The sequence below is a fragment of the Mammaliicoccus lentus genome (assembly GCF_947036595.1).
Lineage (GTDB): Bacteria > Bacillota > Bacilli > Staphylococcales > Staphylococcaceae > Mammaliicoccus > Mammaliicoccus lentus.
The window spans coordinates 461,372-576,714 of sequence record NZ_OX344834.1 but is presented as its reverse complement, the minus strand read 5'-3'; the positions used below and the strand labels follow the sequence as shown (position 1 = coordinate 576,714).

General features: G+C 32.9%; 109 protein-coding genes, 6 tRNA genes, 3 rRNA genes and 1 pseudogene (2 of these 119 running past the window's edge). 33 read left to right on the top strand and 86 right to left on the bottom strand.

The window, feature by feature from the left end; genetic code table 11:
• The 20 genes from rocF to ACNMOQ_RS02555 form a co-directional block, all read right to left on the bottom strand.
• Positions 1–360, bottom strand: partial view of an arginase gene (rocF, locus tag ACNMOQ_RS02650; protein ID WP_218688296.1) — the beginning only. Its footprint begins 546 nt before the window's first position; only the first 360 of its 906 coding nucleotides appear in the window; its start codon is at positions 358–360; its stop codon lies beyond the left edge, outside the window.
• 223 nt (positions 361–583) lie between these two features.
• Positions 584–656 (bottom strand) — tRNA-Lys (locus ACNMOQ_RS02645).
• Positions 657–659: 3 nt separating this feature from the next.
• A tRNA-Gln gene (locus ACNMOQ_RS02640) sits at positions 660–734 on the bottom strand.
• 4 nt (positions 735–738) lie between these two features.
• Positions 739–822 (bottom strand) — tRNA-Tyr (locus tag ACNMOQ_RS02635).
• Between the two features lie 21 nt (positions 823–843).
• A tRNA-Val gene (locus ACNMOQ_RS02630) sits at positions 844–919 on the bottom strand.
• 9 nt (positions 920–928) lie between these two features.
• Positions 929–1,000 (bottom strand) — tRNA-Glu (locus tag ACNMOQ_RS02625).
• 1 nt (position 1,001) lies between these two features.
• A tRNA-Asn gene (locus tag ACNMOQ_RS02620) sits at positions 1,002–1,076 on the bottom strand.
• A gap of 16 nt (positions 1,077–1,092) precedes the next feature.
• Positions 1,093–1,207: ribosomal RNA gene (rrf, locus tag ACNMOQ_RS02615) — 5S ribosomal RNA — on the bottom strand.
• Positions 1,208–1,326: 119 nt separating this feature from the next.
• Positions 1,327–4,253 (bottom strand): 23S ribosomal RNA (locus ACNMOQ_RS02610).
• A gap of 279 nt (positions 4,254–4,532) precedes the next feature.
• Positions 4,533–6,088: ribosomal RNA gene (locus ACNMOQ_RS02605) — 16S ribosomal RNA — on the bottom strand.
• The 16S, 23S and 5S rRNA genes sit together here with 6 tRNA genes alongside, the layout of an rRNA operon.
• Positions 6,089–6,509: 421 nt before the next feature.
• Positions 6,510–7,157 carry a KinB-signaling pathway activation protein gene (locus tag ACNMOQ_RS02600; RefSeq protein ID WP_135022045.1) on the bottom strand — a complete coding sequence of 216 codons (648 nt, stop codon included), beginning with the start codon at positions 7,155–7,157 and terminating at the stop codon, positions 6,510–6,512.
• A 15-nt stretch (positions 7,158–7,172) separates the two neighbouring features.
• Positions 7,173–8,234: an Mrp/NBP35 family ATP-binding protein gene (locus ACNMOQ_RS02595; RefSeq protein ID WP_016998985.1), complete on the bottom strand. Its 1,062-nt coding sequence runs from the start codon at positions 8,232–8,234 to the stop codon at positions 7,173–7,175.
• Between the two features lie 138 nt (positions 8,235–8,372).
• Positions 8,373–9,842 (bottom strand): MDR family MFS transporter, encoded by a 1,470-nt coding sequence (locus ACNMOQ_RS02590; RefSeq protein ID WP_416350224.1) that lies wholly within the window; start codon positions 9,840–9,842, stop codon positions 8,373–8,375.
• A 70-nt stretch (positions 9,843–9,912) separates the two neighbouring features.
• Positions 9,913–10,380 carry a SepA family multidrug efflux transporter gene (locus ACNMOQ_RS02585; RefSeq protein WP_016998983.1) on the bottom strand — a complete coding sequence of 156 codons (468 nt, stop codon included), beginning with the start codon at positions 10,378–10,380 and terminating at the stop codon, positions 9,913–9,915.
• A 42-nt stretch (positions 10,381–10,422) separates the two neighbouring features.
• Entirely contained in the window at positions 10,423–11,754 is a 1,332-nt protein-coding gene (sdrM, locus tag ACNMOQ_RS02580; protein WP_103269456.1) for a multidrug efflux MFS transporter SdrM, read from the bottom strand.
• A gap of 3 nt (positions 11,755–11,757) precedes the next feature.
• A complete protein-coding gene (locus tag ACNMOQ_RS02575) occupies positions 11,758–13,347 on the bottom strand; it encodes an amidohydrolase (RefSeq protein ID WP_064211666.1) in 1,590 nt (529 codons plus the stop codon).
• A gap of 181 nt (positions 13,348–13,528) precedes the next feature.
• Positions 13,529–13,936: a TipAS antibiotic-recognition domain-containing protein gene (locus tag ACNMOQ_RS02570; protein ID WP_016998980.1), complete on the bottom strand. Its 408-nt coding sequence runs from the start codon at positions 13,934–13,936 to the stop codon at positions 13,529–13,531.
• Positions 13,937–14,192: 256 nt separating this feature from the next.
• The gene (locus tag ACNMOQ_RS02565; RefSeq protein WP_103269459.1) at positions 14,193–14,435 is read right to left on the bottom strand and encodes a hypothetical protein; all 243 of its coding nucleotides are present in this window, start codon (positions 14,433–14,435) and stop codon (positions 14,193–14,195) included.
• A gap of 10 nt (positions 14,436–14,445) precedes the next feature.
• Positions 14,446–15,144 carry a PAQR family membrane homeostasis protein TrhA gene (gene trhA, locus ACNMOQ_RS02560; protein ID WP_016998978.1) on the bottom strand — a complete coding sequence of 233 codons (699 nt, stop codon included), beginning with the start codon at positions 15,142–15,144 and terminating at the stop codon, positions 14,446–14,448.
• Positions 15,145–15,157: 13 nt separating this feature from the next.
• On the bottom strand, positions 15,158–16,345 hold the full coding sequence (locus tag ACNMOQ_RS02555; protein ID WP_103269460.1) for a UTP--glucose-1-phosphate uridylyltransferase: 1,188 nt from the start codon (positions 16,343–16,345) through the stop codon (positions 15,158–15,160).
• Positions 16,346–16,526: 181 nt separating this feature from the next.
• Between ACNMOQ_RS02555 and ACNMOQ_RS02550 the strand changes: the two genes are divergently transcribed.
• Positions 16,527–16,679 carry a hypothetical protein gene (locus tag ACNMOQ_RS02550; protein WP_016998976.1) on the top strand — a complete coding sequence of 51 codons (153 nt, stop codon included), beginning with the start codon at positions 16,527–16,529 and terminating at the stop codon, positions 16,677–16,679.
• A gap of 136 nt (positions 16,680–16,815) precedes the next feature.
• Here the strand turns inward: ACNMOQ_RS02550 and ACNMOQ_RS02545 are convergent, their stop codons facing one another.
• Both ACNMOQ_RS02545 and ACNMOQ_RS02540 read right to left on the bottom strand, forming a co-directional pair.
• Positions 16,816–17,307 carry a metal-dependent hydrolase gene (locus tag ACNMOQ_RS02545; protein ID WP_016998975.1) on the bottom strand — a complete coding sequence of 164 codons (492 nt, stop codon included), beginning with the start codon at positions 17,305–17,307 and terminating at the stop codon, positions 16,816–16,818.
• Between the two features lie 282 nt (positions 17,308–17,589).
• On the bottom strand, positions 17,590–18,288 hold the full coding sequence (locus ACNMOQ_RS02540) for a hypothetical protein (RefSeq protein WP_218708775.1): 699 nt from the start codon (positions 18,286–18,288) through the stop codon (positions 17,590–17,592).
• A 159-nt stretch (positions 18,289–18,447) separates the two neighbouring features.
• Here ACNMOQ_RS02540 and hutG point away from each other — a divergent pair, with 159 nt between their 5' ends.
• Together hutG and rarD are read left to right on the top strand one after the other, a co-directional pair.
• On the top strand, positions 18,448–19,437 hold the full coding sequence (gene hutG / locus ACNMOQ_RS02535; protein ID WP_016998973.1) for a formimidoylglutamase: 990 nt from the start codon (positions 18,448–18,450) through the stop codon (positions 19,435–19,437).
• A 3-nt stretch (positions 19,438–19,440) separates the two neighbouring features.
• Positions 19,441–20,349: an EamA family transporter RarD gene (gene rarD, locus ACNMOQ_RS02530; protein WP_016998972.1), complete on the top strand. Its 909-nt coding sequence runs from the start codon at positions 19,441–19,443 to the stop codon at positions 20,347–20,349.
• A 72-nt stretch (positions 20,350–20,421) separates the two neighbouring features.
• Here the strand turns inward: rarD and argF are convergent, their stop codons facing one another.
• Positions 20,422–21,441 carry an ornithine carbamoyltransferase gene (gene argF, locus ACNMOQ_RS02525; protein ID WP_182094109.1) on the bottom strand — a complete coding sequence of 340 codons (1,020 nt, stop codon included), beginning with the start codon at positions 21,439–21,441 and terminating at the stop codon, positions 20,422–20,424.
• A gap of 205 nt (positions 21,442–21,646) precedes the next feature.
• On the opposite strand from argF, the gene ACNMOQ_RS02520 reads away from it, so the two are divergent.
• The 3 genes from ACNMOQ_RS02520 (at position 21,647) to ACNMOQ_RS02510 (ending at position 23,176) form a co-directional block, all read left to right on the top strand.
• On the top strand, positions 21,647–21,907 hold the full coding sequence (locus tag ACNMOQ_RS02520) for a SunI/YnzG family protein (RefSeq protein WP_064211662.1): 261 nt from the start codon (positions 21,647–21,649) through the stop codon (positions 21,905–21,907).
• 193 nt (positions 21,908–22,100) lie between these two features.
• Positions 22,101–22,823 (top strand): SDR family NAD(P)-dependent oxidoreductase, encoded by a 723-nt coding sequence (locus ACNMOQ_RS02515; RefSeq protein WP_064211661.1) that lies wholly within the window; start codon positions 22,101–22,103, stop codon positions 22,821–22,823.
• An 11-nt stretch (positions 22,824–22,834) separates the two neighbouring features.
• Complete coding sequence (locus tag ACNMOQ_RS02510; protein WP_064205193.1) at positions 22,835–23,176, top strand: heme oxygenase; 342 nt, start codon at positions 22,835–22,837, stop codon at positions 23,174–23,176.
• Between the two features lie 161 nt (positions 23,177–23,337).
• Here the strand turns inward: ACNMOQ_RS02510 and ACNMOQ_RS02505 are convergent, their stop codons facing one another.
• Positions 23,338–24,696 carry a YjiH family protein gene (locus tag ACNMOQ_RS02505; RefSeq protein WP_017001189.1) on the bottom strand — a complete coding sequence of 453 codons (1,359 nt, stop codon included), beginning with the start codon at positions 24,694–24,696 and terminating at the stop codon, positions 23,338–23,340.
• A gap of 359 nt (positions 24,697–25,055) precedes the next feature.
• Here ACNMOQ_RS02505 and ACNMOQ_RS02500 point away from each other — a divergent pair, with 359 nt between their 5' ends.
• Positions 25,056–26,210, top strand: a complete 1,155-nt coding sequence (locus tag ACNMOQ_RS02500) for an MFS transporter (RefSeq protein ID WP_064205191.1) — start codon at positions 25,056–25,058, stop codon at positions 26,208–26,210.
• A 110-nt stretch (positions 26,211–26,320) separates the two neighbouring features.
• Here the strand turns inward: ACNMOQ_RS02500 and ACNMOQ_RS02495 are convergent, their stop codons facing one another.
• From ACNMOQ_RS02495 to ACNMOQ_RS02445, 11 genes are all read right to left on the bottom strand, one after another.
• Entirely contained in the window at positions 26,321–26,836 is a 516-nt protein-coding gene (locus tag ACNMOQ_RS02495) for an Asp23/Gls24 family envelope stress response protein (protein WP_017001188.1), read from the bottom strand.
• Positions 26,837–26,903: 67 nt separating this feature from the next.
• On the bottom strand, positions 26,904–27,128 hold the full coding sequence (locus ACNMOQ_RS02490) for a DUF2273 domain-containing protein (RefSeq protein WP_017001187.1): 225 nt from the start codon (positions 27,126–27,128) through the stop codon (positions 26,904–26,906).
• Positions 27,129–27,151: 23 nt separating this feature from the next.
• A complete protein-coding gene (gene amaP / locus ACNMOQ_RS02485; RefSeq protein WP_064211668.1) occupies positions 27,152–27,691 on the bottom strand; it encodes an alkaline shock response membrane anchor protein AmaP in 540 nt (179 codons plus the stop codon).
• Positions 27,692–27,765: 74 nt separating this feature from the next.
• Positions 27,766–28,617, bottom strand: a complete 852-nt coding sequence (locus tag ACNMOQ_RS02480; protein ID WP_416350223.1) for a GNAT family N-acetyltransferase — start codon at positions 28,615–28,617, stop codon at positions 27,766–27,768.
• A 165-nt stretch (positions 28,618–28,782) separates the two neighbouring features.
• Positions 28,783–29,799 (bottom strand): FecCD family ABC transporter permease, encoded by a 1,017-nt coding sequence (locus ACNMOQ_RS02475; protein ID WP_017001185.1) that lies wholly within the window; start codon positions 29,797–29,799, stop codon positions 28,783–28,785.
• Positions 29,796–30,800, bottom strand: a complete 1,005-nt coding sequence (locus ACNMOQ_RS02470) for a FecCD family ABC transporter permease (RefSeq protein ID WP_017001184.1) — start codon at positions 30,798–30,800, stop codon at positions 29,796–29,798. Before ACNMOQ_RS02470 ends, ACNMOQ_RS02475 begins: the two co-directional genes overlap by 4 nt.
• Positions 30,801–30,814: 14 nt before the next feature.
• Positions 30,815–31,618 (bottom strand): ABC transporter ATP-binding protein, encoded by an 804-nt coding sequence (locus tag ACNMOQ_RS02465; protein ID WP_017001183.1) that lies wholly within the window; start codon positions 31,616–31,618, stop codon positions 30,815–30,817.
• A 220-nt stretch (positions 31,619–31,838) separates the two neighbouring features.
• Complete coding sequence (locus ACNMOQ_RS02460) at positions 31,839–32,675, bottom strand: YitT family protein (RefSeq protein WP_017001182.1); 837 nt, start codon at positions 32,673–32,675, stop codon at positions 31,839–31,841.
• Between the two features lie 252 nt (positions 32,676–32,927).
• Positions 32,928–33,884 (bottom strand): L-lactate dehydrogenase, encoded by a 957-nt coding sequence (locus ACNMOQ_RS02455; protein ID WP_017001181.1) that lies wholly within the window; start codon positions 33,882–33,884, stop codon positions 32,928–32,930.
• A 27-nt stretch (positions 33,885–33,911) separates the two neighbouring features.
• Positions 33,912–35,408, bottom strand: a complete 1,497-nt coding sequence (locus ACNMOQ_RS02450) for an L-lactate permease (RefSeq protein ID WP_416350395.1) — start codon at positions 35,406–35,408, stop codon at positions 33,912–33,914.
• A gap of 255 nt (positions 35,409–35,663) precedes the next feature.
• Positions 35,664–37,388: an ABC transporter ATP-binding protein gene (locus tag ACNMOQ_RS02445; RefSeq protein ID WP_135032576.1), complete on the bottom strand. Its 1,725-nt coding sequence runs from the start codon at positions 37,386–37,388 to the stop codon at positions 35,664–35,666.
• A 188-nt stretch (positions 37,389–37,576) separates the two neighbouring features.
• On the opposite strand from ACNMOQ_RS02445, the gene pbp4 reads away from it, so the two are divergent.
• Positions 37,577–38,950, top strand: coding sequence for a penicillin-binding protein PBP4 (gene pbp4, locus ACNMOQ_RS02440; protein ID WP_135032574.1), 1,374 nt, complete (start codon positions 37,577–37,579; stop codon positions 38,948–38,950).
• An 81-nt stretch (positions 38,951–39,031) separates the two neighbouring features.
• A complete protein-coding gene (locus tag ACNMOQ_RS02435; protein WP_064211655.1) occupies positions 39,032–39,781 on the top strand; it encodes a M50 family metallopeptidase in 750 nt (249 codons plus the stop codon).
• A gap of 185 nt (positions 39,782–39,966) precedes the next feature.
• Here the strand turns inward: ACNMOQ_RS02435 and ACNMOQ_RS02430 are convergent, their stop codons facing one another.
• Positions 39,967–40,617, bottom strand: coding sequence for a metal-dependent transcriptional regulator (locus ACNMOQ_RS02430; RefSeq protein WP_064211718.1), 651 nt, complete (start codon positions 40,615–40,617; stop codon positions 39,967–39,969).
• 146 nt (positions 40,618–40,763) lie between these two features.
• On the opposite strand from ACNMOQ_RS02430, the gene ACNMOQ_RS02425 reads away from it, so the two are divergent.
• The 3 genes from ACNMOQ_RS02425 to mntC are packed head-to-tail and all read left to right on the top strand — an operon-like array spanning position 40,764 to position 43,231.
• The gene (locus ACNMOQ_RS02425; RefSeq protein ID WP_017001212.1) at positions 40,764–41,477 is read left to right on the top strand and encodes a metal ABC transporter ATP-binding protein; all 714 of its coding nucleotides are present in this window, start codon (positions 40,764–40,766) and stop codon (positions 41,475–41,477) included.
• The gene (locus ACNMOQ_RS02420) at positions 41,477–42,304 is read left to right on the top strand and encodes a metal ABC transporter permease (protein ID WP_026023754.1); all 828 of its coding nucleotides are present in this window, start codon (positions 41,477–41,479) and stop codon (positions 42,302–42,304) included. Before ACNMOQ_RS02425 ends, ACNMOQ_RS02420 begins: the two co-directional genes overlap by 1 nt.
• A 9-nt stretch (positions 42,305–42,313) precedes the next feature.
• On the top strand, positions 42,314–43,231 hold the full coding sequence (gene mntC, locus ACNMOQ_RS02415) for a manganese ABC transporter substrate-binding lipoprotein MntC (RefSeq protein WP_416350222.1): 918 nt from the start codon (positions 42,314–42,316) through the stop codon (positions 43,229–43,231).
• 1,083 nt (positions 43,232–44,314) lie between these two features.
• Here the strand turns inward: mntC and ACNMOQ_RS02410 are convergent.
• The 8 genes from ACNMOQ_RS02410 to ACNMOQ_RS02375 are packed head-to-tail and all read right to left on the bottom strand — an operon-like array spanning position 44,315 to position 50,776.
• Positions 44,315–44,806 (bottom strand): Na+/H+ antiporter subunit G, encoded by a 492-nt coding sequence (locus ACNMOQ_RS02410; protein ID WP_064211717.1) that lies wholly within the window; start codon positions 44,804–44,806, stop codon positions 44,315–44,317.
• Entirely contained in the window at positions 44,784–45,077 is a 294-nt protein-coding gene (locus ACNMOQ_RS02405) for a Na(+)/H(+) antiporter subunit F1 (RefSeq protein ID WP_017000804.1), read from the bottom strand. Before ACNMOQ_RS02405 ends, ACNMOQ_RS02410 begins: the two co-directional genes overlap by 23 nt.
• Positions 45,077–45,559: a Na+/H+ antiporter subunit E gene (locus tag ACNMOQ_RS02400; RefSeq protein ID WP_017000805.1), complete on the bottom strand. Its 483-nt coding sequence runs from the start codon at positions 45,557–45,559 to the stop codon at positions 45,077–45,079. The genes ACNMOQ_RS02405 and ACNMOQ_RS02400 overlap by 1 nt, the downstream gene beginning before the upstream one ends.
• A 2-nt stretch (positions 45,560–45,561) precedes the next feature.
• Complete coding sequence (locus ACNMOQ_RS02395; RefSeq protein WP_064205227.1) at positions 45,562–47,058, bottom strand: Na+/H+ antiporter subunit D; 1,497 nt, start codon at positions 47,056–47,058, stop codon at positions 45,562–45,564.
• A complete protein-coding gene (locus ACNMOQ_RS02390) occupies positions 47,051–47,398 on the bottom strand; it encodes a Na(+)/H(+) antiporter subunit C (protein WP_017000807.1) in 348 nt (115 codons plus the stop codon). Before ACNMOQ_RS02390 ends, ACNMOQ_RS02395 begins: the two co-directional genes overlap by 8 nt.
• Positions 47,395–47,820, bottom strand: a complete 426-nt coding sequence (locus ACNMOQ_RS02385) for a monovalent cation/H+ antiporter subunit B (RefSeq protein ID WP_017000808.1) — start codon at positions 47,818–47,820, stop codon at positions 47,395–47,397. Before ACNMOQ_RS02385 ends, ACNMOQ_RS02390 begins: the two co-directional genes overlap by 4 nt.
• A complete protein-coding gene (locus tag ACNMOQ_RS02380) occupies positions 47,807–50,206 on the bottom strand; it encodes a DUF4040 family protein (RefSeq protein WP_416350221.1) in 2,400 nt (799 codons plus the stop codon). Before ACNMOQ_RS02380 ends, ACNMOQ_RS02385 begins: the two co-directional genes overlap by 14 nt.
• Positions 50,207–50,224: 18 nt before the next feature.
• On the bottom strand, positions 50,225–50,776 hold the full coding sequence (locus tag ACNMOQ_RS02375; RefSeq protein WP_017000810.1) for a tyrosine-type recombinase/integrase: 552 nt from the start codon (positions 50,774–50,776) through the stop codon (positions 50,225–50,227).
• 137 nt (positions 50,777–50,913) lie between these two features.
• On the opposite strand from ACNMOQ_RS02375, the gene ACNMOQ_RS02370 reads away from it, so the two are divergent.
• Together ACNMOQ_RS02370 and ACNMOQ_RS02365 are read left to right on the top strand one after the other, a co-directional pair.
• The gene (locus ACNMOQ_RS02370) at positions 50,914–51,123 is read left to right on the top strand and encodes a DUF1659 domain-containing protein (RefSeq protein WP_017000811.1); all 210 of its coding nucleotides are present in this window, start codon (positions 50,914–50,916) and stop codon (positions 51,121–51,123) included.
• 35 nt (positions 51,124–51,158) lie between these two features.
• Positions 51,159–51,374: a DUF2922 domain-containing protein gene (locus ACNMOQ_RS02365; RefSeq protein ID WP_017000812.1), complete on the top strand. Its 216-nt coding sequence runs from the start codon at positions 51,159–51,161 to the stop codon at positions 51,372–51,374.
• A 116-nt stretch (positions 51,375–51,490) separates the two neighbouring features.
• Here the strand turns inward: ACNMOQ_RS02365 and ACNMOQ_RS02360 are convergent, their stop codons facing one another.
• Positions 51,491–51,820, bottom strand: a complete 330-nt coding sequence (locus ACNMOQ_RS02360; protein WP_017000813.1) for a transcriptional regulator, SarA/Rot family — start codon at positions 51,818–51,820, stop codon at positions 51,491–51,493.
• 262 nt (positions 51,821–52,082) lie between these two features.
• On the opposite strand from ACNMOQ_RS02360, the gene ACNMOQ_RS02355 reads away from it, so the two are divergent.
• Positions 52,083–54,263 carry an AraC family transcriptional regulator gene (locus tag ACNMOQ_RS02355; RefSeq protein ID WP_416350220.1) on the top strand — a complete coding sequence of 727 codons (2,181 nt, stop codon included), beginning with the start codon at positions 52,083–52,085 and terminating at the stop codon, positions 54,261–54,263.
• Between the two features lie 71 nt (positions 54,264–54,334).
• Here ACNMOQ_RS02355 and ACNMOQ_RS02350 read toward each other — a convergent pair whose 3' ends face one another.
• The 13 genes from ACNMOQ_RS02350 to ACNMOQ_RS02290 all read right to left on the bottom strand — a co-directional run bounded on the left by ACNMOQ_RS02350 (position 54,335) and on the right by ACNMOQ_RS02290 (position 66,251).
• The gene (locus ACNMOQ_RS02350; RefSeq protein WP_416350219.1) at positions 54,335–55,297 is read right to left on the bottom strand and encodes an LCP family protein; all 963 of its coding nucleotides are present in this window, start codon (positions 55,295–55,297) and stop codon (positions 54,335–54,337) included.
• A gap of 252 nt (positions 55,298–55,549) precedes the next feature.
• Positions 55,550–55,852: a hypothetical protein gene (locus ACNMOQ_RS02345; RefSeq protein WP_017000816.1), complete on the bottom strand. Its 303-nt coding sequence runs from the start codon at positions 55,850–55,852 to the stop codon at positions 55,550–55,552.
• Between the two features lie 53 nt (positions 55,853–55,905).
• A complete protein-coding gene (locus tag ACNMOQ_RS02340) occupies positions 55,906–56,325 on the bottom strand; it encodes an HTH domain-containing protein (RefSeq protein WP_100216304.1) in 420 nt (139 codons plus the stop codon).
• Positions 56,326–56,487: 162 nt separating this feature from the next.
• On the bottom strand, positions 56,488–57,342 hold the full coding sequence (locus ACNMOQ_RS02335) for a MurR/RpiR family transcriptional regulator (RefSeq protein ID WP_194200553.1): 855 nt from the start codon (positions 57,340–57,342) through the stop codon (positions 56,488–56,490).
• Position 57,343: 1 nt separating this feature from the next.
• A complete protein-coding gene (locus ACNMOQ_RS02330) occupies positions 57,344–58,780 on the bottom strand; it encodes a PTS transporter subunit EIIC (protein WP_218688771.1) in 1,437 nt (478 codons plus the stop codon).
• A 17-nt stretch (positions 58,781–58,797) separates the two neighbouring features.
• Positions 58,798–59,682: an N-acetylmuramic acid 6-phosphate etherase gene (murQ, locus tag ACNMOQ_RS02325; RefSeq protein ID WP_070045080.1), complete on the bottom strand. Its 885-nt coding sequence runs from the start codon at positions 59,680–59,682 to the stop codon at positions 58,798–58,800.
• Between the two features lie 4 nt (positions 59,683–59,686).
• Positions 59,687–60,733, bottom strand: a complete 1,047-nt coding sequence (locus tag ACNMOQ_RS02320; protein WP_257504720.1) for a MupG family TIM beta-alpha barrel fold protein — start codon at positions 60,731–60,733, stop codon at positions 59,687–59,689.
• A gap of 192 nt (positions 60,734–60,925) precedes the next feature.
• Complete coding sequence (panD, locus tag ACNMOQ_RS02315; protein WP_282861947.1) at positions 60,926–61,309, bottom strand: aspartate 1-decarboxylase; 384 nt, start codon at positions 61,307–61,309, stop codon at positions 60,926–60,928.
• Between the two features lie 201 nt (positions 61,310–61,510).
• On the bottom strand, positions 61,511–63,133 hold the full coding sequence (locus tag ACNMOQ_RS02310) for a BCCT family transporter (protein WP_135022022.1): 1,623 nt from the start codon (positions 63,131–63,133) through the stop codon (positions 61,511–61,513).
• An 80-nt stretch (positions 63,134–63,213) separates the two neighbouring features.
• Positions 63,214–63,684: a thioesterase family protein gene (locus ACNMOQ_RS02305; protein ID WP_416350218.1), complete on the bottom strand. Its 471-nt coding sequence runs from the start codon at positions 63,682–63,684 to the stop codon at positions 63,214–63,216.
• 4 nt (positions 63,685–63,688) lie between these two features.
• Entirely contained in the window at positions 63,689–64,657 is a 969-nt protein-coding gene (locus ACNMOQ_RS02300) for a 3-hydroxyacyl-CoA dehydrogenase NAD-binding domain-containing protein (protein WP_416350217.1), read from the bottom strand.
• Complete coding sequence (locus tag ACNMOQ_RS02295) at positions 64,654–65,544, bottom strand: beta-keto acid cleavage family enzyme (protein WP_017000826.1); 891 nt, start codon at positions 65,542–65,544, stop codon at positions 64,654–64,656. The genes ACNMOQ_RS02300 and ACNMOQ_RS02295 overlap by 4 nt, the downstream gene beginning before the upstream one ends.
• 170 nt (positions 65,545–65,714) lie before the next feature.
• On the bottom strand, positions 65,715–66,251 hold the full coding sequence (locus tag ACNMOQ_RS02290) for a TetR/AcrR family transcriptional regulator (RefSeq protein ID WP_017000827.1): 537 nt from the start codon (positions 66,249–66,251) through the stop codon (positions 65,715–65,717).
• Between the two features lie 516 nt (positions 66,252–66,767).
• Between ACNMOQ_RS02290 and ACNMOQ_RS02285 the strand changes: the two genes are divergently transcribed.
• Both ACNMOQ_RS02285 and ACNMOQ_RS02280 read left to right on the top strand, forming a co-directional pair.
• Positions 66,768–67,223, top strand: coding sequence for a MarR family winged helix-turn-helix transcriptional regulator (locus tag ACNMOQ_RS02285; protein ID WP_017000828.1), 456 nt, complete (start codon positions 66,768–66,770; stop codon positions 67,221–67,223).
• Between the two features lie 11 nt (positions 67,224–67,234).
• Positions 67,235–67,603, top strand: coding sequence for a transcriptional regulator, SarA/Rot family (locus ACNMOQ_RS02280; RefSeq protein WP_017000829.1), 369 nt, complete (start codon positions 67,235–67,237; stop codon positions 67,601–67,603).
• Between the two features lie 60 nt (positions 67,604–67,663).
• Here ACNMOQ_RS02280 and ACNMOQ_RS02275 read toward each other — a convergent pair whose 3' ends face one another.
• Together ACNMOQ_RS02275 and ACNMOQ_RS02270 are read right to left on the bottom strand one after the other, a co-directional pair.
• Positions 67,664–69,295: a poly(glycerol-phosphate) alpha-glucosyltransferase gene (locus tag ACNMOQ_RS02275; protein WP_416350216.1), complete on the bottom strand. Its 1,632-nt coding sequence runs from the start codon at positions 69,293–69,295 to the stop codon at positions 67,664–67,666.
• 98 nt (positions 69,296–69,393) lie between these two features.
• Positions 69,394–72,177, bottom strand: coding sequence for a fibronectin-binding protein FnbA (locus ACNMOQ_RS02270; RefSeq protein WP_416350215.1), 2,784 nt, complete (start codon positions 72,175–72,177; stop codon positions 69,394–69,396).
• A gap of 365 nt (positions 72,178–72,542) precedes the next feature.
• Here ACNMOQ_RS02270 and ACNMOQ_RS02265 point away from each other — a divergent pair, with 365 nt between their 5' ends.
• From ACNMOQ_RS02265 to ACNMOQ_RS02235, 7 genes are all read left to right on the top strand, one after another.
• Positions 72,543–74,060: an AbgT family transporter gene (locus tag ACNMOQ_RS02265; protein ID WP_235855328.1), complete on the top strand. Its 1,518-nt coding sequence runs from the start codon at positions 72,543–72,545 to the stop codon at positions 74,058–74,060.
• 206 nt (positions 74,061–74,266) lie between these two features.
• Positions 74,267–74,770 (top strand): GNAT family N-acetyltransferase, encoded by a 504-nt coding sequence (locus ACNMOQ_RS02260; protein WP_135032202.1) that lies wholly within the window; start codon positions 74,267–74,269, stop codon positions 74,768–74,770.
• 31 nt (positions 74,771–74,801) lie between these two features.
• Positions 74,802–75,797, top strand: a complete 996-nt coding sequence (locus ACNMOQ_RS02255) for an LLM class flavin-dependent oxidoreductase (RefSeq protein ID WP_416350214.1) — start codon at positions 74,802–74,804, stop codon at positions 75,795–75,797.
• Positions 75,798–75,915: 118 nt separating this feature from the next.
• Complete coding sequence (locus ACNMOQ_RS02250; RefSeq protein WP_416350213.1) at positions 75,916–77,130, top strand: pyridoxal-phosphate-dependent aminotransferase family protein; 1,215 nt, start codon at positions 75,916–75,918, stop codon at positions 77,128–77,130.
• A 317-nt stretch (positions 77,131–77,447) separates the two neighbouring features.
• Positions 77,448–78,614, top strand: a complete 1,167-nt coding sequence (locus tag ACNMOQ_RS02245; protein ID WP_064205432.1) for an IS256 family transposase — start codon at positions 77,448–77,450, stop codon at positions 78,612–78,614.
• Between the two features lie 736 nt (positions 78,615–79,350).
• Entirely contained in the window at positions 79,351–79,866 is a 516-nt protein-coding gene (locus tag ACNMOQ_RS02240) for a transposase (RefSeq protein WP_282861942.1), read from the top strand.
• Positions 79,863–80,741 carry an IS3 family transposase gene (locus ACNMOQ_RS02235; RefSeq protein ID WP_082892532.1) on the top strand — a complete coding sequence of 293 codons (879 nt, stop codon included), beginning with the start codon at positions 79,863–79,865 and terminating at the stop codon, positions 80,739–80,741. Before ACNMOQ_RS02240 ends, ACNMOQ_RS02235 begins: the two co-directional genes overlap by 4 nt.
• A 143-nt stretch (positions 80,742–80,884) precedes the next feature.
• On the opposite strand, the gene ACNMOQ_RS02230 is transcribed toward ACNMOQ_RS02235, so the two are convergent.
• From ACNMOQ_RS02230 to allC, 9 genes are all read right to left on the bottom strand, one after another.
• On the bottom strand, positions 80,885–82,099 hold the full coding sequence (locus ACNMOQ_RS02230) for a CynX/NimT family MFS transporter (RefSeq protein ID WP_416350212.1): 1,215 nt from the start codon (positions 82,097–82,099) through the stop codon (positions 80,885–80,887).
• A gap of 82 nt (positions 82,100–82,181) precedes the next feature.
• Entirely contained in the window at positions 82,182–83,117 is a 936-nt protein-coding gene (gene arcC, locus ACNMOQ_RS02225; protein ID WP_016999009.1) for a carbamate kinase, read from the bottom strand.
• Positions 83,117–83,893, bottom strand: coding sequence for an oxamate carbamoyltransferase subunit AllH family protein (locus tag ACNMOQ_RS02220; protein ID WP_135022228.1), 777 nt, complete (start codon positions 83,891–83,893; stop codon positions 83,117–83,119). Before ACNMOQ_RS02220 ends, arcC begins: the two co-directional genes overlap by 1 nt.
• 1 nt (position 83,894) lies before the next feature.
• Positions 83,895–85,154, bottom strand: a complete 1,260-nt coding sequence (locus ACNMOQ_RS02215) for a YlbE family protein (RefSeq protein WP_016999007.1) — start codon at positions 85,152–85,154, stop codon at positions 83,895–83,897.
• Complete coding sequence (locus ACNMOQ_RS02210; protein WP_416350211.1) at positions 85,154–86,905, bottom strand: acyl-CoA synthetase FdrA; 1,752 nt, start codon at positions 86,903–86,905, stop codon at positions 85,154–85,156. Before ACNMOQ_RS02210 ends, ACNMOQ_RS02215 begins: the two co-directional genes overlap by 1 nt.
• Positions 86,906–86,921: 16 nt before the next feature.
• Positions 86,922–87,971, bottom strand: a complete 1,050-nt coding sequence (gene allD, locus ACNMOQ_RS02205) for an ureidoglycolate dehydrogenase (RefSeq protein WP_016999005.1) — start codon at positions 87,969–87,971, stop codon at positions 86,922–86,924.
• 23 nt (positions 87,972–87,994) lie between these two features.
• On the bottom strand, positions 87,995–89,026 hold the full coding sequence (gene allD, locus ACNMOQ_RS02200; protein ID WP_016999004.1) for an ureidoglycolate dehydrogenase: 1,032 nt from the start codon (positions 89,024–89,026) through the stop codon (positions 87,995–87,997).
• 15 nt (positions 89,027–89,041) lie between these two features.
• Positions 89,042–89,830: a (S)-ureidoglycine aminohydrolase gene (gene allE, locus ACNMOQ_RS02195; RefSeq protein ID WP_016999003.1), complete on the bottom strand. Its 789-nt coding sequence runs from the start codon at positions 89,828–89,830 to the stop codon at positions 89,042–89,044.
• A gap of 28 nt (positions 89,831–89,858) precedes the next feature.
• Entirely contained in the window at positions 89,859–91,088 is a 1,230-nt protein-coding gene (gene allC, locus ACNMOQ_RS02190) for an allantoate deiminase (protein WP_016999002.1), read from the bottom strand.
• A 174-nt stretch (positions 91,089–91,262) separates the two neighbouring features.
• Here allC and ACNMOQ_RS02185 point away from each other — a divergent pair, with 174 nt between their 5' ends.
• Positions 91,263–92,084: an alpha/beta hydrolase gene (locus ACNMOQ_RS02185; RefSeq protein WP_416350210.1), complete on the top strand. Its 822-nt coding sequence runs from the start codon at positions 91,263–91,265 to the stop codon at positions 92,082–92,084.
• Positions 92,085–92,092: 8 nt separating this feature from the next.
• A complete protein-coding gene (locus ACNMOQ_RS02180) occupies positions 92,093–93,325 on the top strand; it encodes a M20 family metallo-hydrolase (RefSeq protein WP_016999000.1) in 1,233 nt (410 codons plus the stop codon).
• Between the two features lie 568 nt (positions 93,326–93,893).
• Here ACNMOQ_RS02180 and allB read toward each other — a convergent pair.
• Both allB and allW read right to left on the bottom strand, forming a co-directional pair.
• Complete coding sequence (gene allB, locus ACNMOQ_RS02175) at positions 93,894–95,255, bottom strand: allantoinase AllB (RefSeq protein ID WP_135022221.1); 1,362 nt, start codon at positions 95,253–95,255, stop codon at positions 93,894–93,896.
• Positions 95,256–95,257: 2 nt separating this feature from the next.
• The gene (allW, locus tag ACNMOQ_RS02170; protein WP_135022220.1) at positions 95,258–96,718 is read right to left on the bottom strand and encodes an allantoin permease; all 1,461 of its coding nucleotides are present in this window, start codon (positions 96,716–96,718) and stop codon (positions 95,258–95,260) included.
• A 147-nt stretch (positions 96,719–96,865) separates the two neighbouring features.
• Between allW and ACNMOQ_RS02165 the strand changes: the two genes are divergently transcribed.
• Complete coding sequence (locus tag ACNMOQ_RS02165) at positions 96,866–98,473, top strand: PucR family transcriptional regulator (RefSeq protein WP_070045061.1); 1,608 nt, start codon at positions 96,866–96,868, stop codon at positions 98,471–98,473.
• 86 nt (positions 98,474–98,559) lie between these two features.
• Here the strand turns inward: ACNMOQ_RS02165 and pruA are convergent, their stop codons facing one another.
• The 4 genes from pruA to ACNMOQ_RS02145 all read right to left on the bottom strand — a co-directional run bounded on the left by pruA (position 98,560) and on the right by ACNMOQ_RS02145 (position 102,117).
• On the bottom strand, positions 98,560–100,110 hold the full coding sequence (gene pruA / locus ACNMOQ_RS02160; RefSeq protein ID WP_016998996.1) for an L-glutamate gamma-semialdehyde dehydrogenase: 1,551 nt from the start codon (positions 100,108–100,110) through the stop codon (positions 98,560–98,562).
• Positions 100,111–100,351: 241 nt separating this feature from the next.
• A complete protein-coding gene (locus ACNMOQ_RS02155; RefSeq protein ID WP_070045059.1) occupies positions 100,352–100,861 on the bottom strand; it encodes a thioredoxin domain-containing protein in 510 nt (169 codons plus the stop codon).
• Between the two features lie 175 nt (positions 100,862–101,036).
• Positions 101,037–101,237: a cold-shock protein gene (locus tag ACNMOQ_RS02150; protein WP_016998994.1), complete on the bottom strand. Its 201-nt coding sequence runs from the start codon at positions 101,235–101,237 to the stop codon at positions 101,037–101,039.
• 193 nt (positions 101,238–101,430) lie between these two features.
• Positions 101,431–102,117 (bottom strand): 2,3-diphosphoglycerate-dependent phosphoglycerate mutase, encoded by a 687-nt coding sequence (locus tag ACNMOQ_RS02145; protein ID WP_016998993.1) that lies wholly within the window; start codon positions 102,115–102,117, stop codon positions 101,431–101,433.
• A 189-nt stretch (positions 102,118–102,306) separates the two neighbouring features.
• Between ACNMOQ_RS02145 and ACNMOQ_RS02140 the strand changes: the two genes are divergently transcribed.
• Both ACNMOQ_RS02140 and ACNMOQ_RS02135 read left to right on the top strand, forming a co-directional pair.
• Complete coding sequence (locus ACNMOQ_RS02140; RefSeq protein WP_416350209.1) at positions 102,307–102,693, top strand: CidA/LrgA family protein; 387 nt, start codon at positions 102,307–102,309, stop codon at positions 102,691–102,693.
• Positions 102,690–103,373, top strand: coding sequence for an LrgB family protein (locus ACNMOQ_RS02135; RefSeq protein WP_064205325.1), 684 nt, complete (start codon positions 102,690–102,692; stop codon positions 103,371–103,373). Before ACNMOQ_RS02140 ends, ACNMOQ_RS02135 begins: the two co-directional genes overlap by 4 nt.
• A gap of 228 nt (positions 103,374–103,601) precedes the next feature.
• Here the strand turns inward: ACNMOQ_RS02135 and hxlB are convergent, their stop codons facing one another.
• Positions 103,602–104,153, bottom strand: a complete 552-nt coding sequence (gene hxlB, locus ACNMOQ_RS02130) for a 6-phospho-3-hexuloisomerase (RefSeq protein WP_218688757.1) — start codon at positions 104,151–104,153, stop codon at positions 103,602–103,604.
• On the bottom strand, positions 104,128–104,775 hold the full coding sequence (hxlA, locus tag ACNMOQ_RS02125) for a 3-hexulose-6-phosphate synthase (protein ID WP_016998989.1): 648 nt from the start codon (positions 104,773–104,775) through the stop codon (positions 104,128–104,130). The genes hxlB and hxlA overlap by 26 nt, the downstream gene beginning before the upstream one ends.
• A 112-nt stretch (positions 104,776–104,887) precedes the next feature.
• Here hxlA and ACNMOQ_RS02120 point away from each other — a divergent pair, with 112 nt between their 5' ends.
• The 3 genes and pseudogenes from ACNMOQ_RS02120 to ACNMOQ_RS02110 all read left to right on the top strand — a co-directional run bounded on the left by ACNMOQ_RS02120 (position 104,888) and on the right by ACNMOQ_RS02110 (position 107,314).
• A complete protein-coding gene (locus tag ACNMOQ_RS02120; RefSeq protein WP_064211761.1) occupies positions 104,888–105,244 on the top strand; it encodes a winged helix-turn-helix transcriptional regulator in 357 nt (118 codons plus the stop codon).
• 58 nt (positions 105,245–105,302) lie between these two features.
• Entirely contained in the window at positions 105,303–105,857 is a 555-nt protein-coding gene (locus ACNMOQ_RS02115) for a DUF4256 domain-containing protein (protein ID WP_416350208.1), read from the top strand.
• A 255-nt stretch (positions 105,858–106,112) separates the two neighbouring features.
• Positions 106,113–107,314, top strand: a pseudogene (locus tag ACNMOQ_RS02110) (IS110 family RNA-guided transposase).
• A 167-nt stretch (positions 107,315–107,481) separates the two neighbouring features.
• Here ACNMOQ_RS02110 and ACNMOQ_RS02105 read toward each other — a convergent pair.
• The 4 genes from ACNMOQ_RS02105 to ACNMOQ_RS02090 form a co-directional block, all read right to left on the bottom strand.
• Complete coding sequence (locus tag ACNMOQ_RS02105) at positions 107,482–108,300, bottom strand: alpha/beta hydrolase (RefSeq protein WP_416350207.1); 819 nt, start codon at positions 108,298–108,300, stop codon at positions 107,482–107,484.
• A 98-nt stretch (positions 108,301–108,398) separates the two neighbouring features.
• A complete protein-coding gene (locus tag ACNMOQ_RS02100) occupies positions 108,399–108,713 on the bottom strand; it encodes a hypothetical protein (protein WP_064211764.1) in 315 nt (104 codons plus the stop codon).
• Between the two features lie 1,279 nt (positions 108,714–109,992).
• Positions 109,993–110,373 carry a (deoxy)nucleoside triphosphate pyrophosphohydrolase gene (locus tag ACNMOQ_RS02095; RefSeq protein ID WP_103269026.1) on the bottom strand — a complete coding sequence of 127 codons (381 nt, stop codon included), beginning with the start codon at positions 110,371–110,373 and terminating at the stop codon, positions 109,993–109,995.
• A 60-nt stretch (positions 110,374–110,433) separates the two neighbouring features.
• On the bottom strand, positions 110,434–111,468 hold the full coding sequence (locus ACNMOQ_RS02090; protein ID WP_237687911.1) for an HNH endonuclease: 1,035 nt from the start codon (positions 111,466–111,468) through the stop codon (positions 110,434–110,436).
• 178 nt (positions 111,469–111,646) lie between these two features.
• Between ACNMOQ_RS02090 and ACNMOQ_RS02085 the strand changes: the two genes are divergently transcribed.
• Positions 111,647–112,174, top strand: a complete 528-nt coding sequence (locus tag ACNMOQ_RS02085) for an HdeD family acid-resistance protein (RefSeq protein ID WP_064211766.1) — start codon at positions 111,647–111,649, stop codon at positions 112,172–112,174.
• Positions 112,175–112,226: 52 nt separating this feature from the next.
• Here ACNMOQ_RS02085 and ACNMOQ_RS02080 read toward each other — a convergent pair whose 3' ends face one another.
• The 5 genes from ACNMOQ_RS02080 to ACNMOQ_RS02060 form a co-directional block, all read right to left on the bottom strand.
• A complete protein-coding gene (locus ACNMOQ_RS02080) occupies positions 112,227–112,577 on the bottom strand; it encodes a hypothetical protein (RefSeq protein ID WP_070045053.1) in 351 nt (116 codons plus the stop codon).
• Positions 112,578–112,687: 110 nt separating this feature from the next.
• Positions 112,688–113,023: an antibiotic biosynthesis monooxygenase gene (locus ACNMOQ_RS02075; RefSeq protein WP_135021682.1), complete on the bottom strand. Its 336-nt coding sequence runs from the start codon at positions 113,021–113,023 to the stop codon at positions 112,688–112,690.
• Positions 113,024–113,050: 27 nt separating this feature from the next.
• Entirely contained in the window at positions 113,051–113,770 is a 720-nt protein-coding gene (gene srtB, locus ACNMOQ_RS02070) for a class B sortase (protein WP_064211624.1), read from the bottom strand.
• Complete coding sequence (locus tag ACNMOQ_RS02065) at positions 113,754–114,542, bottom strand: ABC transporter ATP-binding protein (RefSeq protein WP_016999522.1); 789 nt, start codon at positions 114,540–114,542, stop codon at positions 113,754–113,756. Before ACNMOQ_RS02065 ends, srtB begins: the two co-directional genes overlap by 17 nt.
• Positions 114,523–115,343, bottom strand: the 3' portion of a protein-coding gene (locus ACNMOQ_RS02060) for a FecCD family ABC transporter permease (protein ID WP_416350206.1). 154 nt of this gene lie beyond the right edge of the window; only the last 821 of its 975 coding nucleotides appear in the window; its start codon lies beyond the right edge, outside the window; it ends in the stop codon at positions 114,523–114,525. Before ACNMOQ_RS02060 ends, ACNMOQ_RS02065 begins: the two co-directional genes overlap by 20 nt.

Below are 115,343 nucleotides of genomic sequence, written 5' to 3'. Positions count from 1 at the left end.
CACGCCTAAATTTTCATAGTGTTTACTAATACCAGCTATAGAGCCTATTGATAAAGAATGATCTCCACCTAGTATGAGTGGAAAGTGACCTTTTTCAACGGTTTCATTCACAGATTCGTATAAATTATTTGAAAAAGCAATTACTTCCTCTAAATTACGAAGACCTTTTTGTTCACTTTTATATTTCTTCATGTCTAGAACTGGTGATTGAACATTACCTTTATCAATTACTTCATGTCCAATATCTTCTATTCTCTCTATTAAACCAGCATATCTTAATGCATCCGGTCCAAAGTTAACACCTAATTTACGTTGACCAAAGGCAGTGGGTGCACCAATAATTTCAATACGTTTACTCATATTTTAAATCCCCCTTAATTGTCATTACTATTATATTCTAGTATATGTAAGCACTTACATCAAGGTATATAAGGGTTTATGGATATTATTAATATATTACAAATATTTATTCATATATGTATATAGAAACGCCTTTGCAACAATATCCTAATACATATACATGTATATGCAAAAACGCTTAAAAACAAAAAAGACATTAGTGAAATCACTAATGTCTTCAATATGAGCCATAGAGGATTCGAACCTCTGACCCTCTGATTAAAAGTCAGATGCTCTACCAACTGAGCTAATGGCTCTAATGGCTGGGCTAGCTGGATTCGAACCAGCGGGTGACGGAGTCAAAGTCCGTTGCCTTACCGCTTGGCTATAGCCCAACAATGGTGGAGGGGGGCAGATTCGAACTGCCGAACCCTAAGGAGCGGATTTACAGTCCGCCGCGTTTAGCCACTTCGCTACCCCTCCAGCTTATTTAGTTATTAGAAATGGTGGAGAATGACGGGTTCGAACCGCCGACCCTCTGCTTGTAAGGCAGATGCTCTCCCAGCTGAGCTAATTCTCCATATAAAAATGACCCCTACGGGACTCGAACCCGTGTTACCGCCGTGAAAGGGCGGTGTCTTAACCGCTTGACCAAGGGGCCATGGCTCCACAGGTAGGATTCGAACCTACGACCGATCGGTTAACAGCCGATAGCTCTACCACTGAGCTACTGTGGAATAATACTAATAATTTGCCCGGCAACGTCCTACTCTCGCGGAACGTAAGCCCAACTACCATCGGCGCTAAAGAGCTTAACTTCTGTGTTCGGCATGGGAACAGGTGTGACCTCTTTGCTATCGTCACCAGACAAAGTACTTGCTTGAGACAATTGATAAACAATTGCTCTTCGCATTGTTATGAGAATGTATTGCACATTCAAAACTAGATAGTAAGCAGATTTTACGGCGCAAAACCGATTTTAAAAATTTGATTAAGTCTTCGATCGATTAGTATTCGTCAGCTACACACATTACTGCGCTTACACCCCGAACCTATTAACCTCATCATCTTTGAGGGATCTTATAACCGAAGTTGGGAAATCTCATCTTGAGGGGGGCTTCATGCTTAGATGCTTTCAGCACTTATCCCGTCCATACATAGCTACCCAGCTATGCCGTTGGCACGACAACTGGTACACCAGAGGTATGTCCATCCCGGTCCTCTCGTACTAAGGACAGCTCCTCTCAAATTTCCTACGCCCACGACGGATAGGGACCGAACTGTCTCACGACGTTCTGAACCCAGCTCGCGTACCGCTTTAATGGGCGAACAGCCCAACCCTTGGGACCGACTACAGCCCCAGGATGCGATGAGCCGACATCGAGGTGCCAAACCTCCCCGTCGATGTGAACTCTTGGGGGAGATAAGCCTGTTATCCCCGGGGTAGCTTTTATCCGTTGAGCGATGGCCCTTCCATGCGGAACCACCGGATCACTAAGTCCGTCTTTCGACCCTGCTCGACTTGTAAGTCTCGCAGTCAAGCTCCCTTGTGCCTTTACACTCTGCGAATGATTTCCAACCATTCTGAGGGAACCTTTGAGCGCCTCCGTTACTCTTTAGGAGGCGACCGCCCCAGTCAAACTGCCCGCCTGACACTGTCTCCCACCATGATCAAATGGTGCGGGTTAGAAAGTCAACACAGCCAGGGTAGTATCCCACCAGCGCCTCCACGTAAGCTAGCGCTCACGCTTCTAAGGCTCCTACCTATCCTGTACAAGCTGTGCCGAATTTCAATATCAGGCTACAGTAAAGCTCCACGGGGTCTTTCCGTCCTGTCGCGGGTAACCTGCATCTTCACAGGTACTATGATTTCACCGAGTCTCTCGTTGAGACAGTGCCCAAATCGTTACGCCTTTCGTGCGGGTCGGAACTTACCCGACAAGGAATTTCGCTACCTTAGGACCGTTATAGTTACGGCCGCCGTTTACTGGGGCTTCGATTCGTAGCTTCGCAGAAGCTAACCACTCCTCTTAACCTTCCAGCACCGGGCAGGCGTCAGTCCCTATACATCACCTTACGGTTTAGCAGAGACCTGTGTTTTTGATAAACAGTCGCTTGGGCCTATTCACTGCGGCTCTTCAAGGCTTGCACCTTAAAAAGCACCCCTTCTCCCGAAGTTACGGGGTCATTTTGCCGAGTTCCTTAACGAGAGTTCGCTCGCTCACCTTAGAATTCTCATCTTGACTACCTGTGTCGGTTTGCGGTACGGGCACCTATTTTCTAACTAGAGGCTTTTCTTGGCAGTGTGAAATCAACGACTCGTCGGATTCATGATCCAACTCCCCATCACAACTCAACCTTACGAGTGCCGGATTTGCCTAACACTCAGTCTTGTTGCTTGGACGTGCACTCCAACAGCACGCTTCGCCTATCCTACTGCGTCCCCCCATCGTTCAAACAATCATAGGTGGTACAGGAATATCTACCTGTTATCCATCGCCTACGCCTATCGGCCTCGGCTTAGGTCCCGACTAACCCAGAGCGGACGAGCCTTCCTCTGGAAACCTTAGTCAATCGGTGGATGGGATTCTCACCCATCTTTCGCTACTCACACCGGCATTCTCACTTCTAAACATTCCACATGTCCTTGCGATCATGCTTCAACACGTTTAGAACGCTCTCCTACCATTATCCTTACGGATAATCCACAGCTTCGGTAATATGTTTAGCCCCGGTACATTTTCGGCGCAGTGTCACTCGACTAGTGAGCTATTACGCACTCTTTAAATGATGGCTGCTTCTAAGCCAACATCCTAGTTGTCTGGGCAACGCCACATCCTTTTCCACTTAACATATATTTTGGGACCTTAGCTGGTGGTCTGGGCTGTTTCCCTTTCGACTATGGACCTTATCACCCATAGTCTGACTCCCAAGTTAAATTATTTGGCATTCGGAGTTTGTCTGAATTCGGTAACCCTAGAGGGGCCCCTCGTCCAAACAGTGCTCTACCTCCAATAATCATCACTTGAGGCTAGCCCTAAAGCTATTTCGGAGAGAACCAGCTATCTCCAAGTTCGATTGGAATTTCTCCGCTACCCACACCTCATCCGCTCACTTTTCAACGTAAGTCGGTTCGGTCCTCCATTCAGTGTTACCTGAACTTCAACCTGGACATGGGTAGATCACTTGGTTTCGGGTCTACGACCAGATACTCATTCGCCCTATTCAGACTCGCTTTCGCTACGGCTCCACATTTACTGCTTAACCTTGCATCAAATCGTAACTCGCCGGTTCATTCTACAAAAGGCACGCCATCACCCATTAACGGGCTCTGACTATTTGTAAGCACACGGTTTCAGGTTCTATTTCACTCCCCTTCCGGGGTGCTTTTCACCTTTCCCTCACGGTACTGGTTCACTATCGGTCACTAGAGAGTATTTAGCCTTGGGAGATGGTCCTCCCAGATTCCGACGGAATTACACGTGTTCCGCCGTACTCAGGATCCACTCAGGAGAGAAATAACTTTCGACTACAGGACCTTTACCTTCTATGGTTGGCTTTTCCAAAACCATTCGTCTAATTATTTCCTTTGTAACTCCGTATTGAGTGTCCTACAACCCCAATAGGCAAGCCTATTGGTTTGGGCTATTCCCGTTTCGCTCGCCGCTACTCAGGGAATCGAGTTTTCTTTCTCTTCCTCCGGGTACTAAGATGTTTCAGTTCTCCGGGTGTGCCTTCTCACATACTATGTATTCATATGTGGATAACATGACATAACTCATGCTGGGTTTCCCCATTCGGAAATCTCTGGATCAAAGCGTACTTACAGCTCCCCAAAGCATATCGTCGTTAGTAACGTCCTTCTTCGGCTTCTAGTGCCAAGGCATCCACCGTGCGCCCTTAATAACTTAATCATGTAAATCCTTAGTTAAGCACTGTGTATCGAAGATACAACCATGTTTAACTAACCTTTACCAGTTATTAATCTGTGATGTCGTCTAAAAAGACGACGCGCGATTATTAAGCTTGTTGAATTTCGTTAAAAATTCACTCGGTTTTTTGCTTGGTAAAATCTATTTGCTTACTTATCTAGTTTTCAATGTGCAATGTTGAATGTCAAATAAACATTCAAAACTGAATACAATATGTCTCCGTTATTCCATGACCTCATGGTCATTCCGTAATATCCTTAGAAAGGAGGTGATCCAGCCGCACCTTCCGATACGGCTACCTTGTTACGACTTCACCCCAATCATCTGTCCCACCTTCGACGGCTAGCTCCTAATAAAAGGTTACTCCACCGGCTTCGGGTGTTACAAACTCTCGTGGTGTGACGGGCGGTGTGTACAAGACCCGGGAACGTATTCACCGTAGCATGCTGATCTACGATTACTAGCGATTCCAGCTTCATGTAGTCGAGTTGCAGACTACAATCCGAACTGAGAATAATTTTATGGGATTTGCTTGACCTCGCGGGTTCGCTGCCCTTTGTATTATCCATTGTAGCACGTGTGTAGCCCAAATCATAAGGGGCATGATGATTTGACGTCATCCCCACCTTCCTCCGGTTTGTCACCGGCAGTCAACCTAGAGTGCCCAACTTAATGATGGCAACTAAGCTTAAGGGTTGCGCTCGTTGCGGGACTTAACCCAACATCTCACGACACGAGCTGACGACAACCATGCACCACCTGTCACTTTGTCCCCCGAAGGGGAAAACTCTATCTCTAGAGCGATCAAAGGATGTCAAGATTTGGTAAGGTTCTTCGCGTTGCTTCGAATTAAACCACATGCTCCACCGCTTGTGCGGGTCCCCGTCAATTCCTTTGAGTTTCAACCTTGCGGTCGTACTCCCCAGGCGGAGTGCTTAATGCGTTAGCTGCAGCACTAAGGGGCGGAAACCCCCTAACACTTAGCACTCATCGTTTACGGCGTGGACTACCAGGGTATCTAATCCTGTTTGATCCCCACGCTTTCGCACATCAGCGTCAGTTACAGACCAGAGAGCCGCCTTCGCCACTGGTGTTCCTCCATATCTCTGCGCATTTCACCGCTACACATGGAATTCCACTCTCCTCTTCTGCACTCAAGTTCCCCAGTTTCCAATGACCCTCCACGGTTGAGCCGTGGGCTTTCACATCAGACTTAAGAAACCGCCTACGCGCGCTTTACGCCCAATAATTCCGGATAACGCTTGCCACCTACGTATTACCGCGGCTGCTGGCACGTAGTTAGCCGTGGCTTTCTGGTTAGGTACCGTCAAGACTTGTTCAGTTACTAACAAATTTGTTCTTCCCTAACAACAGAGTTTTACGATCCTAAGACCTTCATCACTCACGCGGCGTTGCTCCGTCAGGCTTTCGCCCATTGCGGAAGATTCCCTACTGCTGCCTCCCGTAGGAGTCTGGACCGTGTCTCAGTTCCAGTGTGGCCGATCACCCTCTCAGGTCGGCTACGTATCGTTGCCTTGGTAAGCCGTTACCTTACCAACTAGCTAATACGGCGCGGGTCCATCTATAAGTGACAGCCGAAACCGTCTTTCAACATTGAACCATGCGGTTCAATATATTATCCGGTATTAGCCCCGGTTTCCCGGAGTTATCCCAGTCTTATAGGTAGGTTACCCACGTGTTACTCACCCGTCCGCCGCTAACATCAGAGAAGCAAGCTTCTCATCTGTTCGCTCGACTTGCATGTATTAGGCACGCCGCCAGCGTTCATCCTGAGCCAGGATCAAACTCTCCATAAAAGAAGTAAGCTTGATTAGCTCTTGTTGATTGGTTAAGCCAATCACTCTTTGAAGTACTTTCAGTACTCAAATTATTGGAATTAACGTTGACATATTGTCATTCAGTTTTCAATGTTCATTTAAATAAATGTTCAAACAATATTGTACTAAAAACAAAGATTGTTTTCAACTTATTTTTCTTAACTATTTTTTAACACGTTTATAAATATATCGCATTTACAACGTCTTAACAAGAGTCAATTTTACACTTTCAATAAAAACTTTATTTATTGTTTTGTGTGTTTCGCCTGTCGTTTTCGGCGACTTTTATATAATATCAAGTGGCCAATAAAAAGTCAACGATATTCCTTAAAATTTTTACAAAAAATTAAAAAACACAAATTCGGATTGTAAATCATCCATAAATTTGTGTTTTTCTTCTCTATTTCGTCTTTTTGGTACTTGTACCTTTAATTTTTTCTTTCTTTTTTCTTTCTTCCAAAGATAGTTCATTATATTTGGGTAACATTATTAATTGATATGAATTACATAATAAAAGTCCAAATATCGTTAAATAAATCCAACTAGTATCCTCAACTCTTAAAAATGGGATTAATTCTACAGTTGTCATAACTATCATAAAGAACATAGAAGGAATCCATAAGTTCTTTTTAGATTGTTTATTTTTGATATTACTTGTAATAATTGCAAAAATAATTACAACAATAGGTAACCATATGAATGAAATAATTTGATCCGTGCCACCAAATCTTAAAAATCTAAAATAAACGAGGTCAAAAATCGCAAATACAGTTACAACGATTTGTACATGTGGCCATATCTTACCAAATATACCTATACCTAACTGATTGATAAACAAATAAATAAAATATGCTAGCTGACTTATTGTTGCAACCAGTAAGCCTACAACAACAAACCATATCGATGCTGCTACAAATTCGCCAACTTCTCCAGCGACTAAATATTTAGTTACTTTATCATATCCAAATATCAATGAAGATATATATGTAACAATTACACCGATTAACAGAGTATTCCTATAAAATTGTATTAAATATTTAAGAGTCACTAACTTACCTCCGTATTATGATTCCGTTGTAATATCAATAACATTTTCAGCTATTTGATCATAAATTTTGCCTAGTGGTTCATGAGAACCATAAATAGAAGGAGAGAAATTCTCTTCATTCCATTCTGGTTGACTCAACGGTAATTCTCCTAATAATGGCGTTTGTAACTCTTGTGCTAATTTAGCACCGCCACCTTTACCAAACACATATTCCTTATTTCCAGTTTCTTTACTTTGGAAATATGACATATTTTCTATGACACCTAGTATTGTATGTTCAGTATGTTTAGCCATAGCTCCAGCTCTTGCTGCAACAAATGCTGCGGTTGGATGAGGTGTTGTCACTATTATTTCCTTACTAGAAGGTAACATCGTATGCACGTCGAGTGCCACATCGCCCGTGCCTGGAGGTAAATCTAAGATTAAATAATCTAATTCTCCCCATTTAACTTCTGTGAAGAAACTAGTAATCATTTTACCTAGCATTGGACCTCTCCAAATTACAGGTGCGTTTTCTTCAACAAAGAAAGCCATAGAAATAACTTTAACACCTTCTCTTTCTACAGGTATGATATGCTCCCCTTCTACTTCAGGTTTTTCCTGAATACCCATCATATCAGGTACACTAAAACCATAAATGTCTGCGTCTACAAGACCAACTTTTTTTCCTTGTCTTGCTAATGATACTGCTAAGTTTACGGCAATAGTTGATTTACCAACTCCACCTTTACCAGAAGCTACTGCTATAAATTCAACTGGATTATCTTTAGATAATAATCCTTCTATTGTTTGTTCTTCCATTATTCCTTTGAATTTTTCTAATGTTTCTTCAGATAATTCATCGAAACGTATTCCAACAGTTTTAGCACCGTTGTCTTTTAATAGGTCTACAATTTCCATTTGTAAATCAAGTTGCGGTTGTCCACCCATCTTGGCAATCGCTATTTTAACACTAATGTGTTCTTTTTCTTCTTTAACGCTAACTTCTACAATTCCACCAGTTTCTTTAATTGGTACATCTACTATCGGGTCGTGTAACTCCCCTACTAATTCTTTAACCTGTTCTACAGATAACAATGCTACTACTTCCCTTCTTCTTGTTAATCTATTCGTATCATATTCAGTGTAACAAAAAATATAGATTAATTGTTAGTTTATTGTTCAAAAAAAGCAGGCGAGACATTAATTAAATGTCTTAGCCTGCTTCTTTTAAATTTAATTTGAATGATTTGGAATTCTTGTATTTTGGTGTTTGTTCTCTGTTTTTATAAACATAGAAAGAACTATACCAAAAAATACAATTACAGTTAATACTAGGAATGCAGTATTAATACCGTGTATCATTGCTTGAGATTGCAATATCTCAGCTTTATTTCCAGCGCTTGCCGCTTCAAATTGTTCTTTTGATGGGTTAAAGTTTTTAGCACCAATTGACATGATTGTTACTAATATACCTGTACCGATCGAACCAGAAATTGTACGTAATGTATTCATCATAGCAGTACCATGTGATAATAAGTCGTTTGGTATTGCATTTAAACCAGCTGTATTTACAGGCATCATTATCATCGATACGCCGAACATTCTAATAGTATATACTACAATTAAATATACTAATGAAGTGTCTGTACTCATAAATGCCAGCATAAACGTTGTAATCGTTATAATTGTAAAACCTGTTATCGCTAACCATTTAGCACCATATTTATCGAATAATCTACCTGTTACAAGTGACATTACACCAGTAATAATTGCCCCAGGTAATAATAATAAACCGGAAATGAGCGCTGAATATCCTCTAGCATCTTGCATATACATTGGCATTAATAAAGATGGTCCTATTAAAGATATCATAGTAAATACACTCATAACTGTAGTTAAAGCGAATGTTTTATATTTAAACACTCTGATATTTAATAATGGATTTGTTAATTTTAATTGTCTTGTTAGGAATATTACGATTGTCACTATACCTATTATTAATGAAACAATAACAGTTAGTGATGAAAAGCCCATCGATCCTGCACTACTAAATCCATATAAGAGGGCACCAAACCCTACTGTTGATAATATAATTGATGGTACATCTAAATGAACATCTTTTGGTTTAGAAATATTAGTTAAATATTTCGCTCCAAAACTCAATGCTACTACTGCAAATGGAATGATTGAATAAAACGGACTTCTCCAACTAAAATTATCAACTAAGTAACCTGATAAAGTTGGTCCTATTGCAGGTGCGAATGAAATAACAAGACCTGCCATACCCATTGCAAAACCACGTTTTTCTTTAGGGAATAAATTAAATAGTACGAATTGCATAAGTGGCATCATAACGCCTGCGCCCATCGCTTGAAGTACTCTTGCTAACATTAAAACACTAAAAGTAGGTGCTAAAGCAGCAACTACCGTACCTATCGTAAACGATAGCATCGCCATTAAATAAAGTGGTCTCGTATTAAATTTGTCCATTAAAAATGCAGTGGCAGGTATCATAACACCATTGACTAGCATGAATCCTGTCATTAACCATTGCCCTTGGTTAGCATCAATATTTAAATGCACCATGATTTCAGGTATCGCTGTGTTTAATAAAGTTTGGTTTAAAATAGCCACGAAAGCACTGACTAACATGACAGCGACAACTAAATTTCTTTTACCTTTTGAAATATCCTGAACGTCCATGGTTTCATCTCCTTCTAAATATACCTTAGCTATTATGCACTAATTTATTTCGGAAATCAAAATAAACGTTCTATTTATTTAAATTTTTACTTTCTGGATAGAATATTTCAGTACAGATGTACAGAATCGTGATTATGATCAAAATCACCCAAAAATCAATTTTAATTTGAGAATAGTAAATATGAACGCAAAAATAAAACATAACGGTGCTCACCGATATCGTTAATAAGTGAAATGTCATACCTTTAAAATAAGGGTTATCATTTAATTTGGTTTTAAACCTATCTAGCAACAATTCAATGGCTACTAAAGTGAAATATCCGAATAGTATATAACTGCCGTAATAAATTAAATTGTCAATCATGCTTTTATTATAGTTAAACTCTGCTAAACCATAATATATAAGTATTCTGCTTAATCCAAACATACCAAAGGAAAGTAGCACGATAAATATAGCACCAGATATAGTAAATATACCTACGATAGCTAGTATCGCTAGCAAATGAAAAATATCAAAGCGTTTGTTTTTTCTTCTCATAAAGCGCTACTCCTTTTAAATATGTTTACATACAAATTAAATCTAACTTTTAACTTCTTTAAAAATAATCGCCCATACAAATGTTAATATCACTACAATTAACATGATGTATAACATAATATTTTGAATACCATATACTAAAAATGGGACGTTTAATGCAAATATAGATGCAACAATTAATGATCCTGTTGTACTTCCGATTGTTTTGAACAATGTATAAATAGACATCATTGAACCTAAATGTTGAGGTGGTGACTCTTCTTGAACAATTACGACATCTTTTGTATATACCGTTCCAAATGAAGTTCCCATTACAAATACAGCAAAAGGTATAATCGCAATCATTTCAACACCTGTTAAGATGGCAAACGCCCCTACAAACATTGCTAAGAATGCTAACATATAAATAAATTTCAAAGCCAACTTATCTAATTTACCTAAAACAAAAGTAATAATTAGCCAACCTACAGACATAGGGAAAATGAGTAGTCCACTTTGCAATGGCGTAAAGTCTTGTTCATTTTGTAGGTATATAGGCATAAATATAGTGTATCCCATCAGCATTGTTGAATAAATCAAATCTGTAAATAATACGAGTATTATTTTCTTATTAATAGATGCTATCGGAACAAATGGATTTTTAACTTTCTTTTCAACTTTAAATAGTAAAAATATAAAAACAATTAAAGTAACAATACTTAGTATTCTTACTATGGAAGGAACTTGTTCAGAAACAATACACAAGAAACTAGCAACAGCTCCATAGAATACAATTAGGCCTTTATAATCCAATCTCGTTTTTTCAATTGTATCTTGTTCAAAATTAAAATACTTAATAACAAGCCACATTGAAATAAGAGCGATTGGAATATTGATATAGAATAAGAAACTCCAGTTTAAGGATTCTAATATTGCGCCACCAAGTAATGGTCCTACAATACTAGAAATACCCCAAACACTTCCTACTATTCCCATCACTTTATATCTTCTAGGTATAGGGAAAGCAAGTTTAGGAACGACTTGGCCAAGTGTCATCATCACACCTGCTCCCATACCTTGAATAATTCTAGAAAAAACTAAAAGTGTAAAACTTTGCGTTATTTCTGTAAGTCCACAAAGTATACTACCTATAATAAAGGTGGAGATACCTAGTAAAACAACATACTTAATATTTATTCTCTTTACTAACTCACCAACTATTGGTGTCATGAATACAACTGCCATTAAATAAACAGTAAATATCAATGCTACTTCTGTACCAATACCAAAATCTTTTTGCATCGTTGGTGTAGCCAAAGAAACAATAGATGTTTCAATAGCGCTCATAAACATGATTAATACAAGCGCTAATACAATGCCTTTATTTTTAGTCATAATTTACTCTCTTTCATATACAATTTCCCCATTTACAACTGTTTTTGTTGCCTGAATTGTAGCTAATTCTTTTTTATCAATTTCAAATGGATTTTTATTTAATACTGTGAAGTCCGCTTCATAACCTGCTTTAATCAACCCAGTTTTCTCAGTAGTTTGAGCTATCTTACTCGCCTGAGTTGTATAAAGACCAATTGCATCAAAAACAGGTAAAGCCTCCTCAATAAAATATGCACCATCTTGTCCATATGATTGTCTATTAACAGCAGCATGAATCCCTAAAATTGGATTAGGTATTTCTATCGGAGCATCTGAACCTCCACCTATTATAATATTACGTTCCAACATTGATTTAAATGGATATAAATACCTCGCTCTTTCTGAACCTACTTTGTCTTCAACCCATGGAAAATCGCTTGTTATAAATTGTGGTTGAACGTCACATATAACAGGTAATTTTGAAACACGTTCTAATAATTCTTCATTTAACGTACTAATATGGATTAAACGGTCTCTTAAGCCGTTTGGAACTGGATTGTTTTCTATCGCATCCAATACCATTTCGCAAGCCCTATCTCCTATCATGTGAACAGCTATAGCACCATTATGCTTTCTTGCAAGTTTTACTTTCTCATCTAGAGCTTCCGGTGTATAAATAGCTAGACCATAATTTTCCCCGCTCGGATCATTCGAGTAAGGTTCTTTCATTAATGCTGTACTCCCACCGAATGCCCCATCAGCGTAAAACTTCATCGCGTCTGGCTCTAGCCAATTTTCTACAAATGTAGCACCGTCTTGTATCATTTGTTCATACACACTAAAATGTCTTAACAGTCTAACTTTAAATGGTTTTTGATGTTGTTTATCTCCTATAACTGTTTTATATGCGTTTAATACATCTTTATAATCATTATAATAACCTAAATCTTCAGTATGTGCGCCAGTCACGCCAAATTGATATAAATAATCAACAGCATTTGTTAAATGTCTAGTTAAAGATTTTTCATCTTCAGTCATGGAAAGTTCTTCAAAAGGTTCCATTGCAGTATCGTATATCCACCCTGTTAACTCGCCGTTTACTTTTTCATATGATCCACCTTCAGGATTTTGAATATGATGATCAATATTTAATAATTCTAAAGCTTTAGAATTAACAAAAGCAGCATGTCTACATACACGTTTTACGATAACAGGATTGTCTTTACATAGTTCATCTAAATCATGTTTATTCAAACGTATACCATCAAGTAAATTTTCATCATAGCCTTCAGCAACAAGCCATTCACCTTCAGATAATTTTTCAGCTTTTAATTTGATTTTATTTTTAATTTCTTCAATATTCGTTTCTCCATTTAAAATTACGGAAGACAACCATACACCAGTTCCCATCACATGGATATGCGTTTCCACAAACCCTGGAAACATTGTTTCGCCTTTTAAATCAATAACTTCGTATTCTTTTTCATTTATTCGATTTAAATCATCTTGGTCCAAAACTTTTTCAACCTTGTTCTGATTAACAATTACGCCTTTATATGTATCATCAGGATTTATCATTGTATAGATTGTGCCATTTTTGAAAAGCTTTTTCATCATATCCATCTCCTTGTAAAATTGCTCTTACGCTAATTCTACATATTAAACCAAAAAAAATACAACGATAAAAATAATAAAACCAATTAAAATAACAATCATTCTTGGCGTTCAGCATAGTTAAAAGCTTTTTAAAAGCTGAACACCAAGTAATCAAGTTTATTAATTGGTTTAAATTTGTTTAATTTTCTAGTACATGCCTAACAGCTGTGATAAGCACTCTTGATCTTTCTTCCCCGAAATACTCTCTAAATCTTGCATCTTCATCATACATCTCCACCATTTCAAGATGTCTTTCTTCTGTATAAGTCGGCCAGCTATATGTTAACCATTCTTTGTGTAATTCTGTTGCTTTTTGCTGTCTTTCTAAAGTAGCTCCATTATCAACAATTTCATCCAGTTGTTTAAACAAGTCATTTTCTATCTCATTTTTGCTTTGAATTTCATCTTGAGACATATCTACATATTTATCATCCGCCTGATCGATATTCTCGTGACCAAATCTTTCTTCTACTTGCTCGCCTTGTTTTTCTTCATTTTCATTAAGTACCTCTCGATGGAACGCTTCATATTTTCTTTCTTTTGTCATCTTTAAAGCCCCCTTCTATTTCAAAAATAGCTTATATATATGTTTTACCCATTTTTTAAAAAGTTAATGAAAAATAAGAAAGGAGAGCAGGACAGAATCCTTATTTTTTAAAAAGATTCCGTAGTCCCGCTCCGGCAAGGATGACTAGGTTTGAAAAGTTTAATATAAGCGCATTTTCCAGTCAGCTACTGCCAATATAACAAAAGAGTCTGAGACAATTTTTATGTCTCAGACCTTTTCATTAATATTTTATATTTTATTTTAATCGTCTATCTTCATCGGTTTTTATATGTTCATTAAATTTTTGTTGGTTATTTCTTTTTTGATGTTTGATCAATAAAATCATGACATAAAGTAAACAAAGACCAAATATAAGGGAAATGACACCCATGAATTGTAAACCGCTTGCTCTACCATCACTAAATACAAAGTAATAAAAGAAATAGCATTGAATCATTATAATAATTGTCAAAACAATATAATACAAACGGTAATTCATGACTTACCTCCTACATAAAGTACATTATTGCAATGAAATGAAATATGGATGCAATCAATATAAAGAAATGCCAAATCATATGGAAATACTTTTTATCTTTTTGTGCATAGAACCATGCACCAATTGTGTAACTAATACCACCGAAAAGTATAAATAACATAAATAGAAGAGATGTTTTATTAATAATAGACGGTAGCATAAGAACACCCATCCATCCCATTATTAAATACATTGATAAACTCAATTTATGATTAACATTTTTAGCAGTAGATTTATAAACTATGCCCCATATTGTTATGCCCCATTGGACACCCATTATGACCCAACCTAACCATCCGCCTACTAGAGACAATGCGATAGGTGTATATGTTCCACATATTGCAATGTAAATCATACTATGATCTATAATTCGCATAATATATTTCTGCGGAGACGAAGTAGACATAGAATGATAAACTGCTGATGATAAGAACATAAGCATGATACTAATAATATAAATAGACACACTTGTTGATTTTAGTGCACCATCTTGTATATAACTTGCAACTGCTGCATATGGTAAAAAGAATAACAGTATAAAAGCTGGTACTCCATGTGATACTGCATTTCCCACTTCTTCTCCAAAGGAAAGAGGCATAATATCTTTAAAGGCCTCTTTCACTTTTCCTTCTTTTTTGTGATGAGATTTTGCATTACTAGACTGTTCCATTCACTTACCTCTTTTACAATAATTGATTTGCTTCTAGATCTTGTTGTGCTGTTTCTATACTATCTTTTCCTTCTTTATTTTTTAATGGACTAAATTCTTCTTTTCTATCTACTTGTAGTGTAGCAAATGAATTTGCATATTGGAAAATATCAAAATAAAATAATTCGAATTTTAAAGTTTCTTTTTCTATTACACTAAAATCTTCATCTATTTGCTTAAGGTTTTTAATCGCTAAGTGATAAGGAAGTGGTTTAGAAGCCGCTTCAATTAAGAAATCTAATTTAAAGGCATGAATTCCAATATTAGCGTTTTCTAATTTATTAACCTCACCTTCAGGTAATTCTGAATACTCAAGGACTTGTTTTTTATCATCAATAGATACTATACGACCTACTTTTTCGTCTGGATATGCTTGTACTGATTTAGTTGTAATGTCACAATCCTTTTCTTTTATAAAACCGGCAAATTCTGGATCTAATACTTTAACTAGCACATTATCAATATTATTTAAGAATAAGTATTCTACACCATTGTCTTTCATTTCATTTAATAAATTAGCTTTTTCTAATGATTTAAAAACGCCACCGTTTCCATTCGGGGTACGCATAATATGTTTATCTTTATCTAATACAAGTTCCCCCTCTGTTGATAGGGCTACAACATGGTCTTGTTTGAAAAAGTGGATATAAGATTCATCATAACCAAAATAATTATTTTCTAAAAAGAAAGATAGTGTATCTTTATGATTAATATCACTCGTCATGATGTACCAATGAATAGGTGTTCCAGTTTCTTCGAATAATTTATTTAACTGTTCTGCTTGTCTTTCAAATAAACTTTTATCATTAAATGAGAAAGTGCCCTTAGGTGCTTTATGACCTAAACGCGTGCCTTGGCCACCAGCCATAAGTAAAACTGCAAATTTACCTTCTTTAATTGCACTTAAACCTAATGAGCGGTACTCTGCTAATTTCTCTTCAGGTAAGTTTTCTTTAATGTCATAATTAATTTGTTCTACATCATCTGCTATTTCAATCATTTTTCTATTTACATAAACATCTTCATATAATTTATCTACTTCATCTAGATCTATTCTGTCCATATCTATGTGTAGCTGTTCTTTTTCGCTTTGGCTCATCATTTTACAATATTCTAAAATGTGACCTTGCCCGTGTTGCTTTAAGATTGTTTCATCTAGCATTTATAATACCTCCAAAATTTGACTCATTATCATTATACGACTTTAGAATGATTTGTCTAAAAATATCATAAAATAATTAAAATTTAAATGATTACAGAAGTAAAATATGGGTATGATATATAATGTGTAGATTCTATAACACAAATAATCCTATATCTAATAGGTCAAGGAGGATTTTATTATGAGTTTAGGAGACAAATTTAACGACGCAAAAGATCAAGCAGTTGACAAAGGTAAAGAGCAGGTAGACAAAAACAAAGACGAGTATACTGAAAAAGGTAAAGATTTTGCCAAAGACAAAGGTAAAGATCTTAAAGACAAATTCAGTAAATAACATAAGTATTATAAAACAGTCCGAGGCATATATAAATGTCTCGGACTGTTTCTTTAATATAGGCAAGGGTGACTATGAAATATTTTTACTAAAAGGAGATTTCCACCCCACTCCCTTCACTTTTAAATATCTATTTTTATAAAAATAATCTATAAATATCTTTCCACCATAATACCACTGTAATAGCGGTAAATGCTGTTGAAAGACTTAAATCAACTACTCCGCCTGTCCTAAATACAAAGGGCATTTTTACAGATATATTAATTGGATAGAATAATTTTACGCCTCTAGGTGTAAGCATATCTAAAATAATATGTGATAGCATCCCCATTATAATAGATACTAAATATGGCTCAGGAGCTTCAATTGCCTTTAACCCCCAAAATATTAAAAATAGAAATAGTAATGAATGTGTAAAAGTCCTATGTCCAAAAATTGTGCGTATAATTAAACTTAAAGGAAAAAGCTTTCTACCTATATTGCTTTTAAAATGACAAATATCTGGTACTAAACTAGCCACTCCACATAAACTGACAATTGTAAAAGACGTAAAGATATCCTCTCCATAATAAATACTTAATGATGACCCGATGAATATACCGCAAGCTAGATGTGTTTTTCCCGTCATATTAGTTTTCCTCGTTTCTATAAATTTCTTTATTAATTTTAACATAATAAAGCGAACAAGTATACGAACACTTTGTGACTTTGTTGTGATTTAAATCACGGTAGAAAAGATTTATTGACAATTATGTGAATTAAATCACATATTCATTGATTTCTATATAACACTTGGTACAATAACAGTGTAAGTCATATTAAACATAACCCTATACCATTGTTGAAATAACCCCCTTATTTCACACCAAAAAGCGCTCGTCAAAATTGACGAGCGCTTTTTGGTTAATCATTAACTTGCTGCTTTATTTTCATTTTGTTGATTATTTTGCAGATTAGACTGTTTGGGTTCTTGCTCTGAGTCATTATTGCTATTTTGTCTATTCAAATCTTCATGAGATTGTTTATTAGAGTCATCTTCTGAAGAAGGTGTTTCCTGACTTGGAGTATTATCTCTCGATTGATTACTCTGTTCGTTAGGAGACTGTTGTTGATTGTTTTCATTAGTGTCCTGATTTTCTTCAGGTAATTGACAGCCCTCATCATTACATAAATACCCATCATGACTTAAATTTTGCCAAGCTCGAGTAAATTCAATTGTGTTTTCAACTTCATCACACTCCGCTTGAGAGTCACCTTGATTCAATAAACAATTTCTTGCTTTTGAATAAGTCTCAGTATCAAATTCACTTTCCCCTGAATTACGATTCGGTTTAACACCATTAACATTTTCTTCAATCGGAATTTCTTCCGATGATTCATTTTCGTTATTAATAGCTTCATTATTATTCTGATTTGTATTTTCGTTCGTTTCTGTTTCTTGACTACTATTTTTCTCAGTCGTCTTTTCTTCCGTTGTTTTTTTCTTATTTGCGTTCGTTTCTGAAGTTTTTTCGTCTTGGTTTGATTTATTTGTATTCGTAGAAGTTTCATTATCACATGCTACTAGAAACATTAAGCAAACTGCTAAGAGACCATATATCCATTTCATAGAATCACTCCTGGGCCTTTTTGCTTTATTTTCCTTGCTACTCATAAAAGACACTTCTTTCTTATAAAATAATTGAGCATTAATTAAAACATAAGAATATCATACATGATAAACTAATATTAGTAAAAATAATTGTATCATCCCAAGGAGGTATTTGTTATGTATAAAGCTGTCAACAAAGATGAATGGACTGGTAGAACAGATAGCGAAACTTTACGTTCTGCTTTTAGATATCATCAAATTATAGACACAGTTAACTTAGAGCAAGAAGCAATTGAACCAATAAAAGAGTTTGACGATCAAATTAATATGGCTCTCATTGGTTTTGAATGTGACGAAGGTGTCGCTCGTAATAATGGAAGAACAGGAGCGGTCGATGGACCGAAACATTTTAGAAAAGCATTAAGTCCCTTGCCTATTCATAACGAATATTTACACTTAACAGATTACGGTAATGTCGTTTGTCATAAAACTAAACTCGAGGAAGCTCAAGCTGAACTTGGAGACAAATTATCTCAAATTCTTCCATATAACCATTACACTGTACTTGTAGGCGGTGGTCACGAAATCCTATATGGTCACTATTTAGGTGTTAGAAAAGCAAATAAGGACAAAAAAATAGGCATAATAAATATTGATGCTCATTTTGATATGAGGGATTATGATAAACAACCATCTTCAGGAACAATGTTTAAACAAATATTGGACCAAGATGATCAAGTAGGCTACTTTGTTCTAGGCATTCAGAAAAATGGTAATACAAAAGCTCTTTTTGAAAGAGCTGATGAATACGGCGTTCGATATATTCTTGAAGACGAATTAAGAAGTCATCTTTCAATTGAGACAATCACTTCTATAAGCTCTTTTATAGAAGAATATGATGAAATTATGATTACATTGTGTACAGATTCAATTGATGTAAGTTATGCCCCTGCTGTAAGCGCTCCTTGCATTATGGGATTACAACCTCAAATTGTACAAACTATTCTACAATTAGTTACGAATTCAAATAAAAGTACGAGTATAAGCATAGCAGAATTATCACCTAGATTCGATATAGATAATCGCACAGCTAGACTTTTAGCTAATATTGCATCGAACATTTATCACGACCAAGCTGAAGTAGTTCAGTCACATTGGGAGTCTTAATTTATGTCAGAAAATAAAAAAGGCATACTATTAGCTGGGTTAGCCTATACTATATGGGGTGTGCTGCCTTTATATTGGAATCTCGTTGACGAGATTGGTCCATTTGAAATACTTGCACACCGCGTTCTTTGGTCAGTAGTATTTATGCTTATACTATTGACAGTAACCAGACAGTTAAATATGTTTAAAAATGCGACAACAAAGTTATTCAAAAACAAAAAAATGCTAATCGCTATCATAGCAGCCGGATATATTATTACATTAAATTGGGGTACGTTTATATGGGCTGTCAATAACCATCATGTACTACAAGCTAGTTTAGGGTATTATATAAATCCATTAGTCAGTATATTATTTGCTTTTATATTTTTAGGCGAACGATTTTCTATTGCACAATGGATTGCGATTATACTTGCTTTCATAGGTGTACTATTTATGACGTTTCAAGTTGGAGAATTTCCAACAGTATCCATCTTGTTAGCTGTCTCATTTGCGCTATATGGATTAATTAAAAAAGTAGTAGATATTGATGCTTTCAGTAGTATTACAATAGAATGTATTGTAACTTTACCTGCTGCATTGATTTATATCTATTATTTATCTGAAACGAATAATATTACATTTGGTATGAATACTTCTAGCGCTTGGTTATTATTAGCTGGTGTAGTAACAGCTACTCCACTTGTACTGTTTAGTGCTGGCGCAAGAAAAATCCCATTATCTTTAACAGGATTTTTACAATATATTGCACCGACCATTATGTTCTTCTTAGGTATATTCCTTTTAAATGAACATTTTGATATTAATCAATTTATTACTTTCATTTTTATATGGATTAGTATCATCATATATAGTTACTCGAAATACATGGAAATGAAGAAAAACAGAAGAAAACTAATAAAAAACAAATAGAAAAATCGTTTCGTTAGAAATAGCGAAACGATTTTTTATTTAACCATACTATCGATTATTTAAACTTAATTATTAATACAATTCTCCACATGTTGCTGCTAAGAGAGCTTTTATAGTATGCATTCTATTTTCGGCTTGTTCAAATACTCTTGAATAACTTGATCTGAATACATCGTCAGTTACTTCCATATTTGTTACACCAAATTTATTAAAACAAAGTTCGCCCATTTCTGTGTTTAAGTCGTGTATAGCAGGTAGACAATGTAAAAATAAAGTATTTGGCTGTTCTGTTAAATTAATTAATCGTTGGTTTACTTGGTAATCTTTTAACAATTCATAACGAGCTTCTAATTGATTTTCTTCACCCATCGAACACCATACATCTGTATAAATTACATCACTGCCATATACACCCTCTTGAATGTTATCTGTTATCAATATTTCACTTCCAGATAACTCACTTAATTCTATCGCTTGTTGTTGTACGCTTTCTTCTGGTTGTAATTCTACCGGCGCTACGATATGAATATTAACGCCTAATATTGCACTTGTAACTAATAGTGAATGAGCAACATTATTACGTCCATCGCCTACAAACGTAACTGTCTTATTCTCATAAGTACCAAAATATTCTTTGATAGTTAAGAAATCAGCTAACATTTGAGTAGGATGCCATTCATTTGTTAAACCGTTCCAAACTGGTACGTTAGAAAATTTAGCTAAATCTTCAACAGTATGTTGTTCAAAACCTCTAAAGGCTATCCCATCAAACATAGACCCTAATACAATTGCAGTATCTTCAATTGATTCCTTTCTGCCAAGTTGTAAATCTTCTTTACCGAGATAAGATACATGTGCCCCCATTTTAGTAGCTGCTACAGTAAATGCTGCGCGTGTACGAGTTGATTGTTTTTCAAACAATAAAGCAATATGTTTACCATTTAAAAAACGTTGAGGTATGTGATGTTTCTCCTTGAATTTTAATTCTTCAGCTAATTCAATAAGTTGTTCTAACTCATCTTTAGAAAAATCAACCTCTTTTAAAAAACTTGTCTGATATAAATCTTTTAACTTTGATAACTTCGTCCCAATGAAACCAACTCCTTTTTATTTATAAATAACATCATATAATACTTTTTGCACAATGTAAATAGTTATACAGTATATTGCATAAAAATACTTAATTTATTAGTATGACACATTGTTTTAAAAAGGTAACACATTTTTACTGTTTTCTATTGAAAACGAATTCATAATACGTTATGATATAGCTATCAAACAAAAGGATGTGTTAGATATGGCAATGAGAGTATCAAAGGATAATAATCAAGTTCATATTCACTGGAGAGTAGCTGACATTACTATTCCAAATGACGAAATCAAAGAGGTTAAGGAAGATCAAGACATTCATGCATTGTCTAATGAAGACCAAGATCACGTTGTAAGAATTGGTTCAACTTTTGGTAAAACAAATCGTGTCATTATTAATACAGACGATAAAGAATACATTATATATACACATGCCGATAAGAAAATTTATAACGAATTAACTAAATAATACTTAGAAATAATAAACAGGCTGAGACATATTTTTGTCTCAGCCTAATTTATTGTAATAGCAGTAGATGACTGGGGAGGTGCGACGAAATCTTTTTTAAATAAAATTTCTGTATCTCTCCTTTTTAAGTAGTTAAAATATTATGCTACTTTTTCATAGCGTGCTAACATAGAGTTAAGGAGTGATGCCAATTATGTTAAGAAGTTTATCAGGCTTAAACGCCATTATCACAGGCGGTTCTAGAGGAATCGGTAAATCTATCGCAATTGCTTTAGCACGTGAAGGTGTTAATATTGCAATCACAAGTAGGAATCTTGATACTCTAAAAGAAACTGCTGATGAACTAAAAGATTTTGATGTAAATATATTTTATAAAGACGCTAATATTGCTCGCAAAAATGATGTACAAAAATTTATAGAAGATGCTCACCATGCACTCGGTTCTATCGATATTGTTATTAATAATGCAGGCGTTATGAAAAACAATCCTTTTTTAGAAGTAGATGAAGAAGAGTTTGACCAACTTTTTGATACTAACGTCAAAGGAATATACTATGTACTACAAGAATCTCTCCCTTATTTAGTTAAACAAAAAAGCGGAGATGTTATAAATATCGCTTCAATGTCAGGACTTAAAGCTAATGCTACAAGCAGTATTTACGCTGCTACAAAATATGCAGTCATTGGAATGACTGAAGGAATTATGCAAGAAATGAGAAAACATAATATTAGAGTTTCTTATTTAACACCTTCAGCTGTTCTCACAGATTTAATTGGAGAACCTAAGTTACAAGAAGAAACGATGACACATGCAGAAGACGTGGCAGATGTCGTTGTATCTCAGTTAAAACTTCAACCTAGAACTTTCATGAAAACAGCACAAATTTGGGCTACAAACCCAACACCAAAACAATAGGAGTGATTTAGATGTATGTTGTAACGAATAGAATTAAAATGAAAAAAGGCTATGCAGAAAAATTAGCACCAATGTTTACTAAAGGTGGCGCATTACAAGAAATGAAAGGTTTCATTAAAGTTGAAACTTGGAATATGCAAGATATAGAAGAACATGATTTATTACATGTAAATATGTGGTGGGAAACTTTAGAAGACTTCGAAGCTTGGAAAACAAGTGATGCTTTTAAACAAGCACATAATCGTGATGATAAATCTGAAGATGATAAATCCGAGAATGAACAAAGCGATTCACCAATGCTAGGTTCTGAACTCGCAATTGCTAAAGTTGAAACATCACTAGACCCTAAATAAAAATAATTAGACTTATATGCACAATAAAGCATAAGCATTCATAATAAAAAGTCCGAGACATTTATAAATGTCTCGGACTTTTTATTTATATAGGCATCCTTGCTGAGGTGGGCATACAAAATCTTTTTACCAAAATGAGATTTCTCAGCACTCTCTTTTAATTAAAAGAATATATGAGCCATGATAACAATAATAGGTAATGCAATGATTGTACGTATAATATAAATCATAAATAACTTACCTAAACTGACTGGTATTTTAGATCCTAAAATAACGCCCCCTACTTCTGATAAGTAGATTAATTGCGAGATGCTCAATGCTCCGACGATGAATCTTGTCATATCACTAGGCACATCACTAATTAATAATGATGGTAAGAACATATCAGCAAACCCTATTAATAAAGTTTCTGAAGCTTCATGTGCATAAGGTATTTGCATTAATTCTAATAATGGTACAAACGGTGCACCTAATATACTAAATAACGGTGTATATTCTGCTACAATTGTAGCCAATGTACCGATAGCCATAACGACTGGCAATACAGCCAACCACATATCTAATACAGTTTTTATACCATTAATGAAAAATTGTTTTAATCCTGGAGACACAACTGCTTTATCAGTGGCTTGTTGAAAACCCCATGTTAATGGATTGTGTGTCTTAGGAATCGTTTCATTTAATTTTTCAGTACTACCATTTGAATATTGATCCGGTATTTGTTTAAGTGGCCATATTCTTGGCATAATAAATGCGGCTACAACACAAGCTATAATTACAGATAAATAGAATTTAAAGAAGTGGTCTACAAGCCCTATCGTTTGAGCAATAACAATAGCAAATGTAATTGACACAACTGAAAATGTTGTTGCAATAACTGTCGCTTCACGTCTTGTATAAAATCCTTGTTCATATTGTTGACTCGTAATCATAACCCCTACTGTTCCATCTCCAATAAATGAAGCTAAATTATCAACTGTTGATCTACCTGGTAATTTAAATAATGGTCTCATAACTGGCGCAAACATTGGGCCTAGAAATTCTAATAAACCAAAATCCATTAATAATGGTAGAAACAATCCAGCAAAGAAAAATACCGCTAATAATGTTGGTAATAAGTCGTTATAAACCATTACCCCAGTATTTTCATTAAGTACAACCCCGGGACCGACATTAAAATATACCGAGATTGCAAAAAGTGCTCCTAAAATTCTAATAACTACCCAAATCCAATTAACATTAAAAAGTTCATTCGTGATAGTACGTTTTGTAGAAGTCTTGAATACTGTAGAATAAATAATCGTTAATATCGCAGATACTGATATTAATAACATGATAATTAATCCTGATGAATTGCCTAAAAACTCTAAAGTTTTATTAGCTAAAAACGCTACTGGCAGACTTGTTGAAGTCTTCCCGTCCTCATCTGTTACTGAGACAGGTATTAAAAATAAATAAATTCCTAGTAACGATAATATTATAAATTTTAATCTACCAACTAAAACACTTGTTTCTTTCATATGTATGCTCCTTTACGCAAGATTAACTATACACAATATTTTATAAATATTCAATCCTATTCTTTCCTATTTTTATTATATATTTTTTTGTAAGCGCTGTCATTAAAAATCGGGATAATATATAATAAATAAGACTATTTATAATTTAATAGTCTTATTTAAAGTCACTAATATATTTTAATCATTCAATAATTTGTATATTTCACGTATATTAACCCTTGTTTAATCATGTTCTACTATATTTTTATACATATATTATGAGTTAAATTCTCAATCGTCCGGTTATTAAATTTTGTCTGTATTTTTGCATATCACACTGTTATAATCATGTTTATATGTAAAAAAGAAGGAGTAATAAAATGTCAAAATCACGATTAGTCACATTTATGTTGAGTGTTTTTGTAGTAGGAATGGTTGAATTGATGATTGCTGGTATTTTAACACTGATGAGTGCAGATATGAATATATCAGAAGCAATTGTAGGACAACTTGTAACTGTTTATGCATTAACATTCGCTATTAGTGGTCCGATACTTGTTAAGCTTACAAAGAATTTTTCACCTAAATTAGTATTAATGATTAGCATGATTTTATTTATTATCGGTAACGGGATTATCGCATTTTCACCTAATTTTACAATTTTAGTGATTGGGAGAGTATTATCATCTGCCGCTGCTGCAATCATTGTTGTTAAAATTTTAGCTTTAACTGTTATTTATTCAAAACCAAGTCAACGCGGGAAAATGATAGGTCTTGTTTATACAGGTTTTAGCGCTTCAAACGTTTTAGGTGTTCCTTTAGGTACTAAGATCGGAGACCTTGTTGGTTGGAGAATGACATTTCTATTTATTTGTTTAGTTGGCGTAGTAGCATTTATTCTAATTTCTATTAATATTTCTAGTGACAAAATAAATAATGCTGATGAGCCTACACCTCAAAATCATAGTTATAAGATCTTACAGCCTTTAGAAGTAGTCAAATATTTAAGCATTACATTTCTAATACTTGCTGCAAACTATGTTGTTATCACATATATTAGCCCATTATTATCTATATATGGTTATGACTTAAATATTGTTTCTCTTGTACTATTAGTCGCAGGAATCGGAGCAATTTTAGGTACATCACTAGGCGGTTATATTACTGATGCTATAGGTAGTAAAAACTGGTTAATCATATCATTAAGTACATATACAGTACTTATGTTTATATTCCAATCTTTCTTACCTATATTAATCATCACTCTAATAGGTGTATTCGTTTGGAATATCGTACAATGGGGTTCTAACCCACCAGTTCAAATAGGTATTATTTCTCAAATAGAAGGAGATACTAGTGCAGCGATGAGTTGGAATATGTCTAGCTTAAACGCTGGTATCGGAGCTGGCTCATTATTAGGTGGTATTTTTGTAACTTACTTTAATGTAGTTTCAAGCTTATATGTAGCTGGAGCGCTTAGCTTTATCGCTTTATTGATATGTTTAACAATTAAAAAACAACCAAAAATAGTATAAAAAAGGGAGCAAGACAGAAATCTTATTTTCAAAAAAGATTTCATAGTCTCGCCCCTGACAAACATGACACAGGTTGAGACATTGATATGTCCCAGCCTGTTTTTTATTCATTATTGTAATTCTTTGTTATTACCTTGTGATTGACCATCTTCATTTGAAGAATTTTTTTGTTCATATTCTTTCTTACTCATAACATCATCTACATGCATGTTTACTTCAACAACTTCAAGACCAGTCATATGTTTAACTTGTTCTTTTACTAAGTCAGCAACTTTTTTGAAAATTTTCGGAGCTGATTCACCATATTCTAAAATAACTTTTAAATCTACAGCAGCTTGTTTTTCTCCTACTTCTACAGAAACACCTTGTGTTACATTGTTTCCAGATGTGAAACGGTCAGTTAAACTAGAAGCAAAGCCGCCTTTCATATCTAAAATACCTCTTACCTCTCTAGCAGCAATACCAGCAATTTTCTCTATTACTTCATCAGAGAATGATAATGTATTTGAAAATTGTTGTTCTTGAACTTGTTCTTGCTGTTGTTGTTGGTTTTCACGTACTTGATCATTTACACCAGTTTGTTCATTGTAACTACTTTTTGCTTTATTGTTGTCTAAATTTGCCATAATAGAATCTCTCCCTTAAAATAGTTTAATTTAATTTATAGTTTCTTTAATTATTTAATAATGCAGTTTAACTTATTCGGTTTAAGAAATTTAAAAACTGCTGAGTACAGTCTTTAATGTACCCTAGTCCTATACCTATTAAACATAGGACAAGAATCAATACCGTTTTCCAAAAACCAATTGTTAAAAATAAAACTGCTAATATTAACATCGCAATAAACCCAACAATTCTCCATTTATACTCTTTAATAAAATTAATGAGTTGATTTGGATCTTGATTTTCATTTGGCATAACCGGAACCTCCTATCCTTAGTCTATAAAACTCTTGTATCACTTGTTTTCTGGTCTCTAACATTAATTTCAATGTTTTTGACAGGTATTTCGGAAAAATGCTCAACATTTTGCTTAATATCGTTCTTCATATTTTCCGTTAATGATTGAATACCATTCGTTTCAGATACAACAAAGAAATCTGCTTTAATCGTTGCATAAGAATTATTTTTCTTATTGTACAACTTTGCTATAACATTTGGTTGTCGTACTTCGTCGTATTTCTGGATTGTACGATAAACACATTTTTCAATCGAATTTCTAGTAATGTATATGTGCCCATCCTCATAATCACGATGTAAGCCTGGTTTCTTATGTGTCGGTTTAAATGCTGCAAAGAACATTAATAAACCAAAGAATATTAAAACCCCTGCACAAGCAATCAATGTCGGTTGGAACCAATTATATTTTAATAGTTCCTGTTGATAGCTTGTTATTTGACTAATATCCAAGTACATAAAAAGAAGCGTGCCCACTACTACTATGATGAATAAGCCTAGGAAAAAATTCTTTAATCTTCTCACTGGCAACTGCACCTCCTATGTAAAGTTCTATTGCTAGTATTAGTTATACCCCTAAAATGATTTTAGAAACGTTTTCAACTCATTATTTCATTTTTTGGTAAAATTTTTACAAATTCTCCAACTTGCTCATAACCTATTTGTTTATAAATTTTATTGGAGGTGGGATTTTCAAGATCAGTATATAATGTCGTATATTTATAATCTTCTAATAAACGTTTAGTTAAGAGTGATACATTTTTAGCTGCATAGCCATTTCCTCTGTATTCATGAGGCGTATAAACCATAGCAACATGAGCAAATATTTCCCCAACTCCTGAATATTTAACGAAAGATACCGCCTTATTTTTATCAATAAATAATTGTCCAGCTTCATTTTCAATCCAATTCAAAATTATATTATTTTCTTCATCACGATTTAAATTTTTCAATTCAGTTACTAGACCTGTTTCTATCATGAAACTTTCATACCATTTTTTCAGCAATATGATATCTTCATTTTTAGTTATTCGGGAGTGCCCCTTCACACTATCGAATTTTTTTATCACTTTATGACATACATAAACACCTTCATGAACTGCTATATACCAGTTACTATATAACTTTTCTGCTAGTTTAATTGTATAATCCTTATCACCTGCAATACCCATCTGAATATTGGAATAAGATGAAAGTTTTTCTGAAATATAATCTATTAATTTCATTTCATTATTCAATATTACAATTTGTATTGGAAACGGTGGTGTATGAATAATTATTCCAAGTACTTCCTTATTCTCAATAATTCCTGCTAAATAATACTCTTTATATTTACCTTCTTTGATAAAATATATCAGTCGCTCTGCCAAATTAAATTTTCCATTTGTATTTTGCAAGCTCTGAAAAATTTCTTCAGGGACACGATTACTTTCATAAACTTCCCAGTACATATACCTCTCCTCTTTTCTTTTGTGTATATTTTACACTATTAGTAGGTTTTTAAAACACTTAATATAATTTAACTTTCCAACAATAAAAAATCCCTAACCTGTTGAATTAAATCTTCCAACTGATTAGGGATTATTATTAAATATAAATATTGATATCTCAAATTATTATATATGTGCTGATTTTTGCATTAAGTATAAGAAGTATGGCGCACCTACTATTGCTACAATAATACCTGCTGGCAAGCCATTTGGTTCTAGTACTATTTTACCAATTGTATCTGCGACAACCAGGAGTATAGCTCCGTTTAATACTGCTATTGGTAAATATAGTTGATGTCTTGGTCCCACAATACTTCTTGCAATATGCGGCCCCATAAGTCCAACAAATCCGATACCACCTGCTACTGATACGGCTGCAGATGACAATACGACTGCTAAAAATACGAGTAAAATACGTTCTCTATTATTGTTTATACCGAATGAAACCGATATTTGTTCATTTGTACTGAGTACATTTAGTACATTAGCTTTATAAAATAGGAATGGCATAACTATGATTAACCATGGTATAAATGCAAATACGAACGGCCATTCATCACCCCAAATATTACCTGCAAACCATCTTGCGATAAATTCCATTTGATCTTGATCAAATGTAGACATAATTGTAATGGAAGCACCACTCAATGCAGTTGATAAGCCGACACCAATCAATACCATTCTTACGGGGTTAATGCCTTCTCCTTTTTTATAACTAAACATGAATATAACCATCGCCGTCGCTATACCACCGACCATACTTACCATTGGAAGTACATATACAAAATCACCTGGTTGTACAGTACCGACAACTAAGAATAAAGCAATCATAAACCCGCTTCCTGCATTAATACCTAATATACCTGGTTCAGCAAGGGGATTCTTAGTAACACTTTGCAAAATTGCTCCACTTAAAGCTAAACTTGCTCCAGCTAATATCGTTATTAACATTCTCGGCATTCTAAATTCATACAATACCATTGAATCTAGTTCATTACCTTGACCAAATAGTGTTTTAAAGAATTGAATGAATGACATCTTAAATTCGCCTGTTGTCATAGCGAATGCCATTGATGCGATTAATGCTATAATTAAAACGACAAGTGTTATTCTCTGTTTTCTAACTATTTTTGGATGTATCATAATATCTTACCGTCCCTTCTTACAAGATAAAGGAAGAACGGTACACCTATTATAGAAATTACAGCACCTATTGGAGCTTCTCCTAACATTCGTGCTATCATGTCAGCTAAAAGTAATATAAAACCACCCATTACTGCTGTTAAAGGTATAACACGTTTATAGTCTGTACCGACTATAAATCTTACTATGTGTGGCACCATCAAACCTACGAATGCTATTTGCCCTACTATTGATACAGCAATCCCTGCTAAAAACATCGTGGATACTAAACTTGTATATCGCACAACATTACTATTTTGTCCTAATCCTTTTGATAGTGTATCTCCTAGGCTAAGTATCGTTAATTGTCTGCTCATTATAACTAAAACAATTAAAATAACTAGAACAATCGGTGTAGAAATCGCAAGTTGTTTCCAGTTTGTACCACTTACGCCACCAACGCTCCAAAATGTTAAAGTTTGGTTTAATCTAAATATCAATGCGATTCCTTCACTTGCAGCTGTCAATAATGCAGATACTGCGGCACCTGCTAATACTAACCTCATCGGGTTAAAACCACCGCGTTTAGAGGAGCCTACGCTCATGACAAGAATACCACCTATACCTGCACCTATAAATCCTGCAAACATAAGGGTGAAATAACCTGCATTTGGAATAACTGCTAAAGTTAAAGCTAGCATCATACTAGCTCCAGCATTTAAACCAAGTAAACCTGGATCAGCTAATCCGTTTCGAGTAACACCTTGCATAACTGCACCAGATACTGCAAGTGCCATCCCAACGACAACAGCTCCTATTTCCCTAGGTATTCTTATCTCTCTTAAAATATTATGTTCTTCGATACTTGGATTATAATTAAATATTGCGTTATATACCATTTGTAATGATGTGTCTTTTGCTCCAAATAAAAATGACAGAAGTAAAACAGCTACAAGTAAAATAATTGTAACTGTTAAGATAATTGGATAGCGATTTTCTTTAACTGTTTTTGATTGACTCATATGTTGCCATCCTTTTATAACTTAGTATAGTGTTTACATAAAAGATTATAAGTAACAAGCATAGGTTTCCCAGTTCTAGGATCCGTAGATAATTCAGCGTCAATATTAAACACTTCTTCTAGAATTTCATTTGTTAATACTTGTTCTGTTTCGCCTTGAGCAACAATATCTCCAGCTTTCATAGCTATTAAATGATCTGAGAATCTGATTGCTTGGTTAATATCATGTAACACCATAATAATTGTGCAACCTTGTTCTTTATTTAACTCTTGTACAAGTTCTAGAATTTCGAGTTGGTGAGAAATATCTAAATATGTTGTTGGTTCGTCTAGGAATATGATATCTGTCTTTTGTGCGAGTGCCATAGCAATCCATACACGTTGTCTTTGACCACCACTTAAATCGTTAATTGCTCTATATTTAAAATCATGAGTGCCCGTAACGTTAAGCGCCCATTCTATTTCTTCTTTGTCTTTTTTTGATAATCTTCCAAATCCTTTTTGATGTGGATAACGGCCATAAGAAACGAGTTCTCCAACTGTTAATCCATCTGCAACGTCAGGTGACTGAGGTAATATTGCAATTTTCTTTGCGATTTCTTTAGTAGATGTTGAATGTAGATTTTTGCCATCTAAAACAACTTGCCCTGATTGTACATTTAAAATACGACTTAATGCTTTAAGTAATGTTGATTTTCCACAACCATTCGGCCCTATAATAGAAGTAATCTTCCCATCAGGTACCTCTAAAGTTAAATCACTAACTATTGCTTTATCTCCATAACCTATTGAAATGGCTTCTCCCGTTAATCGATTCATAGTGAACCCTCTTTCCGTTTAAAATAAATCTATAATATATGCGTTGCGTTAATTTTTAATTGTAGTTAAATGATAATGATTATCATCACTCGTACTTACGTATTATATCATTTAATAATAGTGATTTCTATCAATATATGAATAATTTCACTCATATTACACATTTAATAAAAATAAACATGTTAAAAAAGCTAGAACTTTTTGTCCTAGCTTTTATGTTTTATTCGTCAAGTAAGAATCCGTTCCCAAGTACATCTCTTACATCATGGACAACGACAAACGCATTTTCATCAAATTTTCTAATCATTCGTTTTGTTCTTGTCAATTGCGTTTTGGCAATGACCACGTATAATACATCAGTATCTTTTTTTGAATAGTAACCTCTACCATTTAAAATGGTACAACCTCTACCTATTTTTTCATCTATCATTTTTGCTATTTGATCTGGGTTTTGAGAAATGATTGTAACAGCCTTTTTAGGGTTCAATCCTTCAATTACAAAGTCCATAACTTTTGTTCCTATATATAATGCAACGACAGTTATTAATGCTTTTTCTACAGGCATAACAGTTAATGAAAATAGAACTACGATAAGGTCAAAAAATAGAAGAGCATATGATGTGTTCACATCTAAATACTTATGAGCAATTCTCGCTAATATTGTTGTTCCTGCTGTTGTGCCACCTGATAATACGATTAAACCTATACCTAAGCCAACCGTAAATCCGCCAAACACAGCATTAATAAGTATTTCACTAGAATCTAATGCCCATGAATCCGTCACTCCTAAGAATACGGATATGAGTATTACAGCAATAATAGTATATACTGTGCTTCTCTTACTCAAGAATTTATAACCTAATGCAATTAATACCGCATTTAAAATAAACGTAGACCAAGCTGGCGCAATATCAAACGCATAAAGTAAGATTAGCGAAATACCCGTCACGCCACCTTCACCTAGGTTAGCAGATATAATAAATGTATTAACACCTGCAGAAAAGACAAATGAACCTACAATTATTAATATCATATCTCTTAGTAATCTATTTTTCATGACCTTACCTCCTTTTAGTTTTTCAATTGACATACTGATACTACCACAAACAGCTAATCGCCTCAACATGCCGATATTTATAAAAAAGGGTCGTAAGATAATTTTCGCCCTAACTCTAGAAAGAGTTATTAGAAATCGCATATAAATACTCCTAATTCGTCAATTTCTTAATGAACGAATTAGGAGTACTATTTAAAGATAGGGATTCTTTATCCCGAACTCTTCATTATTATATTGTCCGTAGCTTATCATTTACTTAAACTCTTTTTCAAATGGTGCTTGAATGTCTTTTAGCACTTTTACTGAATTATCGAACAATCTTGTTTCTTCATCATTAAGTGGCATTTCAATAACTTCCCTTACACCTGTTCTATTTACAAGTGCTGGTACACCGATATAAACATCTTCGTGTCCATACTCACCTTCTAAATATGCTGAAACTGTTAGTACAACATCTTGGTTGTTTAATATTGCTTTAGTAATGCGCATTAAGCCCATTGCTACTCCATAAAAAGTAGCACCTTTTGATTCAATAATTTCATATGCTGCATCTCTTGTCTCTACAAAAATTTCTTCAACTCTATGTTTGCGTGTTTCATCTTTTTCAATTATAGAACGTAATGGTTTACCAGCAATATTGGCGTGTGACCAAACTGCTAATTCAGAATCGCCATGCTCACCAATAATATTAGCGTGTACACTTTGAGGGGCTACATCAAATTCTTCGCTTAATAAATATTTAAAACGTGCTGTGTCTAATATTGTTCCAGAACCTATTACACGTTCTTTTGGTAAACCTGAGAATTTCATCGTAGCATACGAAAGTATATCTACTGGGTTAGTCGCAATTAAGAAAATGCCATCAAATCCTGAATCCATTATTTCAGTTACTATATTTTTAAATATTTTCATGTTTTTCGCTACTAAATCTAATCTTGTTTCGCCAGGTTTTTGAGCTGCTCCTGCACAAATAACAACCAAATCAGCATCTTCACAATCTTTGTATTCTCCCGCTTTTACTTTCATTGGTGATGGCCCATACACTGAACCATGATTTAAATCCATTACATCTCCATTTACTTTCTTCTTATCTAAATCGATGATAACAAATTCATCACAAATACCTTGGTTAATCATTGAGAATGCATAACTAGAACCTACAAATCCGTTACCTACTAATACTACTTTATTACCTTTAAATTGTTTCATCAAAATCTCTCCTCAAATTTTAAATTTTTATATAATAAATGAAAGTACGAACGTCCAAATACAAATGAAGATGACTATTCCTACACTGTATTTTAAAGTCATTTTCAATAATTCTGATTCTTTTCCGACCTGACCTACAGCTGCTGTGGCGATTGCTATAGATTGAGGTGATATAAGTTTTGCTGCTACACCACCTGCAGTATTAGCTGCTACTAATAAAGGGCCACTAGTACCGATTTGGCTAGCTACTGAAGCTTGAATTGGTGCGAATAATGTATTGTTATTGACTACTGATCCTGTCATAAATACCCCAATCCAACCTAACACCGGAGATAGTAATGGGAATATACTACCAGCTTTTGCGATGCCAAGACCCATAGCTGCTGTTAAACCACCATAAGTAGTTACTTTTGCTATTGCTAATATGAAACAAATTGTCAAAATAGGTAGCCATAATTCTTTGATTGTTAAACCTAATAATTGAAATGCTTCATTAAATTTGAAATGTTTGGAAATAAGAACTGTTATAATAATTGAAATTAATATAGCTGTACCTGTTGCGCTAAAAATGTCTATTTTTAGTGTTATAAGTTTGTTTGTGATTTCATTCATCGTACCTGGAATACTAATGTTCCATACTAAAAATGATAATGGTCCATCTGGTGCAAATAATGCTTTAAAGAATGGTGCACTCCATATCATCACAAATATCGTTAAAATATAGAACGGACTCCATGCATATAGAATAGACTTAACTGTATGCTTGTTTGCTTGTTTAATTTCAGCGTCTGAAACTCTAAATATTTTTTTCGGTTGGTAAAATTTAGAAAATACTGCTAATGCAACCATTGATAATAACGGAGGGATAATGTCCGCTAACTCAGGGCCTTGGAAATATGTCAATATTAATTGAAGTCCAGAGTAAGTGAGACTTACTACTAATAACATTGGTAATATTTCTTTTATACCCTTAAATCCATCTAAAATCATGACTAATAAAAATGGAATAATAAAGTTTATGATTGGTAAAGTTAATGTTGATATTTGAGAAACATCTAAACTACTTATATTACCTTGTAGGCCTAGGGTATCTATCACGACTACTGGGAGGCCTATAGCACCAAATGCTCCAGCTGCTCCTTCTAAAAATGCATTGAAACTAAAACCTATTAATAACAACTGTATACGTTGGTCTTGAGATATACCTGCTATACTATCTTGAATAATACTGAATTGCCCTGTTCCATTTGAAACTTTATATAACCATACTGCCATAACCACGATGTAACCTATTGGTAGGATACCTTGGAAGAAACCTTCTATAATTCCTCCTAAGGCAACAATTTTTGGTAATTCAAAAACTACTAAAGCTATTATTATCGTTACGATGAGCGTTGTAATAGAAGCATAAATACCTTTCATTTTAAAAACTGTTAAACATAATAAAAATAATATAATAGGTATGCTTGCCACAATTGCTGATAATGCAATATTGTCAAAGGGATTAATATTATTTATTAACACATTAGACATCTTCTTTCTATTTTATTTATTTTAAGATGCGCATCTTTCTTTTTGTGATTCTTTTCACAATGTAAATATAGCACTTGGTATCACTGTGGTCAAGTGTTTTTGTGAATATTTTCACATAAATTTTTACGCCTGTTTTCATTAATTTTTATAACTCCTTATTTAACAATAATGTTTGCGTTTACATAAAAAATGTCCTTTAAAGTTATTTTCGTCAACTTTAAAGAACATTTTTTATAATTTATAATTTTATTCTACTAAACTTTGCGTCTTCACAAAATGTCTATATTTTTCATGGTTTTTAATAAGTTCTCCATGAGTTCCTTTACCTGTCACTTCTCCGTTATCTAAAAAGATAATTTGATCAGCTTTTTTAATAGTTGCAAGTCTATGTGCTATTACGACAGTAGTACGGTCTTTCATTAACTCATTTAAAGCCTGTTGAATATAGTACTCACTTTCACTATCTAAATTAGCTGTCGCTTCATCTAGTAACAAGATGTCTGGATTTTTAATAAAACTTCTCGCAATATCAATTCTCTGTCTTTGACCACCTGATAATTTTGTACCTCTTTCCCCAATTTCAGTTTCAAATCCTTGAGGAAATTTCATAATAAAATCATAACAGTTGGCCATTTTTGTGTTATGAATTAAAGTTTCATCACTTACAGTCTCATTTATACCATATGTTAAATTATCTCTAATTGTTCCTGACATCATTGCGTTAGATTGCATAACGTATCCAATTTTTTGTCTCCAAAATCTTAAAGGTATATCTTCAATTAATTCATTACCATATTTGATAACACCTTTATCTACAGGATAAAATCGTTCTAACAAGCTAAATAATGTACTTTTACCTGATCCAGAAGGACCTACAATTGCTGTTACTTCTCCTGAACGAATTGTTAAGGATAAATCTTTTATAACTTCTTCATCTTTCTCATAGCTAAATGTAACATTTTCAAATAATATGTCATTTTTTTCATGAGGTAAATAATTGTTTTCATCGCCTATTGGCTCTGTCGGTTCTTGATAAATTTCATATATTCTTTCGCTCGCTCCTACTGCTTTCTTATAGTCTGTTATAAACATGGAAAAGTTTAATATAGGAGCTGATAATTGAATAACATAGAATATCATAGCAACTAATGTACCAGCTGTGATTGCACCACTTGAAACTCGAATTCCACCAAAACCTAATATAATAGCCACCGTTAACATCATAATAATTCCTGATAACGGTGATATAATAGCTCTTATTTTAGCTTCTTTTAATCCTAATTTATAGATATCTAATAATGTTGTTTTTGTCTTTTCTAACTCTTTTTCCTCAGAGGTAGTAACTTTTACTAATCTCATTTCTGTGAGCACTCTGCCCAACAAACCACTAAAATTCGCAATTTCTGTTTGTGTCGCTTTAGAAATCTTACCCATACTTTTTCCAAGAGGGATCATAATAGCGATAAATAATGGCAATATGATAAATGTTATAAGTGTCATTTGCCAATCTAAAATAAACAACATAGCTACAGAACCAATCAACGTTAACAGTGAAGGTAAAACACTTGGCGCTTTTTCTGAAATAAATAAATTGATGACATTTGTATCGTCAGTAATTCTACTCATGAGTTGACCACTTTCATTTTTATCAAAAAATCTCATGTTCAGTTTTATTAAATGTCTCCACAATTTTTCTCGTATTGAATAAATCGTTTTCTCACCGATTTTACTCAATAAGTATGTACCAAAACCACTTAAAATAGCATTAGCTAGAAAAATAACTATAAATAACCAAACCATTCTTAAATCTAAATTTTCAGCATTGAATGTATCTACTAATTGTCCCGTAAATAATGGAACTAACAATCCACTCAAACTGCCTAAAATAGATAGAATCATGGCGGTAACGACCATTTTCTTTGGCCAGTCTACTTTTTTCAGTAAATAAAACAACGAATTCTCTGTCTTCATTTTAAAACCTCATTATCTCAATTTATTATCTCATCATCATTTTACAATATTTCCCTATATTAATCTCTCATAATAGCTTTAAATTTACAATATTTTAATATACAATTGTAATTTTTTTCTAGGGAGAATTATAAAAATATGTTAAAATGATGTAGTTATTTAAAAAAAAGAATAAAGAGGTTTTATTAATGAAAAAATGTTTATTATTATTTTTCTCATTGGTTTTAATTAATATTACTTTGAACCAAAATGCTTATGCAGCTGATAATGAAAAGTCACCTACACAAGTAGCTAATGAATACGGGTATAACTTAGGCGAAATATATCAACCCGAGGGGGCTATTAACTACAGCTCAAAAACTGGTCAAATTATGTATGAGTATCAAATAGATAAAAAATGGTATCCGGCAAGTATGTCTAAACTTATGACTTTATATTTAACTGAAAAAGCAATTAAAAGTGGAAAGTTAAAAGAAGATGATACAGTTAAAATGACTGACGAAGAATACCGATTATCTACTTTACCTGAATTAAGTAATACTAAATTATATCCAGGCGATGTTTATACAATTTCAGAATTAATGCAAATTACCATATCTAATTCTTCAAATGCTGGCGCTATGATTTTAGGTAGAGAAACAATGAAAGCTGAAAATATTGGCTCTGCTAAAAAAATCGAAGATAAAGATAAAGATTCAAATAATAATACTGCCTCAAAACAACAGAAAAAAGATTTAGACTCTGATTTTATAGACTATATGAATGAAACTGCTAAAGAATTAGGAATGGAACATACTCAGTTTTATAATTCTAACGGCGCTGCCAATAATTTATTACTGGAATATAAAGCAAAGAGATATCAATCTGATGAAGAGAATTACTCTACTTCTAGAGATTTTGCTATATTAACGCAGCATCTTGTAAACGATTATCCAGGCATTCTGGAATACACTAAAAAAGTAGCACCTACAATACATTACGTTACATACTACACATATAACCATTCTCTTGAAGGTGCTGATATGTCTTTAGAAGGAACGGATGGATTAAAGACAGGATCAAGTGACATTGCCGATTACAATCACAGTCTTTCAACTAAGAGAGATGGACTAAGAGTAAACCAAATTTTATTTGGTGCAGGCGATTATAATACTGTCGGCGGTGAAAAAGAACGTAATATGATGGGGAACAGTTTAATGGAGAAAACTTTCGACGAATATGAATGGAAAAAAGTTCTTTCCAAAGGTGTTCATAAAATTAATGATAAAAAATATTACATTACTGAAGATTTATACGATGTCGTTAAAAAAGGTGTAGATTACGAAGTAGTTGTAGAAAATGGTGAAGCACATATAGATTATGATCGTTCATATATAAACGATAATTATGGCCCACCTACAGTCAAATTAGAATCACCATCAAAACATAAATTTAACCAGACAAAAGATAAAGTCACAAGTCCAGATAATAGACCTATCCTTATGACAGCATCTATCATACTTGCTATCGGCTTAATATTATTATTAACTTGGTTGATTGCGCGTAAGAAAAATACAAAATAACATTAAGTCTTAAGTCCGACAACAAAAACGTCACTTTAGTGTAGAATAGTATTAGACTATTAAACACGAGGTGACGTTTTTTTGACTCGATTTTTACCGAACTTTTTATCAGAACCAATTAATATATCATTAATAACTATTACATTAATTGCCTTAATATATGTTTTTGTACATCATAGAAGACAACATCCAATATTGAGTATGATTGATATAATACTAGGTTATTTTCCGATTTTAATACATGAAATGGGTCATGTTATTGCCAACAAGTTGTCCGGTGGTAAACCTAAAGATCTAGTCGTAGTTTGGCGTAGAAAAGAACGAATGGAGACTGGTCGTCAAGGTTATGCTATTACAGGATCTAAATCTGGATGGAATCAATTCATCACTACATTATTTGGTTATATTATGCCACCTTTAATGTTAATAATAGGGGTTTGGATGAAGCATCATACATTCGGACCAATTTTCTTAATTTTATTATTAATCATGTTCTTATTTTATGTCACATTAACTTCAAGAAAATTTCTACCAAGTATTATATTATTAGTTATCGCAGTTGCACTTTATGAAGTTATTTCTGCTCCAAACATCCATGATTTTGCTCAAATTACAACTTATATTTATCACATAGCATTAGGTACGCTATTAGGTGAAGTTGCCCAATCTACAATAACTATCTTTTTATTAACATTTTCAAGACAGCGCCCTGAATGGGATGGTAGTCAACTTAGACAAATCACAAAAATACCTACTCTATTCTTTAGTATACTTTGGATTGTTATTAACATATATGCTGTTATGTATACATTTAATGCGTTATGGCCTTAAAAAACTTAGAGAACTATAATATCGAGTTAAGAAACGACCAATCTAGATTTCTCTTATAAAATAAAAATGGGAGTAGGACTAGGGTTGGAAAAAGCTTGATATAAGCGCATCTTTAATCCAGTCAGCTACTGCCATTATAAGAAAAGAGGCTGAGACATGTATTTATGTCCTAGCCTCTTTTTATTTTATCCTTCTTTAGTTCCGAATATATATGAAGCATTTGTTTCGCTAATCATAATCGTCTTACCATTTAAACTTAATTCTATTAATTGATTAAGTTCATCTTTCTTAGTGATTTCAACGATATCACCTATTAGTAATTCTTCATTACTTAAATAGTCTAATAGATTAACATAGTCCATAACACGTTTGATTTTTATTTTATCGCCTACTTCAAATGTACTAAGTGGCGTATTATAAATCTCTTCGATTTGATTTTCTCTCGGTATAATTCCACCGTGTGGACATGTTTTAGGATAATCCATCAATTTATCTATTTTCTCAATGAAGTGTTCAGAAACTCTATGTTCTAAAATTTCCGCTTCTTCATGTACTTGATCCCATGTGTATTCTAATTCCTCTATTAAAAATCGTTCTATCAGTCTATGACGCTTAATAATATTTGCAGTATGATTTAAACCTTTTTGAGTTAATTTAACACCTTTATATGGACGTATATCCACATAATCCTCTTTCTTTAAACGTAACATCATCTCACTAACAGATGAGGGTTTTATATTTAAATCTTGTGCTAAATTTTTATTAGATACATAATCTGTCGTCCCGTTTAAACCAAATATTGCTTTTAAATAATCTTCTTGTTCTTCAGTCAACATTTGTTCTGACCTCACTTTTTTTAGCATATTTTTATTGTACCACGATTTATTTTTCCTTGCTATCTCTTGACTTTAACATAATTTACAGTTATATTAAAAACATAGTTTAGGTTACCCTAAACTTATTTTCGGAGAAAGGTGATAACATGTTACAGGTTAAGAATTTGAATTTATCATTAGGACATCAGCACATATTGCATGATATTAACTTAACAATTGAATCATCGGGAGAGTTAATTGGTATCATGGGACCCAATGGTGCGGGTAAATCATCATTGCTTAAATCTATCCTTGGTGAATTCAAAGCAACTGGTGAAGCATTATGGAATGATAAGCCAGTTAAACAACAGCTGACGGAACTAACTTATATTCCGCAGAGAAATTCATTAGACTTGGATTTCCCTATTACTGTGAAAGACAGTTTAATTACTGGCTATTATCAAACTTCAGGTTGGTTCAGACCTATGAAGAAAGAAGCTTATATTAAAAGAGATGAATTATTAAATGAACTTCAGTTAACTAATTTAAAAGATAAAATGCTAAATGAGTTAAGTGGTGGTCAATTACAACGTGTTCTTTTAGCGAAAGCATTAATGAAAGAGAGTGACTTTCTATGCCTCGATGAACCTTTTGTTGGTATTGACTTCAAAAGTGAAGAAATCATGATAAATCTGCTGCGACAATTAAAATCAGAAGGTAAACTGATTCTAGTTGTTCATCATGATATTCAAAAAGCTAAAGAATATTTTGATAGAATAATCCTCCTCAATCGATCATTAAAATTCTTTGGCTCTGCTAACGAAGCATTATCTGACGAAAACATAAAAGAGGTATTTTTAAAGGATGGCGTTGTATTATGATGAATGAATTTATTTCATCACTCGTAAATTATAATTTTTTAAGTAGAGCTTTGATTACTTCAATCATAGTCGGAATCGTTTGTGGTATTGTAGGTAGCTTGATTATATTAAGAGGCCTTTCATTAATGGGAGATGCAATGAGCCATGCTGTATTACCTGGGGTAGCGCTCAGTTACTTATTTAACATACCAATGTTTGTAGGTGCTCTTTTTACAGGTATGCTGACAAGTTTTTTAATTGGTTTTATTTCACAAAACTCTAAAACAAAAAATGATGCCGCAATAGGTATTACTTTCACAGCATTCTTTTCGATAGGTATTATTTTAATTAGTCAAATCAACTCCTCTACAGATTTGTATCATATTCTATTCGGAAATATATTAGCAGTAACAAAAAGTGCATTTTATACCACAAGTATTGTGAGCATTATTGTAATTTTATGTGTTGTGATTTTCTATAAACCACTGCACTTGTCTACTTTTGATCCAATTGCAGCTAAAATGAGTGGTCTAAATACAAGATTAATTCATTACTTTGTCATGATGTTATTGGCATTAGTAACAGTAGCAAGTTTACAGACTGTCGGTATTATCTTAGTAGTAGCGTTGCTTATAACACCTAGTTCTACTGCTTTCCTTATTACTAAGTCATTAAAAACTATGATGATTGTTGCAAGTACATTGAGTGCAATAAGTGCAGCCTGTGGCATGTATATTAGTTACCTATATAATTTGCCAAGTGGAGCTTGTATAGTCCTAGTAAGTTGTGCATTTTATATACTAGTATTTACTATACATAAACTTAAAAATAAAATTCAATTTAATTAGGAGGCATCTATGAAAAAATTATTATTACCTTTAATAGCAATTATTTTAGTTTTGGCTGGTTGTAATCAATCTAACTCTAAAGACGATTCAAAACTAAAAATTGTTACGACGAATTCAATACTTGGTGATATGACTAAAGAGGTTACTAAAGGTAACGCTGAAATTACTAGCGTAGTGCCAATCGGTCAAGACCCCCACGAATATGAAATTAAACCTAAAGATGTTAAAGCTATTACAGATGCTGACATTATTATCTATAACGGCTTTAACTTAGAAAGCGGTAATGGTTGGTTTGAAAAAGCATTAGAACAAGCAAATAAAAAAATCACTGACAAAAATGTTATTCAAGCTACTGAAGATGTAAAACCAATATACTTAAAAGGTGGCGAGGGAGATGAAAAGAAAATTGACCCTCATGCTTGGTTAAGTATTAAAAATGGTATTCAATACGTTAACACTATCGAGAAACATCTTAGTAAATTAGATGATGAACATAAAGATGATTATAAAGCTAACTCTGATAAATACACTGAAAAACTTGATAAATTAGACGATGAAATGTCGAAAGCATTTAACGACATTGATAAGAAAAAACGTGCATTTATTACAAGTGAAGGTGCATTTAAATACTTTGCAAAAGCTTATGACATTACTCCTGGTTACATTTGGGAGATAAACACAGAAAAACAAGGTACACCTGACCAAATGAAACAAGCAGTAAACTTTGTACGTGATCATAATCTTAAAGCATTAACAGTAGAAACAAGTGTAGATAAGAAAAGTATGCAGACTCTAGCTGAAGAAACAAACCTAAAAATTCAAGGTGAAGTCTATACAGATTCAATCGGTACTAAAGATTCCGACGGTAATTCTTACTACAATATGATGGAACACAATGTCAAAGTGATCCATGACACAATGAAATAATAACCCCTCCTCCTCATGTATATAATAAACGAAAAAGGAAGTGGGACAGAAATCTCATTTTAATAAACAGATTTCGTAGTCCCACCCCGGCCTAGGGTTGGAAAAAGCTTGATATAAGCGCATTTTCAATCCAGTCAGCTACTGCCATTATAATTAAAGAGGCTGAGACATGTATTTATGTCCCAGCCTCTTTTTGCTAATTTTTAACTCCATTATTTTTCTTGTCTTTCTTGCTATTATAGCAACTCCTAAACCATATTCCACTTTAGGATTTCCTCGTGCTGATATACGAAAGTGATTTATTTTCAGGTCTGAACCAGAAGAAAAGTTAATTCGTAAGTTTAGTCATTACATAATCCAATAGAGGTGTGTGTAGTTGGATTAATGTCTTAGTAAATCCAACAAGGGTGTGTCTAATTGGATTAATGAAGCAGAAAATCCAATAAAGGTATGTCTAATTGGATTAATGAAGTAGTAAATCCAATAAAGAGCGTCTAATTGGATTAATGAAATAGAAAATCCAACAAAGGTGCGTCTAATTGGATTAATGAAGCAGAAAATCCAATAAAGGTATGTCTAATTGGATTAATGAAATAGAAAATCCAATAAAGGTATGTCTAATTGGATTAATATCTTAGAAAATCCAATAAAGGTGCGTGTACTTGGATTATTGTAGTAGAAAATCCAATAAAGGTATGTCTAATTGGATTAATGAAATAGAAAATCCAATAAAGAGCGTCTAATTGGATTAATGAGATAGAAAATCCAACAAAGGTGCGTCTAATTGGATTAATGTCTTAGTAAATCCAATAAAGAGCGTCTAATTGGATTTAAGTAGTAGTATATCCAACAATATATCAACTCTTGCTTTTATTGATCAATTTCATCCAAAACGATCTAGGGATTTACGTCCCTAGCTCGTTTTTTTATATTAGCAGCGGTTGACTCGATCGAACCATACACTAGACAAGCATGCACGAACAAAATTCTAAATCACATAAAAATAACATCTGATTTCTAACTGAATAAATCATTGAAATCAGATGTTATTTATTTTGAATTGATATTTATGTTCCAGCTGTTTTATTTTAAAGTTGGGTCGTCTTTTTTCATAACTTGCTTATATTTACTGAATGTTTCTTTATCATTTTTAGAGAAAGCTTCGTTCATAATTCTTCTTTTCTCTGCTCTTCTTCGTCTATCTTTTTTAGATTCTTTTCGGTCATATCTAAAGTTCAACGAAGTTCCTTTTTTTGTAAATTCTTTCATAAACATATATGAACCAGAATTATATGCCGCTCGTATAATCATATGACCAGCAACTGGCGATGTTAAATATAAAAATAGTATAGTTAATAAAGTACGAACACTAAAGTAATCTTTCGTTACTAAGAAATAAAAAAATACACCCGTTAAACAAAGTAAAACAGATAATGTAGAGCTTTTTGTAGCAGCATGACTTCTTAGAAAGGAATCTCTAAATCTCACAATACCTATCGAACTAATTAAAGCAGTTATAGAACCTAATAATATTGATATAGCTGCAATTAAACTAACGATCTCGCTTAGATTCAAAGACACGACCCCCTTCAATGAAACGAGATATTCCAACTGTACTTAAGAAGGCTAAAATAGCAATAATTAAACTCGCTTCTAAATAACTGAAGGTGTCATAAACAATGCTCAATATACCTACTGTAGAAACTAAGATTGCACCCATAGCATCAAATGCTATAACTCTATCAGCAGTTGTAGGGCCAATAATTGTTCTAAATAGAACAATTACAATAGATATACCATATATAACTAATGCCGTTTTTATGATAAACATGATAGCTATTTCCATTATTTAAGCACCTCCCAGATTAATTTCTCATACTTCTTAATTTGCTTTGTTAAAATCTTTTTCTCTCTTTCAGAAACATCAATCGCATGTATAAAGAATCGTTGTCCATCTGGTGATAACCTTAATACGACTGATCCCGGTGTTAACATGATTAATAACGTTAATAATGTTATAGCCCAATCTTGTTTTAATGTTGTTTCATAAGTAACAAGTCCTGGATTCAATTTATTTGTTTTAAATAAAATATAATTAATTGTTGTAATACTGGATGTCACAAGCTGATAGTTATAAACACAAATAAATTTAAAAATAACCCATACTTTTTTCATATAAAAAACATGTCCGAAAAATCTATGCATTAAGTAAACGATGAACATACCAATCAAGTAACCTGAAATAAATGTCGATAAATGAAATGTGTCTTCGTCTTGAAATAAAGTCCACAAGAAGGCAATTAAAATATTTAATAATAGTTGTGCCATTATTATTTAGCCTCCACTTCTACATTTGGAATAACTTCTTTAAAATATTCAAGCTCATTCATGTTAAACTGAGCTGCCATTTCAGAAATATTTAATACATATTGAGAAGCAATACCTAATATTATTGTTGTTACTGTTAATATTATCATTGCATATAATTTATTCTTAACAAAAACAACTTTACCAACTTGAGGTACACTTTCTCTGCCGAAATACATTACTAAAAATACGCGTAATAAACTATACATTGCAATGATACTTGAAATAATCATCACGATAACGCCAAATGTATAACCATTTTCAAGTGCGCCTTTAATAATTAATAATTTCCCAGGAAATCCACTGAGTGGTGGTACGCCTCCAATTGATAGTATCGTAATAAAGAATATGACACCTAAACTTGGATAATGTTTAATTAAACCACCAAATTGGTCATAATATCTTGTACCTGTTAATAATACAAAAGTACCTATGATTAAGAATAATAAAGTTTTGATGATCATATCATGTCCGACATAGAATATAGCACCGGTAATCCCTGCTAAATTGTTTGCGCTCAATCCTAATACTGCAAATCCAATAGATAGTATCACTTGGTACGCTGCTATTTTCTTAATATCTTTAAATCCAAGAACACCTATTGATCCAATAATCATTGTAAGTATCGCCATAATGTAAAGTAAGAAATGTGTTACTTCTGGCTTTTGATCAAACATAAGTACCATCACACGAATAAGTGCGTATACACCTACTTTAGTCATTAAACTCGCAAATAAAGCAGCTAATTCTGTATTCAATGCTGCATATGCTTTCGGAAGCCACATAAATACGACAAGCGCTGCTTTACCTCCAAATACAAATATCATGATAATTGCGACTAAAGTAGTCGTGGTAGGTTGGTTACTTTCACTAATTCTCATTGCAATATGACCGAAGTTTAAAGTACCTAACGTACCGTATATATAAGCAACGCCCATTAAGAAGAACCAAGAGCTCACAACGTTAATCACGACGTAAATGATACTTGCTCTTAACTGTTCTATTGATTGACCTAATGTTAATAATACAAATGAAGCTAATAACATTATTTCAAACATTACATATAAGTTGAATATATCAGCAGTTAGAAAACTACCATTAACCCCACTTAATAAGAACAATATAAATGATGGTAAAAAGTAGCGGTTAGCTAACCTTTCTCTCTTACCAAAACCAAAGTATATAATCACTGTGACAACAAAGCAGGAAATAGTAGTGAATAATAAGCTGAGCTCATCACCAACAAACTGAATCCCAAATGGTGGTTGCCAGTCTCCGAAGTTGATAACAAGTGCTTTATTCATACTGACATCGACTAATAACCAACCACTTACAATCGTCGTAAGTGCTAGAAAAGTGATGGCGATACGTCTTGTTAACGCTAATCGTTCTTTAAAGAAGAACAATATTAAACCAATAAATAGTGGTACGAGTAATGGTATAAGTATTAAATTATTCATCTACGTCTTCATCCTCACCGCGTAACGCCTCTATTCTGTTGACTTTCGTCAATTTAAATGTTCTATACACTAAAACAAGTAAAAATGCTGTTATCGCAAAGCCAATAACAATTGCTGTTAAAATTAATGCTTGAGGTAAAGGATCGACATAGTCTTTTCCTTCACCATTTATGAGTGGTACATTTCGACCACCAAATTCGCTCATTGATAAAATCATTAAGTTAGCTACGTGTGTATAAATAGCTGTACCGATAACAATACGAATTAAGTTTTTAGATAAAATCATATACGTTCCAACGAAAGTAAGTACACCAATGATAATGACTAATATTAAATTCAACTGTTATCACCACTTATCGCAAGCATGATTGTTACAATGGATCCTACTACTGTAAGTAATATCCCGAGTTCAAATAATGTTACGCTTGAAAGATGAATTTCACCTAATAGTGGGAACGTAATATATCCATCTTCATGTGTTAACATTGGATGTCCAAAGAACATTGGTATAATCGCTGTGCTCATTGACACTAGACACCCTATAATTGTAACTGCTCTAAAATCTATCGGTAATGATTGAACAACTGTCTCAACATCAAATGCTAAGAACATTAAGATAAACGCAGAACTAAATACTAATCCACCAATAAATCCACCACCAGGATTATCGTGTCCCGCAAGGAATATATAAAAGCCGAATGTCAGAATGATAAATATTGCGATTTTTGATATGGTTTCTAATACTACATCATTTTCTTTCATCAGGCTCATCCTTTCTTATCTTAAATTTAACGAGTGTATAAATACCTAGTCCGGCAATCAATATAACGATTCCTTCTAACATTGTATCTAACGCTCTAAAGTCTCCTAAAATACCATTTACGATATTTTTAACACCTGCTAATTCATCAGCGTTATCATAATAATAAGAAATTTTATCGAATAGATTATCTTGTTGCATCATGATAACAAAAATTACGACAAATACCGCCATTAAGAGTGCGATTGCTAATTTAACGATTTCTGCTAAAACATTTGGTTTATCTTTCTGAACGTTTGGCAAATGGAAAAATACTAATAAAAATAAGACTGTCGTAATAGTTTCAATAACCAATTGCGTTAAAGCTAAATCAGGTGCTTTCATAAATATGAAAACAACAGCAATCGAATAACCGATTACACCATTTAAAATAGTCATTGTCATTCTTTCTCTAATAAACATTAATGCTGTCGCTGTAATCACAATGTTAATCAATATAATAATCTCGAATGTTGAAGCTTCTGTAATATGGTAATACGCAATATCGTAAATACCGACATGATATATGCCATATGCCATAAGTACGAAAAATATTACATAAATGATGTGTAAATATTGATTCAATCTATTATTCATTACAATTTGAATTAAATATGCGCTTACCCGATCCAGTAAAGTCATACCTTTATTATAAATTGTATTGATTTCTATATTTTTTGATACTTTGCTATAAATAAATGTCCAATTTGGCCACATTACTAATAATGTACCTATTAAATATATTCCTATAGTTAAAAACAATTCAGTTGTAAATCCATGCCACGCTTGAATATGAGGTATATATTCCATTACTTTATCCGATTGGAATATATCACGTAACGCTGGACCTATTAAATATTTTCCTAATACATTTGGAATAAAGAAAAATAACGGTACAAATATTACAATTAAAACAGGCGCTATAAGAAGTCCCCCGCCATCATGACGTGGTACTTTAGGCAATTGTTTTTCTTTCATTTCCCCAAAGAATGGCTCTTTTATTAACTTTAAACAATAAACAAAAGTAAAAATACTACCTATAAATCCTGCTGCTATCATCACAAAAGACATCGTTTGATTGAAAATATCCACTTGTCCTGTCTCTACCAGACTAGTGAAGAACTTTTCTTTACTCAAAAAACCATTAAATAATGGAATACCTGCCATAGATAAAGCAGAGATTGACATTACAATTGCTGTAATAGGCATTACTTTTCTTAACCCGCCCAATTTATTAACATCTCTTGTTCCTGTTTCATGGTCTATAATACCTACTCCCATGAACAGTACACTTTTGAAAATAGCGTGGTTAATTAAATGAAATAAAGCTGCAAATAAAGCTGCAATAAATATTTCATGTCCCGCTTCAAACCTTTGATTTAAAGCTAACAAGCCTAAACCAATCATAGACATAATCATACCTAATTGACTGATTGTAGAATATGCTAATAAAGCTTTTAAATCTTTTTTACTTACTGCAAAGAAAGATCCTACTAACATTGTAACTAACCCGACTGTTACAACTGTATACACGACCCATTCACTTTGACCAATAATAGGTGTAAATCTAAGTAATAAATACAAACCAGCTTTAACCATAGTAGCTGAGTGTAAGTAAGCACTAACAGGCGTTGGCGCTTCCATAGCATCTGGCAACCATATATGAAATGGAAATTGTGCTGATTTTGTAAACGCACCGAGTAAGATTAAAATGACTGCAAGTACAAACCATGGTGATTGAAACACTTCATCAATCATACCGACTTGTTCAGTAATTGTATTCGTACCCGTAATGCTATATAACAATATCAACCCTACGAGCATAGCCATACCACCAAAAACGGTAATCAAGAAAGATTTAAGTGCCCCTTCCTGGCTTCTTTCTCTTTGATACCAATATGCAATGAGTAAGAAAGAAGATATACTCGTTAATTCCCAAAATGAATATAGCAAAATTGTATTATTAGAAAGTACAACACCTAACATTGCCAACATAAACATTAGCAAGTATGTGTAAAATCTTGGGAGATTATCTTTTTCATGAGAAAGATAATAAATAGCGTAAAGGAATACACCTGCGCCAATGAGTGAAATAAGAAGTGCAAAAATTAAAGATAAACCATCTAATCTCAAATCTAAATTAAAATCAATTATAGGTATCCACTCTTTAAAAAAAGAAACAGTATGCCCACTCGATATGTATTTAATTTGACTCAAAAAATAAATGGAACTTATTAGCGGCGCGATTAAACTTATCCAACCAGCAAAGCGGCTAAATTTAGTATTCATAGTCATAAGGACAATAGCCATTACAACTAAGATGGTGAAGAACAACCATATTAAAGCCATACACGAACTCCTTTCTTTTTATATATTTAGTTCTATTGTTGTTTCTTTTTTTATTGTGGTTACATCTATAAATTTTAAAGTTTCTAACAACGATTGATGACCTAAATATTTTTGTATTATTGAAACTGATACACCCGATTTAAATGCATGAAACGCAAAAGTTTTCCTTAAGGAGTATAGACCAATATTTTTCAATCCAACTTCTTCTGCAGCAACATGAATGATCCGATATGCTTGTTGTCTAGACAATTGTTTCTTCGTCTTGATAGATCTAAATACAAAGTCTTCTTTTCCTAACATTTCCATACGTATATAAGATGACAAACTTGATCTTAAGTGCAATGGAATCACTACTTTAATCAAATCCTTTTTATCATTTACCCAGTTAGAAATAATGTCGTTATCTTCATCTAGTAAATCTTGAACAGTTAAATTTAATAATTGATTTACTTTAATACCTGTATGAATAGCAAGACTAAATAATAAATAATCTCTTTCACTGTGTGATTTTAATACTTCATACATCGCTCTAATATCATCTTTATTCTTAATTGGAGATACTTGTTGCATGCATTTCGTCCATCCTTCCTAATTAAGGTACATATTAATAATAATATATATTTGAGTAACATGAAAGAATTTTTAACTAATTTGTGGTCGTTTTTTTAATCTCATTTCGATATATAAAGTGAAAGGAGGTTAGCAAAATGGCAACAGTTAAAGACATCAACATCATATTGTTACATCAGTACTTAGATGAGAATGCCAAAGTGAAAAATGTTCAAAGAAAATTTAAAGCAATTAAATTAAATGTAACAAATGAACAAGTTAAAACTTTTAAAGGCATTATCGAAACGTTATCTGACGAAAAGTTCAAAGATGCTTATATCGTCAAAACAATTCAGATAGAAGATTAATTCTATCCTCTAAATCTACCAAGGAGGTGAATTTCATGAAACTTGTATTAGAACTTACTTTTAAAACTTCAACAGATAAAACTTTCACATTACAGATCCAAAACCCAAAACGTGATCTCACTGAAGAAAACGTACGCCAGGCGATGGATAGTATTTTAAAATTAAATTTATTTGATTTATCTAAAGGTGAATTAGTTTCTATTCATTCAGCGCACTACGTAGAACGCTCAACACGTACTGTAATCAAGTAATTTTATAATACCCTTTTAAATCATTTTTAAATTCTATAGAAAAACCCAAAGAAAATCTTTTCACTTGAAAGGATTTCCTTTGGGTTTCTTTTTGAATAATTAAACCTATTGTTGTTTTATATGTCTTTTGCTATTTGTTCGTATTGAGCCTTTTGTTCGTCTTCCATGTAATAGTAAACTTTTCTTTCATCTAGCTCACTTCTATATTTATTAATATAATCTTTTCTATATAATTTTGCTAAATTTGTTCCAATGTTAGAAGGTTTCGTTTGAAGTTCTGTTAGCTTCCCGTTAAGTATTTCTTTAATTGTAATTTCTTCAGATCTATAGATTTCTTCTAATATTATAAAATCAACTAATGTTAAACGTTTTTCGTTTTTTAAATTTGCGATTTTATTCTCATAATCTATCATATCTTGAATAATCTTGTTGAAATTCCCTGTCATTCTATATACCTCCATTTTAATATTTTCCCCGTTTTTAATAGTTTACAATACAACAATAGCATTAAGTATTATTGTAAACCGTTTTAATTTCAGATTTTGATTAAATCAATTCATTTATTTGATTTATTATCATCTTTCTTATAAAAATTATTTAATAATCCAACTTTTTCTTACTTTTTTTGATATAATAGTTTAAAATGTAATAAAAATATGACATTATTTGATATAAAATGTAATATCTTAGTGAAGATGAGGTGAAAAAGTGTACAATTACGACATTTCATTGCATAAAGAAGGCATTATTAACCCTAAAAAGTTAGGTTATGGTGCATTATGTTTTGTGCTAGAAGGAAAAGCAATATTAACTTTAAATCAAAAAACATATACATTTACCGTCGGTGACTTATTTTATTTACAGGATAATGACAATTACTTACCAGTAATAAACGACGGCTTAGTCGCAGTATTACATATTGGATATTCAATGATGGAAAGTTTAAGTGGCGAAGAGTCTTACCTATATTGGATACCGAAAACTACAAAAACAAATCAATTAAATAAATATAAACATCAAATAAAGGATTTATTTATAAGAGCTATTTTAGCAGATTTAACGAATATAAAGATTAGACGTAGCCATTATATCGTTGAAATTTATAAAATTATGTATGAGCGTTTTAAAGAAGAAACAAATTATTATGGACAAACAGAAATGGAATTAACAGGACTTATACGTAAAGTGAAGCAATATGTTGATAAGCATTACCAAGAAAAACTATCACTGAACCTCGTAGCTGACTTTTTCTTTATTTCTCCTGAACATTTATCACGTGAGTTTTCTAGACAAATAGGTACGACGTTCACTCAATATTTGAAAGAAACACGTTTGTTCCAAACTACTTACGCCTTGTTATTTACACAATTTAAAGTCGAACAAATTGCAGACTATCATGGATTTTCTAGTTACCATAATTTCAATCGTCAATTTAAAGAACAATTTCAATTAACCCCTAAACAATATCGTTTAATGTATCAACAGAAAAAAATAAGTAAAAAAACTGAGACAATGACAGAAGATGAGCGTAAAACTTTAATTTCTAAATTGCAAAAAATGATGCATAATAAGTCTCTCGTTCATGAGTACAAACATTTAACTTTTAAAGATTTACCTTTACAAAAATTAAAGGCTAACCATAAAACTTATTTACATATCGGTGACGTTAATGATTTTTATACTCCATTCCTTGGTACAATATTGGAAACTGTAGAAAATATACCTCGTCAGCCTATCATTGTTATTCACTGTTCATTAAAATCATTTTTCTGCGATATAGAAAAACATAAGTATCGACATAATTTAGCTTTTTGTTTAAGCCTGTTTTCAGATACAAATATAACGCCATGTATAAAAATATATGATTTTGATGTACAAGATCATATGTTCAAAAGTAAATGGTCAGAATTTATAGATGTTATACATAACTATTTCGTTAATAAACAAGGTGAATTTTACTTTGATATCAAGTATCACGAACTCACGCATATACAATCTCAAATTAATGACTCTAAAGAAAGCTTACCTGATTTACAAATAATGATAAATGGACCTGATCCATTTAAACATGATTACGAGCAACTTGATATAGATATGCAACTATGTAAAAATGTCGATTCTTTTGCAATATCTTATAGCTTTAATGAGTTATTCGACTTTAACAAAATGAATAATCATGATATAGCGAAAATAAAAAGTGACTATACTGAAAAGCTTATTCACAATTTAAAATTCATGAAGAACAATAATAAAAACGTCGTACCTATAGAATGGAATGTCATTCATGGTGATTCGAGGACGATGAGTGATTTTTATTTCAATGCTGCTATTATTGTAGATCATTTATTAAGCATCACAACTTATGTGTCTGGTTTAGGCTTCTGGTTATTAGAGGAAACTTCAGCCGATCTCGCAACTATAAATCAACCTTTATCACTACATTTAAAACACCACTGTAAAAGTCCTGTTAATTATTTAATATATATATTAACGTACTTTAACCAACAAGAATTCGAAAAAGGACAAAATTATATTAAGTTCGAGCAACACAATAAAATATTTTTCCTTTTATTTAATTATGAACTATATAATCCAAATGATATCAACTACCAGAATAATGTTGGTATTAGTCTTTCTTACCGTGACATACCTTTTAATACTTTTAGAGTAACTAACATTACATTTGATCAGGATAACGGTAATATCTTCAAAGCAATTAGAAAATTAGATAACGAACGTTTTAATATTGATTATTTCAACACAGTTCTATTAGATAAATATTGTTCTCCAGATATAGAAATGGCTGATTATAATTCTAAGGATGTAGATGAGACATATTATTTAAAAACTAACGCTATCAAATTGCTTATTATTCAAAAAAGAAGTTAAATACAAAAATGCACCTCAAAATTTGAGGTGCATTTTTTTGTTTAAAGATTAATATTTTCTAATATTATACTTTATTCCAAACCTAGATTTTCTCTATATGAGTCTACTATATCTTTCTTGCTAGCGTCACTAGGTACAAAGTAATATAATCCATCATCTAAAATTGAATCTTGTCCTTCTAACTGATTACGATCTACATTATCTAAAGCATCATTATATTTAGATCTTAAATCATTTAGTTGTCCAATCTTCATATCTGTTTTAACATTATCACCTAAAGTATCAAAGATTTGATTAATTTTAGGTAAAGATCCTACGCTAACTAATTCGTTAGCTAGTGCTTGAATCACTAATTGTTGACGTTCTTGTCGACCAAAGTCTCCACCAGCGCCTTCTTCTTTTCTACTTCTAATAAATGCTAACGCTTCTTCACCATTTAATTTGTATTTTTGGCCTTTAACATATGATTTTCCTTTAACCGTAAACGTAGAATTACTTGTAACATTTACGCCACCTGCATAATCTACTAAATCTTTAACGCCATCCATATTAATTGTTGCATAATGGTCTACCGGTACGTTCATTAATTTTTCTACAGAGTTAATCGCCATTTTAGGGCCACCATATGCATACGCATGGTTAATTTTTTCTACAGAATCATTGCCAACAATTTCCGCTCTAGTATCCCTAGGAATACTAACCATTACAGTTTTCTTCTTATCTGGATTTATAGATAATAAAACGATTGAATCCGAACGCTCTCCTCCACCTTCTGCTGATCTTGTAGAGTCGGAATCAATTCCAAATAAAGCTATCGAAATAGGATCTCCATTAGTATCTACTGCGTTCTTTCTAAGTTCAGATTTATCTCTATCCAGTGGGTTATGTATCGTATTACCTAATGCAAAAAACTTATACACAAAATAGCCAATAATAATTAAAAACGCAATTAATAACACAATAATAATAGTTGTTACAATTTTAAATGCTGCTGATTTAGGTTTCTTTGCAGAACGCTCATATTGATTTGCCACGTATTCTCAGTCCATTCTTATTTTATTTTTTCTTTATTATACATTTATTAGATGTAATTTGCCAATATACACATAATTATTTCACACTATAGATTTCTTTAAAAAATATATAATATTATCATATTAAATGATATATCTTTTTTCTGTAAAATCTATACATTTTATGTTAGAGTACTTATATAAGTCTACAACGTTACTTATTTAAATTTTTTTAGACATATTAAACGGGAAAGAGGATGAGATTCGGCGATCTCATCCTCTCTTTTTTCTGTTCTTTTTAGATTTATTAGATTTAATAACTTTTGTGGTCATTTGCATATCTTCGTCTTCAGGATATCTAATCCTTACAACATCTCCATAGAAGAGTCTTTCTTCTCCGTATCTTTTACATAAAGATAATTCAGGGTATACTTCTTCTATTTTCGCAATATATTTATAAGATTTATCTCTCTTTAATACGTCTATAAAATAGCCAGGTTCTAAATATCTATCTGAACCTGCATTTACAACAAACGAGGTATCATCTAATATTCTTATAATTTCTACTTGTTTCATAATAACACGCTAACTTTCCTTAATTCTTAAAATATGATGTTTATGATGAGCAATTAGTTGACTGATTTTAAAGTTTCATAAAGTTGAAGAACGTTTAGTATAAGATTTCTCTCTTCGTTTCTATCAATTTTCTTAGAATTTATTAATTTTTTAATTGTTTTCTTTTTAACATTACATAATTTGGCAATTGACTTATTTGGTAAATTATACTCTTTTTTCAATGTTTTTTCAATAAAATATTTAGTATACTTTAAAGCATCTTCGTGCTTACCAATAGATTCAAAATAATTTAAACGCTTTTCAATTTCGTTTCTTTGTTTGTCTGTTAAAACACCTTGATTCCCATGCATAAGCAATTCATACTTTTCTTTAGGCAAGTTTAATAGTTTTCTCATTTGCTTATCTTCTAGACTAAATGCATCAATTACATTGTTAATTCTACTGGTGTAATTTTTCTTATTAGATTTTGCCATCATTATGCACCTCCACTCATAATATATATACCCCGTGACAATCTGTATAAGCGGAGAAAGTGTAATAACTTACTTTCTTTCATCTTTTTTCAGTTCTTACATATTATTTAAATACACTGAGAGTCCGGGACATAAATTGTTGTCCCGGACTCTATCAAACATTTATTCTGTATATAATTCAACTGCATCTCTCGTTTTACTCATCGTTATTACATGTTCATCATAATCTCTTGATAAATAGCTATAAAATAATATATCAAGCGTCATCAATTGCGATATAAGAGAACTCGTAGCTGCTAATCTTAAACTTTCTTCTGAACTTGCATCATGTGTTAATTGATAGTCAGATTGTTGTGATAAAGATGAACTTTTTGATTGAGTCAGACTTATTACTTTAACATTATATTTATGTGCAACTTTAGCTAAAGATAGTGTTTCACTATTCTCACCAGAGTTAGAAATTCCTATCAAAATACAATCTTTATTATGTGAAGCTATTGCTGTAGCTAAAAAGTGAGTGTCTAAAGAATGAATAACTTGTTTACCAATTCTAGTAAATTTTTGATATAAATCTTGTGCTACTAAACTTGAAGCACCTACACCAAAAACTATAATTGTTTTTGCCTCATACAATTGATCAATAATGGCATTTACACTGCTACTCTCGATTAATTTTTCAGTCATTTCAAGTGTATGTGATGCTCGTGTAATAAGTTTCTTACTAATAGACGATACTGTTTCATCTTGTTTAATTTCTTGATATATACTTTTTTCATGTTGAGGCATATACCTAGAAATAGACAGTTTCAAATCAGTAAAACCTTTAAAATCTAATTTGTGCGTACAACGTATAACGGAAGCAGCACTTGTGTTTGTTATCGTGCCTAACTCCTTAGCGCTTAATTCAATTATCTTTTCAGGATAATCGACAAAGTACTGTGCTATACGCTGTTCTCGTTTAGTTAAACGAGACATATTTTCTTTAATAAACATAAGTACGTGTTGATGTTCGCTCATATTAATCCTCATCCAATTCTTGTGGTGCTGTCATTTCTTTGTTCGTTCCAAATAAATATGTGAAAATAAAGCCTCCTAAATAAGCTGCTAATAAACCTGCAATATATCCTACATACATATTATGAGATATTAACGGTATAAGGGATACGCCACTCGGCCCAATTGCACTTGCACCAATATGTCCGATGGCGCCTATAACTGCACCTCCGACTCCACCACCGATACAAGCTGTAATAAATGGTCTACCTAGAGGTAAAGTTACCCCGTAAATCAATGGTTCTCCAATTCCTAAAATTCCTACTGGTAGAGCACCTTTTAGAAGGTTAATGATTTTTTTATTTTTTCTACATCTAACCCATAGGGCAAATGCTGCACCTACTTGACCTGCACCAGCCATAGCAAGTATTGGTAATAAGTAAGTAGCACCTGATTGATTAATCATTTCTATATGAATTGGTGTTAATACTTGATGCAATCCAAACATAACTAAAGGTAAGAACGTTGCACCTAATATAAATCCACTAAATGCTCCACCTATATTTAAGACCCAATCAATTACGCCTAACAAGCCGTTAGAAATAAAACCTGCTATAGGCATGATTACAAAGATTGTTCCTAACCCCATAATAAATAATGTAATCGTCGGAGTAACAATAATATCTACAGCAGTCGGTACAATTTTGTGTAATCTTTTTTCAATTAAAGATAGCAACCAAACAGCTATAATAACCCCAATTACACCACCTTGCCCTGCTTCAAGTGGTTCGCCATTAAAAATATTTTTCAGTGGACTTTCTGGATCCATGCCAGTCAACATAGTTGTACCACCAATTACACCACCTAAGCCAGGTGTTGCACCAAATTCTTTTGCAGCATTAATACCTACATAAATGACTAAGTAAGCAAAAATACCATCTTTTATAATATTAAATACTAAAACAAATTGTTCCCATGATGCTCCATCGATTGTGCCGGCTGTTAACAGGTTAGAAAGTACAGCAGAAATACCACCAATTAAACCGGCACCCACAAATGCAGGAATAAGAGGTACAAAAATATTAGCTATCGATCTCAACACTCTTTTGAAAGGTGTTTGATTTTTCTTGTTAATATTTTGTTTAAACAGATCCGCTTCTTGTTCTACTTTCTCTTTATTACTTTGATTTTTCTTAATTGTTTCGCCTAGTGGTACGCCAATAATAGAACTCATTTCATTGGCTACTTTATTTACAGTCCCCGGTCCAACTACCACTTGAATCATATCATCTTCTACAACCCCCATCACACCTTTGATATTTTTTAAACCTTCAATATCAACTTTAGTGTAGTCGACGATACTCATTCTAACCCTTGTCATACAATGAATGACTTTTTCTAAATTGTCTTTTCCCCCAACTTTATCAAGTATCTCTTTGGCCATTTCTTTTTCTTTAGACATATACATACACCCCTTGTTTACGTATTTCTCACAAACCCTTTAGCTTTTTCTAATTTCTGAATGGCTTCTTCTTTACTCACATTGTGCATGCCCATAACAATTGCCACTTTTACTTGTTCATCGCTTTCTTCAAAAAGTTTCTGGCTTTCTTCATATGAACACCCTAAAACTTCTTGAATCATATTAATAGCACGTTGTACAAGTTTTTTGTTGGTTGGTTTAACATCAATCATTAAGTTTTCATAAACTTTTCCTATACCAACCATCGCACCAGTTGAAATCATATTTAAAATGAGTTTTTGAGCTGTGCCTGCTTTCAACCTTGTTGAGCCTGTTAAAACTTCTGGACCAACATCAACTTGAACCGGAAAATCAGCGTAATTTCCTACTTCTGATTGTTGATTACATGTTACACAACCAGTAGGAACGCCTATGCTTTGGGCGTATTTTAATCCACCTATAACATATGGTGTTCTTCCACTAGCAGCAATACCTATAACCGTGTCATTTTCGTTTATATTTAAATTTCTTAAATCTTGTTCCCCTAATTCTAAATCATCTTCAGCCCCTTCTACTGCAACCGTCATTGCTTCTGGACCACCTGCAATTAAACCTATTACGACGTCTGGCGTGACACCAAACGTTGGGACACATTCCGCAGCATCCAATACCCCTAATCTTCCGCTCGTTCCTGCTCCCATGTAAATTAACCTTCCACCATTGTTTAAGCCCGTAATAGCTCTTTTAATCAATTCGGCTATCGCATTATTCTCTAACTTAATTTGCTCGGCTACTTTTTGATCTTCTGTATTCATCACTTCAACAAATTGTTCTGGCGTTAAAGTATCTAGTTTTGATGAATATTTATTTCTTGATTCAGTAGTTAGTTTTTTTATGTCCATCACATTATCCCCTTTTAATAAATTGGAAAGCCTGTCCAGCACCAATCATATTTATACAATCTAAATTGCTACTAGAAACACGCCCAATAACATTCACGGCTTCATTTGCTTCTAAATCTCTCTTGACGATTTGCAGTTCGTTCATGTATCGCCCATATTTCAAGTTATCTAATGTAACGGTCCCCTTAACTCTTTCAGTCGTATTATCTGGTTTAACTTCCCCTTGAAAACTCATCCTTGCCTCTTCCGCTCTTACTACATCTCTCGCTTGGTCTTTCCTATTATGAAAAATTCTCCCTGTTACATCTTTTAAAGCAGGTGTTTCCTCTTCAATATAAAGACTTACGATTCCATTATTAAAATAATCATGAAATTGATTTATGATATCTAAGTCTATGCTTGTGTCCCCAATACAAACAACGTCGATATCATATTTTAATAATTGATAAGCAGCATATAAAGGATGTATATTTCTGTGTGCTTCAAGTGTTGGTAATCCTCTAAAGATAGGCCCTCTTAATTTAGTACCAGGGACAAATGCCATAATTTTCACATCCGGAAAAACATCCCTTATTTCTTTGTTTTTAGAAATGAAAAACTCATTTTCTAAACCTGTTTCCGGTCGTGGGTAATAATTATGTGCAACCATCACTTTTGATAAGTCTATATCTTTAGCTTTAAGTTGATAGAGCAATTCGACAGCGTCAGTACTTGCGTTACATACTACATTAACTTCATTTAATAAAGATATAATATCTTCTATCTCCAATGATATATCTAATCTTATAAAATCTATTCCAGCATCTTTTAAAGTAGTAGGCTTTTTATACGACAATCCTAAAGTCTTAAACGTTTTAGGATTTGCATCTGCAATAATCTCTGCTCTACCATTTACTATTTTATTTAACTCTTTTAATTTGGTTAAATACAACATTGGATCATCTTCTGGTATTTGCAATGAAGTAAATACATATTTGGCACCTTCATTAAGCATTGTTTCAATATAAGTCTTATCAAATGGTTCTCCTAAATAAACAGAAAAGCCTAGCATTTCAACACACTCCTTATTGGAATCGCTTACATTATCTCACTTTTGGAATGAAATTTCAATATAATATTAAAATATAACTAGAAATGAAATGAAATTACAAAAAGCTTTAAAGTTCAAAATAAAAGTTCTGAACTTTAAAGCTTTTTAGATTAATAATAGTATTAAGGCAAGTATATTCATGACATAGCCACTTTATAATATGATTTCATTTTCCTTCTCATGAATCATTTCAATAATTTCATTACGTTCATTCATTACTGCTACTTTAGGTGATAAATTTTTAGCTTCTTCGTTTGTAACTTGTACGTAATTCATAATGATAATAATATCATCTACTTGAACTAAACGTGCAGCTGCACCATTCAAACAAATCTTACCGCTTCCTCGTTCACCTTCAATTACATAAGTTTCTAATCTTGCACCGTTATTATTATTAACGATTGCTACCTTTTCATTCGGCAAAATATCTACTGCATCAAGAATATCTGCATCTATAGTAATACTACCTACGTAATTTAAATTTGCTTCAGTTACCCTCGCACGATGAATTTTTCCATACATCATAGTTCTTATCATGCTTTTCATCTCCATATGTTTTTTTATAGTTATTATCATCATACAATTATATTTTCATACGTCAACAATTAAATTCTGAGACGTCTTTCTTCTATTATATAGTTGTTAAAGTGTATTCAAATATCATAATAAATGAAAAAAGCACTAACTCGTTATATATAATTCAACGAATTAGTGCTCAAAATTTATATTAAAAATTATTTATTTCTTTTCCCACCATCTATCATTTTTGGCATACCTGATAGAAAGTGTACGACGTTCTCTTTCTTTATGAAGTCGAGAGCGTTCTTCTAGTTTAATACGATCGTTGCTTAGCGTTTTGATGAAGGATACCATCAGCAAAATAAATATTATAATCAATGGCACACCTGCAATGATTGAGGCGGTTTGTAACAGATTTAAAATCTCATCCCCACTGATTAGCATAAGTGCTAACGGAATAAATGATAACGCAAATGCCCAGAATAATCTGTTCCAACGATATGGCTCGTCATCTACTTCAGTTTGTGTTGCTCCTGCTAAGATGTATGAACCTGAGTCGAAAGTAGTCGCTAAATAAATGACTGCTGTAATTACGAATATAACGATAACGACATTACTCATTGGTAACTGCTCTAAAATGGACATAATCGCAGCGGGTCCTTCTTTTTCTTGAAGTACTTTTGTAACAGAGAATTTACCAGTAATCTCTAGCCATAAACCATAGTTACCTAATATTCCGAAGAATAGTGTACAGCCAAGGGTACCGTATCCAAGTGTACCTAAAATAACTTCTTTTAACGTACGTCCTTTAGAAATACGGGCTATGAATAATCCTACGAATGGTGCGTATACTAACCACCAAGCCCAGTAGAATATTGTCCATGATTGTGGGAAGTTGTCTTTTGAAATATTACCAAGCCCACCAAATGGTTCTAACCATGTTGCCATTCTGAAGAAATCACGGAACATTAAACCTACACTGGAAAGCGTTGTTTCCATTATAAATACTGTTGGTCCAACAATAAATACAAATAATAATAATATAAACGTTAACCAAATATTAATGTCGCTTAATATTTTAATACCGTAATTAATACCTGAGTAAGAACTTGCTGCAAATATCAATGTTGATATGCCTAGTATCGTTAATCGTAGCCAAGTTGAACTACCATCTAAACCTGTTAGTGAGCCAACTCCTTCAGCAATCATTGGTGTAGCAAGTCCTAAAGTAGTACCTGCACCACCTAGTAAACCAAAAATGAAGAGAACATCAATCATTTTACCAGGCCATTTGTCAGTGTATTTTCCTATTAGTGGTCGACATGCATGACTAATACGTATAATAGGTTGTTCTTTTACATAAAGCGAATAAGCGATTGGAAGTGCTGGCAAGACATATATTGCCCAAGCAATAGGTCCCCAGTGAAACATTCCATATGTAGCAGCATAATTAATTGCTTCTTCACTACGTGGTTTGATATGAAACGGTGGACCATCATAATAATATGCCCATTCGATAATACCCCAATATAAAATACTAGAGCCGATACCTGCACAGAATAACATTGCTGCCCAACTCATCGTATTAAATTCAGGTTTATCATTAGGTTTACCTAGAACAATTCCACCATATTTACCAAATGCGATATAAAGTATAAAGATTAAAACAGCTAGACCAATTCCTAAATAAACAGCACCTAATTTTGAGGTTATTAGATCATTAAGTGATAATATTACTTGACTACTTGCATCTGGAAATGCAATTAAGGGTATAACTACAGATAGCAATATAAGTAAAGAAATTGTAAATGTAACCCAATCCATCAATTTAAATTTTTTCACAATTTACTCATCCTTTAATTTAGTGATTTTTTCATATAATAAGGACTATCTGCATCATACAAACAGTCCTAGTTATACTTTTATTTACGTTTAATGCCTATTTGACGTCCTAATTCACGTGGTAATGAATCGTCTTGTTTCTTAACTGACTCATTTTTAATTTGCTCCATAATATTATCTGGAAACGCACTAGGACGGCCACTTTCGACATCGATTCCCATTAACATTACTTCATAAGTAGAGCATAATTCGTTTGAACCATTAAACATATTCATGAATACATGACATCTCTTCTGATCAAAGTCTATTAATTGTACACTGACATTTAACGTTTCATTTTTAGGTACTTCTTTTTGGTAAGTAATATGATTTTCTAACGTAAATACAGTATATTTAATATCTTTAATCGTTTGAACATCTAACCCTATGTGAGCAAGCCAAGCATCAGTTGCTTGACTGAACACACGGTTATATTCTGCATCATTCATATGGTTGTTATAATCTAACCACTCATTCTGAACAGTTGTTTGATAGTTGAAAAAGTTAGACACGACATTAAACCTCCGTCTTAGTGAGTTGTTTTTTCTTCATATAATCACTATTTTTTGGCCAATATTCTTCTGCAAGTTCTTTAACTTTAATTAAAAATTCATTTCTTTTTTGGTCTAATTCTGACATTGAATAACCAAATGACGATTGTTCACAGCCTTCAACAACTGCATTGTATAAATCTGTTGTTAATTCTGGTGCGACTAGTTTCGTCCAAGGTTTCTTCAGAGCAGGACCAAATTGTTTTAACATGTGACGCATACCACCTTGACCGCCAGCTAAATGGAAAGTCATAAATGGTCCATATTGTGCATATCTTAAGCCAGCTGCGTGAGTAAATGCTTTATCTACTTCTTCTGTTGTAGCAATGCCTTCGTTTACAATATGCAATGATTCACGCCATAAAGCTTCCATAAGACGGTCTGCAATGTGACCTTCTATTTCATGACGTACATGAAGTACATCATTTCCGATAGCTTCATAGATTTCTTCAGCTTTAATAACTGTTTCTTCGCTCGTTTGTTTACCTGGCACAATTTCCACTAAAGGTAAAATATAAACAGGATGGAAAGGATGAGCTACGACTAATCTTTCAGGATGCTTTAAATTTCTTTGTAATTCTGTTGGTTTAATACCTGATGTACTAGAACCGATAATTGCATCTGGACGTGCATAAAAATCAATATCTGTTAATACTTTATCTTTAATTTCTTCTACTTCTGGTACATTTTCTTGTATAAGGTCAGCATCTTTAACAGCTTCTTCTAAATAAGGTGTGAATGTTAAATTATCAAGTGACGCATTTGGGTGTAAGCCCATGCGTTCAGCATATGGCCAATTTGTTTTCACTTGTTCTAACATTGTTTCATACGCACTTTCACTTGGGTCTGTCGCTACAACTTCATGTCCATGAGCGAGCATACGTGTAATCCAACCGCTTCCGATTACACCTGTTCCTACTACTGCAAATTTCATGATTGTCCTCCTTTAGGGTCTCTTAGTTGATAAAATTCACGCGCTTCTTGAGGCGTCATAGGTTCTATATCTAATTCTTTTAATATTTCTACAGCTTTTTCTACTAATGCTTCATTTGTAGCTTTAACACCTTTAGATATATACAGGTTATCTTCTAATCCAACACGAACACTGCCGCCACGTTTAGCTATTTCTTCTACAGTTGGTAATTGCATTCTACCTATACCAAATCCTGACCAATGTGCATTTTCTGGTAAACGTGTTTTAAAGTATTCAATCGTTTCTGCGTCGTTATCTGCTCCCCATGGAATGCCTAGACAAAATTGGAACATTGGTTCTCCATCAATTAAGCCTTCGGAAATTAATTGTCTAGCAAATCGAATATGACCACTATCGAAACATTCAAGTTCTGGTTTTACACCAGCTTCTTGTACAAGGCGTGCTTGTTCACGCAGCCAATCTGCAGGGCTTAAGTAAACCATATCTCCGAAGTTAGTACTTCCGCAGTCTAGCGTACACATTTCTGGTAGTAATGTTCCGATTGGTTCATGACGCTCTTCAGGCGTTTGCATATCTGAACCTTCCCCAGCAGTGTATGGATCTTGTAAATTCGGGATGAAATCTCCACCACCACCAGATGTAATATTGATAATAATATCTTCACCCGATTCACGGATTAATCGTATAGCTTCTCTAAATAATTCTGTGTCGTGACTAATACCACCAGTTTCTGGGTCACGTGCATGAATATGTGCAACTGTTGCCCCAGCACGTGCACATTTAATTGCTGAATCTGCAATTTCTTCCGGTGTAACTGGTACATTTTCGTTCTTCTCAACAGTATCTCCAGCGCCAGTTATAGCCGCTGTTAACATTACTTTATTCATTATAATCCTCCTGAAATGATGTTTTTTAAAAAATTCAACGTTTGTTAGTATACCAACTGGACGGTAAAGTTTCAAGCTGTTATTCAAATTCTTTTTTAAACACAAAAAAAGCTGGGACATAATAATGTCTCAGCATGGTTAACCACTATAGATTAAATATTTTAAATTGTTTAATTCTTATTTGTATAATTTGATAATTGGTTTAAAACTTCTTCACGTCTTGATTCATCTATTGCATCAAGGCCGAACAATTCTGTTAACCATAAGCCATCGATAGCAAGTCGAATAATAGTTGCATCTACAGGGTTCAAACCATCGTCTTCAATAAAATGTTGCCACTCTTGATAAGTTTCTTGTAATGGTTTTAAAAGTGAGCGGTCGTTTCCTTGTGCTGCTAATACAGCTGAACTGATAGCAATATTATTGTCACGATGACTTCTAGTAGCTTCAATATACCCTCTTAACAATTTACCAGTATCGTCATCATCTTGAACGTTTGTATCGACATTATTACGATAAGTGGCACTTGCATAATCGACTAATCCTTGAATTAAAGCTTTTTTGTTTTTAAAGTGATACAAAAGTCCGCCTTTGCTCACCTCTGCACGTTTTGCGACAGCATCAAGTGTAAGAGAATCAGTGCCTTGTTCATTTACTATTTGAATTGCTGCTTCAAGCATCTGTGTACGTCTATCGATTTTACTCATACTTGTCATCTCATTTCGGTTTGTAATTATAAAAGATATTGTATACTAAATAATCTTTTTTATAAACATAGACTATTTCAAAAGTTGTAACTTATTGTCAATTTTTATTAATTTAAATATCCACCTATAACAATACCCTGTTATTTCTATATATATATCATTTATTGCTATTTGTAAATTATTATTTCAATATTCGTTCATAATTCTACTAAGTTATAAAAATTTATTTTGATATTAATAGTTTAATCAAAGTCCATGAATCACTTATTTGACAGTCTTTGTTTAGCTTTCACTATATACATTAGTTACATTAAATAAATATACAATTAATTATTAGAATATATAAAAGTTCGATTTATTATTGTATTTTACAACAATAATAATTTCGTAAAACTTAAACCTTTTTAATTAGATTTTCAAACAATATTATTGTACTTTTCTCTATTTTTGGTATTATTTAGTATTATAAGGATTTATAGTTATATTTTGACAATACTATTTGGGGGGCACATCAAAATGAATGATCAATTTTTAAATGAAAATGCTCAGATTTTCAAAAGTTCCCTAGTGAATTTATGTAGTAATTTGCATTATCTATGCAAAGATGTTGCGCAATCCCATGGCATATCCTTAAAACTCGCAAATTTACTAGAGATTATTTATGAACAAGATGGTATTACTTTGAACAACTTATGTAGAAAAATCGATGAAGACAAAGGAAATTTAAGTCGCCTAGTCAATGACTTAATGAAAGATTCTTATGTCATCAAAAAACAATCTGAACGTGATAAACGAATTTACTATATTTATATAACTGAATATGGTAAAGAAGCTATCCTAAATTTAAAACAAGTTTGCATACATAATATGGATAGCTTGCTGTCTATATTGTCTGAGGAAGAACAAAATCATTTTATAAAAGCTCTAACAAAACTTGATAATCACGTATATGACTTAACCATTAAAAAATAGGAGACGATTAAATGAAACAAATTATTTATTACGAACTATTTAAGAAAGATATCCTTAAGACAATTTATAATGAAAAGAAATTAAAAAGAATGGACATTTTAACTTTATTCTATCTATCTGAAATAGATGAGGAAGAAGTCTATGTTAGAAAATTGAGAGATATTATGTTCGATCCGCCCTCTTCAGAAATTACGAATTCATTAAAAACACTTGAACATTTCGGACTATTAAAGAAAGCTAGAGACCCATTTGATGAAAGAGCACTTATACTTAAAGATATTCAATTAAGTAAGATTGATGAAATCCTAGATTATTGTGAAAAAATCGTACAACATCATATAGATAGTATTGATTTAGTTCAAAAGAAAAAACTGATATAACATACTTAAAAAACTTCCTCATAAATTTTGAGGAAGTTTTTATGTATAAATAATTTTTTATTAAGTAATCTTATTATTTTTAAATACATTTTGATACTGCACATAACCTGAAATATAATGCTCCACATCATCTATGCGCACTCTGTAGCCATGGTGCTTAATAAAGAATGTGTTCATTATTCTTTCTGGATTTTTAAAATACATTACTATTTCTGGATAAAAATATCCAGTTCTTTGATAATTTGCTCTTGAATGAATGGTATCAATCAATTTTCTTTCGTCTATATACTCTGTTACTAAGTGTTTAAATCCACTATTTTTAGCTGATTGTACAAGTTTGTATGTCGCTACAAGCATTTCTAAAAATGTAGGAAATGTAGTTTCCCTTTGCTTAATATAGTCCAAATGACCAGCAGCATTTTTCATACCAAATATATAGTACTTTTCTTCATGGTTTAACTTCACTAACTCATTTGTACAATAACTTAACCAGTGATCATGATATTTCCAATAATTCTGTTTTATAAACTTTTCAAATAAATGTTTAACTAGATTGAGCCAATTTTCATCTCCATCAACTTGGTACAATCTTAATAAAGCAAAGGCAGCTTCCCCATCATAATATACAATGCGATACTTTTCTTTTACTTTTAATGTTGGATAATGCAATACATGTATCGTTTCTGCATCATTATCATCAATCATACTTTCAATACCTTTAGCTACTTTTTGTGCTATTTCTAGATAGAATAAATCATCTGGTCGATGTCTTAAATACTCACAAATCGCTAATATAAATGCTGCATTTTGCCCTAATTTAATTTCATTGATACCTTTCGTATCATCAAAAACATAAGCGATACCATCATGTTCGTATAAATAGTTTTCGATAATATAATTTAAAGGTTTCTTAGCGACTGAAATATCTTTATTCAAATAAGATAATCCTTCTATTAATGCATATGTAGAAGAAGAATGTCTTAAATTATTATAAAAATTAATTTTCTTATCAAAATGAGGAAAATACCCATAAATATACTTACCATTACTTTGAATTTCATTCTTTAAATAATTCACACTTTGTTTAATTAATTTATCTATTTCTTCGTGAAAATTATCAACATCTCTTAAATTTTTCTCATAACCTTTTTCATTTAGCTTAATAATTCGATCTTCTTCAACATAAAAACCTATTGTATAGAATTTAATCACTTTTTTATTATTATAGTAAGCCTTATTAAATGCCAAGTTATTTTTCGTATACTTTCTTAAATAGTTATTGATATTTTTTTCAGATAGATATAATTTTTTATCTTTATTATTAGGTCTTATAAAAGCATTCGCATTAATGATTTCAGGTAAAAATGCATACCTCCAACTATCATCAAGTGAAAAACCATAGTCTACGTAATTTCTACGAGTCTTTTCCAAATCATTTACTAGTATATTAAAGTCAATTTGCTCTGTATGCGTAACGATATCCATTTTAATCCAAACTGGTTCTTTACCCGTTTTTTTCTTAAATTGAGCGCATGCTTTTAATATATCATCTTTTAAATATTTTTTTCTTTTCAAAACTGAAACTATAGCTTTAATATTTGGTAATCCTAAAGATAGAAACGAAATATCAAACTCTAGATTTTCTTCATTTACTGTTGCTAATAATTTATCAATTCGCTTTTCTAAAAACAATTTATTCCCTCATTTCTCGACTTTTGAAATAAGTTGAAAATAAATGGAACCAGGCTAAAAAGCCTGGTAGTAAAAATACTTTCATATTTATACGCTATTTACTTTTCTTTTTTACGACGTCTACCAAATAAGAGCAATGAGCCTAAACCAGCAAATAGTCCACCGAACAATAGACCATTTTGTGTATTTTCTTCACCTGTATCTGGTAATGTCTTATTAGATTTTCCATCTTTACTAGTACTAGCTACTTTACCAACATTTGATCCAGAATGCGGTCCATTATCTATATTAGACCCTGGAACTATATCATGATCTACATCACCGTCATTATCAGAATCGGCGTCACTATCAGAGTCTGCATCACTGTCTGAGTCCGCGTCGCTATCTGAGTCTGCATCACTATCTGCATCGGCATCGCTATCTGAGTCCGCATCACTATCTGAGTCCGCGTCGCTATCGGAATCGGCATCACTATCTGAGTCTGCGTCACTATCGGAGTCCGCATCACTATCTGAGTCCGCGTCACTATCTGAGTCCGCGTCACTATTTGAGTCCGCGTCACTATCAGAGTCTGCGTCGCTATCGGAGTCTGCGTCGCTATCTGCATCGGCATCACTGTCTGAGTCTGCGTCGCTATCGGAGTCCGCATCACTATCTGAGTCTGCGTCGCTATCTGAGTCTGCGTCGCTGTCTGAGTCCGCGTCACTGTCTGAGTCTGCGTCGCTATCGGAGTCTGCGTCGCTATCTGAATCTGCGTCACTATCAGAATCTGCGTCACTATCGGAGTCCGCGTCGCTATCTGCATCGGCATCACTGTCTGAGTCTGCATCGCTGTCTGAGTCCGCATCACTGTCTGAGTCTGCATCACTGTCTGAGTCTGCATCACTATCGGAGTCCGCATCACTATCTGAGTCTGCATCACTGTCTGAGTCTGCGTCACTATCGGAGTCTGCGTCACTATCTGCATCGGCATCACTGTCTGAGTCTGCATCTGCGTCAGAATCTGAATCATCGTCGCCATCACCAGAACCAGAACCTTGTTTTACGATATTTTCATTGTCCCAATAATATGTGTTTTGATTTCCATAATAATCTGTATTACTATGAGTCACTCGTGTTCTTACACTTTCGCCACTATTGTCAAAGTGTCCGTCTACTACTACAACATAAGTTTTTGAAGTATTACTGAAATCTATTGTCGCTGTATTGTCTCTATAAGTAATTGCGTTACTAAACTGATTTGTTACATCTACATAATTTGAATCTTCAGGATTAATATAGTAACTATCTGTTAATTTTGTATTATCTTGAACTTCGTATACTTTAAATGATGTATTATTTTCATCAATTAAAGTACTACTTTTCGTAGGATTTTCATGATAACCTTGGATTTTAACTGTAGAATAATTTAGTTTATTGCCTTTAGGGTTAACGTATATAGATTGAGTATATTCATTTTGCCCAGAATGTAAGTCTATCTCTGTTATAAACGAAGTAATATTTGATCCATTTTCACCTCTATTACCTTGTACTGGACTTCCATAATTAATATTTATATCTTCATTAAATGTTTCGCCAGCTACATCAAACTCTAAGGGATATTCACCAGATTGAGGAGCATTTTTTCTATCTGTAAATAACGGAAGTTCAAATTGACCATTAATATTCTTCTTACCATTTATAAAATCAGTAAATGTATACGTACCTGTTTTATTAGTAGTGTTGTACATTCCTGTAGCAATGACATCACCATTTGCATTTTTTAGTTCTGGTAAATTCATAATATTATTTAAATTTGAATAATCTACATCGCCATCAGCTGTTAAATACTGAGGTAATTTAAACGTAAAGTAGTCTCCAGATTTAACTTCTCCATCAACTTGGAATTTTGAATTAAAGGAAGTGTGCCCACTATTATTCGGATTGATATCTTGAGAATTAAAATTAAACTCAGTCGTGTTTACTTTATCATTTACTAATGTTCCAGAAGGTTGCTCACTTGCTTCCTCTGTACTTTCTTTGTCATCTGTATCAGTTGCTGTATTCGTTACAGCATCATTAGTATTTGACTCTTCTTTATCAGTTTGTGTATTTTCAACTGATTCTTCATTAGTTGATTCAGTGTTGTCTTCTACTTTATCTGTTACCGGTGTTTCTGTCGGCTCTTCTCTTGTTGCTTCGCTATCTTCTTCTTTATCTACTGACGGTGTTTCTGATGGCTCTTCTCTTGTTGCTTCTTCGCTATCTTCTACTTTATCTGCTGACGGTGTTTCTGTTGGCTCTTCTCTTGTTGCTTGTTCGTTATCTTCTACTTTATCTGTTACCGGTGTTTCTGTTGGCTCTTCTCTTGTTGCTTCTTCGCTATCTTCTGCTTTATCTGTTACCGGTGTTTCTGTTGGCTCTTCTCTTGTTGCTTCGCTATCTTCTACTTTATCTATTACCGGTGTTTCTGTTGGCTCTTCTGTTGTTGCCTCTTCGCTATCTTCTGCTTTATCTGTTACCGGTGTTTCTGTTGGCTCTTCTCTTGTTGCTTCGCTATCTTCTACTTTATCTGTTACCGGTGTTTCTGTTGTCGTTGTTTCATTATTAATTTCGTTATCGTTTGATGTATTTTCAGCTGGTTCCGCAACTGGTGGTACTTCTTCACTTGTTGTATTTTCTGTAGTTTTCTCAGCTGTTACCTTATTTATATTACCGTTATCGGTTATGTGTGTTGTACTACTAGTAGTAGTTTCTTCAGCTTGCGCTTCATTTCCTTGTCCTAAAAAGATTAGTGAACCTATGATAATTGAAGCTGTACCTACTGTGAATTTTCTAATTGAATACTTGTTTAATCGATTAGGGATGAAATCTAACCTTCTTGAATTTGGTTTCTTTTTCATAATAATCTTCTCCTTCCATTGTTAAAACTTCATTAATCGTTGTTAATTACAATAATTAGTAAACTTTATTATTTAAATAATAATTATAATAAATTAACAAATTTTTACATTCCCCCTTTAAAAAATATAATATCACATTTATTTTCTAAAATGTATATTTTTTACAAATAATTATGTTTATAATTTCATTAACAAACCTTATTCAATTACAAAATATCTCAAAATAAAAAACGTTCGAACACACGAACGTTTTTCAACCTTTAATTTAAATTACCTTATTATTCTTATTTGTTTGATTTGTTATTCTTGAATTTAGTACAAATTACTATACAATTTTAGTATCACATAAAAAAGAAGGGATACACGTGCAACAAAATAAAATGAGCCGCTACCTAAGTAAAATTGAGAATATAGGTAATAGACTCCCACACCCAGTTACGATATTTTTAATATTTATCGTTATTTTATTTGTTCTTTCACATATACTTTATTTATTTGATGTGTCCGTATCATTTAAAGGTATAAACCAAGAAACTGGAAATGTAGAAAACCAAACTGCAAAAGTGATTAGCTTGCTAACACCTTCTGGTATTTCACATGTATTTACAAGTGTCGTTGAGAACTTTACATCTTTCGTAGCACTCGGCCCTGTTTTGGTCGCTATGCTCGGTGTTGGTGTAGCTGAGAAAACTGGTTATTTAAGTGCATTAATTCAAAAGACCGTTGCACATACACCACGTAAATTCATAACTCCAATTGTTGTGTTATTAGGTGTACTTTCTAACATTGCCGCTTCAGTAGGATATGTTGTATTAGTGCCTCTTGGAGCAATGATTTTCTTATCATTCAAACGTCATCCTATAGCGGGACTCGCTGCTGCATTCAGTGGTGTAGCAGGTGGTTATTCTGCAAACCTATTCCTAGGTACAAACGATCCAATATTAAGTGGTATGACGACAGAAGCTGCACATATACTTAATGCTGATTACATTGTAAATGCTACAGATAACTGGTTCTTTATGTTTGTTTCTACTTTTCTTGTTGTAGGAATTGGAACGTTTATTACAGATAAAATTGTTGAACCTAGTTTAGGAGAATATGAAGAACCCGAAAACACTAAATTTGATGAAATTAATCCTAAAGCTTTTAAATGGGCTAACATTGCTTTAATTGCCGTAATTGTTGTTATCGGTAGTATGGTTATACCATCTAATGGATTATTAAGAGGAGAAAATGGAAGTTTTATCGATTCACCATTTATACACAGTATTATATTTACGATGATGCTCGTATTCCTTATCCCTGGTTTAACTTACGGTGTTATTAACAAAACAGTTAAAAACGATAAAGATGCAGTTGAACTCATGAGTGGGTCTTTAATGACAATGTCTGAATTTATTGTTTTAATCTTTTTCGCTGCACAGTTTGTTGCATTATTTGAATACTCTCATATTGGAACAATACTTTCTGTAAACGGTGCTGAATTACTGAAAGCTATGCATGTAAATGGACTAACAGCGCTAATAGCATTGATCATAATTACAACAATTATAAATATTTTTATCGCTGCAGACTCTGCAAAATGGGCACTCATGGCACCTATATTTGTGCCGATGTTTATGCAATTAGGCGTTTCTCCTGAAGTTACACAAATAGCATATAGAATTGGAGACTCATCAACAAATATCATTTCACCACTAATGCCATTCTTCCCTTACATCGTGTCAGTAGCAGAAAGATACGGAAAGAAAAATGGAATAGGCACAGTCGTATCCGTCATGCTGCCATACTCTATCGCAATTCTCATATTATGGACAATTATGTTTGTCATTTGGTACTTACTAGGAATACCAGTCGGACCAGGCGCACAAACGAATATTTAGTTGAATTTAAAACTCCCTTCAAACTTGGCTTTGAAGGGAGTTTTTTACAGCATGTCTTATTAATACTTTGTTCACTCAATGATAAAGTTGTGCGTGGACCTCGACTTGCAACTTTCATAAGGTGCATCATCACATCATAAGCAGATTTTATAACAATATTTATTTTTAAGTTATACTTTAATTAAGAGTAAAAGGAGCGTGGTTGAATGAATTATAGATTAGCGACAGTAGAAGATGTTGAAGGTATTATTTACGTATGTTCTGAAGGTTATAAAGCTACATACAAAAACATTCTTCCTCAAAAATATATCACTCAAATTATTAATGAGTTTTATAATAAAGTTCGTGTAACAAATGAAGTTTTAAATATTAATCATTATTGGAATGGTTGGTTTGTAGCAGCAGATAAAGGTAAAATTATTGGAGCTGGTGGTGGAGGTTTTCGTAATGATAGTAGTTCTGAACTGTACGTCCTTTATTTAGATCCTACTCGTAAAAGAGAAGGTATTGGAACAAAATTATTACATAAAATCACAAGCGATCAAATAGAACGTGGTGCAAAAGAGCAATGGGTATCAGTATTAAAAGAAAACTACATGGGGATTCCTTTTTATGAAACAAACGGTTTTCAATTCCAATTTGAAAAACCAATGAACACACTCCCTAAAGAGGAAGGCTATCTTTCATTAAAATACAAACGTAAGTTATAAATAAGATTTATTCATAAAGGAGCGTGGTTGAATGAAACTCAGTGTACTGGATCAGGCACCCATTTCTAAAGGTGACACGCCTGAGGAAACATTAAGGAAGACTATTGAATTAGCGAAATGGACAGAGTCGTTAGGTTATCACCGTTATTGGGTTGCGGAACACCATAATACGAGTGGATTAGCGAGTTCTTCACCAGAGATATTAATGACAAATATAGCCGCTTCGACAAATCAAATTCGTGTTGGTTCTGGTGGTATTTTGTTACCTCAATACAGCCCTTATAAAATTGCAGAGAATGCTAAGACTTTATCAGCATTTTTCCCTAATCGTATAGACATTGGATTTGGTAATTCACCTGGTGGTTCGCCTTCTACACAAAAGGCTTTAACGGATAATCACATTAAACCTATTGATGATTTCCCTAGACAAGTTAGTGATTTACAAGGTTTCTTATATAATTCACTTCCTCGAGATCATAAATTCAGACTTGTGAAAGCTGGACCTCGTATCGATAATCCTCCTCCAATGTGGTTATTAGGATTAACTGAAAATGGTGCAAAAAATGCTGCGAATTTAGGAATTGGCTTTGTATTTGGTCATTTTATCAATCCTAAGTATGGAAAAATAGCAATGGAGCGATATTATAATGACTTTAAACCTTCTGTTAGTCAGCAATCACCTTCTAGTATTGTATGTATTTTTGTAGTATGTGCTGAAACTGATGAAGAGGCTGAAGAACTTGCTCTAAGCCAAGATAAATGGTTAATTAATGTTAGCAAAGGTCGAGGGACTAAAGTATTGTCTTCTGAAGAAATCAACGTTGAAGATTTTACAGATGAAGAACAGGATTTAATTAAGAAAAATAGGAAACGTTGTATTATCGGGTCTCCAGAAACAGTCGTAGCAAAATTAAAAGAACTTGAAACATATTATCAAACTGATGAATTCATGATTATTACTAATATTTATAATTTTAAAGACAAGAAAAAGTCTTATAAATTACTTGCGGATGCAATAACTGAATAATCACAATTTTTAGTCATTTTTAATAAAAGTTATATGCTTTTTTGTATAATTATACAAAGAACTTGAATTAATAATTTGATACAATTAAAAAGGAAAAGTGTAAAGGAGAGAACTTAATATGAGTGAATTAAAAATAGCAAAAAGATTAATTATGACACCAGGTCCTGTAAGTGTGGACCCACGTGTTTCACAAGCAATGAGCAACTCTATACTTGGTCAATTTGATCCGGACTTTACAGCTATAATGGATGAAACAATGGAACTGATTAGAAAATCATTTTTAACAGAAAATACATGGTCATTCCCTGTTGATGGTACGAGCAGAGCGGGATTAGAAGCTGTTATTTCAAGTATCGTCGAGCCAGGAGATCGTGTTTTAGTTCCAATTATAGGTAGGTTTGGACATTTATTCGCAGAGCTAGTTCAACGTGCTGGAGGTATCGTACATACTATTGAATGTCCTGTAGGAGAAGTTCTACCACAAGAAGAAATTATTAAAGCATTAGATATCGTAAAACCTAAAGTATTAGCAATTGTTCACGGTGAAACATCTACCGGACGTCAGCAACCTATTGATAAGATTGGTAAAGCTTGTAAAGAACGAGGCGTTTATTCAGTAGTGGATGCCGTTGCTACATACTTAGGTACAACTATACCAGTTGACGAATGGGAATTAGACGCTGTTATTGGCGGTGCTCAAAAATGCTTATCTATACCTTCTGGCATCACACCAATTACTTTCAATGAGCGTTTTAGTGAAGCAATTAATACTAGAAAACGTGTTGAAGAAGGTATTAGAACAAACGAAGAAACAGAGAAAGAAGTTTTCATAAGAAGTAATTACTTTGATTTAACACAACTTCAAGATTATTGGAGTCCTAAACGTTTAAACCACCATACAGAAGCAACAGCTATGGTTTATGCATTAAATGCCGGCTTAAAAATTGCTGTAGGAGAAGGCGTTGAAAATAGAGCTGAACGTCATGCTTACCATCACGAAGGTTTAAAACGCGCACTAGAAGCACTTGGATTAAAAATTTATGGAGATGCAAACCATGAAATGAAAATGGTCATTTGCGTTGAAATCCCTGAAGGTGTAGAGTCTAACGAATTTAGAAAATCATTATTAGAAAATTACGGTGTAGAAATCGCTGGATCATTTGGCGAGCTACAAAATAAAATATGGAGAATTGGCTTAATGGGCTATGTAGTAGAAAAACAAAACATACTTACATTCTTATCTATTTTCTCTTTATTTTTACAACAACAAGGCGTACAAGGATTAAATCCTGTTAAAGCATTAGATACACTTGTTAAATATTATGAATCATAATTTTGATTAAAATGGGTGGGACACAAAGGTGTCTCACCCTCTTCAACTCTTATTGGATTTTCTTTTTCATTAATCCAAGTACATGCTCTCTTATTGGATTTTCTACAACAATAATCCAAATAACTATACCTTTATTGGATTTTCTACAACAATAATCCAACTAACTATACTCTTATTGGATTAACTACAACAATAATCCAACTACACACACTCTTATTGAATATGTCCATATAATTGTGTAATAAAAAAAGAGCCAAATATAGCTCACTTTAGTACAATGTAATCGACTAAGAAAATATTGTAGAGGTGACCTATATATGACTCAGTTAAATATTAACGTAGACTTTGAAGAATTGGCAAGTGCTATTTTAGAAAGTAATTTAAATACTGCTATGAAAAGTATAGCTGTAACTGTATTAAATGCTTATATGGAAATGGAAAGAGATCAGTTTGTGAACGCTGATTTCAAACAAAAGCATCCTGAAAGGATTGCACAACGAAATGGCTACTATGAACGTGATTTTATGATTCCAGTCGGAACACTTCATTTAAAAGTACCTAGAACGCGTGATGGCGAATTTACAACTGAAGTTTTTGATCAATATTCTCGCTCTGATCAATCACTGATTTTAGCGATGATAGAAGCTTATATTAATGGCGTTTCAACTAGAAACATCACGAAAATTGTAGAGGCTCTGGCAGGTAAATCTGTTTCGAAATCTACGATTTCAGAAGTTATGAAAAATATTGACCCCGATATTCAAAAGTGGTCGAGTAGACCTATTACTAGTCATCAGTACAGATATGTATTTGTTGATGCCATGCATATTAAAGTTAGAGAGAATAATAAAATAGTTTCTAAAGGCGTTTATATAGCTATGGGAGTAAATGAACTTAAAAGACGTGAAATTATTGGTTTTAAAATTTCTAATCAAGAATCTGAACAGGCTTGGTCTGAGTTCTTTGAAGATTTAAGAATGCGTGGCCTCACAACTCCTGAGCTCATTATTTCTGATGCACATTCTGGTCTTATTAAGTCTATTAAATCACAATTTATAGATTCAACTTGGCAACGTTGTACATTTCATCTTCTTAAAAACATCATTGAAAGATTCCCAAAAAAGAATTCACAAGAGGCAAGAACATTACTTAAATCTATTTTTCAAGCTCCTACATATCAACATGCGCTTGAAAGTAAAAATGAATTTGTAACTAAGTATGAAAATAATCCTAAGTATTCAGAAGCTTTAAATATATTAGATCAGGGCTTCGAAGATGCCACACAGTTTTATAGATTTCCAGCACAACACCATAAGAATATACGAACTACTAACTCTATTGAAAATATAAATATGCAGCTTAGAAAAAGAGAGAAAGTCATTAAGACTTTCCCTAACCTAGACTCAGCTTTTAGATTAATTGGTGCATTACTCATGGATATTCAAGAAAATCTAGATAATGCTAAAAGACCTTTTATTCCTTAAACTTACTACTTATTTTTGAAAAATAAGTAGAGATTAACAAAATGAATCTGCTAAAAATCAAACAGATTTATTTTGTTAATACATTCTAAAAAACCAAAGGTTGATTACTTCTAAAGATATTACACATAAATATGGACTTGACTCTCTTATTGGATTAACTACAACAATAATCCAAATAACCATACCTTTATTGGATTTTCTACAACAATAATCCAAATAACCATACCTTTATTGGATTTTCTATAACAATAATCCAAATAACCATACCTTTATTGGATTTTCTACAACAATAATCCAAATAACCATACCTTTATTGGATTTTCTACAACAATAATCCAACTACACACACCTTTATTGGATTTTCTACAACAATAATCCAAGTAACCACACTCTTATTGGATTTTCTACAACAATAATCCAAATAACCATACCTTTATTGGATTAACTACAACAATAATCCAAATAACCATACCTTTATTGGATTTTCTACAACAATAATCCAAATAACCATACCTTTATTGGATTTTCTACAACAATAATCCAACTAACCACACTTTTATTGGATTTTCTACAACAATAATCCAACTAACCACACCTTTATTGGATTTTCTATCTCAATAATCCAACTAACCATACTCTTATTGGATTAACTACAACAATAATCCAACTACACACACCTTTATGAAGTGCACCCTAAAAGTTGAACCAAAAATAAACTTTTAGGGGTGTTCATTTTATGAATAAAAAATATAGCTTAAAATTTAAATTAAAACTAGTTAAAAGATATAGAGAAGGCACTAATAGTGCTACTAGTATAGCTCGTGAATTTGGCATTGGGCGATCATTATTATTTTGCTGGAATTATCAATTTGAATATTTTGGAGAAGCAGGGTTATCTCCTAATAAAATTTCTAGGTATTATACTGACGAAGAAAAACTTCATATCTTACGATATAGAAAGAAATATCAATTATCTTATAGAGAAACAGCGATTCATTTTAAAATAATTAATTATTATTTAATAAGTCAGTGGCAGTCTAAATTTGATAAGTGTGGTATTCTTGGCATAAATAACATGCGTGAAAGTGAGAGACTGCCAATGAATAGAAAAAATGAAAATAAGAAGCTCAACGATAGTGAGAGAGCCGAATTAGAATATTTACGTGAACAAAATAAGCGATACGAAATACTTATGGCGTACGAAAAAAAGTTAAACACCTTAATTCAAGAGGATCAAAAAAACAAAAAGTGATAGCTATTAATGAATTAAGGTCACAAACAAATTATAAACTGAAAGATATATTAGATGTGGCTCAAATTGCCCGTAGCGTCTATCATTATTGGATAAAGAAGTTAGAGTCTAAAAATGGTGTTTATAATAAATTAGTTAATTTAATTAAAAAAATTGTACATGATAATAAGATGAGATATGGATATAGACGCGTTACGCTAACACTAAAAAAATTAGGTTTCATTATTAATCATAAAAAAGTACTTAGAATTATGAGAGAGAATAATTTATTATGTACAAAATTTACACGTCGCTCACGCTCTTTAAAAACATATAAAGGACAAATTGGAAAAGTAGCTAAGAATATGTTAAATCGTAGATTTAAAACCGATCGCCCATTACAAAAATTAGTGTCAGATGTTACACAATTCAATATAAAAGGCTCAAATGTAAAGCTCTATCTTTCAACTATTCTTGATATATATTCTGGTGAAGTTATTTCATTTTCGATAAGTAAATCGCCTCAATTGTCTTTCGCCATGGAATCGTTAATTACTTGCATTGATAAACTAAAAAATTTGAGCTATCGAACTACTATTCATACAGACCAAGGGTGGCATTATCAACATAATTCCTGGGTTTCTACTTTAAAGGAAAATAATATATTCCAAAGTATGTCCCGTAAGGGAAACTGTTTAGACAATGCGCCAATGGAAAATTTCTTTGGATTACTCAAACAAGAAATGTTTTACGGTATGAAATATGATAGTTACGATGTTTTAAAAAAAGATATAATTCAATATATTAAGTATTACAATCATGATCGTATCAAGACGAAATTAAATGGAATGTCACCTGTAGAATACAGGGAAAATTTCAAAGTAAATATATTATAAAAAAGTCCAACTTTTAGGGTTCACTACATTATTGGATTTTCTATCTCATTAATCCAAGTACAACAAAAAACTATTACAATCCCTAAATATAAACAAATACTCCTAATCCGTTAAATCGGATTAGGAGTATTATTTTATAACTTTTATTGATCTTCTACATATACATCTTGTGCTGCTTGTATAGCAAATATAAACGTTAAAACAGATATAACAAGTAATGCGATTATACCTACGTCCCAACCGCCGAAGTAATCATGTAAATATCCAACGAAGAACGGTCCAATTGCTGCAATAAAGTATCCGATAGATTGTCCGAATCCAGACAATGACATGCTACCTGCACTTGTTCTTGCTCTTATTGAGAAGAATGTCATACATATACTGAAACATGCACCCATTCCTAGACCCGCTATAACCATACTAATTGCTAGTAAAACAATTGATTGGCTAAATAGTAAACTGAAGCCAACTAAGAATAGCACCGTTATAATTGTTACGAGTATTTTTTGATTTTTCATTTTAGAAGCAATTATTGGAAATAGAAATGTCATAGGTACTTGTGAAAATTGGTTCAACATAAGGAAATATCCAGCTGTAGTTGGTGATAGTCCTTTATCTATTAGGATGGAAGGAACCCATGCAACTACTGTATAAAACACCATAGATTGAAAGCCCATTGTTAACGCAACAACCCATGCTAACTTAGAAGTTACCATTTTAGGTTTAGGTCCTTGTGCTTTAGCTTGCATTTCTTTAGTAGCTTTAATTTCCTCGGCTTTTCCACCTTTAACTTGAGGCATCCATAATATAAGCGCTAATACTGCTAATATAATCCAAAACGCTAATGACAAACGGAATCCTAATGGTGAGATTTGGGATAAGGGATAACTTAGTCCACCACCCAGACCAGCAGTAAAGTTCATCGTCGCACTATAAATACCGGTGAATAAACCTATTTGTAATGGGAATTTCCATTTCACATAACTAGGTAGACAAACGTTTCCGAATGCGATAGCCACACCAATTAAGATTGTACCGAAAATAAATAAATTAATACCGCCAGATACACGTAAGAATAAACCAACCATTAATAAAATTAGTGCATAAACAATTGCACCTGACATCGTTAACTTAGTAACAACTTTCGATACTAACGGAGATACAATCCCGAATATAAGTAAAGGTATTGTTGTTAAAAATCCAGCCAAACTATTATTGATTTCTAATGTAGATTTAATTGAGTCAACAACCGGACCAACAGAAGTTAATGGTGCCCTTAACGTTGAAGCTACAAATATCATACCTAATAAAACAATCCAAATATCTTTAAAATGATATTTTTTCATTTGTTCTTCCAAATCCTCACCTCCATATAAAATTTTTAGAGTCTAAGACATAAATAATTGTCTCAGACTCTTTCATAATATTGACAGTAGCTGATTATTTTACAATGCGTGTGCCAGCTTTGCCTTCTAAAGCATCTACTGCTTCGCCTAATGAACAAATAATAGCTTCATTACCTGTCTTAGCAAATTCAATAGCAGCTTCAATCTTAGGTAACATACTACCTGCTGGGAATTGTCCTTCGCTCACATATTGTTCAGCTTCTTCAACTGAAATTTGTTCTAATTTCTTCTCATTCTCTTTACCATAATTAATATAAACATTTGGTACATCTGTTAACATCATGAACACGTCTGCTTCTACTTGTTCAGAAAGTTTTAAGCCTGATCTATCTTTATCGATTACAGCTTCTACACCTTCAAGATTTCCTTCTTCATTACGATATACAGGGATACCGCCACCGCCTGAAGAAATAATAATTGATTTACTTAGTAAACTTTTAATTTCTTCAACGCCATGAATAACAAGTGGTTCTGGAGAAGGTACTAATCTGCGGTAACCTCTACCTGCATCTTCTCCCATTGTGAAGCCTTTATCTTGTTCTAGGCTTTTTGCTGTATCTTCATCAAAGAATACGCCTATTGGTTTAGATGGGTTGCTGAACGCTTTGTCATCTTTATCCACTTCTACCATAGTTAATAATGTACTAACGTTTGCATTAATTTTATCTTTATTCAAATGATTTTTCAATGCCATTTCCATCATATAACCAATCATACCTTGTGATTCTGCACTACAAACGTCTATTGGTAATGCTGGAACGTTATCTTTAGCATACTCATTTTGAGCAATAATATTTCCTACTTGAGGTCCGTTACCATGTGTCACAACAATTTCATGGCCTGCTTTTCTTATTTCTATCATTTTCTCTGTAGCTGTTATGACATTGTTGTATTGATTGTCATATGTTGCTTCTTGTTTAGGTTGTAAAATAGCATTTCCACCTAAAGCAAGCACGACTCTTTTACCCATTAATTCCACTCCTTATGTAAAGCTAGAGAAATACCATAAAGTGTATCCATTCCTGAGGATGAACCAACTGATATTAATTCTTTTATCGCTTTTTCCGATGCTTCATGTTGAAGCTTTGTAATTTTCGAACTAAACAACCCGTCTAAAGCACAATTTAAAAAGGCTTCACTAACGACTGTTGTAAGATGTTCATTCAATAATTGTTTTAATTTTAATAAATTTGATGTCTCTATAAATGGTGTTAATTTATTTGCATAAAGTATTCCAGTTATAATATCATCACCTGTTGGCGTCAGACCTTGTCCTCTACCAATGTAATATCTTAAATAAGGTTCAATATCTACTTCTTTCGAGCTCAGTGCTACTAAAAATTCATCTATTTTTGAACTTGTAAATTCTGATTCTTCATAATCTGCAAAAGAAAATTTATCCAATTGTTCTTTTAATAACGGTACATTACATTGATCAAAATCTTGTTCTAAATCGAGCACATCAACTTTCCAGTTTAACTTTAAATGATTAATGTTTAAGGTATGATGTTGAACTTTCAGTTGTGCCCCAATCTCAATTTCAGAAATGAGCTGTTCTCTCGTATATGAATCGACAAGTATACCGAAAGGGAACCGACCATTTTCGTCAGTACCTATGAATATTAAATCTTGTTGATTCGTTATGATATTAAAGCCTTTTTTAAATATACTGTGCACATAAAAAGCATCATGCTTTCTTAATAAATCAAGTGCGACACTACCTGTCGCACTTGCATTTAAAATCATCTTAGAATCCTAATTTCTCAGCATAAGCTGTAATTGCTTTTTCGAAACATTCGATTGGAGGATGTACAGTACCCGCTCCAATTTGTCCAAAGCCTGCTACTTTATGTGCAATACCAGTATTAATAACTGGAGTAATGCCTGTTTCTACTACTTTTCTAGCATCAATTCCTAATACAGCCCCTTTGAAATTCCAAGTTGGAATAGCAAAGTTAGGATTTTCACCAATAGTGATTTCTGTCATTTCATTACTTGTTTGTAATGCATCATCAAAGCCGCCTGTGCCTACAAAGCGTGTCACTGCAGGAGCAGCAATCATTGCCATGCCTCCTACACCTATTGTTTCTGTAATTGCAGAGTCTCCCATATCTGGGTTTGCATCGTCTGCTGAGTAACCAGTGAAATACAGTCCTTGTGGTGTGTTTACTGGCCCAGTGAACCATTCGTCTCCCATACCAGCGATACGGATACCGAATTGATTACCGTTACGTGTCATAGCTGTAACTACTGTACCAGATTGAATAGTTCTTGCTGCATCCATCATTGCTTTACCAGTTGCCATAGCAACGTTCAAGAAGAATTGGTCTGTATCAGATAAGAACTGTATTACTTCTGTACGTTTTTCGTTATCAATGTGGTCTAATGAAGATATAACTGGTGCTATATCACGTAAGAATGCGTATGAAGAAGCAATATTACGTTGGTGGAATTCGTCACCCATAGCGATAGCTTTTGCGATAAGCACGTTTACGTTCATGCCATCTTCTAGTGAACGAATTGCTTCACCTAATACAGGACCAAGTACATCTTTCATCCAATGTAGACGATTAATAACTTGTTCATTGTATGCACCGAAACGCATAACCGCACCGATACCTTCGTTCATTTGGCAATATGCTTCGTTACCATTTTCTCTGTTTTCTACAACAAGTACTGGCATGTTCATTGAAGTAATACCGCCCATTGGACCCACCGCGTTTACGTGGTGACATGGTATCAATGTAATTTCATCATTTTCTAACATTTTTCTAGCAGTTGCTTCGTCATCAGCCCATTCTTCAAAAAGAATCGCACCGACACATGCACCTTGCATTGGATCTGTCATATCGTCATATGTCATTGGAGGCCCTGCATGTAAAAGAACATTCTCTTTTAATTCTGGAATTTTAGTTTTTGCTGGGACTACATCTACTAAGAACGGTGCAGCAGCAACCATTTTATCTATAACGGCTTGATTGGCTTCATCAATTGTTTTAAATCCCATTATACTGACTCTCCTTCATAATTATTTAAAAATTGTAAGACTTTCATTAATTTTTCATTTCCACCTGCTATTGGACGCCAGTTAAATTGAACAACTTCTGATCCACTGTTTTCAACCGCTTCAGAGAAACTTTTCAGTCCTATGTTAATAACACTTGGTTTCATATTGATAAGGTTCATAATTTTTTCATCAACTGTTAAATCAACTTTAGTTGCTTCAAATGTTTGAACTTGTAATTCAGGTTGTTCTACTTTTCCACCTACTAATTCAATAGCTGTACGAACCATTTGATCGTTTGTATCACAAATAATTGCACCAGCTTCACGTAATGTTTCTTGTTGTTGTTCATAACCTTGATGATCATGTTCAGTACCAACTACAGTAGCTAAGATTGCAATATCTCTACCTTCTGATTGAACTTTAGATTTAATACTTGAGATTGTTGGTGCTAATTCATTTGCCATATCATCATGGCTACCATATCCAATTACGTTATCAAGCATAATGACAGCAGTTGTTTCTTGATCTGCAGATTTTTCTAACATTTCGATACGTTTCCCAGGATCAATCATTGGGTGTGGTCTACCTTGAGTATACATATCATCACCTAAGTCGATTACTTCGTGATTATTTGCTTTCAAAGTAAATCCTTCAGCTTCTTCACTTTCAACGTTTAAAGCATCTTTAACTAACATTGCTGCTTCAGAAGCTAAAGTACCGCCTGAATAATAACCTTTAATACCAGTTTGATTATCTTTTAGTTCAACATTAATATCTTTAAGTGTTGAAGCTGCAAAGTTCGGTTCTTCGCCGTTAGATAACTGTACAGAAACACGAGCTGCTTCTTCTAATGTGTATGCATGATGAATATTTTTCTCAGTAAATTCTGGTTTATGACCTAAGAATAGTGTTACAACTGGTTTTTCAATATTACGTAAAAGATTTAATACTTTTTCTTCTACTTCTTTAGCTGGGGGCTTAGAAATTACAGTTATCACTTTTACTTTAGGATCTTGGTTTAAAGCTTTGATTGAATCTAACATTGTAACCGCACCAACTTCTGTTGATAAATCACGGCCACCTGTACCGATTGCGTTTGTAACACCTTTGCCTTCACGGTCAATAATTGTTGTAACTTCTTGGATACCAGTACCAGATGCTCCTACAACACCAATGTCGCCTTCGTTCACGATGTTTGTAAATGCTAAAGGTACACTATGAATAATACCTGTACCACAGTCTGGTCCCATAACCATTAAACCTTTTTCATTAGCTTTTTGTTTCAACGCTACTTCGTCTTCTTTAGCAACGTTGTCACTAAACATGAAGACGTGTAAGCCATTGTTTAAAGCGTTATCTGCTTCCATAGCAGCATACTGACCAGGTATAGAAATCATTGCTAAGTTAGGATTATTTGCTAAATCTAAAGCTTGGTTCCAATTTGAAGCTTCTTTATTATTTGATGCTTCTTCCTTTTCACTATTGCCTTTTAATTCTTCATCTACTGCTTTACTTACTTCTTCTACTTTTTCTTCATCTTCTGTATCAACAACGATAGCAATATCGTTTGGCTTAGCATCTTCTAATTCTTCTGTTCCTAAACCTGATGATTTAAATATATCTTTATTTGCTGGTGTTCCCATCATTATTGAAACTTTATTCACACCGTCAATTGCTGATAATTTATTTGATAATAACATTAATACAATTGAATCTTGGTATGTGTTTTCTTTAATAATTGTATATAACATTTTCTTCCTCCAATTATTATTCGGCAAATCTATTTTTGCCGTGATATCTATCGTAATGTACGTCTTCAGATATTAGATAATTATAAATATCGTCTACTATCTCTATGCCTTCTTCGTCATACTTTTCACTTCTTAATTTGCCGCGTTCACCTGGATAATATATTTCTCCATATCCTTCAGCTGCCGGTTGCTCTTTTAGTTCATCGAGCATAGTCGTGATTTGCTTTTTAAATTGATTTAAATCTGTAAAATAAGAAGGATTAATAACAATGTGTAATTGTCCTAAGTCTCTTCCTTTAGTTAAATCTTGATACATAGATGAAACATGTATACCGTGTGGCACACCTAACAAGCTTCCAGAAAGGATATCAACCATCATCATAAGTCCGTAGCCTTTTGGACCTGCAACAGGTACTAAAGCATGTACATCTCTTGAATCAGTTGTTGGCTCACCTTTGTCGTTTACTGCCCAAGTATCAGGAATAGATTCGTTTTTACTGCGCGCATCTAATACTTTCCCCCAAGCTTGTACAGTCGTTGCCATATCAAAAGTAATAATACGATCATCATTTGATGGTGCACTAAATGCAATTGGATTTGTTCCGAAATATGGCTCAGTTCCGCCAAAAGGTACTACCATTGGGTCAGATTGACACATGCTTATCGCTACCATGTCTTCTTTAGCTGCCATTTCAACAAAGTAGCCTAGTGCGCCGCTATGAGAAATATTTTTAACACCTACTACTGCAACGCCATTATCTCGAGCCATCTCTATCGCTTCTTCCATAGCTTGCTTTGCAGCTTGATGTCCAGGACCGTTATCACCATCAAATGTGGCAGTTGCTGGTCCAGTCTTTTCAAATGTATAGTCTGGATCAGCCGTTATACCTCCTTTAGCTATTCTTTCTGCATAATATTCAACACGTACTGCGCCATGTGAATGAATACCACGATGGTCAGCAAATGTTAAAACATCTGAAACATCAGACGCTGCTTCTTCGTTTAAACCAGCTTTAATTAATTTTTGTTTCATAAGATTGAATAGTTCTTGTTTTGAAAGACGCATAACGCCACCTCTTCTCCTTTGGATTAATAAACGCGATCTGAAATTAAATATTCGTATATTTCTTCTGCTACTGGAATACCAGTTTCTTGGTATTTTTTAATAACATCTTCTTGAATTTCACCTGGATAATAAACTTTGTCATATCCTTTTGCTGGCGGTACTGCATGTAACTCTTCCACCATTTGTGAAATCTGTTCTAAAAATCTTTCTTCGTCACCAAAATAAGCAGGATTAATAACAATGTGTAACTGACCTAATCTACGATATTCTGTTAAGTCTTTATACATTGAAGTAACATGTTTACCAAACGGTAATCCTAATAAACTACCTGATAAAATATCAACCATCATCATTAGTCCGTAACCTTTTGGACCAGCTACTGGTAATAAAGCGCTTACTTCATGTGGGTCAGTTGTTGGTTCACCTTTGTCATCTACAGCCCAAGTATCAGGAATAGATTTATGTTTACTACGTGCATCTAATATTTTGCCCCAAGCTTGAACAGTTGTTGCCATATCAAATAATATTGGTGAAGCATCTTTTCTTGGTGCGCTAAACGCTATTGGATTTGTACCAAAATACGGTTCAGTTCCACCAAAAGGTACTACCATCGGATCTGATTGACATACAGTTAAAGCAACCATACCTTGTTCAGCTGCTTGTTTAGCAAAATAACCAATTGCACCACTGTGACCCATTTCTTTAACACCAACGATACCAATACCTGATGTTTTTGCTAATTTCACTGCTTCTTCCATTGCTTCATATGCAACATAATGCCCTAAAGCGTTGTCGCCATGATAAATACCAGAAGCAGGACCTGTTTGTTCAAAATTTAAATCTGGTGATAATTTGTATCCGCCTTTTGTAATACGTTCTGAATAATATTGCATTCTCACGGTTCCGTGAGAATGCACACCTCTTTCATCAGCAAATATTAATAGATCCGCGGATTTGTCAGCTTGAGTTTCTGGTAAGCCTGCTTTTATTAATTTATCTTTCATAAGTTGACGTAATTTATTACGTTCAACATATACTAAAGCCTCTTCCGTCATTGCCGATTATCTCCTTTATATTTCGATGTCTCTATTTGCATCTTTAGAATAAATATAAGCGAATGGCTCATCTAAACCTACAGCATAAGTAGCTTGTGGTGAATATGCACCCATGAAGATATAGTCGCCTTTATCAACTGGTAACCAGTCATTGTCTAGGTTATACATACCTCTACCACTTAATACATAAGCACCATGTTCTTGTACGTGTGTCTCAATGTAACCGTGAGAAGCGCCAGGTTTGAATGACAAGATATGAATGTTCATGTCGTATGCAATTTCTTTAGGTAGTAAGTCTTGAACAAGTACTTCTTCCATACCTTCATACGCTTCTTGTTTTAAATCATTTACGTTATCTGTAACAACTTCTGGTGTATGGCCTTCGATTGGTTGGTAACGTTTTTTGTATAAGAATACACGGCTGTCTTCGCCATTGTTATTGTTTTCAAATGTAAGTTCTAAGTGAGGTGGTACATATAAATAGCCGCCTTCATTTAATTGATATTGTTTGCCATCTGCATAAGCATTAATTTTTCCGTAAACAACATAGATAAATGTTTGAACACCATTTCCACCAAAGCCTTCTTTATTTCCGCCTTGATTCTTCAATGTAACTAAGTAGTCAACGAAACGTGCACCTAATCTTGGTGAACCTAAAATTGTAATATCGCAATCTTCAAAGCCAGGTACAACGTTATTTACTAAACCGTCTGGCGTAATTACCGCATAATTGTCTTTCTTAATTACTGAACGTGTCTCTAATAAACCTTCTCTGTATCCTTGATTATGATTTAAATATCCCATTATAAAATGCTCCTTTATTTTTATATTTTTATTCTTTATAAGCTAATTCATAAAGTGTTTCTTTTAATACTTCGATTCCTTTAACAAGATCTTCGATATTTGTTTCTTCTTTGACGTTATGACTAATACCATCAATAGATGGAACAAATAACATTGCTGTTGGTACATATTTCGCAAATATTTGTGAATCGTGACCAGCTCCTGATGGCATAACTTTATATTGATCGCCAACTTTTTTCTGAGCTGATGACTCAATGACTTTAACAATTGATTCATCCATTAATGTTGGTTCTTCATCCATCCAACGATCGATATCACATGTTATACCATCTTCATCACAAATAGTTTGAATAGTTGTTTCAATTTCATTTGCAAATTGATCCAATGCTTCTTGGTCAATATGTCTGCAATCAATTGAGAATGTTACTTCACCAGGCACTACATTTACAGTGTTTGGAACTGGCGTAACATGGCCAAATGTTAAAACTAACGGATCCCCTATTGATACTGCTTTTTCCGTTAATTGAGTTGCAATTTTACTAAAAGCAACTACCGTATCTTTTCTTAATCCCATCGGAGTCGTTCCAGCATGGTTTGCTTCACCTTTTAGGTTAACTGTATAACGTTTTTGACCAACAATACCATTTACAACTCCAATTGATTTGCCTTCAGCTTCAAGAACTTTTCCTTGTTCAATATGCATTTCAACAAAAGCCTTGATGTCATCTCTGACTGTATCGTTTTGTCTAAAACCAAATCCTGCATCACGCATAGCATCGACAAATTTTATACCCTCTGCATCTTCAATATCTTTAACATCTGCATTGTCAGCTAAATTAAAGAAGTTCTTACTTCCCCAGAAAGCATAAGGGAAACGACTGCCTTCTTCTTCAGCTAAAGATAAAACCTCTAATGATCGCAGTGGTGCACCAAATTCTTCTTTTAAAGATTGGATGGCAACTAATGCTGACAATATTCCGAATTGCCCATCTAAATGTCCACCTTCTGCCACTGTGTCAATGTGTGACCCTGATACGATAACTTCGTTAGGATATTTAGTGCCTTGCAGTCTACCAGTTAAATTCCCAACATCATCAAATTGTGCATCTAATCCAATTTCTTTAAATGCTGTTTCTAATTGTGTTACCGCTTCTTTCCATTCTTTTGAATAAAGCAAGCGCGTAATGCCGCCTTGTTCTAATCCACCAAAACTGGTGAATTGCTTGTCTAATGCTTCAAAAGACGATTTTATATCCATACAACACAACTCCTTTGTTCGTTCTCTTTCATTATAAGATTTATTTTTTGTCAGTTCATCTACATTTCACACAAGAAACTAATAGCTTTTTATGCATAATCAACAAATACTATTTTCTCTTTACTTGAGATAATATAGTTAGAGAAATATACATTTTTAAGGAAGTGATTAAATATGTCTCATATAATAGAGACAGTGAAGGCTCAAGACGGCTTTTTATTAAACATGAAAATATTGTCATCAAAAGATTCAAAAGCTTTAGGTAGTATCGTTTATTATCATGGCGGTGGTTTTTTATCCGGAGAACCTGATGACTTACCTAAAGAATATTTAAACATTTTAAATCAAAGTTTCAATATTATTATTGCGGACTATCGTTTAGCACCTGAAGTGGATTTAAATTGTATTATCCAGGATGCTTTTGAGGCTTATGATTTCGCGCATAATTACTATAAAGATTTGCCAATTTACGTTTTTGGACGTTCAGCTGGAGGTTACTTGGCATTTCAAGTTGCAGCTCACAAAGAAACTGCAGGTATTATTGATTTTTATGGCTATGCTCGTATTCACGTACCCCAATTTTTAAGATCTCATGCTCAATATAAAAAATTAACCGAAAGTATTACGCCTGATTTAATCAACAGTATGATACATTCTAAACCTATTACATCAATTCCAATACAAGAACGATATATTTTATATTTATACGCTCGTGGTAATGGAAATTGGTTTAAATATTTAGGTGTAGAACATTCAACTGATTCAAAATTTAATTTACAACCAAACCAATTAAAAAAATTACCACCTACATTTATTGTACATGGTAAACACGACCCAGATGTTCCTAGTAGTGAAAGCAACTTTGTTGAACAAAACATACCAGTGACTGAAAAGGTTATCGTACAAACTGAGGAACATGATTTTGACCGTACCCCTACATCTTATACTGAATCAATTTATGAAAAAGCTGTTGAATTTTTGAAAAATATAAAGTGAGGTTCGAAATGAATATTAAAAGAGTTTTATCTACTTTAGAAACATTTAATCAATATGGTCGCAATGATGATACAGGCGGTATAAACCGAATTGCTTTTACACATCAAGAAAGATTATCTGCGCTCAAGTTTTCAATGTTATGCCAACAAGAAGGTATGAATGTTTATTTTGATTTTATGGGAAATGTAATTGCACGACGAAGCGGTAAATATAATGACTTGCCAGCAGTCGTAATCGGTTCTCATATAGATACAGTCATTGAAGGTGGTGAATACGATGGACTACTTGGTGTTGTTGCAGCATTAGAGGTTGTTAGACATTTAAACGACTATAATATTGAAACTGATCATCCAATAGAAATTGTTGCTTTCACAGTTGAAGAGTCAACGCGATTTAACCAGGCAACACTCGGTAGTAAATATTTTTGTGGATTTCTAACAAAGTCACAAATGGAACAAATTAAAGATAACAACGATGAAACATTATTAAATGTCGTTCAATCACTCAAACAAGATGTCAGTACAACAGTAGTTCCTAGAAAGAATTCAGATATGAAAGCATTTTTAGAATTACACATCGAGCAAGGACCCATTCTACAAAATAAAGAGAAAGATATAGGTATTGTCACACATATCGCCGCACCTCACAGATTTAAATTAAAACTAAAAGGTGTAACAAGTCATTCTGGTTCTACACCGATGCCAATGAGAAAAGATGCTTTAACAACAGCTTCAGAAATCATATTAAATATAGAGAAAATTGGTAATCAATTTCATAAAGAAGGCATCGTCACAACAGTCGGCTATACAAAAGTACATCCAAATTCCATGAACGCTATACCCGGTGATGTAACATTGCTTATAGATGTTCGAGGAAAATCAATCGAGCCAAGAAATGAAGTAGTACAAAAAATCAAAACAAGCATAGAAGATGTAACAAATGCACGTGGTATTGAATATACACTTGAAGATTTAGGTCACGATAGCCCTGTGACATTAGATCATCAAATTGCTAAAGAAATAGAAAATGTAGCACAAGACTTAAATATAAGTTATCGCTATATGTTTAGCGGTGCTGGTCATGATGCAATGAACCTTGCAAAAATATGTCCAACAGCTATGATTTTCGTGCCATGTAGAGATGGTATTAGTCACTCACCATTAGAAAGAACAGAACCACAACAAATAGAAAAAGGTATTCAAGTATTGATTGATACCGTTATTGAAATTTCAAAATCATAAATACACATATAAAGCCACGCTGTTAGACGATGAACAGCGTGGCTTTTTTGCAGATTGTTGATGCTTGGATGGTCTTATTGTCACTTCTCATCAAACGTGTCAATAACAGTAGCCTTATTGTCACTTCTCATCAAACGTGTCAATAACAGTAGCCTTATTGTCACTTCTCATCAAACGTGTCAATAACGGTAGTCTTATTGTCATTTCTCATCAAACGTGTCAATAACAGTAGCCTTATTGTCACTTCTTATCAAACGTGTCAATAACGGTAGTCTTATTGTCACTTCTCATCATACGTGTCAATAACGGTAGTCTTATTGCCGCTTTTTATCAAACATGGGAGTTGGACAGAAATCTCATGTTTAAATAGATTTCGTAGTCCCACTCAGCCAGCTACTGCCAATACAAAATATAATCTATGCCCATGATGTTCCAGAGATTAAAAATCTCCTAACTCGTATATTAAACGAATTAGGAGATTTTTTGAGCATGAGGTTTAGGTCTCAAACTCTTTTTGTATATATTAGGAAATTTATAATGAGTTTATAGGTTTATCAACGTTTTATAATTAAATGAATTGACCGATATTTTCGTCAGAAATACCTTTTTCTATGTCATAGATTTCAGTACCACGTAGAATTGTTTTAACTACTTGCGCACCGATAGTTCTACCTACATATGGACTAATTTTATTACGGTAAGCTAAATCTTCAGTTTGTAATGTGTAAGGTGAGTCTTTTTTGATAAATACAAAGTCAGCATCTTTACCTACTGAAATACTACCTTTTGAATCAAGTCCAAAACGTTTTGCTGGGTTTGTCGCAATGATATCAGCAAATTGTTTCAACGACATGTTACGTTTTTGTACACCTTCGTCAAATAACACATCAACGTTATTTTGTACGCCTGCAATACCGCCCCATGCTTCAAAAGCATTGTCAGTATCTTTCAAGTCTGGTGTACATGGTGAGTGGTCTGAAGTTACAAATGAGATATTGCCTTCAAATACATGTTCCCACATACCTTCTAATCTAGATTGTTCGCGGATTGGTGGTGAACATTTCACAACTGGTCCGATTGAATCTAACTCTTCTTTATAGAAGTATAGATAGTGCGTACATGTTTCACATGTGATATCTACACCTTCTTGTTGTGCTTTAACAATTTCTTCTACGCCTTCTTTACAAGCTACATGTACGATGTGTACACGACATCCTGTTTCTTTTGCGAAAAGAATAATTTTACGAATTGGTTCAACTTCTGTAAATACTGGTCTTGAATCAACATATGCGCTTAAAGTAGTTTCGCCATTTTCTTTAGCGATTTCGCCTAAACGATCAGTGATTGTCGCATTTTCAGCATGTACTGATAGTATTTTACCTGTTTTAGCAATTTGTTTCATACCTTCATATAATGAATAGTCATCTACATTCATGAAGTCTCCTTCAATTGAACGATCTCCACATGTAGCTAAGAAACATTTGTAAGCAACAACGCCGTTATCAGATAATTCTTGAATGCCGCCATTTAAATTGTAAGGTACTAAACCGCCGTAGCTTGCAACATCGACAGAAAGTTTACCGTTACCTGCATCAAATTTTTCTTGAATAGATTTATGATCAACAGTTGCTGGAACTTGGTTCAATGGCATTTCAATAAATGAAGTTACGCCACCTTTAGCAGAAGCTCTTGTACCAGTTTCATAGCCTTCCCAACTATCACGATATCCGCCACCTGGTTCAGTAATATGAACGTGTGCATCAACCATACCTGGAGATACAATCAAACCTTTAGCATCTACAACATTATCAGCTTCGCCTAACTCTTTTCCAATAGCTGCTATTTTACCGTCTTTAATACCTACTTCTACTTCTTGTTCGCCATCTTCTAAAATGACTAAACCATTTTTTATAATAGAATCAAATTTCATAACTATGCATCCCTTTCTGTTCTTCTTACAGATTTTAATAACCAATATAGTAGACCAGATGTTAAGAATCCAATAAACCAAGAAAAGTCAGATATAACGCTAAATCCTGGTAAGAATCCTAGTAAACAAATGATAACACCCACTATTGTAGCAACATATGCTGGTAGGTTAACTTTAGGTATTGCTTTTTGTTTAGCTTTTACATCAAAGTACAACTCATCAATATTGATTTTACATTTTGAAACAATGAAAAAGTGTATAACCATAACGCCTGTAACAGGTCCTAGAATAGCACCAATCATATTTAAGAATACAAATATGCTATCTTCGTTCTCCATCATTTTCCATGGCATAATCAATACGCTGACCACACAAGCTATGATAACACCTGTTTTATAATTAACAAATTTCGGGAATAACGCACTTAATTGATAAGCTGCTGGAATAATGTTACTTGTAGCATTAGTTGAAATCGTTGTTAATAATAATACGCCTAGTGCAACCAACACAGCCCAGAAGTTATCCCATTGATTGATAATCGTTAAAATGTTCCATTCTTGATGTCCAATATAAATTGAACCACCTATGATAATCGAAACACTCGCTACAGCAAATAATGTTTGAGCTACAAAAATACCTGCTGTTTGTCCGATAATTTGTGATTTTGTAGATTTAGCATTTTGTGTAAAGTCTGCCACACTTGATCCGGGTCCAGCCCAAACGCCAAGTAATGAGTTAAAGATGAGGAAGAATGCCAACAATGAAGGGTATAATAATCCACTGTTTGACGATAATTCATAATTAACAATATTACCGAATCCGCCGGCAGTATAAATGCCCCAAATCGTCATACCACCAAATACAATATAAATAAGGGGGTTAAGTATTGCAGTGAATTTATTTAGTGTATCTCCACCACCAAAACCAATTGCAAAATTAATTACCCAGAAGATAATAAATGCAATGAAACCTGGTAATGTTATGCCGAGGAAAGTGCCTCCTCCGCCAATCTCGCTAAATCCTGGTATTACTTTATTAATTAAAATTAACAAAGCTTGTGAACCAGCATAAGTTTGCAGTCCAAACCATGCAATTCCGGCTATAACACCACGTAAAATACCTGGTAGTTTAGCACCGATGTCCCCGTAAGTATGTCTTAAATGCATTGCAAAAGGTATTCCAAATTTAGAGCCAGCGTAACCATTCGCTACGAGTAAAGTTGCAATAAAGAATGAACTTAAAACTAATGCAATCATTACTTGTAATGGCGAAAGACCAAGTAGTAAAAATCCACCAACCGCTGTATAATTTGGTATATTGTGAACCGCACCCATCCACAACGTGAAGAAGTTAAATGCAGTTGAATTTCTTTGTTCAGAATTCTTCGGCATGATATCTTTATTATAACCACGTTGCTCGAAAACTTTAGAATCTAGCTGGGTTCCCCTGCTCTGTTCAATCATAGTAGATTCTCCTTTAACTATTTTAAAGAAGATTATTCGTATAACCTTCAGAAGTAATGTTACTATTAACATAAAACGTTTTCATTGTGCGTATTGACATATTTTTTATAGATTTTATTAAAAATGAACAAAAAAGGAGTTAGATTAATGCCAACATTAAGAGAAATATTGGAAGTTCCTAGATTTTCAAACTTAAAATTAATTAATGAAAATGGGGATATAGATAGAAAAGTTGAGGGGTTAGATATCACGGAAGCCCAAGATATTAAACACTTCACTTCACCATATATGTTAATACTGACAACTGCTATGAATTATCAAGAAGACCAAGATGGATTAATACAACTCATCAGTGATTTAAATGAAATTCAAACAGCTGGTCTTGGAATTAAAGTGTCACGTTTCTTAAAATCCATAGATCAAAAAGTTATAGATTATGCAAATTCCATAGAATTCCCTCTGATTGAGATTCCAGAAGCGTGGAATTTAGGAGATATTACACATCATATTTCATCATATATTTCAGATGATGAATCGGAAAAAATGAACTATGCTTTAAATATACAACAAGAATTAAATCATATGTTAATAAAAGGGTACGATGCTAACTTAATGGTCGAAAGATTCAGCAAGTTACTAAAGGTACCAATCATGTTAATTAATCCTTTTGATGATGTTGAAGCGGTTAGTCATCACTATACTCATAACAGACAACTACTAAATGAAAACTTAAAGTATTTTAAGCTTTATAAGTCGACTCAAGACATCAAACAAAATACTAAATCTTCTTTTAATGAAAAGCATGTCATATTTGAGGTACCAGCTTTTAATTACTTTCCATATTATTTAATGGTTTCAAACGTTGATACTTTAAGCTATCCATTTAGTTTATTAACAATAGAACAAGCTGTTACAACGATAAGCTTTGCTATATATAAAAACAGTCGTATTAAAGCTACCGAACAACAAGATGTAAATAGATTTTTTGAATCGCTTATGACTGAAAATACATTATCTATTAAACAGCATCCAGATTTGTTCAAACGTTATAACATCCATTTATCTGATTTCTATCAAATTTTAATTTGTGCAATTGATAGTGAAGATGGCGTAGAAAATAGTGTTTATCTTAATGAACGATATCAAATGACATCTGAATGGTTATCAAATATGTTGCATGATATCGACAACACTATTTCTGTATTTACATTACCAAGTAACTATAGATTTGCAGTATTACTACAAACAAAACATCAATATTACTTGGATTATTGTAAATTCATACAAAATGAATACACAAAGTATTTCCGCGGAAATATCTCTATAGGCGTAGGTAACGCAGTATCAGAGTTTTCACAACTGCCTTCTTCATTTTTCGAAGCTAATGAGGCATACGAAGATGAAGCTGAAAAAGGTGAAAAAGCTTTCTTAAAAGTTTATAAATCAAAAAGTGTCCAAGAACTATTACAACTTATTCCTGAAAGTAAATTAAAACCTTTCATTACTTATACTTTAGGTCCGTTGGCATATCCTAAAAAGACGAAAGATAAAGAATTAAAATATACATTAAAAGTTTATATGGATAATCAATGCGATATCACTAAAACAGCAGATGAAATTTTTATTCATAGAAACACTGTGAAATATAGAATTAAAAAATGTGAAGAAATCATTGGTTACCCGGTTGAAGATCCCGTAAGATCTTTAGATATACGAATCGCTTTATATGCATCAGAACGTATCAGTTTTCATTAATAAAAACCCCCGCTCGTTAAATTATTCATAACGAGCGGGGGTTTTAAAGTTACATTGGATATTTATAATCCACTTACTTTATTATATTAAAATTGTTCTGAAAGAATTTTTTGCTCTAAGAAGTTTAACATGTAGTCTGGGCTACCTGTCTTGGCATCAGTTCCTGACATTTTGAATCCACCGAATGGGTGGTATCCTACTACTGCTGCAGTACAACCTCTATTCAAGTATAAGTTACCTACATCAAAGTCTTCACAAGCTTGTCTCCAATGTTCACGATTATTTGTAATAACTGCGCCTGTTAGACCATAATCTGTATCATTAGCTACTTCTATCATTTCATCAAAGTTTTCACATTTAGTGAAGCCTACGACTGGACCAAAGATTTCTTCTTGCATAATTTGATCGCTAGATTTTAAGCCTGAGAAGATTGTAGGGTTTACGAAGTAACCTTTACTGTCATCAGTTTTACCACCTACTTCAAGCTTACCTTCTTTGCTACCAATTTCGATATAATTTTTAATTTTATCGAATTGTTTTTGGTTGATAACTGGTCCCATATAAACATCTGAACCTTTATCAGTATTACCAATTGATAATTCTTTAGTAAGGTTAACAGCTTTTTCTAGAACTTCATCATAAACTTCTTTATGCACAATTGCGCGAGAACATGCTGAACATTTTTGTCCAGAAAAGCCAAACGCTGAGTCTACTATAGATTGTGCAGCTAAATCTGTATCTACATTATTATCTACAAGAATAGCATCTTTACCGCCCATTTCAGCGATAACACGTTTTAAGAAGTTTTGCCCTTCTTGTATTTTAGCAGCTCTTTCGAAGATTCTCGTACCAGTCGCTCTTGAGCCTGTGAACGTTACGAAATGAGTGTCTTTATGATCTACTAAATGGTCTCCGATTTCTTTCGGGTCACCAGGTACAAAGTTAACTACACCTTTAGGTAAGCCTGCTTCTTCTAACACTTCAATTAATTTATAAGCAATTAATGGTGTGTCCTCAGCTGGTTTAAGCAACACTGTATTACCTGCAATTATAGGTGCAACAGTTGTACCTGTCATTATAGCGAATGGGAAGTTCCAAGGTGGTATTGTAACGCCTGGCCCCATTGGTTTATAGATATACTGGTTATGCTCACCTTCTCTATCAAATACAGGTTTACCGTGAGCAAGTTCCATCATTGAACGTGCATAGTATTCAGTAAAATCAATGCCTTCATTTGTATCACCATCTGCTTCATTCCATGGTTTACCCGCTTCATAAACCATCAGTGCAGAAAATTCATGTTTTCTTCTACGAATAATGGCAGAGACACGAAGCAATAATTCTGCTCTTTCATGAGGCGTCCATTTTCTCCAAGTCTTATATGCTTCTTTAGCCGCTTCCATCGCTTGATCAACTTGCTCTTTAGAAGCTTTTGAAACACGACCTAACACTTGTTGATGATCAGCTGGATTTACAGAATCGTACTTATCATCAGTGAAAATTTTCTCTCCGTTTATTACGAGAGGAATTTCTGTTCCAAATTCAGCTTGAACTTGAATTAATGCATCTTTAAATGCCTGTTGATTCTCTTGATTTGTAAAATCAGTTGCAGGTTCGTTACGAAATTCTACTACCATCCTTCATACCTCCTAAATATAATCAACCCTTTATAAGGTAATAAATACCTCTTATTACTATTGTACTATCGCAAAGTTTTTATATTCAAGTAAAGGGCTTACATTATTGATTCTACCCTATTTAGCACGATTTAAAAACCAATATACATCATTAAAATAAATTATCTTTTTCACCTTGTTAATAAGTGTAATAATACAAAAAATTCAATCGTAAATTAAGATATAAAGTTATAGAATTTGTTTAATTTAATAAGGCTTTTTCTAATTTTTCTTGAATTGTTTCTTGATTATCTTCTACAGGATCAAAATCAAATCTTTCTCCATTAATGAATACTGTCGGTATACCCGTTATATCTCTTTCAAACGTTTCTCTATTAATGGCTAATGATCTATCATCTGCATGTTTTTGTGGCGCTAACCTTAATTCATCTTCCATTTTTCTTTCAATCGTTTCAAAGCTTACTGTCCATTCTTCTTGTGTTTCATATAAATCACGTATATATTTTATCGCTTCATCAGGGTCATCATAATCTAAATGGATGTTCGCTACCGTTCCTTTTAAAAGATGTTGCTTCGTCTTATCAAAATGTTTAACGATATATTTTACGTCTCCATTTTCTATATAAGGTGTTAACACTTCATCTGCAGCAAAAAAGTAATGTTTACAATATGGACACGCAAAATTAATAAAAGCTTCTACTGTAATATTTGCATCTTCTTTACCAAAAGTTAAATGTTGTAATTCTGTCATGATATTACCCCCTTTATGTCGTTAACTTTATTAAATCATTAAATATGTAATATTACCATTATAAAGGGTGATTAACTTTCTTATAAAAACAAAAAAGCATGAAACCATCATAATTGATGATTTCATGCTTTATATTTAGAACGATAACGTCCCAAACAGATCATTAACAGAAATATTAGTTTTTGTTAACGTTAACTGCTTGAGGTCCACGTTGACCTTCTTCGATATCGAAAGTAACTGATGCACCTTCGTCTAATGATTTGTATCCTTCAGTTTGGATTGAAGAGAAATGTACGAAAACGTCGCTTCCGTTTTCTCCTTCGATAAATCCGTAACCTTTTTCTGCGTTAAACCATTTTACTGTACCTTTATTCATATAAAAGTCCTCCTAGTGCTTATGCACAATATATTTGCAATAATCAATCTTCAAACTTAAATGGACTTTCATTAACAATGAATAAAACTACCAATTAATTTAATCTCGAAATATCACTTGTCTATTACTATACGCTACATATTATGAAAAGTAAAGCTTTTTGTTAAATTAAACTTTTATTTCCCTTTTATCTCTATAAATAGTATTTATCAATGACTTTCAATTCATCATCTAATTCATAGATAAGTGGCGCGCCAGTTTTAATTTCTAACTCTGATATTTCATCATCAGGTATATCTTCTAAATATTTAATCAATGCACGCAGTGAATTACCATGGGCTGAAACAAGTGTCGTTTGACCATTAACGAGACTCGTTGAAACATGGTCAATCCAGAACGGAATCACTCTATCTAAAGTGTCTTTTAAACTTTCTGATAGTGGCATTACTCTACGATCTAACATTGCATACCTTCTATCGTTTAAATATTCTTCTTGCAACGCTTTATCAGCTTCAGGTGGTTTTGTATCATAAGAACGTCTCCATATATGTACTTGTTCTTCACCAAATTCTTCTCTTGCTTCGTCTTTATTTTTACCTTGCAAGCCACCATAGTGTCGCTCATTCAAACGCCAAGTTTTATAAACGGGAATCCATAATTGATGAGAGTGTTTCAACAATAAATAAGTTGTTTCAATCGCTCTTGTTAACAATGAAGTATAGACAACATCTATTTCTATTTCTTGTTTTAATAATTTTTCCCCTGACAATTTCGCTTCGTTAAATCCTTGCTCAGATAGTCCTACGTCAGCCCAACCAGTAAACAAGTTTTTCTTATTCCAATCACTTTGTCCATGTCGACATAATATTAATTTTGGCATTTCTCTCACTCCAATTTTTTCTATTAGTTTATTCTATTGAAACACTATTTCTTATTTTTTTAAAATAATAAGATAGACTTAATTTATAAAAATACCATTTTAAAAATAACCAATGCATTCTATAATTGAATGATATATGACAAACACAAAGTACTATATTAAATACTTTTTATAAGGATATGAATAAACATGATTTTAAAGTCCATTAAAGTAATACTTCAATTATGCTTAATATATTTGATTACCTTATGTGGAAATTGGATTCAAGAAACATTACACATACCAGTTGCAGGAAGCATTATAGGCCTAGCTCTCTTTTTCTTATTATTACAATTTAAAATCATCAAGACAGAGTGGATATCTAGTGGTTCCAATTTATTATTAGGTACGATGATTTTCTTTTTCATACCTTCTATAGTTGGTGCTATGGATTTAGCTGAACAATTCAATTCGAAATACATAGCATTAATCATATTAATTATTGCGAGTACATGTATTGTCGCTCTCACTTCAGGTTATGTGGCAGAAAAAATGTTAAAATCCGCTCATAAAAAGGACGGTGACAACATTCAATGATGATTAAAACAATATCAATGATTGTCTTAACTTTACTCATGTACTTACTGGCAATATTCATACAGAAAAAGTTGAAAATAGCGATATTACACCCAGCGCTAGTATCATCAATTGCTATTATTTGCGTACTGCTCATTCTTGGCTATGACTATGATGATTATATGGTTGGAGGACATTGGATTTATGACTTCTTAAACTGTACGGTCGTATGTCTAGCCTACCCTTTATATTTATATCGAGATATGATTGTAAAACATTTCAGAGTAATATTAACGAGTGTACTTGTTGGTATATTAACTAATATTGTATTAGTTTTTACAACCCTTAAAATACTCGGTTATTCAAAAGAAATGATTGCATCATTATTGCCGAGATCAATAACAGCTGCAGTTGGTATCCAAGTTTCAGAACAAATTGGTGGCGTTGATACTTTAACAGTATTATTCATCATGTTAACTGGACTTATCGGCAGTATGCTTGGACATTACTTAGTTAGACTAGCAAATTTTCAAACTTCCATTGCAAAAGGTCTTACATTCGGAAATGCATCACACGCTATAGGAACAGCTAAAATATTAGAAACTGACATTGAATCAGCAGCATTCAGCTCTATCGGAATGATACTAACAGCGCTATTAAGTTCTGTTATATTACCATTATTCATATTGTTTATATATTAAGAAGTAATATAAGAAAAAGAACTTGGTATATAATCTACAATTTTGTTCGTGCATGCTTGCCTAAGGGCATGGTTCAAGCCTGTAGTCTCTCACTCATACTACTCCCTCGGGCTTCAGCACTTTACAAAATCGTGGAACATACTCTCTTCTTATCATTATAAATAATAAGCTACTCTCGCTTATATAACACAAAATCCGAGACAATTGTTATGTCTCGGATTTTTTTACCTATTCTAAATTCGCATGATTATTTTGCATTGTTGTTTCGGATACGTTTATTTCTTTCATTAATTCCATAATGATACTATCTAAAAATATTTGACTGCTTTGTTCAAACAAACTTCCTAACGGTTGTTCAGAGCCTTTTTCGTCATATTTAGTACCTGCTGGTAGTGTAATAACTTCTTTTGATAATTCAGCGATTTTTGACTCGCTTTGAGTTGATATTAAGATAATGTTTGCTTTAGCTTGGTTTGCTATTTTAGATAAAAGTTGTAAATGCGCTGTTTTACCTGATCCAGAAACAATTAATAAGAGATCATCTTCTTGAATAGATGGTGTTGTTGTCTCTCCTACAACATAGCTACGTTTACCTAATTGGTTTAAACGCATTGCAAAACTATTCGCAACAAATGAAGAGCGTCCTTTTGCTGCAACAAAGATTGCATTCGCTTTTAAGATTTCGTCTAAAAACTTTATATTCTTTTGCTCATCCACTTTATTGAGTGTATGTTCAATTTCACTAAGAATCAGTTTATATTGTGACATCTTGTTTGCCATCCACAATATTTCTACACGTTTTAGCTGCTTCTACAGGATCTTCAGCATTAGCAATTCCGCCACCTACGATAACTAAATCTGGGCCTTCATCTACAACTGATTGAATCGTTTCTGGTTTTATACCACCTGCTACCGCAAGTTTAGAGTTTTTAATAACTGATTTAACAGTACGTAAACTCTCTAATGGAGATACACCTTCTGCTTGTAAATCGTAACCTGTATGAACAGCGATATAGTCAGCGCCTAATTCGTCTAGTTCTTTCGCACGTTTTTCTAGATCTTGGACAGCAATCATATCAACTAACAGTTCTTTGCCACTTTTATGAGCTTCTTCGATTGCAGCTTTAATAGAAGCATCTTCAGCAACTCCTAAAATCGTTACAATATCAGCACCATATTTGACTGCTTGGCTTACTTCATAACCAGCTGCGTCCATAATTTTTAAATCTGCTAATACTTGTGCTTTTTTAACAGATTGGCTCATTAATTCAACTGCACCTAACCCTTCATTAATAACAATTGGTGTACCGATTTCTACAACATCTACATATTCTTCGACTTGTTGAGCTAATTTAGCTGCTTCTTCTTTATTTAATAAATCTATCGCTAATTGTAATTTCATATTTTGTTTATCTCCTTAATATATATTAACTTGCACTTACAATCATGATACAATGGTTAAAAATATGCAATACTGACAAATATGTCACTTAGTGAAGAAATGGGGTTATATCATGCTTTTAATTAACTATAAAGAAACAGAATATTATAATTCGAAAGACCTGGCACTATCGGTAATTGGAGGACGTTGGAAGATACCTATCATTTGGCATTTACTTCAAGAATCACCACTTAGATTAAATCAATTAGAAAAAAGATTACCTGATATTAATCAACGAATGCTCATACGACAACTTAGAGAACTAGAAAATGATCACATTGTACATCGAGAAGTTTACCCGGTTGTACCACCTAAAGTAGAGTACAGTTTAACTTCAATAGGAAAAGACTTAGAAGCGGTTGTCAACGGTATTTGTGACTGGGGTGACGAGTATTTGGCGTTTTTAAAAGAAAATCATGAAAACGAATAACATATTACTTTAAATAACATTCGTTTCTGGTAAACTATTACAAAAAGGAGCTATGACTATGTCATCAAACAAACTATCGCAAGAAGAACAACAACAACTTATTACTACTTTAAAAGAAAGATTTGAAAAATTTACAGAAAGACACGAAGGCATTAACTGGTCAGATGTAGAAGAAAGACTACTTAATAATCCCGAACAATTATGGTCACTTAATGAAATGGAACGAACTGAAGGCGAGCCTGATGTTATCGGAGTAGAAGATGGAAAATATCTTTTTGTAGACTGTTCAAAAGAGAGCCCTAAAGGACGTAGAAGTGTTTGTTATGACAGAGAAGCATTAGAATCAAGAAAGAAGCATAAGCCCGAAACAAGCGCTATTGATTTAGTAAATGAAATGAAAGTATCTTTATTAACAGAATCACAATACCGTCATCTTCAAACGTTAGGAGAATTCGATAAGAAATCTTCTAGTTGGATTGAGACGCCAGATAAAATTAGAAATCTGGGAGGCGCACTATTTTGTGACCGCCGCTATGATACAGTATTTACTTATCATAATGGCGCAGAATCATACTATGGAGCAAGAGGATTCAGAAGCATGTTGAGAGTATAAATAAACATACTAAGATTAGCTATGAAGAAATCTATGACGATAGATTTTTTCATAGCTATTTTTTATAGTTATAGAGAGGAGTAGACTGTGCGATCTCTTGGGTTTGAAATCCGTAAAAAAAACTAGTCAGCTTTACTCTCGCCTTTTGAAATTCGATTGTAGTATGTTGGGTTCTTGAAACCGTGTATAGGAAAGTGAAATGAGAAAGGTTCAGTAAAGTTATAACTTCTCAAATTTATTAAGGAGGTTTTATTTATCGATTACTTAGGCATTGATATTAGTAAAAAAGATAGTGTGATTGCACACTATATCGATGAAAAATTCCAAAAGGAATTTACTATTCAAAATAACAAAAATGGTTATAATTATTTATTAAATTATTTGAATCGTGTAAATCAGCCAAAATTAATTTTTGAATCCACAGGTATATATTCAAGAGCTATGGTTCGGTTCTGTCGAGTTAACCAAATTAATTATATTGAGTTGAATCCTTTAGAAGCAAAGTTCAAAACAAGCTCTTTAAGGTCTTGGAAAACAGATCAATCAGACGCACATAAGTTAGCCCAAATAGCACCTTTTTTAAATGATTCCGATAGTTTAAATAATACAAATGATGATATTTACTTTGAATTACGTGAGCGTGCTCGATTTCATCTAGAATTCGAAAATGAACAAAATCGATTGAAAGTTGAAATTATTGAGATACTTCATCAAACATTTCCTGGCTTAGAAAAACTATTTAAAAATCGTTATTCAATGATTGCCTTAAATATCGCTGAAATATTTACTCATCCTGATTTTGTTCAACAGATGATATGGAAAGTATCATTTCTACAATTTTAAAATCTACAGATAAAGGATTATCTCAACGAAAAGCAGAAAGTTATGGAGAAACACTTTTTAAATTAGCGAATGATAGTTACCCTAACGTCAATTCATCTTCGTTCCTAGTTAAAAAAGCACAATTATTAATTCAAAAATTGAAAAAGTCCATTGGACAATTATCACAATTAGATAAAGAAATGATTCAATTAGCTCAAGAACTTGACTGCTTTGAAATTATTTATTCTATACCAGGAATTGGAGATCTAACTGCAGCCATGATAATCGGTGAGCTTGGAGATATATCTCGATTCAAATCAAATAAACAGTTAAATGCTTTTGTAGGAATTGATATCAAACGATATCAATCTGGTGGGACACATTATAGAGATACCATCAATAAACGCGGTAATAAAAAGGCGAGACGCTTATTATTTTTGGTAATAATGAATATTATTCGTGGACAACATCGTTATAATAATCATATTGTAGATTATTACTATAAATTAAGAAAGCAGCCTAATGAGAAATCTCATAAGACTGCTGTTGTCGCATGTATTAATCGACTATTAAAAACATTTCATTATTTAATAATGAAACATAAACTATACGATTACGAAATGTCCCCACATTAAATCGTATAATCACATATAGTCTAACACCTTATTCAAAAAAATAAAATTGGACGGTCTTATTAAGTGATGACTATTTTAAACTTAAGCACTTGACTAATCGTAGGAAAGAGGATGAGACATGTGTTTATGTCTCATCCTCTTTATTTATTGGATTCCATACATTTATTTTACTCATCTTCATCATGTCCAAGTTCCATTATCCAACTACTTATTAAATGTGAGAAAGTAAAAAATTTTGTATTTTCATGAAATATCTCATGTTCGAACTTAGGGAAGATATGCAACGATTTATGTTCTGAGCCGATTTCTCTATATAAATCTATTGAATCTTCTGGTGATACTGCTCCATCATTTTTTCCGTGTAGTATCATGATAGGGTCAACAAAGTCTTTAGCGTGTTCTTTTAAGTATTCGACTCCTTCCAGTAAGCTGTGCACTAAGCCTCCTGAAATATGTTTTTTAATTAGTGCATCAATTTTATATTCTTCAACAACTGATGCTTTACTGCATAATCCTTCTCCTATTTCATTAGGGAAGTATTCTTCTGGTCCTAATGACTCAGCACCCTCAAATAATTTCGTATGGTACCTAGTTAGCGCACCACTTGTAATATATCCATCTACGGTCCCTGGATACTTAGTGCCATACAGTGTTACTGCAAATCCGCCCATACTATGACCAATTAAATAAATTTTAGGTCCTATGTTTTCTTTCACATAGTCTACAACAGCTTTAACGTCCTCAATAATTTCTTCATAAGAACCATAGTAAGTATCTTTTCCTTCAGAATGCCCATGTCCTCTATGATCAAACCTTACAATGTTACTACCAAACATATTTAATTCATCTACAAACTCATCATAACGTTCAGCATATTCAGCTAAACCATGCACAATAATAATTGTTGAATCATGCTCCTCTGAACGATTTACCTTAGTATATAATTTTGTTCCATCCTTAGATTCTACATAAGTAATATATGACATAAAATCACTCCTTTCATTCATTGTATCTTATATATAACTTGAAGTTAATTTTTCACAAAAAAGTTTGAAACAAAAATCTATTACCCTGACAAAGATAATTAGAATTGAAAAAAATAATCTAGATATAAACAAATTTGATTCACTTTATATTCTCTAGCATTATCAGCAGTCGATGATTGTTTAAAAATAATTAATGATTCTAATTCCTTCCCTTTAAAAATCTTTATATACACATTATTAATAAACTGTTCAGGATAAAGATAGTCTTCGTAAAAACGATCATTTAAATTTGCTTTCAACACTGTTAAGTCATAACAATCAATCACATTATACATTCGTTTCCTAACAATCCCCTTTTTACCATTTGTACAAAAGCCTTCAATATCTGTAATTTCAAAAGATAATTTAACCACTATTAACATCCTCCAAATAAAAAAAGCGTGTTCTCTGTAAAAACAGAAAACACGCCCTCTTCCCATATACTACTAAGTCTCCTATCACGAAAAAATCGCGATGATATATGCTACAACATAATAAATTAATATATTTTTATTGATTAATAATAATTATCTTAATCATTTTTGTCCCATCAACTTCTAAGAACTTACCAACTTTAAATAATTTAATATAAAAGTATCGATCATTTATACAAAAATAAAACATCACAAATTCAAAAGCGACCAAATAAAATAGTTTTAGTCAGACATGATTTTTAAATTGTTCAGAAATCCAATAATATAGTTTTGTAACCACACAATTCTATAAAGAAGAAATGAACACGATAACCTTTAAATATTATATTTAATTAAAATTATAAGAACTATGGAAAGAAAATGAGAAGAACAAAATATGCAACCTAGTCAAAAGAGTATGGTTTAGAACTTGTATGTTTATTGCCTAAATATACAAGCTTCATAATTACTGTAAAGACTAGAATTTACAGTAGAAGCGAGAACTTAATATAACCTTTACTAATAAAGCAATTAAGAGCTGAACTTTGAACGATCATTTAAAAAATCATTAAAACTTACAGAAAAGATTTATAAGTATATTAACAACAATTAAACGATAAATTATATAATCATCATCACGATATCTTAACAATCATTATATAAACAATTACAAAATTCAGTGTATAAATGTTTATTCATTCCCCTTAAATAGAGGTTCAGTGAGGTTACACTTAATATTATATATAATCTCTTTTTGATGTCAATACATTTATTTAATTTTTTTATAGAATTTTTAATAAAATCTATATGCTCAAATATCGAAAAAATAACCATCTTTTTCAACAGAAATATCATATTACAATCGTCAAAAAAGAAGGTACAATTCTAGAAACCAAATAGAAATGTACCTTCTCTTCAAACTACCTTTTACTTACCCTCTCAGTTTGAAATAATCATCAAAAATACCTGGAAAATAATAAATAATGTTACAAAACAATCATACAATGAAATATATTTCAGTAAACAGAATACCAATAGCCTCCGGATAACTCTTAGATTACTGTTTACACTTATATTATATAAATCAAAAATTCAATATCAATTATTTTTTTATAAAAGTAACATAGAATATTTGTAAATATTAAAATTTTGATTGTATGAATATAAGCGCTATATTTTCGAACTTTATAAAATTATTTAAAGACTAATATAAAACTCTCAATTTTTAATATGATGCTTTCTATAACCAATTTAAAATTGGTATGTCCGCGGGAGCAAGTTTTAAATTAGTTAAGTTTTGTTTATTTAACCATTTACTGTCCTGGTGCTCTATTAAATTAAATTTTCCTTCCTCTAAATTACATAAATACACATTCAGAATGACTCTACCGAACTCGTACTCATACATTGTAGTTCCTAAGAATTTTTTTATATTGCAATTAGCATTTAATTCCTCTTTTATTTCTCTTTTTAATGCTAATTCTGCAGTTTCATTTATTTCTATTTTACCTCCTGGAAACTCCCAATAGCCGGCCAATGATTTATTTTCTGCTCTTTGACAGCATAGGTATTCCTTATGTTCATTTTGAATAACCGCTGCAACTACTTGAATTTCTTTCATGTTATATCTCCAAATCAAAAAATTTTGTAAATGAACTATTCAGCATTTTTCAATGTTGTATTAAATTTCTGTTCTATATTTTTGTGGCCTTTTGTTGACACTTTCTATTAATTTTTCTTTATCAATAGGGTCTTCTAGCATATGGATTTTTGCATGACAATTTGGGCATACCGCTACGCAATTATCTATTGTATCGCTACCGCCTTTTGCTAAATATTCTATGTGGTGAACATGCAAAAATGGCACATTATCAACATTGAAAGGTGCTTTTTCTTCACATAACGTGCATCTTCCATTTGCTAAATACTTTACGATATCTCTAATCTCTTTACTTCTATCGTAATAATTTATCCTAACTTGTCTATGAAATGGTTTTGAACTCCCTATTTGATTTGATTCTTCTTTATTTAATTCACTAGCATCTTTAGCTTTTTTTAACAAATCTTCTATATTGTTTTCTTTTTTATTTTTCCTTGACCTTTCCTCTTTATTATTCTCTATCGTTTCTAGTGGCGGTGCATAAGCTTTATTCTTTAATACAATTGGAAATTTAATAACTGACCTAGCTTCTTTATCAACGTCTCTTTCAAGTATATAAAAAGGTTCTATTTTTTCACTTAATTCAACAGGTCCAGCATATATGTAATGACCCGCTTTAAATGATTCAAATAAATATAGATTTACGTAATTAGACTTATAATTTTTCAAAACTCTATTTTGCCCTTTTTCTATATCTTGATCTCCTTCTCTACCTTCTCCTGTATAATAAAATATATCTCCTTCCCATTTATTATCATATATGTCCTCTCTCTTTATATTTCTTGAAACAATAACTAATGAGTTGGTTCTATGTGATCTATTTAATCCTTTTTGTAATGAACATTTAAATGCATCAGCAACATCTTCCCCTTTATATTCCTCTCCTATTTTCAAATTATTAATTTTATCTTGGTTTAAATTATTTCTAAATTCCACTACTTTTTCTAAATCAAATTCTTGATAATTATCATCTATAGATGGAATTCCATTATCTATCAGATAATTAAAATCCTGTGAACTCATCTCTAAAGTTTTAAGTAATTCACTTTTTTTCATTTTATATCGTCTCTCTTTTTAAGATATTTTAAGTAAATCTTATCATTTAATGTAATTATTTTCATTGTTATTATTAAATTATTTAAATAATCAAAAATTTACATAGTTCCCCACTTCCTCTCCGCCCTCTTTACAGTTAAAATATACTTACACTACTTTTTTCAAAGGAGGGTTCGGTTTGGCTAATCAAAATAGTAAGTTTAGATGGCCAAGTTTTGTGATTGGTGGGATTTTCTTAATCATTGGTATTGTTATTTTTAGTTATCCTGTTGAGAATTTCTACGCGATTACTTGGTTAATTGGTTTATTCTCTTTAATCAGTGGTATTTTAGAGATTGTGTTCAGACGTGCTAATAAGAAGGTTATGGGAGTTCCTAGTGGTTGGACATTCGTTTTGGGTATTATTAACATTGTTTTCGGACTTGTTGTGATGTTCAATTCTGCTGAGAGTTCTGTATTTTTAATTTATATTTTCGCGGTTTGGTTCATGATTAATAACGTGATTGCTATCTTTACAGTTACACCTGCTGAAAGATCTAATGGTATGTTCCATTTATTATCTATTATTTTAAATGTGCTTGGTATTTTAATAGCTATAGTATTGTTATTCAATCCTTTACTAGCAGCAGTGTTTATTTCATTCATGATTGGATTCATGTTTGCTCTGTTTGGTGTGTTTTACGTTATTGATGCTTTATCGTCTTAACTGTAAAAATTTAGATATATCTAACAAAAGAAGCGGCTTTTCGCCGCTTCTTTTAATTTATAGATTCTTTCTGTTTTCTGTCATATTTCATATACAGCACTATGGCTAACAATAAAATAAACACGATATACAATGTAGTTGTATATATATTAGCCCACCCCAATGCTTTGATTAGCACATAAACTAGATTTCCTCCTATAAATAACATTACGCTTATATACAGCCCTTTACATCGCTTATAAAAAGGCACCTTTTCTCTATCTGAAAAGTAACGCACAATGAGACCTATACTGAAAAATACCAAGGTAAAAATTCCAGTTATATCATTCTGTGATATCCATAATATTAACCCATAAATAATATTTAATCCTACAATTCCTGATATGACCCAAAAGTCTTTCATACTCATTCCTCGCAATTTTAGTTATTCTATATTATTCAATATCTAATTTCTTTTTCACATTATCATATTTTCCAAACAAAAACAGCATGACTTTGTTGTCATGCTGTTTTTTATTGTGCTACTTTATCGTTCGAATAATGGTATCCGATTTTATATGTTGTGACTGAGTTTTCTAGTATAGGGCTTGTTTCGTCGTCTGATTGGTGACGTACGTTTTTGTGTGCTTCTTTGAAAACGTCTGATACTAGCCAGTTTTTAAAATTTTGTTCATCTTCCCATAGTGTTAAGATTTTAACTTCGTCGAATTCTTTTAAGTTATTTGTTTTTGTAACAAACATTTCTTTAAATCCTTCGATTGTTTCGATTCCTTGTCTCATATAAAATCTTTCGATTGTCTCTTCTGCTGTGCCTTTGTCTAGTTTTAATTTATTTTCTGCCATAAACATAATAATTACCCCTTTATATTTGTATTTTTATATTTCGACTAATTTCGCTACAACCACAATGCGTCCTGATGATAGTGAATATGCATCCTCACATGTAGACAGGGTTACGATTTTATCATTTTTATTGATTTCTGTTGTTGTTGATATTTCCGATTTTTTTAGTGTTTCTTCTAAGAACTTTTCGTATTGTTTACTTGATGAAAAGTCTGTTTGAATGTAATCATCTTCTGTTGTTGTTTCGTATGCACTGATAACTTCTAGTTGATACTTTCCGTATTTCGTATCATATTGCATCGTTTTGTGTTGATCATAAAATGATTGATCTAAATATTTTTCAACTGTATCGAACATCGTATCGTCCCCAACGTGATGACCATATATAACTGTGTTCATTTTTTCATGTTTTGGTGAATTACGATAATCCATAAAGATACTACCTTTTCTGCTATATTGATTTTCAAAATCTTTTTTTAAGTAGTCTTCATTATCTTTAGATTGTAATATTGGATAGTTTAATGTTGTTGCATCTAAATGTATCCAACCAATTATGTCTGGATTGACTGCATCTAGTTGTTTAAATTGTGGACGTACTGTTTTATTCGAGGACACTTGAGTATATTTTTGTTGTAAACTGACATATCTTTCTTCGGTTTTTTTATCTTCTACTTTATTGTGGTATATCGTATAACCTGACCAAACAATCACACCTATTAAAGCTATTTGTATAAGTCTAATGATTATTTTCATATGCTAGTTTGCCCTTTCTTTTACATATAAATACGCCACATTCTGGGTCTTTAATGACCTTAGCTTTAATACCATATACAGATTCAATGAGTGATTCCGTTACGATTTCTTCTGGTGGACCTTGTATCAGTTGTTGTTTATTAATGCATATGATTTCATCACTATATTCTATCGCTTGATTAATATCATGCAATACCATAATGATGGTCATATTATAAGTTTCTTTGAGTGAACGTACGATATCTAATACTTGGTATTGATAATATAAATCAAGATATGTTGTCGGTTCGTCTAATAACATGTACTTTGGTTCTTGAGCAAGTGACATAGCAATATATACACGTTGTAACTCCCCACCAGATAATGCTTGTATCGGTGTATCTTGATAGTGCATTAAGTCGAGTTGTTGTAAAACTTTATCGATTACTTCTTCTTGTCTTGAATCTTTTTTTAAAAGTGATTGATAACTGTATCTGCCACATTTAACAACTTCTCTTACTGTAAAGTCATCTGGTGCAGTACTTTTTTGATGTACAGTCGCCAAATGTCTCGCAAGTTCTTTTTTATTAAATGATGATAGTAATTTTTGATTAAGATAAACTAATCCTTCAGTAGGCTTTAAGTTGTTGGATAATATTTGTAATAGCGTTGATTTACCAGCCCCATTTGGACCAACAATTGTTGTGATGGCATGTTTTTTAAACTGTATATTTAAATTTTCGAACAGATTTTGATGCTCTGAATACTGAAATTTAACGTTCTCTATTTGCATTGCCATACGCTCCTTTACAAATTAGGTAAATCAAACAAGGTCCACCTATTACAGTTGTGATAATGCTAGCAGATATTTCTAATGGTGGCGCTATGGATCTCCCTAATGTATCTGCTAACAATACAATCCATGCTCCAAACACCATTGAAATTGGTATAACTTTTTTATAATTACTTCCCACTAACCTTCTCACGATATGCAGTACAATTAATCCTACAAATGCTAATTGACCAACAATAGCAGTAGCACTACTTGCAAGAAATACTGCTACCAAGCCAATGATTAGACGATATTTTGTAATATTAAATCCTATGTTGTTTGCTTGCTTATCATCGAACGATAGTAAATTAACTTTTTCTGCTAACATGTAGGCAATAGTCAGCCCTACAATTGAAAATGCTACGATTATGTATACATCCTGCCATACTTTCATAGTAAATCCTGTAGGCAATTGCATCACTGGACTCATCGAGAATAGTTCTAATACACCGTTTAGCATGGCATATATCGCTACCCCAACAAGAATAAGACGTATAGGTGTAATGTGATATCTAGATACTAATAAGAATAAAACTAAAAATGGTATTAACCCACCTATAAATATAAATATTGGCAAGAAGAAATATAAACTTGGTAAAAATATGAGTATGACACCTCGTGCAACAAGTGCACCAGATGTCACACCAATAATATTCGCTTCTGCTAGTGGATTCTGTAATACCGCCTGTAATAAAGCACCAGACACACTGAGAACAGCACCTACAAATATTGCAATGATGATACGAGGCATACGTAAATCGA

Excerpts from the sequence above, each read along its gene's own strand:
- ACNMOQ_RS02590 (WP_416350224.1), bottom strand. The coding sequence starts at position 9,842 with ATGGACGTTCAGGATATTTCAAAAGGTAAAAGAAATTTAGTTGTCGCT.
- ACNMOQ_RS02585 (WP_016998983.1), bottom strand. The coding sequence starts at position 10,380 with ATGAGAAGAAAAAACAAACGCTTTGATATTTTTCATTTGCTAGCGATA.
- sdrM (WP_103269456.1), bottom strand. The coding sequence starts at position 11,754 with ATGACTAAAAATAAAGGCATTGTATTAGCGCTTGTATTAATCATGTTT.
- ACNMOQ_RS02575 (WP_064211666.1), bottom strand. The coding sequence starts at position 13,347 with ATGAAAAAGCTTTTCAAAAATGGCACAATCTATACAATGATAAATCCT.
- ACNMOQ_RS02570 (WP_016998980.1), bottom strand. The coding sequence starts at position 13,936 with ATGACAAAAGAAAGAAAATATGAAGCGTTCCATCGAGAGGTACTTAAT.
- ACNMOQ_RS02565 (WP_103269459.1), bottom strand. The coding sequence starts at position 14,435 with ATGAATTACCGTTTGTATTATATTGTTTTGACAATTATTATAATGATT.
- trhA (WP_016998978.1), bottom strand. The coding sequence starts at position 15,144 with ATGGAACAGTCTAGTAATGCAAAATCTCATCACAAAAAAGAAGGAAAA.
- ACNMOQ_RS02555 (WP_103269460.1), bottom strand. The coding sequence starts at position 16,345 with ATGCTAGATGAAACAATCTTAAAGCAACACGGGCAAGGTCACATTTTA.
- ACNMOQ_RS02550 (WP_016998976.1), top strand. The coding sequence starts at position 16,527 with ATGAGTTTAGGAGACAAATTTAACGACGCAAAAGATCAAGCAGTTGAC.
- ACNMOQ_RS02545 (WP_016998975.1), bottom strand. The coding sequence starts at position 17,307 with ATGACGGGAAAAACACATCTAGCTTGCGGTATATTCATCGGGTCATCA.
- ACNMOQ_RS02540 (WP_218708775.1), bottom strand. The coding sequence starts at position 18,288 with ATGAAATGGATATATGGTCTCTTAGCAGTTTGCTTAATGTTTCTAGTA.
- hutG (WP_016998973.1), top strand. The coding sequence starts at position 18,448 with ATGTATAAAGCTGTCAACAAAGATGAATGGACTGGTAGAACAGATAGC.
- rarD (WP_016998972.1), top strand. The coding sequence starts at position 19,441 with ATGTCAGAAAATAAAAAAGGCATACTATTAGCTGGGTTAGCCTATACT.
- ACNMOQ_RS02520 (WP_064211662.1), top strand. The coding sequence starts at position 21,647 with ATGGCAATGAGAGTATCAAAGGATAATAATCAAGTTCATATTCACTGG.
- ACNMOQ_RS02515 (WP_064211661.1), top strand. The coding sequence starts at position 22,101 with ATGTTAAGAAGTTTATCAGGCTTAAACGCCATTATCACAGGCGGTTCT.
- ACNMOQ_RS02510 (WP_064205193.1), top strand. The coding sequence starts at position 22,835 with ATGTATGTTGTAACGAATAGAATTAAAATGAAAAAAGGCTATGCAGAA.
- ACNMOQ_RS02505 (WP_017001189.1), bottom strand. The coding sequence starts at position 24,696 with ATGAAAGAAACAAGTGTTTTAGTTGGTAGATTAAAATTTATAATATTA.
- ACNMOQ_RS02500 (WP_064205191.1), top strand. The coding sequence starts at position 25,056 with ATGTCAAAATCACGATTAGTCACATTTATGTTGAGTGTTTTTGTAGTA.
- ACNMOQ_RS02495 (WP_017001188.1), bottom strand. The coding sequence starts at position 26,836 with ATGGCAAATTTAGACAACAATAAAGCAAAAAGTAGTTACAATGAACAA.
- ACNMOQ_RS02490 (WP_017001187.1), bottom strand. The coding sequence starts at position 27,128 with ATGCCAAATGAAAATCAAGATCCAAATCAACTCATTAATTTTATTAAA.
- ACNMOQ_RS02480 (WP_416350223.1), bottom strand. The coding sequence starts at position 28,617 with ATGTACTGGGAAGTTTATGAAAGTAATCGTGTCCCTGAAGAAATTTTT.
- ACNMOQ_RS02475 (WP_017001185.1), bottom strand. The coding sequence starts at position 29,799 with ATGATACATCCAAAAATAGTTAGAAAACAGAGAATAACACTTGTCGTT.
- ACNMOQ_RS02470 (WP_017001184.1), bottom strand. The coding sequence starts at position 30,800 with ATGAGTCAATCAAAAACAGTTAAAGAAAATCGCTATCCAATTATCTTA.
- ACNMOQ_RS02465 (WP_017001183.1), bottom strand. The coding sequence starts at position 31,618 with ATGAATCGATTAACGGGAGAAGCCATTTCAATAGGTTATGGAGATAAA.
- ACNMOQ_RS02460 (WP_017001182.1), bottom strand. The coding sequence starts at position 32,675 with ATGAAAAATAGATTACTAAGAGATATGATATTAATAATTGTAGGTTCA.
- ACNMOQ_RS02455 (WP_017001181.1), bottom strand. The coding sequence starts at position 33,884 with ATGAAACAATTTAAAGGTAATAAAGTAGTATTAGTAGGTAACGGATTT.
- ACNMOQ_RS02445 (WP_135032576.1), bottom strand. The coding sequence starts at position 37,388 with ATGAAGACAGAGAATTCGTTGTTTTATTTACTGAAAAAAGTAGACTGG.
- pbp4 (WP_135032574.1), top strand. The coding sequence starts at position 37,577 with ATGAAAAAATGTTTATTATTATTTTTCTCATTGGTTTTAATTAATATT.
- ACNMOQ_RS02430 (WP_064211718.1), bottom strand. The coding sequence starts at position 40,617 with ATGTTGACTGAAGAACAAGAAGATTATTTAAAAGCAATATTTGGTTTA.
- ACNMOQ_RS02425 (WP_017001212.1), top strand. The coding sequence starts at position 40,764 with ATGTTACAGGTTAAGAATTTGAATTTATCATTAGGACATCAGCACATA.
- ACNMOQ_RS02420 (WP_026023754.1), top strand. The coding sequence starts at position 41,477 with ATGAATGAATTTATTTCATCACTCGTAAATTATAATTTTTTAAGTAGA.
- mntC (WP_416350222.1), top strand. The coding sequence starts at position 42,314 with ATGAAAAAATTATTATTACCTTTAATAGCAATTATTTTAGTTTTGGCT.
- ACNMOQ_RS02405 (WP_017000804.1), bottom strand. The coding sequence starts at position 45,077 with ATGGAAATAGCTATCATGTTTATCATAAAAACGGCATTAGTTATATAT.
- ACNMOQ_RS02400 (WP_017000805.1), bottom strand. The coding sequence starts at position 45,559 with ATGGCACAACTATTATTAAATATTTTAATTGCCTTCTTGTGGACTTTA.
- ACNMOQ_RS02395 (WP_064205227.1), bottom strand. The coding sequence starts at position 47,058 with ATGAATAATTTAATACTTATACCATTACTCGTACCACTATTTATTGGT.
- ACNMOQ_RS02385 (WP_017000808.1), bottom strand. The coding sequence starts at position 47,820 with ATGAAAGAAAATGATGTAGTATTAGAAACCATATCAAAAATCGCAATA.
- ACNMOQ_RS02380 (WP_416350221.1), bottom strand. The coding sequence starts at position 50,206 with ATGGCTTTAATATGGTTGTTCTTCACCATCTTAGTTGTAATGGCTATT.
- ACNMOQ_RS02375 (WP_017000810.1), bottom strand. The coding sequence starts at position 50,776 with ATGCAACAAGTATCTCCAATTAAGAATAAAGATGATATTAGAGCGATG.
- ACNMOQ_RS02370 (WP_017000811.1), top strand. The coding sequence starts at position 50,914 with ATGGCAACAGTTAAAGACATCAACATCATATTGTTACATCAGTACTTA.
- ACNMOQ_RS02365 (WP_017000812.1), top strand. The coding sequence starts at position 51,159 with ATGAAACTTGTATTAGAACTTACTTTTAAAACTTCAACAGATAAAACT.
- ACNMOQ_RS02360 (WP_017000813.1), bottom strand. The coding sequence starts at position 51,820 with ATGACAGGGAATTTCAACAAGATTATTCAAGATATGATAGATTATGAG.
- ACNMOQ_RS02345 (WP_017000816.1), bottom strand. The coding sequence starts at position 55,852 with ATGAAACAAGTAGAAATTATAAGAATATTAGATGATACCTCGTTTGTT.
- ACNMOQ_RS02340 (WP_100216304.1), bottom strand. The coding sequence starts at position 56,325 with ATGGCAAAATCTAATAAGAAAAATTACACCAGTAGAATTAACAATGTA.
- ACNMOQ_RS02335 (WP_194200553.1), bottom strand. The coding sequence starts at position 57,342 with ATGAGCGAACATCAACACGTACTTATGTTTATTAAAGAAAATATGTCT.
- ACNMOQ_RS02330 (WP_218688771.1), bottom strand. The coding sequence starts at position 58,780 with ATGTCTAAAGAAAAAGAAATGGCCAAAGAGATACTTGATAAAGTTGGG.
- murQ (WP_070045080.1), bottom strand. The coding sequence starts at position 59,682 with ATGGACATAAAAAAACTAACTACTGAATCAAGAAATAAATATTCATCA.
- ACNMOQ_RS02320 (WP_257504720.1), bottom strand. The coding sequence starts at position 60,733 with ATGCTAGGCTTTTCTGTTTATTTAGGAGAACCATTTGATAAGACTTAT.
- panD (WP_282861947.1), bottom strand. The coding sequence starts at position 61,309 with ATGATAAGAACTATGATGTATGGAAAAATTCATCGTGCGAGGGTAACT.
- ACNMOQ_RS02300 (WP_416350217.1), bottom strand. The coding sequence starts at position 64,657 with ATGAAATTTGCAGTAGTAGGAACAGGTGTAATCGGAAGCGGTTGGATT.
- ACNMOQ_RS02295 (WP_017000826.1), bottom strand. The coding sequence starts at position 65,544 with ATGAATAAAGTAATGTTAACAGCGGCTATAACTGGCGCTGGAGATACT.
- ACNMOQ_RS02290 (WP_017000827.1), bottom strand. The coding sequence starts at position 66,251 with ATGAGTAAAATCGATAGACGTACACAGATGCTTGAAGCAGCAATTCAA.
- ACNMOQ_RS02285 (WP_017000828.1), top strand. The coding sequence starts at position 66,768 with ATGAATGATCAATTTTTAAATGAAAATGCTCAGATTTTCAAAAGTTCC.
- ACNMOQ_RS02280 (WP_017000829.1), top strand. The coding sequence starts at position 67,235 with ATGAAACAAATTATTTATTACGAACTATTTAAGAAAGATATCCTTAAG.
- ACNMOQ_RS02270 (WP_416350215.1), bottom strand. The coding sequence starts at position 72,177 with ATGAAAAAGAAACCAAATTCAAGAAGGTTAGATTTCATCCCTAATCGA.
- ACNMOQ_RS02260 (WP_135032202.1), top strand. The coding sequence starts at position 74,267 with ATGAATTATAGATTAGCGACAGTAGAAGATGTTGAAGGTATTATTTAC.
- ACNMOQ_RS02255 (WP_416350214.1), top strand. The coding sequence starts at position 74,802 with ATGAAACTCAGTGTACTGGATCAGGCACCCATTTCTAAAGGTGACACG.
- ACNMOQ_RS02250 (WP_416350213.1), top strand. The coding sequence starts at position 75,916 with ATGAGTGAATTAAAAATAGCAAAAAGATTAATTATGACACCAGGTCCT.
- ACNMOQ_RS02245 (WP_064205432.1), top strand. The coding sequence starts at position 77,448 with ATGACTCAGTTAAATATTAACGTAGACTTTGAAGAATTGGCAAGTGCT.
- ACNMOQ_RS02240 (WP_282861942.1), top strand. The coding sequence starts at position 79,351 with ATGAATAAAAAATATAGCTTAAAATTTAAATTAAAACTAGTTAAAAGA.
- arcC (WP_016999009.1), bottom strand. The coding sequence starts at position 83,117 with ATGGGTAAAAGAGTCGTGCTTGCTTTAGGTGGAAATGCTATTTTACAA.
- ACNMOQ_RS02220 (WP_135022228.1), bottom strand. The coding sequence starts at position 83,893 with ATGATTTTAAATGCAAGTGCGACAGGTAGTGTCGCACTTGATTTATTA.
- ACNMOQ_RS02215 (WP_016999007.1), bottom strand. The coding sequence starts at position 85,154 with ATGGGATTTAAAACAATTGATGAAGCCAATCAAGCCGTTATAGATAAA.
- ACNMOQ_RS02210 (WP_416350211.1), bottom strand. The coding sequence starts at position 86,905 with ATGTTATATACAATTATTAAAGAAAACACATACCAAGATTCAATTGTA.
- allD (WP_016999005.1), bottom strand. The coding sequence starts at position 87,971 with ATGCGTCTTTCAAAACAAGAACTATTCAATCTTATGAAACAAAAATTA.
- allD (WP_016999004.1), bottom strand. The coding sequence starts at position 89,026 with ATGACGGAAGAGGCTTTAGTATATGTTGAACGTAATAAATTACGTCAA.
- allE (WP_016999003.1), bottom strand. The coding sequence starts at position 89,830 with ATGGGATATTTAAATCATAATCAAGGATACAGAGAAGGTTTATTAGAG.
- allC (WP_016999002.1), bottom strand. The coding sequence starts at position 91,088 with ATGGATATAAAATCGTCTTTTGAAGCATTAGACAAGCAATTCACCAGT.
- ACNMOQ_RS02185 (WP_416350210.1), top strand. The coding sequence starts at position 91,263 with ATGTCTCATATAATAGAGACAGTGAAGGCTCAAGACGGCTTTTTATTA.
- ACNMOQ_RS02180 (WP_016999000.1), top strand. The coding sequence starts at position 92,093 with ATGAATATTAAAAGAGTTTTATCTACTTTAGAAACATTTAATCAATAT.
- allB (WP_135022221.1), bottom strand. The coding sequence starts at position 95,255 with ATGAAATTTGATTCTATTATAAAAAATGGTTTAGTCATTTTAGAAGAT.
- allW (WP_135022220.1), bottom strand. The coding sequence starts at position 96,718 with ATGATTGAACAGAGCAGGGGAACCCAGCTAGATTCTAAAGTTTTCGAG.
- ACNMOQ_RS02165 (WP_070045061.1), top strand. The coding sequence starts at position 96,866 with ATGCCAACATTAAGAGAAATATTGGAAGTTCCTAGATTTTCAAACTTA.
- pruA (WP_016998996.1), bottom strand. The coding sequence starts at position 100,110 with ATGGTAGTAGAATTTCGTAACGAACCTGCAACTGATTTTACAAATCAA.
- ACNMOQ_RS02155 (WP_070045059.1), bottom strand. The coding sequence starts at position 100,861 with ATGACAGAATTACAACATTTAACTTTTGGTAAAGAAGATGCAAATATT.
- ACNMOQ_RS02150 (WP_016998994.1), bottom strand. The coding sequence starts at position 101,237 with ATGAATAAAGGTACAGTAAAATGGTTTAACGCAGAAAAAGGTTACGGA.
- ACNMOQ_RS02145 (WP_016998993.1), bottom strand. The coding sequence starts at position 102,117 with ATGCCAAAATTAATATTATGTCGACATGGACAAAGTGATTGGAATAAG.
- ACNMOQ_RS02140 (WP_416350209.1), top strand. The coding sequence starts at position 102,307 with ATGATTTTAAAGTCCATTAAAGTAATACTTCAATTATGCTTAATATAT.
- ACNMOQ_RS02135 (WP_064205325.1), top strand. The coding sequence starts at position 102,690 with ATGATGATTAAAACAATATCAATGATTGTCTTAACTTTACTCATGTAC.
- hxlB (WP_218688757.1), bottom strand. The coding sequence starts at position 104,153 with ATGGCAAACAAGATGTCACAATATAAACTGATTCTTAGTGAAATTGAA.
- hxlA (WP_016998989.1), bottom strand. The coding sequence starts at position 104,775 with ATGAAATTACAATTAGCGATAGATTTATTAAATAAAGAAGAAGCAGCT.
- ACNMOQ_RS02120 (WP_064211761.1), top strand. The coding sequence starts at position 104,888 with ATGCTTTTAATTAACTATAAAGAAACAGAATATTATAATTCGAAAGAC.
- ACNMOQ_RS02115 (WP_416350208.1), top strand. The coding sequence starts at position 105,303 with ATGTCATCAAACAAACTATCGCAAGAAGAACAACAACAACTTATTACT.
- ACNMOQ_RS02105 (WP_416350207.1), bottom strand. The coding sequence starts at position 108,300 with ATGTCATATATTACTTATGTAGAATCTAAGGATGGAACAAAATTATAT.
- ACNMOQ_RS02095 (WP_103269026.1), bottom strand. The coding sequence starts at position 110,373 with ATGAAAGAAATTCAAGTAGTTGCAGCGGTTATTCAAAATGAACATAAG.
- ACNMOQ_RS02090 (WP_237687911.1), bottom strand. The coding sequence starts at position 111,468 with ATGAAAAAAAGTGAATTACTTAAAACTTTAGAGATGAGTTCACAGGAT.
- ACNMOQ_RS02080 (WP_070045053.1), bottom strand. The coding sequence starts at position 112,577 with ATGAAAGACTTTTGGGTCATATCAGGAATTGTAGGATTAAATATTATT.
- ACNMOQ_RS02075 (WP_135021682.1), bottom strand. The coding sequence starts at position 113,023 with ATGTTTATGGCAGAAAATAAATTAAAACTAGACAAAGGCACAGCAGAA.
- srtB (WP_064211624.1), bottom strand. The coding sequence starts at position 113,770 with ATGAAAATAATCATTAGACTTATACAAATAGCTTTAATAGGTGTGATT.
- ACNMOQ_RS02065 (WP_016999522.1), bottom strand. The coding sequence starts at position 114,542 with ATGCAAATAGAGAACGTTAAATTTCAGTATTCAGAGCATCAAAATCTG.